Here is a 114,956-nt window from a genome sequence, read left to right on the forward strand (position 1 = left end):
CGGCGGCGGCGTGCTTTTGAAGCCCGGCATCACGATCGGCAATGGTGCGGTCATCGCAACGCGCTCGATCATCACCAAGGATGTACCGCCCTACGCGATCATGGGCGGGGCGCCGGCGCGTATACTCAAGTACAGGTTCGAACCCGATGTCATCGACCGCTTGAACGAAAGCGAATGGTGGGATTACGATCTGAGCGGCGTGCAGCTCGACTGGCGGGATGCGGTCGCCGCCGCCGAAAAGATCCTTGATCTGACCAGACAGGGTGCCATTCGTAAGCTTGAATTCCCGCGGCAGGACTATGCGCGGGATATCCTGGCGGGGCGGGTGCTTGCACCGGTATCGCCGGCGGCGGTCTGACCGAAACGCCTGCCACGGCGATATTGTGGTGTGGTAAAATTGCCATGGTTTTCCACGGCTTGGCTTGAATTGATCTAGGTCAACCCGACGCTCGTCCTCGCATTCTAGACCGGTTCCAGAACCATAGAAGGACTGGAAGGGAAGTCTTATGAATATCAAGGGCGGGAGCTGTTCAGCTTGGGTTGCCGGTCTCGGCGCGGGTCTTTTCGCATTCGGCGCGGTTGCCGCCGATCTGGCGCCGGTGTCCGCCGAGCCGGTGGTTGAAACGGTGGTCGAGGCATCGAGCCCATGGCAGATCCGCGTGCGTGCACTCGGCGTCATCACGCACGATTCCGGCTCGGTCAGCCAGCTGCCGGGCGTCGGTCTGGACTACAGCGACAGCGTTATTCCCGAACTCGATATCAGCTACTTCTTCACCGACAATATCGCGGCGGAACTGATCCTCGGCACGACCTATTCGAAGATCAAGACGGATAACCTTGCGGCGATCGGGGCTGCGGGCGATGTCGATGTCGGCAAGGCATGGCTTCTGCCGCCGACCCTGCTGTTGCAGTATCACTTCACCAATTTCGGTGCCTTCAAGCCTTATGTGGGCGCGGGCGTCAACTATTCGCTGTTCTACAACCAGTCCGAAAGGAACGGCTTCACCGGTCTCGACGTGAAGAACGACTTCGGCTGGGCCCTGCAGGCCGGTTTCGACTACATGCTCGACGAACACTGGGGCATCAACTTCGACGTGAAGAAAATCTTCCTGGAAACCGAGTGGAAGGTGGACAGCAACCCGTTGAACGGCGCGCCGCTTTCCGGCAAGGCCAAGCTCGATCCGTGGTTGATCGGCGCCGGCGTGAGCTATCGCTTCTGACCGGTCCTAAAGCAGGCAGAACTCGAGGGCGTGGCGCAAGCCGCGCCCTCTTCGGTTCGTGATGCGTGCGCGTGTCGGCTTTTGCCGGGTCGGCTCACGCCGGTTCATTTCAGCGTGAGAGCTGCCGTTCGGTCTTAATCTGGCAATCGCGTATGATTATCTTCGCGACATGATCACACGCCGCGCCACTCTGCTTTCCGCCCCTTTCGTTCTCACCGCCGCACGGTCCTTCGCGCAACAGCCGGTGCCCCAGCCGCCGCAGACGCTGGATGGCGTACTGGACAGGGCAGCAGGCCTTGAGCCATTGAAGGTCGTACTCGTCTACCGGGACGGCAAGCCGATTGCGGAGCGCGCCTTCAACGGGCGCTCGCTCAACGCATCGAGCAATATCAAGTCGGCTTCGAAGTCGATAGTTTCCTGCCTCGTCGGCATCGCCATCGATCGAAAAATCCTGGAAGGTGCCGACCAGAAGATCGCGCCGATTCTCAAAGCCGATCTGCCGCGCAATCCCGACCCGCGCATCAACGACATCACGATCGGCAATCTTTTGTCGATGCAGGCCGGGCTTGCCCGCATGTCGGGGCCGAATTACGGGCGGTGGGTGGCCAGTTCCAACTGGGTGCGCTTTGCCCTGTCGGAGCCGTTCGAGACCGATCCGGGCGGGCCGATGCAATATTCGACCGCATCGACGCATCTGCTGTCCGCCATCCTGACGCGTGTCGGCGGTAAGTCGACGCTGGCATTGGCACGGGAGTGGCTGGCGCCGGTCGAAGGGTTCAGGATCGGTGCCTGGGAGCGCGATCCGCAAGGCATCTATCTGGGCGGCAACCAGATGGCGATGAGCGCCCGCTCGCTGATGGCCTTCGGGGAACTCTATCGTAATGGCGGCAAGGCCGCCGACGGCACACAGGTGGTTTCGCAGTCCTGGATCGACCAATCCTGGACGCAGCGCACCAATTCCCGCTTTTCCGGCGATGCCTATGGTTATGGATGGTTCATGCGCAACATGGGCGGCGAGGAAGTCAGGTTCGGCTGGGGCTACGGCGGCCAGATGGTCTATGTCGTGCCGTCGCTTGGCATGACCGTCGTCATGACTTCCAACGAAAGCGGACCATCCGCACGCAACGGCTATCGTGACCAGCTGCATGATCTGCTTGCCGAAATTATCGGCGTGGCACGCTCTGCATGATCACCGGATAAAGGCCGGTAAACTTCGATTCAAAGCCGCTGCATTAGGGTTACCCGTTCATCATGGTGCGGACAATTTGTTGCATTATTGTTTGCTAATGTTAGCTTGCCATGACAACCATGGCGCGCATGCTGCCGTGGCGTTCATTTCAGATTTCCGCTTCGGGAGCAGCAGCGACGTGTCCGTGCAGCGGGTCCTCGCCGCGATCCCATGGGGTGGGTGGGGGAAGTATGGAGCTCCCACCCATTCCCCTTATTCTCCGGCGATCAGGCCATCAGCCGCTGATATCGATGACGCCGCAATCGCCGGCTTCGGAGGCGAAGGAGAGCAGCTTGCCGCTGGCGCTCCAGCCCAAGCCGGTGATCGCGCCCTTGCCGGGACGGCGCAGCAGCGCTTCCTTTTCGTCGGCGATCCGCACACCGAGGATCATGCCATCGATGAAACCGATCGCCAGCACCTCTTCCACCGGGTGGAAGGCAACCTGGGTGACCATGATGTTGGCGCGGGTGCCGAGTTCCAGCGGTGCCTTGCCCATCGGGCCGTCCTTCGACGAGAAGGGCCAGACGATGGCGGCCGGTGCGCCGGAAGAGGCGAGCCATTTGCCCTTGTTCGCCCAGGAGATCGACTTCACCTTGGCGGGATAGCCGGTCATGCGCATGTGGCGGTTTTCGCCTGCCTTGCCGTCGAGCTTCCAGCCGTGCAGGGCATTTTCCTGCATGGTGGTGACGAGGAAGCGGCCATCCGGCGAGAAGGTGACGCCGGTATGGGCGCCCTTCCAGTCCAGGTCTGCGGCCGGCGTGTTGGTGCCGACCCAGTGCAGCGATACGCCGTTATAGCGGGCGGCGGCAATGCGCAGGCCCTTGCCGGCAAAGGCGATCGCTTCGACGCTGCGCTCCTCGGTGAATTCCTTCACCGTGCCGTCGTTGAGACGCACGACGCTGGTCTTGCCGAGTGCATAGGCAACCGCATTCTGCGGGCCGCCGGCGACGACCGATATCCATTTGCGCGGCACCTCGGCCAGGGTGGTGACCGAGCCGTCATGGCCGATGCGGTTGACCTTGCCATCCTCGCCGCCGGTCAGCAGCGTGGGGCTGAACGGGTCGCGGATGCAGGTGAGCAGGCCATTGTGGGCTTCGGTTACCTTCTCGCCGCCATCGAGGCGGTGGATGGTGCCGGCAGCAGTGGCGAAGAAGGGGATGTCTCCCAGGAAATGGGTCGAGACGACGTGGCCTTCGAGATCAAGCGGTGCAACAGTCGGCATCAGGCATCCATATTTTCGGGCGTCATTGTGGTTGGGGGGCGGGGTCTTCATACGATTTTCGGGCGCCGTTGCCGACGCCCGCTTTTCTCGGTTTCGATCAGCAGGCTGGCTCAGGCCGGAACTGCTGCGGTTGCCTGGCAGGCGAGGAAGCTCTTCTCGATCTTGTCGAAGTCGAGGTTGCGGCCGATGAAGACGAGGCGGCTTTCGCGCTTCTCGCCGTCCTTCCACGGGCGCTGGTGATCGCCTTCGACGATCATGTGGACGCCCTGGACGACATAGCGCTCCGCATCGCCGGCAAACGCGATGATGCCCTTGAGGCGAAGGATGTTAGGGCCTTCCGTCTGGGTGATCTTCTGGATCCAGGGGAAGAAGCGATCCGGGTTCATTTCACCGCCGCGCAGCGAGATCGACTTGACCGTCAGGTCATGGATGGCAGCAACGGCTGCGGGCGAAGGGTGGTGATGTCCGTGGTCATGGTGGTGATGATCGTGGCCGCAGTCGGGACCGCAGGTGTGGTCGTGATGATGGTGCCCATGATCATGTCCATGATGATGATGGTCGTGATCGCAATCCGGGCCGCAGACGTGATCGTCGTGACCGTGTTCGAGGAAGTGCGGATCGTTTTCGAGCGCGCGCTCGAGGTTGAAAGCGCCCTGGTTGAGGACGGCCGAAAGATCGACGCGCGAACGGTTGGTCTTGTGGATGCGAGCCGTCGGGTTGATGGCGCGGACGATCTCCTCGATGACGGAGAGTTCCTCGACCGTAACTAGGTCGGTCTTGTTGATGACGATGACATCGGCAAAGGCGATCTGGTCTTCCGCCTCGCGGCTGTCCTTCAGGCGCAGCGGCAGATGCTTGGCATCGACAAGGGCGACGACGGCGTCGAGTTCCGTCTTGGCCCGGACATCGTCATCCATGAAGAAGGTCTGGGCAACCGGGACCGGATCGGCAAGGCCGGTGGTCTCGACGATGATGCCGTCGAAGCGGCCGGGGCGGCGCATCAGGCCTTCGACGACACGGATCAGGTCGCCGCGCACGGTGCAGCAGACGCAGCCGTTGTTCATCTCGTAGATTTCTTCGTCCGATTCGACGATCAGGTCGTTGTCGATGCCGATCTCGCCGAACTCGTTGACGATGACGGCGTATTTCTTGCCGTGGCTTTCAGAGAGGATGCGGTTCAAAAGCGTCGTCTTGCCGGCGCCGAGATAGCCGGTCAGCACGGTGACGGGAATAGGCTTTGCTGCCTGAGCTTCGGTGGTCTGGTCGGTCATTGGGGAACCTCGAAGGTTAGCTGTGCGCCAAGGGTGATCCCGCAGAAATTCCCAGGGCGCCAAAATTTGTCCGCTCCATATAAGGGCAAGGCCGGACGAGTTCAAAGGGTTTCGATGTTATAAAGTCACGTCAGGGTGAGGTTGCCTGAATGGCCGGTATCACATCGGTTTGGGTGAAATCGTCGCCTACATAGAGGAGGGGGCAATCGAACTCCCTTGCCGTGGCGTAGGCGAAACAGTCGCCAAAATTGAGTGCAGCCTTATGGAAGCCTTTGCCCCATCGGGCGTAGGCCGTGGCAGCAAGATGGGCGCGAACGGGCGTGACATCCACCGTCTGCGTGACGATACTATCAAGAAGTTCGCCGACTTCGGCTATAAGCTGCCGTCGAGCGGCGACGATCAGGACCTCGGTCAAGGTGCCTGCCGAAATCAGGACGGTGGCTTCATTCACCAGGATCGCTTCGCATCGACGTGCAACGGGTTCGCCGGCAGCAATCGCGATAATTGCCGACGAGTCTATGACGATCATTTGGGCAGGCCGAACTCGTCGTAGAGAAAGTCCTGGCTGCGCGCGGCATCGGTCTCATAGAATGCGCGTATTTCAGTCGACCGTCGTCGAATTTCCCTGAACACTTCCAGTTTTTCGTCGGCACTCAAGATGCGGCGTCCAGCCTGCATCGGTGCAAGCTTCTGCAGTTCCGCAGCAGCATCATACGGCTGATGCGATTCTCTCACCGCTGATCGCACGATCTCAAGCCTCACCGGCGGCAAGCCCGGTTGGGTCAGCAGCACCTCCTCGCCCTGCTCGGCGCGTTTCATCAACTCTGCGAGCTGGCCTTCAGCTTCGGCAACAGATATGCGCATGTCTCGCCTCCGTATGGCGATCAACCGGTTGGAATTATGCGGCAGGCAGATCAACGAGACAAGTGCGATTACCTCAGGCCGCCCACATCAAACCGTGCCACATCCTTCAGCAACTCCACGATCCCCTGAACCGCATGCGCGACTAGCGCTTCACCGCGTTCCGCTGTCGCTGCTGCCGCGTTGCCGGCGACGCCCTTTTCGTTGAGGTCGGACATCTTCCAGCCGAAGGCGTGCGGGCCATAGGCGCGCAGGTGAGTGAAGTCGCGGGCGAAATCGGTCTGCCGCGAAGTGAAGGTTTCCGCCTTGCCCATGTCCACCTTCTCCGGCCAGAGGGCCAGCATGACGGAGGTTTCGATGTCGCCGCCATGGATGTCGATCGCCTTGTCTTGCGGCGCGATCCAGCCCTGCGGCTGGCCGAAGCGGGTCCAGCTCGTCGCCACTGCCAGCATGCCGAAGCGAACGCGTGCCTCTGTTGCAACGATGGTCATCAGCGGCGCGTTGCCGCCATGGGCGTTGAGCATGACGAATTTGCGGATGCCCTGGCGGCTGAGGTCTTCGGCAATGGCGAGCCAGCGATTGACGGCTTCGTCGAAGGAGAGGCTGCGCGTGCCGGCAACATCCATGTGCTCGATCGAATAGCCGACCGGTTCGACGGCTAAGAATGTGACGGGCAATGTTTCTGGCAGGGCGGGAATCAGTCGCTCCACCAACCCCTTGGCTATCAGCGTATCCGTGTCGAACGGCAGGTGCGGGCCATGCTGCTCGTGGGCGCCAAGCGGAAGAACGGCGATCCAGTTGCGTCTTTCTGTGGACGCAAGCGTTAGATCATTGTCACAAAAGCGAGGACGGGGGTGCTGCATCTGGCGATGGTTTCCGGGTTTGGTTATGGATAGCGCGCACCCAACTATAGTGATCACCTTCACGAGGCAAAGCGGGCAGGGATGATGAGCAAGAAAAAGGGCGAGAAGAAATCGAAATCCGGCAAGAAGAAGGAACTTGCCGCACTTTCGGCGGCTGATCTTGCTCCGGCGATCATCCAGGCCGCACGGTCGGTGCGCACGGCGCTCAGCCGTAACCTGTCCGAAAGCGGGCTTTATGCCGGCCAGGACGGCGTCATTCTGGCGCTTTCGGACGATGACGGGCAGACGCCCGGCCAGCTTGCGACGCGGCTCGGGGTCAAGGCGCCGACGATGACGCGCACGATCGGTCGCATGGAGGCGCAGGGCTTCGTCGAACGACGGGCGGATGGCCATGACGGGCGGCTGACCAAGGTTCACCTGACCGAAAACGGATTGCGCAGCGTCGAATCGATCGGCCAGTCGGTCGCCGATTGCGGTGCGCTGGCCGTACAGGGGTTTTCCGAAAAGGAGGTTCGCACGCTGCTGAAGCTGCTGCGTGCCGTGGAGAACAATCTTCAGCCCGAAACGGACGATTAGGGCGCATCAGCGCATCCACCCTTGCCCTATTGTCGCTGTGAATTAAATTGTTTATTTAAAATTTAATTCTACGAGGCCGAAGTTTAAATCGGCCGCTTGCACAAACGGGGTGGGGGACATGGCGCAAAAGGTGAAGCTGTCGACGATCGCGGACAGTTTAGGGCTTTCGACGGCGACGATCTCGCTTGCGTTGCGCGACAGCCCGCTCGTTGCCGCCGATACGCGTGAGAAGATCAAGGAACAGGCGCGGGCGCTCGGCTATATCTACAATCGCCGCGCCGCCAGCCTTCGCACCTCGCGATCCGGGATTATCGGCGTCGTCGTGCATGACGTGATGAACCCGTTCTACGGTGAAATCCTGAAGGCAATCGAAAGCGAACTCGATCGCTCCAGCCACACCTTCATTCTCTCCAACCATTACGACTCGGTCGAGAAGCAGCGCACCTTCATCGAGACGCTGCTGCAGCTCGGCGGCGATGGTGTGATCATGTCGCCGGCAATCGGCACGCCGATCGAGGATATCAAGCTTGCCGAACAGAACGGCATGCCGGCGGTGCTGGTTGCCCGTACGATGGACGGCGTCGATCTGCCGACCTATCGCGGCGACGACAGCTACGGCATTTCGCTTGCCACCAACCACCTGATCGGGCTGGGCCACCGGGTCATCGCGATGATCGGCGGTACCGACCAGACCTCGACCGGCCGCGATCGCTATCAGGGATATGTGGATGCGCTGCGCAAGGCGAATATCGAAGTCGATCCGAGCCTGCGCATTCCCGGACCGCGCACCATGCAGGGCGGATTCGAGGCAGCGGTCAACTTCCTGTCGCTACCGCAGAAGCCGACGGCGGCCGTTTGCTGGAACGACCTTGTCGCCATCGGCCTGATGAACGGCATTGCCCGTGCAGGCCTCATTCCGGGGCAGGATATTTCGGTTACGGGTTATGACGACCTCGAACAGGCATCGATCTCGACACCGTCGCTGACGACGGTATCGAACCAGCAGGCGGATGTGGGCAGGCTGGCTGCGCGAGCGTTGCTCGACCGGCTGGCCGGCAGCCATGAGCCTGACGGGCTGCACCTGATCAAGCCGGAAATGCGTATCCGCCAGTCGACCTCGCCCTACAAGCCGCTGCGCGACCTCGCCAAGGCCTGATTTTCCATTTGGTCAGGCTGCAGCAGTGGTCGCCGTCCTGCGCGTCGCATAGGCGCGCACGGCATCGCCGAAGGCTTCAAACAGCGCGCGCGACGGCGCATCGGTCTCGGCCCAGTATTCCGGGTGCCACTGCACGCCGACGGCGAAATTCTTCGCATCGATGACGGAGACAGCCTCGACCGTGCCGTCTTCGGCACGCGCTTCCGCCTGCAGGCGCGGCGCTATGTCGGAGATTGCCTGGCGATGCAGCGAGTTGACCTGGATGGCGCCGGCATTGCCGAGGTAGCGGGCGATGCAGGAACCTTCCTCGACGATGACCGGCTGGCGGATGGCGAATTTCTCGTCGCGGTTCGTCGCTTCGGGCGAGCGGTGATCCCAGTTGCCGGGCTGGTCCTGGATCTCGCTTGCCAGCGTGCCGCCGAGCGCGACGTTCAGTTCCTGGATGCCGCGGCAGATGGCGAGAAGCGGGATACCGCGCTCGATGGCGCGGCGGATCAAGGGAAGCGAGGTGGCGTCGCGGCGATGGTCGAAAGGGCCGTCCGCATCGGTGGCCTGCCTGCCGTAGAGCGAAGGGTGCACGTTGCTGACGGCGCCTGTGATCAGCACGCCATCGACGCGGTCGAGAATGGCGTCGATATCGTTGCCCTCCTGAAAGGCCGGCACAATGAAGCTCATCGCATTGGCCACCTTCAGCGCCGCCGATACGTACTGATCGGGCGAGGCATGCCAGGTGTAGCCCTCGAATTCGCGGATATCGGCGGGTACGGCGACGATGGTTTTTTGCATGACGGATCCGGATCAGTGCGACAGAGACTGGAAGATGTTTTGAAGCCAGCGGCAGCCGTTAGTCAAGCCGCGCCAGCCTATCAGGCGTTCACAAGTGATGCCTAAGGAATGAGCATATCCTTCTGAAAACAAGTCATAATCCGAAAACGCCGTCATGCAGACGAAAGTCTAAGGCGACAGAGCCGATTCAAGCCATGGTTTAGCATGGGGCTCGCTTGCAAGCGGAAAGCCGACATGTTTACCTTCAAGTATATCCGGTTACGTGGAGGACGGGCCGGAAGTCGATCATGAGCGGGAGGATATTCATGGATCGTCGTCAATTTTTCAAGAAGGCTGCGGCAACCGGAGCAGGCGCCCTGGCCGCCGGCGGCCTTGCCGCACCTGCCATCGCGCAATCGAACCCGAAGATCACCTGGCGCCTGACCTCGTCGTTTCCGAAGTCGCTCGACACGATCTATGGCGGTGCGGATGACGTGGCAAAGCATGTGGCGGCAGCAACGGACGGCAATTTCACCATTCAGCCATTCGCAGCCGGCGAAATCGTGCCCGGCCTGCAGGCGCTCGACGCGGTGACCAACGGCACGGTCGAGATGGCGCATACCTGCTCCTATTATTTCGTCGGCAAGGACCCGACGTTTGCAATCGGCAGCGCCATCCCCTTCGGTCTCAATGCCCGGTTGACCAATGCCTGGTTCTATCAGGGCAACGGCAATACGCTGATGAACGAGTTCTTCGCCAAGCATAACGTCTACGGTCTTCCGGCGGGCAATACTGGGGCGCAGATGGGCGGCTGGTTCCGCAAGGAAATCAACACGGTCGACGACTTCAAGGGCGTCAAGATGCGCATCGCCGGCATTGCCGGCCGGGTGCTCGAAAAGCTCGGCGCCGTGCCGCAGCAGATTGCCGGCGGTGACATTTATCCGGCGCTGGAAAAAGGTACGATCGATGCGGCCGAATGGATCGGCCCCTATGACGACTACAAGCTCGGCTTCCACAAGGTGGCGAAATACTACTATTACCCTGCCTTCTGGGAGGGAGGGCTTGCCATCCACGCGATGATGAACCTCGAAAAGTGGAACAGCCTGCCGAAGGCCTACCAGACGGTTCTGGCCGATGCCTGCGCTTTCGCCAATACGAACATGATGGCGAAATACGACCTGAAGAACCCGACAGCGATCAAGCAGATCGTTTCGCAGGGTACGACGCTTCGGCCGTTCAGCCAGGAAATTCTCGAAGCCTGCTACAATGCGTCGATGGAGGTCTACAAGGAGATCTCCGGCACGAATGCCGACTTCAAGAAGATCTATGAGGATCAGGTGGCCTTCAAGAAGGAAGGCTATCTGTGGATGCAGCTGTCGGAATACACGTTCGACACGTTCATGATGATCCAGCAGCGTAACGGCAAGCTGTAGTCGCTAGCGAAGACCACAGAATTTGCTTAAAGCCCCGGACATTCGTTCGGGGCTTTTTTCCTGCTCCGATGGCGCTCGGCCGTATTTCGGGCAACTCGACAAAATCAACCCATGGTTTGTCGTGATTGCGTTCGATTGCAGAAGCAGCACGCTCCGAGACCAGCCGGAGCATCGGTGAAGACGGGCTTCACCGACTTAGGCAAAAGCCTTGCTCCCGACCTGGAGGTAGTGCGATGTGGAAACCACTGAGCATTGCGTTGTCAGTCAGGAAAAACCGGATCGGCTGGTCACTGTCTATCCGGTTAATCTTCTTGGCTAGATAACAAAAGAGGGCAGAGCTCCAACTCTGCCCTCACTCCAAATATACGCTTCAGTCGACCGACTGACAAGCGCAGGACCCTTGTCAGTTGAACTTCGGCGGCTCGTTGAGGTTCGGCATGGCCGGCTGATCGGGGGCGTTGCCCGGCTGTGCCGGCGCACCATCCATCGGCGGCAGGCCGAAATTCGGCATTCCGCCGCCGTCATTGCCCAGGCCCGAGCCGAAGCCGGGGACCTCGATCTTGATCGTGTCGAGATCGACATCCGGCGCCTTGTCCAGCCAGTAGGTGACGGATTCCGGCCAGAAGATGAGGATGCCGACGAGGATCAGCTGCATGCAGAGCCACGGGATCGCACCGAGATAGATGTCGCGCGTCTTGACCGTCTTCGGCGCGATCGAGCGCAGGTAGAAGAGGGCGAAGCCGAAGGGCGGGTGCATGAAGGCCGTCTGCATGTTGACGCAGAGAAGCACGCCGAACCAGATCAGATCGATGCCCAGAGATTCGGCCACCGGCGCCAGAAGCGGCAGGACGATGAAGGCGATCTCGAAGAAATCGAGGAAGAAGGCCAGGAAGAAGACGAAGATGTTGACGAAGATCAGGAAGCCCGTCGCGCCGCCCGGAATGTGAGACAGGAGATGCTCGATCCACAGGCCGCCATCCATGCCCTGGAAGACGAGGCTGAAGCAGGTGGCGCCGACGAGGATGAATACCACCATGGAGGTGATCGTCATCGTCGAATGCATGGCCTGGCGGATGAGATCCCAGGTGAGGCGGCGATGCAATGCGGCCAGAACCATGGCGCCGACGACGCCGAGCGCACCGGCTTCCGTCGGGGTGGCAAGGCCCATGAACAGTGTGCCGAGAACGAGAAAGATCAGCACGATCGAGGGGATCATGCCCCACAGGACCTTCAGCACGAGCGCGCGGTTCAGTTCGCCGCGGGCTTCCGGCGGCAGGGCCGGCACGTCCTTAGGGCGGAGGATCGACAGCGCCAGGATGAAGGCGAGGAAGATCAGCACCTGCAGGATCGAGGGACCGATCGCGCCGAGATACATGTCGCCGACGGAACGGCCGAGCTGGTCGGCGAGGACGATGAGGACCAGCGAGGGGGGAATGACCTGGGTGATCGTGCCCGACGCGGCGATGACGCCTGTCGCGAGCCGCGGATTATAGCCGTATTTCAGCATGATCGGCAGCGAGATCACGCCCATGGTGATGACCGAGGCGGCAACCGTGCCGGTGATGGCGCCAAGAATGGCGCCGACGATGATCACCGCGTAGGCGAGGCCGCCGGGAACGGCGCCGAACAGTTTCCCGGTTCCTTCGAGCAGGTCTTCAGCCAGGCCGCAGCGTTCCAGGATCGCGCCCATGAAGGTGAAGAAGGGAATGGCGAGCAAAAGGTCGTTCGACACGATGCCGAAGATGCGCAATGGCAGCGCCTGCATGAAGGCAAATTCGAAATGCCCGGTGAAGATGCCGAGCAGGCCGAAGAACAGGCCGACCGCCGACAGCGAGAAGGCCACGGGAAAGCCATAGAGCATGAAGATGATCATGCCGAGGAACATGGCGGGAGGCATAACGCCGAATGCGAACATGGTGCTGGTCTCCCCCGATTATTGCAGCGGCTTTTCGTAGGTCGTATCGACCTCGAGCGTGCCGGTTAGCCCCGCGATCCGCTTGATCAGCTCGGAGACACCCTGCAAGGCGAGCAGGAGGAAGCCGGAGACGATAATGAGCTTGACCGGCCAGCGGATCAGTCCGCCGGCATTGGACGACGTCTCGCCCTGCTGCCATGAAAGCGAGAAAAATGGCCAGGCCAGCCAGGCCAGATAAAGGCAGGCGGGGATGAGAAAGACGACAAGCCCGATCGCGTCGATCCAGAGCCGCTTGCGATCCGATACCGCGCCATAGATCAGGTCGACGCGGACGTGCTCGTTGAGGCGCAGGGTATGCGAGGCGCCGATCAGCACGATGAAGGCGAAGAGATACCATTGTATCTCCAGCCATCCATTGGAACTGTGGTTGAACATATAGCGAATGAGCGCATTGCCGGCGCTGATGAGGCAGCAGGCAAGCACAAGATAACCGGAAAACTTTCCAAGAATTTCGCTCACACGGTCAACAAGACCGCTAAATCGCAATAGCAGCGTCATACTTTCCCACTCCCAACAGGTCCTTTTATCCCGCCTGTTCTGCGTTTGCGATGTAAACGATGGTCTAAGGAAAGAAAAGACGGTGAGGCCGCCCAGCCGTCCGGTTGCGAAGAAACCGGTTGTTTCCCACAGTTTCGCGCGTCTGGCGCGAGATTTTCGGCGCGGGCCAAGGCGCTTCGATTGCCTCGGGCTTCCTTTACCCTTCGTTGAACACGTTGAAACAAATCACCCCCGCAAATCGAGGGGGAGAACCGACAACAATCAATTCTTAAAGGGTTTTCTCCAAGGTGACGGCAAACCCATGGGAATGAGACCCGATGAAGGACCTGGAAGCGAAATCGCTGCCGACAGAGTTATATCTGCCGTTTGTCGAATCGCTGTTCAAAAATCGTGGAACACTGTGGACCGGCATGGTTGTTCACATCCTCTCCTGTGCGCTGATTTTTGCGACAACGGGCGCGGTCTTCTATCTCGGGCTCATCGGCATTTTCCTGTCGATCTTCGCCTATCGCATCTATTGGTTCCGCCGGTTCGACATGGTCGACCACAGTCTGCTTTCCAAGAAGGAAATCGAGGGCTGGGAAACCCGCTATGTGCACGGAGCGGCGGCGACGGCCCTGATGCTGGGTGTCGGCAGCGCCTATGCCGTGTTCGTGCTGCGCGACATGGCTGCGGCCTTCATGTGCATTTCGGTCACCATGGCGTCGATGGTTTCCATCGTCGGCAGGAATTACGGCTCTGCCCGCGCGGTTGCCTTGCAGACGATCGGCTGCTGCCTGCCGCTGGTGCTGGCCTGCGTATTCACCGGCAATCTCTATCTGGCGCTGATGTCGCTGTTGCTCATTCCTTTCGGGCTGACGACGCAATCGATGGCGACTGGAGTGCGCGAATTCCTCTATGACAACGTCATGGCGTCACGCGAAATGGCGACGATCGCCGAACAGTTCGATATCGCCTTAACCACGATGACGCACGCGCTCGTCATGCTTGACCCGGATGGCCGAGTGCAGGTGCTCAACCGGCGTGCCTGCGAACTTCTCGATCTTCCCGATGCAGCGGAGCTGAAGGGCACCGATTTCACTGCCGTGCTGCGCCGAAGCGGGCAGGCGCTTTCGGACGATATCCTGGAGCGGATCGGCAAGCTTTCCGCCGGGCAGGCGGGAAAGCGGCTTCTGGATCTGAAGGATGGCGTCTATCTCGAATTCTCCCTCAGCCGCCGGGCAGACGGCGGCGTTGTCATGCTGTTCGAGGATGTCAGCGCGCGCGTGGTCGCCGAGCAGAAGATCCTGCACATGGTTCGCTTCGACGACCTGACCGGCTTGCCGATGCGCGGCTACTTTGCCGAGCTTGCAGCACGGCGGCTGACCGATGCCGGACCGGATATGCTGGCGGGCCTGGTGATCTTCGACGTCGACGGCTTCAAGCATGTCAACGACATGCAGGGGCATGTCGTGGGCGACAAGCTGCTTGCGGCGATTGCCGGGAGGCTTTCGCGCATGACCAGCATGAGCGTGCTGGCCGGCCGTCTGGTCGGCGACGAGTTCGTGGTTCTGGTCGAAGGCTGCGACCGCCGGAAGCTGGAAGGCGAAATCGCCGCCATCGAGAGCGCCATCGAAGGTAGCTACCGGGTGGAACGTGCCGACCTGTCGATCGTCATGAATGGCGGCGGCGTCATCCTGCGGGCGCAGGATTTCGATATGGATGCCTGGCAGACCAAGGCGCATCTCGCGCTCAACGATGCCAAGGCGGTCGGAAACGGCACGCTGACCATGTTCCGCCCGGAAATGAATGCCCGCTATATCGCGGAGCAGAACCTCAAGGCCGATCTGCGCAATGCGGTCGAGCAGGGTGACCTTACAGTCGTCTATCAGCCGATGTATCGCCCCGACGGCGTTGAGATGGAGTGCTGCGAGGCACTCGTGCGCTGGCGTCACCCGGAACGCGGCTTCATCGGGCCGAACATCTTCATACCCATGGCCGAGAACATGGGGCTGATTACCGACATCACCCGGATCGTGCTGGACAATGCCTGCCTGGACTGCGCCTCTTGGCCGGGAGAGATGGCGGTGTCCGTCAACCTGTCGATCCACGATTTGCGGGCCGGTCAGATCGTATCGCTCGTCACCGAGACGCTGGAGCGGCACGGGCTAGACCCGAAGCGGCTGCATCTGGAGGTCACCGAAAGCTGCTTCATGGATGAGCCGGTGGCCGTCAGCGCGACGCTCAACAAGCTGCGTGCCATCGGGGTGACGATCGCCATCGACGATTTCGGAACCGGGTTTTCCAGCCTCAGCTATCTCGATTCGCTGCCGATCGACGTGGTCAAGATCGACCGCGCCTTCGTTCGCGATATCGGCACCGAGCCGCGCCGCCTCAAGCTTCTGAGCGGCATCGTCCACCTGTCGCGCGAACTCAACCTGAGGATCGTCGTCGAGGGGGTCGAGACGTTCGAGCAGCTCGAACTGATCAAGAAGCACAATCTTGCCGACCTGATCCAGGGCTACATCTTCTCGCCGCCGATCCCCGCCAATGCGCTCGTCGAGCTTGCCGCCAAGACAAATCCCGGCCGCAGGATCACCGGTCGCCGCAACCGTCGCGACAAGGGCGCCGAGGCCAAGGCTTACGGTACGACGGGCTAACGAAAATCCGCGCGAATTACAGCCTGTGCTAAAATAATCCGATTAACCCTTTGTTAACCATAAGTTTTAAAAGTCTGTTAATCACATCTCGCATCATTGCGGCCTCCGCCCATTTCAGGGTTAATCATCGATTAACGGCAATGGGTGGCTCGGATGTCGGTAGTTCAAAACTTTTCAGACAATGCTTTTTCAGAGAAGCTTCTTTCCGCACTCGATCATATCGAGTATCGGCGCGTGCAGGGGCATGAGGATTTCGAGGATATCGCGCGGCTGCGCTACAAGGCCTACAAGGCCCAGAACGTGCTGCCGGTCGGCGCCAGCAGCATGCTGGACGCGGTGGACTTCGACAGCCATGCCTATGTCTACGGCATCTTCCACTACGAGGAGCTGATCGCGACGATCCGCGTGCACCACGTCACGCCGGATCATCGGATCGGGCAATCCTCCGGTGTCTTTCCGGATGCGGTGAACGGGTTCCTCGACGCCGGCATGACGCTGATCGATCCGGCCCGCTTCGCGGTCGATCCGGATATCGTCGGCGAATTGCCGACCATTCCCTATATCACGCTCAGGCCGACGATCATGGCGGCCATTCATTTCGATACGGATCTGGTGCTGCAGCACATCCGTCCGCCGCATGCGGCCTTCTACAAGCGCGTTTTCCTCGCCGATACCGTGGTGCCTTCAACGCTTGCGACCATGTATGGCTTCGAGCTGACCCTGCTTGCCTCGCGGGTGAGGGAAGTCAGGCCGCAGTTGATGCGGCGGTTCCCGCTCTTCCAGTCGGAGGCCTATGAGCGGCGATTGATGTTCGGCGACGCCGATCAGGCTCGTTCGCCAGCATTGACGGTGCTGCCGACGGCGCGGATCGCGCGCCGCCCGTCATCGCCGGAAATGGCCTTCCTTCAATAGAGCAAGCCCAGATCGCCTTTGCGGTGCCGTCCCGACGAGACGGATTGCACTTGCGCTGCCTTTATGTCAGCTTTCGTGCGTCGGGCTTTTAGTATGTCCGGTGACGGATCATGTGCGGAGGGAGCCGGACATGATGCAGCCATAACGGCATAGACGATCAGGGAGAGGGCTTGATGGACGATCATCACGGCGGAGCGGTCGAGACCGGTGCATCGATGGATTATGCACAGCATGAGCAGACCTACTCGCTCTTTCTCGCAGGGGCCAAATGGGGGACGATGTCCCTCGTGGTGCTGATGATCGCCATGGCGGCCGGCTTCTTTGGCGGTGCGGGCCTGCTCGGCGGGCTGATTGTCTTCATCGTCCTCAATATCGCCGGCGTGGTTCTCTTGCGCTGAGGCTTTCGGCGGCGCAGCAGCAGGCTGGGCTTGCGGCGTTTGAACTGTTGCGTTTTCGCCGGTTTATTCCATCCAAAGAATACGACTGCACTTGATCGTTCACGATCGGTGAACAATGCGTCGCGGCAATCGCAGCCGTTGCGCACTAACGAAACCGCCTCCGACATGCCATGTAAGCGTCAACATCGTTTTCACATGCTTTAAGTCGGAGTGATCCCATGAAGAAGATCGGTTTTCTTTCGTTCGGCCATTGGTCGCCGTCGCCGCAGTCGCAGACGCGGTCGGCCAGCGACACGCTGCTGCAGTCCATCGACCTAGCCGTTGCCGCCGAGGAACTGGGGGCGGACGGCGCCTATTTCCGCGTGCACCATTTTGCCCGCCAGCATGCTGCGCCATTTCCGCTTCTGGCCGCCGTCGGCGCCAAGACGTCGAAGATCGAGATCGGTACCGGCGTCATCGACATGCGCTACGAGAACCCGCTCTACATGGCGGAAGACGCCGGTGCCGCCGACCTTATATCCGGTGGCCGCCTGCAGCTCGGTATCAGTCGCGGCTCGCCGGAACAGGTCATCGATGGCTGGCGCTATTTCGGCTACGAGCCGGAAGAGGGCAAGACCGACGCCGATATGGGGCGCCGCCATGCGGAGGTGTTTCTCGACGTTCTGAAAGGGCAGGGCTTCGCCAAGCCCAATCCGCGGCCGATGTTCCCGAATCCGCCCGGCCTGCTAAGGCTGGAGCCACATTCGGAAGGCCTGCGCGAGCGCATCTGGTGGGGTGCCGGCTCGAACGCGACGGCTATCTGGGCGGCCCAGAAGGGCATGAACCTGCAAAGCTCGACGCTCAAGGACGACGAGACCGGCGAGGCCTTCCATATCCAGCAGGCCAAGCAGATCCGCGCCTACCGCAACGCCTGGAAGGAGGCCGGCCATGCGCGTGAGCCACGCGTCTCGGTCAGCCGCTCGATCTTCGCGCTCGTCGACGACCGCGACCGGATGTATTTCGGCGGCGGTGGCAAAGAGGACGATTCGATCGGCTTCATCGACGAGAATACGCGGGCGATCTTCGGCCGCTCCTATGCGGCTGAGCCGGATGTGCTGATCGAGCAGTTGCGCCAGGACGAGGCGGTTGCCGAGGCCGATACGCTGCTCTTGACCGTGCCGAACCAGCTGGGCGTCGAATACAATGCCCATGTGATCGAGGCGATCCTCAAGCATGTCGCGCCGGCGCTCGGCTGGCGCTGAGCGTTCATCGTCGCAATCATTGCCAAAGAAAAGGCCCCGTCAGTGGTGATGCTGACGGGGCCTTCTTCGTTCGGATCTCGTGTCGTCCTTACGCGCTGCCGCCGCGGGTGCGGGCGGCGCCGTCGACGGCCGGCTTGTAATTGGGGTCGAGGCGAACGGCGTGCGAATAGGACTTGTTGGCACGGGCGCGATCGCCGCGGCGCTCATAGACCAGTGCCTGGTTTGCCCAGGATTCGGCAATCCGGTCGTTCAACTCGATCGCATGGTTGAAATCGGCAAACGCGTTGTCGTCGTCGTTCAGTGCCACATAGGAAATGCCACGACCGTTATAGGGTTCCGGCGAGCTGGAGGACAGCGAGATCGCCTTGGAGAAATCCTCGATCGCCTGCGCGTGCTGGCCGCGGACCTGATAGATCAGGCCACGGTTGTGATAGGCGCGACCATCGGTCGTGTCGAGCTGGATGGCGCGGTTGAAATCGTTGAACGCCTCATCGTTGCGGCCGGCCTGGCGATAGATATTGCCGCGGCCGATATAGGCGACGTCATAGCTCGAGTTGATCTGGATGGCGCGATTGTAATCGTTGGCGGCCTCTACCGGCCTGCCCATGTTGCGATAGACGAGCGCGCGGTTGGCATATGCCTGATAGAATTGCGGGTTGAGCTGCAGGGCGCGATTGAAATCGTCGACGGCGCGCTTGAACTCGCCAGCACGGCCGTAAGCCGAGCCGCGGCTGTTATAGCCTTCGGGATCCTGCGGATTTGCCTGGATGACAGCCGAGAGCGACGCGATGTTTTCTTCCGACCCCTGGGCGCGGTCGACGCGGATGAGGTCCGTCGTCGTCGGGCCGGTCGCGCATCCCGCCAATGTCGCCATGCCGATAAGGGCGATCGCCAGAAGCTTCCTGGAGCGGAAGGCGGTCGTCAGCGAAGAGGGGGAGGCGATGATTTCATCGGTGGCAGCAGCAGTCTTGGCGACCATCAGGCGCAGATCCTCGTATCGGCATTGAGTCTCGTCGACTCGGAGCAATGAAAAAAGCGGCGGCGCCCAAGTCGCCCCCGCTCTCAAATCACATAAAAGCGTCGAAAAGACGGCCGATTAACGGCTGGTGCGCGCACCCGGAAGCAGGCCTTCGCGCTGCATGCGCTTGCGAGCCAGCTTGCGAACGCGACGAACAGCTTCAGCCTTCTCGCGAACGCGCTTTTCCGAAGGCTTCTCATAGCTTTCGCGCATCTTCATTTCGCGGAAAACACCTTCGCGCTGCAGCTTCTTCTTGAGAGCGCGGAGAGCCTGATCAACGTTGTTGTCGCGGACTAGTACCTGCACGTGAAATCCCGTTCCTTTGGTTCGTTACTCGCGCAGGAATCGTCTGAATTCGAGGCGAAGAAAATAGTTATGCCCGGCCTTGGACCGTGCGATTGGAGTGGCACTTAACAGATGAGTCCGGGGAAGTCCAGATGACTCTCCAGGGTAAGTGCGAAAATCGGCTGCAGCCCACAGATGCTGGCGAAGCATGCCTGCTCGCCCCGCCGGGTTCGCGGCTCGCACGGGACTATAGCATTTCGTGTGCTGATGAAAAATAAATTACCATAAGTGGCATTTTGAGAGATGCTGATGCAGATTATGGTTGCGTCCGGGCGCCCTGAAATTCGCATGTCAATTCAACGCATCATCAAGGGGACGCTGGCCTTGCCAGCCGAGGGGCGAAGCATGTTCAAAAAAACGATGTGCATGAGCGTGGTGTTGTGCCTGATCGGGTGCTCGCCGAATATGGATGTCAAACCGGTACAGTTCGGCGAGACGAAGGGTGTCGTCAGCGGCGCGAACCTGAGGCTGGTGACGGAAAGGCGGCAATCTGCCTATCCGAATGTCGTGTGCAGCGAGCCTAGCCCGGATTATGCCGTGGCGTTCGGCTCGACGAGAAAGCTCGATGTCAAGGCTCCGGCCGGCAGCACGCGCTCGTCCGCTACGGTCGACGTGGTCACGTCGGAATATGTGCTGGAGGGCGAGGGGCGAGCCGAGGCGGTGCTGGCCCTGCGCGACGGTCTCTACACGGCCTGCCAGAGTTACGCCAACGGCATTATCGGCAAGGATGCCTATGCGATCATTCTGAGCCAGTACGGCAATCTGCTGCTCGGCCTCGTCGGGCGGCAAGGGGCGAGCGCCGTGCCCGCGTCCGGTCCGCATGCCGCCATGTCGGCCATGACGGTCGCCTGCATCAGCGGGCATGACGGCACGCGCAACGGCGCTTCCGCCTATTCGTCCAATTCGTTGCTGACGCAGCAGTTCTGCTCCGAGGTGCTGCGGGCCGTGCTGCGTCGTTCTGGCGGGCCGCCGGTCGTGAGGATCAATCCAGCGGTGACGACAAAGCCGGGCGACGAGGGCGGGGCAGGCGGCAGTCCGGTTGCGGGAGCGGCCGGGCAGGTCAAGCGTTAGGTCTTCTTCCCGCTCGCGACCCGCTGCCGTCGAAGCCCGCCGAGGCCGATCGTCGCTCTTTCGTCTCGTGTCGAAACAATCTTCCGATGCGTCGCAATATGGCCATTGCGGCGCATATTGATTTGCGATGGGTATAGCACTACCCAGATGGTCATGGAGCCTGCCGGTGTTTGCGCCGGCGGTGAAAGAGGCCGAGCAAGGAAGAGGTGCGCGATGCGCAAATATTCGGTTTTCGCCATCGCCCGAGAGGCAATGCGCGCCCACAAAGGCTGGGAGGCGCAGTGGACGTCGCCCGAGCCGCGCTCGTCTTACGATGTCATCATCGTCGGCGCCGGCGGACATGGTCTGGGCGCTGCGTATTACCTCGCCAAGGAGCATGGCATCACCAATATCGCGGTGATCGAGAAGGGCTGGCTTGGCGGCGGCAATACCGGCCGCAACACCACCATCATCCGCTCCAACTATCTCTATGAAGAGAGCATGGACATCTACGAGCATTCCCTCAAACTGTGGGAAGGCCTGAGCCAGGATCTCAACTACAATACGATGTATTCGCCGCGCGGCGTGATGATGCTGTCGCACAATGTGCATGACCAGCAGTCGTTCAAGCGGCATATCAATGCCAACCGGCTTTACGGCATCGACAACGAGTGGATGACGCCGGAAGAGGCCAAGGCCTTCGTTCCTGTCCTCGATATTTCAAAGACGGCGCGCTATCCGATCAATGGCGCCGCCCTGCAGCGTCGCGGCGGCACGGCGCGTCATGACGCGGTCGCCTGGGGGTATGCGCGCGCTGCCGCTGACCGCGGCGTGCACATCATCCAGAACTGCGAGGTCACCGGCATCCGTCGCGGGCCGAGTGGCGAGGTTCAGGGTGTCGAAACCTCCAAGGGTTTCATCGGCGCAAAGAAGATCGGCGTGTCGGCGGCCGGCCATTCCTCCGTCGTGATGGAAATGGCGGGCGTACGCGTGCCGCTGCATTCCAACCCGTTGCAGGCGCTGGTATCGGAGCCGCTCAAGCCGATCTTCCCCTGCGTGGTGATGTCCAACACGGTGCATGCCTATATCTCGCAGTCCGACAAGGGTGAGCTGGTGATCGGCGCCGGTACCGACCAGTACAATTCCTACAGCCAGACCGGTGGCTTGCAGATCATCACCCATACGCTGGACGCCATCTGTGAACTGTTCCCGATCTTCCGGCGCGTCAAGATGATGCGCCAGTGGGGCGGCATTACCGACAACACGCCGGACCGTTCGCCGATCCAGGGGGTGACACCGGTGCCGGGGCTGTTCGTCAATTGCGGCTGGGGTACGGGCGGCTTCAAGGCGACGCCGGGTTCTGCCAACCTGTTTGCGCATCTGATCGCCAAGGGCGAGCCGCACAAGCTGGCTGCCGGCCTGACGCTCGACCGGTTCCGCACCGGCCGCCTGATCGACGAAGCGGCTGCTGCCGCCGTCGCGCATTGATGAACAGGGGATAGACCAGATGCTTTTGATCCACTGCCCCTATTGCGAGGAAGACCGCTCGGAACTGGAATTCCGTTGGGCCGGCGAGGCGCATATCGCCCGGCCTGAAAATATCGTGGCGATTTCCGACGAAGAGTTCGCGGAATTCTTCTTCCTGCGCAACAACGAAAAGGGCCTCACCTATGAACGGTGGCGGCATATCCATGGCTGCGGCCGCTTCTTCAATGCAGCGCGTGATACCGTGAGTGACAGGTTCCTGATGACCTACAAGGCAGGCCTTCCGAAACAACCGATCCCGAGCGAGGCAAAGTCCGAAGCAATGGCCGGGGAGAACGTCGTCGAGACGTGGGAAGCAACGGAAGGAGACGCACGATGAGCGCATCCTCCAATTCCGGTGCATTTCGCATCAAGGGTGCCGGTCGCCTTACGCCTGCCCGCACCGCCCGTTTCACCTTCGACGGCAAGAGCTATACAGCGCTGGAAGGCGATAGCGTCGCGTCGGCGCTTCTGGCGCATGGCGTGCATCTTCTCGGCCGTTCGTTCAAGTATCACCGTCCGCGCGGCGTTCTGTCGGCTGGCCCGGAGGAGCCGAATGCGTTGCTCGACGTGTCGCGCGATGCGGCCCGCCGCCAGCCGAATGTGCGCGCCACCGTGCAGGAAGTGTTCGACGGGGCGAAGATCACCTCGCAGAACCGCTGGCCATCGCTGAAATACGATATCGGCGCCTTCAACGACGCACTGTCGCCGTTCTTCGCTGCCGGTTTCTACTACAAGACCTTCATGTGGCCGCGTGAAGCGTGGCACAAGATCTATGAGCCGATCATCCGTCGCGCCGCCGGCCTCGGCGTTGCGCCGACAGAAGACGATCCCGACCACTATGCCAGCCGATATGTTCATTGCGACGTGCTGATCGCGGGTGCCGGTATCGCCGGGCTGACGGCGGCGCTGTCGGCGGCCGCGACCGGCAGGAAGGTCATTCTGGTCGACGAACAGCCGGAAGTCGGTGGGGCGCTGCACCACGATGTGTCGACGACGATCGGCGGCGAGAACGGCTATGACTGGGCACAGGGCGCGGCCGCAAAGCTGAAGGCCATGCCGAATGTGACGGTGCTGCCCCGCACGACCGTGTTCGGCTATTACAATCACGGTTTTCTCGGCCTCGTCGAACGCGTCACCGACCATTTGCCCCGTCCGGGCAAGGATCTGCCGCGCGAGCGGCTGTGGCAGGTGCGGGCCAAGCGCACCATTCTCGCCACCGGTTCGATCGAGCGGCACATGGTGTTTGCCAACAACGACCGGCCGGGCATCATGCTGGCTTCGGCAGCGCGCACCTTCATCAACCATCATGGTGTTGCCGTCGGCCATAATGTCGGTGTCTATACCGCTCACGACAGCGCCTACGAGGCGGCCTTCGACCTCAAGCGCGCAGGCGTTACGATCGCGGCTATCGTCGATAGCCGCGACAAGCCGGGCGAGGCGGTGCTGACCGAAGCGCAAAAGCTCGGCATCACGGTGCTCGTTGGCCATTCGGTCGTCGATACGTCGGGACGGTTGCGGATCAATGCGATGACGGTTGCCCGCAACGGCAATTTCGATCGACGCAAGATCAAGGTCGATGCGCTGATCGTTTCCGCCGGCTGGACGCCGTCGGTGCATCTGTTCTCGCAATCGCGCGGCAAGCTGAAATTCGACGAGGCGAACCAGCGGTTCGTGCCGGATGTCTACGCGCAGGCTTCGATCTCGGTCGGCGCCTGCAATGGTACCGACGACCTCGCGGAACTGATCGACGAGGCGATTACCGCAGGCGGCGGGCGGCTGGCGCTTTCCGGCGATAACCGCTTCGAGTGGACGGGCGGCATGATCGGGGCCGGCGAAGGCGCCGGACCGGACGATGCGGTCAAGGCCTTTGTCGATTTCCAGCATGACGTGACCGCCAAGGACATCCGCCTTGCGGTGCGCGAGGGCATGCACTCGATCGAGCATATCAAGCGCTTCACCACAAATGGCATGGCGTCGGATCAGGGCAAGCTTTCCAACATGCATGGTCTGGCGATTGCATCGGAAATGCTCGACCGGCCGATCCCGCAGGTGGGGCTGACGACCTTCCGCGCGCCGTACACGCCGGTGACCTATGGAACGCTGATCAACCACTCGCGCGGAGACCTGTTCGACCCCGCGCGCAAGACGCCGATGCATGCTCTGGAAGCTGCGGAAGGCGCAGAGTTCGAGGATGTCGGCAACTGGAAGCGCGCCTGGTATTTCCCCAAGCGCGGCGAGGATATGGCCGCTGCGGTCAACCGTGAGTGCCGGACGGTGCGCGAGGTGGGCGGCGTGTTCGACGCTTCGACGCTCGGCAAGATCGAGGTCGTGGGGCCGGATGCGGCCAAATTCCTCAACCTGCTCTACACCAATGCCTGGGACACGCTGAAGCCGGGCAAGAGCCGGTACGGCATCATGACCCGTGAGGACGGCTTCATCTATGATGACGGCGTCGTCGGGCGTCTGGCGGAAGACCGGTTCCATGTGACGACGACGACCGGCGGCGCGCCGCGCGTGCTCAACCATATGGAAGACTATCTGCAGACGGAATTCCCGCATCTGAAGGTCTGGCTGACCTCGACGACGGAACAGTGGGCGGTAATTGCCGTGCAGGGACCGAAGGCGCGCGAGATCGTCGAGCCCTTCGTCGAAGGGCTCGACATCTCCAACGAGGCCTTCCCGCATATGAGCGTCGCAGAGTGCACGTTCATGGGCGTTCCGGCGCGGCTGTTCCGCGTGTCGTTTACCGGCGAGATCGGTTTCGAAGTCAACGTGCCGGCTGACTATGGCCCGGCTGTGTGGAAGGCGATCTGGCAGCGGGCGCAAGGCATGGGGGCATGCCTTTACGGCACCGAGACCATGCACGTTCTTCGCGCCGAAAAGGGCTACATCATCGTCGGCCAGGATACGGACGGTACGGTGACACCCGACGACGCGGGTTATGGCTGGGCGGTTTCCAAGAAGAAGACCGACTTTGTCGGCATCCGTGGCCTCAAACGCCCGGACCTCGTCCGCGACGGCCGCAAGCAGCTCGTCGGGCTTCTGACGAAGGACCCGAAGGAGGTGCTGGAGGAGGGCGGCCAGATCGTCGCCGATCCGAACCAGCCGAAGCCGATGACAATGCTCGGTCATGTGACTTCGTCCTACTGGTCGGAGACACTCGGTCGTTCCATCGCGATCGCGCTGGTGGCCGGTGGGCGCGAGAAAATGGGCCAGACGCTTTATGTGCCGATGGCGGACAAGGTGATCGAAGTCGACGTGACCGACATGGTGTTCGTCGACAAGGAAGGAGGCCGGATCAATGGTTGAATCAATTCTTGATGCTGGAGTTGGTGTCGTGATCGCCACCCGCAGCCTGCCGCTCTCCGGCACCCATGGCGGTTCTGCTGTCGTCCGGCTGGAACCGGCCGCGCCCGCAACCCGCATCTCGCTGCGGGCCGGCGTCGAGGATGTCGCAGCTCTTTCGAGCGCGCTCGGTGTCGATCTGCCGGTAAGGCCGAAGACGTCCGCCCATGCTAACGGCCGCACGGCGCTGTGGCTCGGCCCGGATGAGTGGCTGGTGATCGACGAGGGCGAGAGCGGGCTGATGACGGCGGCCGCCAATTCCGGCGCGCTGCATTCGGCGACCGATATCTCGCACCGGAATACGGCGATCCTCGTCTCCGGATCGGGCGCCGCCGATGCGATCAATGCCGGTTGTGCGCTCGACCTCTCGCTCGACGTCTTCCCGGTCGGTGCCTGCACACGCACGCTGTTCGGCAAGGTGGAGGTGGTGCTGCTGCGCACTTCAGAGGAGGCGTTTCGCATGGAAGTGTGGCGCTCGTTCTCCGACTACGCGTTCGGCCTGCTGTCGGAAGGTGCTCGCGACGCGGCGCTCTGAAACACGCCGCAGGGGAGAAGCCGGTTCGCGTCGGGAACGACGGGCGAGGCAGTGTTCGACCTTCGGCTAATTGCACTCGAGAGGTCTATATCGCACCCTCCCGTCAAAACATGGGAGGGGCGTCATGCCGAGTGTGTTGTTCATCGTGATCTGCCTCGCCGCCGCCGTTGCGGGCGGGACCGTGGCGGCGCGGTTTGCCGGCGTCGAAGTCTGGAAGGGTTTGCTGGTCGCAGGCGCTGCGGCCCTGGCCGCGCTTCTCGCCGCTTTCCTGCCGGGCATGGACCGGACGCTCGCCATGTCGATGGGCGGGCTGATCGCAGCCGGCATTGCCGGTTCGTCGCTCGGGCTGACCGCTGCGGGAACTGCACCGATCCTGATCGGCGCTGCCGCGCCACCTCTTCTGGCGATGCTCATGCTGGAGATGGGGTGAGGGACGGCGGCATTACTCGCCCGGATGCTGCTCGCGCCGCTTGCGGATCTTCCGGTCGAGATCCCATTCGTGATAGCGCATGGCGACATAGGCCAGGATCACGATGATGGCTGGTAGCACGTAATTATAAAACGTCCAGAAATCCATCAAGAGAGCCTCTTCAAGGTTCGTCTTGCGAAGTAGTGTAATATGACTGCGCTCACAAACCATCTGGCAAGGCCGGTCAGAAACTGCGAACGCCCCATCGCGGCGAATGCGATCACGCTGTAGCCGTAACCCGCAAGTGGCGTGAGCACGCCCACCGTGAAACAAGCCGTCGATGCCCTGTCGAACGCATTGGCCAGCAGTTTCGTCTGCTCAATCTCGGCAGTGTTCAAATCGCCCATGGATCGCCCCAATCCCTTGGTGCGATCATAGGTTGTGGTTGGGTGCTGTCAAACCCCTTCGGGGCGGTCCTTCGGGTCGAACTGGACGATGGTGATCCAGTTGGCGGTGAGCGCCGGTTTCTTCTCGTCTTCGATCTCGATCGACACATCATAGGTGGTCATCAGCATGCCGGCGCCGCGAAAACGGAAGTCCGCGAGGGTGAAATGGCCGCGCACACGCGCGCCGCTTTTGACCGGCGACATGAAGCGGACGCGGTCGAAGCCGTAATTGATGCCCATCGTCTGTTCGCGGATTTTCGGGATGGCGCTGTAGTTCATTGCCGAAAGCAGCGACAGGCTGAGAAAGCCATGCGCAATCGTTCCGCCGAACGGGCTTTCGGCTGCGGCGCGAAGCGGATCGACATGGATGAACTGATGATCGAGCGTGGCATCGGCGAATGTGTCGATCATCGTCTGGTCAACGGTGATCCAGTCGGAAACGCCCAGCTGCTGGCCGATCAGGCCGGGTACTTCGACGAGAGAAATTTCACGCATGCAAGCCGCTTTCTCATATTTTCACCGCCTGTTTCTACAGGGTTTTTGCGGCTTGGCGAGTTGTTTTTGCACTGCATCATTTTGCGACGCAAAAGCGCACGGAACGGGCGACGAGCTGGCCGTCGAAGGGGCGATAGCGGAGGAGATCGTACCATTCCTGGCCGGGAAGATTAAACCGGGTATCGGCGTGGCCGCGATTGAACAGCACGGCCAGCTTCGCCGGTTGGCCGGTGGCGATTTCCTGCGTGTTGAGGAGCATGCCGAGTACGGCGTTGTCGGGGTCTTCCCATTCGGGCACCTGCATCGCCGCACCGGATGCGGAGGTCCACTCGATATCGCCCTGGCCACTGAAGAAGTCCACCTGCGAGAATGCGGTAAAGCGCTTGCGCAATTCTGCAAGCGTCGCCGTATGGCTGATGAGATCGGCATCGAGCGCCGACCAATCCATCCAGGTAATCTCGTTGTCCTGGCAATAGGCGTTGTTGTTGCCGCGCTGTGAACGGCCGGCCTCGTCGCCCATGGTCAGCATGATCGTGCCGCGGCTGGCAAACAGCGTCGACAGAAGCGATTTGACGTCGGCAAGACGGCGTTCGCGAACGGCCGGGTCGTCGGACACGCCCTCGACGCCGTTGTTCCACGACAGGTTCTCGTTATGGCCGTCACGATTGTCCTCGCCGTTCGCATCGTTGTGCTTGTGCCGGTGCGACACGAGATCGAACAGGGTGAAGCCGTCATGGGCTGCGAGGAAATTGACTGTGCGGGTGTGGCCGGATTTCGCGAAGATGTCGGATGAGCCGGCCAGCCGCGTGGCGAGCGCACCGGTCATCCACTGGTCGCCGCGCCAGTATTTGCGCATGTCGTCGCGGGCGCGGTCGTTCCATTCGAGGAACGGGGCAGGGAAATTGCCAAGCTGATAGCCACGGGGTCCGATATCCCAAGGCTCGGCGATAAAGATGCGGTCCTTCAGCAGGTCGTCCGACAGCATGGCTTCCAGCGTGCCGCCATGGACTTCGAAACCGTTTGCCGTACGGCCGATGATCGGGGCGAGGTCGAAGCGGAAACCGTCTATGCCCGCGTGGAGTACGAAATGGCGCAGCGTATCGACGATCAGGCGGCGGACCATCGGGTGATCGGCGGCGATCGTGTTACCGGTGCCGGTATCGTTGACCAGATGGCCGGGTTCGCCGGGTACGTGGCGATAGTAGGCGAGGTTGTCGAGGCCGCGCATGGAAAGCGTCGCTCCATAGCGGTCGCTTTCGCCCGAATGGTTGAAGACGAGGTCGAGGATGACGCCGATACCGGCCTCATGCAGCTTTTCGACCGTGTCGCGCAGCTCCGCCATGCCGCCGGGGCACAGCCGCGGGTCGAGCGCCATGAACGCGACCGGATTGTAGCCCCAGCCGTTGGTAAGACCGAGCGGTCCCAGGTGTCGCTCGTCGATCCACGCGGTGATCGGCATCAGTTCGATCGCATCGACGCCGATCCTTTTCAGGTGGGCGATGATCGCCGGGTGGGTGAGTGCGGCGACCGTGCCGCGGATCTTTTCCGGGATGTCTGGATGGAGGATGGTGAAGGGCTTGACCGCCACTTCGTAAACGAGGCCACCGGGAGCAAAGAGGGGGAGAGCGACTTCCGCCGCGATATCTTCGGTCGCGATCGCCTTGGGGACCAGATGGGCGGTGTCTGCGCCGAACGTGGACAGCGCGCGATCATGGTAGAAGGGGCGGTCGAATTCCTTCGCATAGGGGTCGACGAGCAGCTTTGCCGGATCGAACCAGAGGCCACGATCGGGGTCATACGGCCCGTCGGCGCGAAAACCGTAGAGCTGGCCGGGTTTCAGGCCGGGTATGGAGGCGCGGTGAATGTCGTCCTCGCCGCGGGTCATCGGATGGCGAGCGGTTTCGGTTACGCCCTCGGCGGCGAAGAGGCAGAGTTCGATCTTTTCGGCAGTTGCGGAGAAGACGGCGAAGTCTATGCCGTAGAGGGTGAGGGTGGCGCCGAGTTTTGTAGGTGTCGATTGAGCCATGCTTGATTTGTCTCTGCCAAAATCAGTTTACTCGTCCAGCGTACATGCTGGCGGCCGTCCCTCATCCGCCGCCGGCACCTTCGCCACGCTCGCGGGGAGAAGGACAGGAGCTGCAGCCTCCTGCATCTTGCGGCGTAGAGTAGGGCAGGTTCCCTCTCCCGTTTACGGGGAGAGGGTCAGGGTGAGGGGCAATCCGCATCCTGCAACAGTCCGCTGGCACCGCCCCCTTGCAGTCGAGATCAGGTGATCACCGTCGGTGCATCGCGACCCGAGCGCTTCTTCAGTTCGGAAATCTCGTCCGCCACCGCGATCAGGTCAGCGAGCGCCTCCTGCGTGTCGATGCCGTGCTTTGCCGCGTCCGGCTCGTAACGCTCGACATAGACGCGGATCGTCGCGCCCGAGGTGCCGGTGCCCGAAAGGCGGAAGACGACGCGGGAGCCGCCTTCGAAGAGGACGCGGACGCCCTGGTTCTTCGAGACCGAACCGTCGACCGGATCGTGATAGGCGAAATCATCGGCGGCTGCGACCTTCAGCGCGCCGAAGCTCTGGCCCGGCAGCGAGGCGAGTTTTTCGCGCAGCGCCGTCATCATGCCGTTGGCGGCGTCGGAATCGACTTCCTCATAATCGTGGCGGGAGTAGTAGTTGCGGCCGTACTCGGCCCAGTGCCCCTTGACGATTTCGGCGACGCTCTCGTTGCGGCCGGCCATGATGTTGAGCCAGAAGAGCACCGCCCAGAGACCGTCCTTTTCGCGTACGTGGTCCGAGCCGGTGCCGAAGCTTTCTTCGCCGCAGACGGTGACCTTGCCGGCATCGAGCAGGTTGCCGAAGAATTTCCAGCCGGTCGGCGTCTCGTACATGCCGATGCCGAGCTTTTCGGCGACGCGGTCGGCAGCCGCGCTCGTCGGCATGGAGCGGGCGATGCCGGCGATGCCGCTGGCGTAACCGGGGGCGAGCTTGGCATTGGCGGCGATGATCGCGAGGCTGTCGGACGGGGTGACGAACATGCCCTTGCCGACCACCATGTTGCGGTCGCCGTCGCCATCGGAAGCGGCGCCGAAATGCGGGCCGTCGGCGCTCATCACGTCGTCATAGAGTTCCTTGGCGTGGACGAGGTTCGGGTCCGGGTGGTGGCCGCCGAAATCCGGCAGCGGGGTGGCGTTGCGCACCGAGCCTTCCGGCGCGCCGAGGCGGATCTCGAAGATCTCCTTCGCATAGGGGCCGGTAACGGCGCCCATGGAATCGATCGCGATGCGCACGCCGCTGGCGATAAGCGCGCGGATGGCGCCGAAGTCGAACAGCTGTTCCATCAGTTCGGCATAGTCGGCCACCGGATCGATCACCTCGACTTCCATGCCGCCGACGATGAAGGTGCCGGTGCGGTCGAGATCGAGATCCTCGACGTCGGCGATCTTGTAGGTGTCGATCACCTTTGTACGGGCGAAGATGGCGTCGGTGATCTTTTCAGGTGCCGGTCCGCCGTTGCCGATGTTGTACTTGATGCCGAAATCTTCGGTCGGGCCGCCGGGATTGTGGCTGGCAGAGAGCACGATGCCGCCGAAGGCGTGGTATTTGCGAATGACGTTGGAGGCGGCCGGCGTCGAGAGAATGCCGCCTTGGCCGACCATGACCTTGCCGAAGCCCGCGGCGGCGGCCATCTTGATCGCCTTCTGGATGACTTCGCGGTTATAGTACCGGCCGTCGCCGCCGATCACCAGCGTCTGCCCCTCGAAGCCTTCGAGACTGTCGAAAATCGCCTGAATGAAATTTTCCGCGTAATTTTCCTGGGCGAAGACCGGGACCTTCTTGCGCAGGCCGGACGTGCCCGGCTTCTGGTCCTGGTAAGGGGTCGTTGCGACGGTCTTGATCATACTCAAATACCTTTTCTTTCAAGAATTTCGGAAAAGAGCGCGGCGTAGAGGGCGGCGCTGCGGTTCCACGAAACATCGGATTTCATGCCCTGCTTCTGGATACCAGTCCAGATATTTGGGTCGTTATAAAGGCGTATGGCGCGGCGTATGGCGCGCATCAGGTTATCGGTCGTCAACGGGCCGAAGGAAATGCCGGTGGCCGCGTTTGCCGCAAGGCCCGCATGGCTCGCGTCGATCACCGTATCGTTGAGGCCGCCGACGCGGGCGACGATCGGCACGCAGCCGTAGCGCAGGCCGTAAAGCTGGGTCAGGCCGCAGGGTTCGAAGCGGGAGGGGATGACAATCGCGTCGCAGCCGGCCTGCATCAGGTGCGACAGCGGCTCGTCATAGGCGGCGATGACACCGATGCGGCCGGGGTGTCGCAGGGCCGCCGCGTGGAAGGCATATTCCAGAATGCGATCGCCGGAGCCGAGGACGGCGAGGCGCGCGCCGTGGGCGACGAGATCGTCGAGCGCTTCGGCGAGCAGGTCCATGCCCTTCTGGTCGGTCAGCCGCGAGACGACACAGAAGAGAGGACTGTCGTCGATATCGAGCGCAAAACGCTCGGCCACCATCTGCTTGTTTTCCGCTCGCGCTTCAAGGCTAGCCGCGGAATAGGCACTGGCGAGAAGCGGGTCCGTCTCAGGGTTCCAGACATCGGTATCGATGCCGTTGACGATGCCGGTCAGGTCTTCGGAGCGGTGATGCAGCAGACCTTCCAGCCCCATGCCGTATTCGGGCGTGAGGATCTCCTCGGCATAGGAGGGGCTGACGGTGGAAATCTCCCAAGCCGCCTGCAGGCCGGCCTTGAGGAAACCGACCTTGCCGTAATATTCGACGCCATCGATCGAGAAGGCATGCGGCGGCAGTTTCAGTTCGGGGAAAATGCCGAAATCGAAAACGCCCTGGAAGGCGATGTTGTGGATGGTGATGACGCTTGGAACCTCGGGTTCCTCGGCGTAACGCATGTAGGCAGGCACCATGGCAGCCTGCCAGTCATGCACGTGAACGAGGTCCGGCTTCCAACCGCCGGGATCGCCGGTCAATCCCTGTTGGGCGATGATGGCGCCGGCTTTCGAGAGCGCTGCGAAACGCCGCCAGTTGTCGAAGTGGTCCGCGCCTGTCGGATCGAGATAGGGCCCGCCTTCGCGATCGAACAAGTCCGGACAATCGAGGATCAGCAGGTCGAGCCCCCTGTACTCGATTTCGACAATGCGGGCCTCGGCACCGAGAAGGTTATGAAAGGTGCGGCGGAGCGTGCCATCGGCGGCGATGCGCATGACGGCAGGATAGCCGGGGATCAGCGTCTTGACCGCGATACCCTGTTGGCCGAGTGCGAGCGGCAGCGCGCCGGCGACGTCGGCCAGCCCGCCGGTCTTGATCAGCGGATAGATTTCCGAGGCGACAGACAGGACCTGCATCACAAATCCAGCTTGTCTATCATCTTCTGGGTAATCAGGCAGATGCCGCCCTCGCTGCGGCGGAAGCGCTTTGCGTCGAGTTCCGGTTCCTCGCCGACCACCAGGCCTTCGGGGATGGTCACGCCGTGGTCGATGACGACATCGCGCAGCTGGGCGCGGCGGCCGATCCTGACATTCGGCAGAACGACCGCGCCTTCCAGCTTTGAATAGGAGTTGGCGCGCACGCCGGTGAACAGCAGGCTGCGGTTCAACGAGGAGCCGGAGATGATGCAGTCGCCGGAAATTACCGAGGATGTGGCCGAACCGCGGCGGTCCTCGTCGTCATGGACGAATTTCGCCGGCGCTGTGATTTCCGCATAGGTCCAGATCGGCCAGGATTTGTCGTAGAGATCGAGGCCGGGAATGATCTCTGTCAGGTCGATATTGGCCTGCCAATAGGCATCGATCGTGCCCGCATCGCGCCAGTAGGGTTCGCGCTCGTAATCGGAACGGACGCAGCTGTCGGCGAAGCGGTGAGCGACGGCTTTGCCGTGCTCGACGATATAGGGGATGATGTCCTTGCCGAAATCGCGGCTCGAACCGGGCGTCTCGGCATCGCGCTTCAGGGCTTCGATCAGGAATTTCGTGTGGAAGATGTAGATGCCCATCGAGGCGAGCGCAAAATCCGGCTTGCCGGGAATGCCCGGCGGATCGGCAGGCTTTTCGACGAAGGCGATGATCTTGTCCTTGTCGTCGACATGCATGACACCGAAGCCGGTCGCTTCCATGCGCGGCACTTCCAGGCAGCCGACGGTGACGTCGGCGCCGGAATTGACATGCTGCTGGAGCATGATCTCGTAGTCCATCTTGTAGACGTGGTCGCCGGCAAGGATGACCATGTATTCCGGGGCGTAGCCCTCGATGATGTCGATGTTCTGATAGACGGCATCGGCCGTGCCGTCATACCACTGCGTTTCGGAAACGCGCTGGGAGGCGGGCAGGATGTCGAAGCTTTCGTTGCGCTCCGGGCGGAAGAAGTTCCAGCCGCGCTGCATGTGGCGGATCAGCGAATGCGCCTTGTACTGCGTCGCGACGCCGATGCGGCGGATGCCGGAATTGAGTGCGTTCGACAGCGCGAAATCGATGATGCGCGTCTTGCCGCCAAAATAGACGGCCGGCTTGGCGCGCCGGTCGGTCAGTTCCTTCAATCGGCTGCCGCGGCCACCGGCCAGAACATAGGCCATGGCATCGCGGGACAGCGGCTGGAAGCGTTTGTCGTTCATGGGTCTCCCTCCCTTATGCGTTGTTTTCCAATTCCAGCATGATCGTCGCCAGTGGCGGCAGCGTAACTTCGGCCTGAATGGTTCCTCCCGCATTCACGGCCTGCACGCGTCCGCCATTGCCCTTGCCGCTGCCGCCGTAAATCTCGGCATCGGTATTGAGGATTTCCCGCCATCTTCCCGCATTTGGCAAGGGGAGACGGTAATTTTCCCGATAAACGGGGGTGAAATTGGTGATGACCGCCACCGGTTTTTCACCCGGCGCCATGCGCAGCCAGGCGAAGACCGAATTGTCGGCGTCGTCGACGATCAGCCAGCGGAACCCTTCGCCCTCGCAATCGCGTGCGTGCAGTGCGGGCTTGGAGCGATAGCAGAAGTTCAGGTCGCGCACGAGGCGCCGCATGCCTTCATGCGGCGCATAAGCCAACAGGTTCCAGTCCAGAGACTTGCTCTCGCTCCACTCGCTCCACTGGGCGAATTCCTGGCCCATGAACAGCAGCTTCTTGCCAGGATACCCCCACATGAAGCCGTAGTAGGCGCGCAAGTTGGCAAACTTCTGCCAGTCGTCGCCGGCCATCTTGGCGATCAGCGATCCCTTGCCATGCACGACTTCGTCATGGCTCAAGGGCAGGACGAAGTTTTCGGCAAAGGCATAGACGAGGCCGAAGGTGATGGCGTTGTGGTGGTGCTTGCGGTGGATCGGCTCGCGCGCGAGATAGCTCAGCGTGTCGTGCATGAAGCCCATGTTCCACTTGAAGCCGAAGCCGAGGCCGCCCTCATGAACCGGCGCCGAAACTTTCGGCCACGAGGTCGATTCCTCGGCGATGGTCATCACGCCGGGATGGGCGCCGTAGGAAAGGGAATTCATCTTCTGCAGGAAGCGGACCGATTCGAGGTTTTCGCGGCCGCCATATTCGTTGGGGATCCATTCGCCTTCACGCCGCGAATAGTCGAGGTAGAGCATCGAGGCGACGGCATCGACGCGCAGGCCGTCGAGGTGGAATTTCTCCGACCAGTAGAGGGCGTTGTTGACCAGATAGGACAGCACCTCCGAACGGCCGAAATTGTAGATCGCGGTGTTCCAGTCCGGGTGGTAGCCCTGGCGCGGGTCGGCGTGCTCGTAAAGCGCCGTGCCGTCGAAATCGCGAAGGCCATGGGCGTCGGTCGGAAAATGCGCCGGCACCCAGTCGAGGATGACGCCGATGCCGACCTTGTGGCAGCCGTTGACGAAACGGGCAAAGCCTTCCGGCTCGCCGAAACGGGCGGACGGCGTGTAGAGGCCCGTCGTCTGGTAGCCCCAGGAAGGGTCGTAGGGGTGTTCTGTGATCGGCAGGAACTCGATATGGGTGAAGCCCATGTCGACGCAGTAGGGAATGAGGCGTGAGGCAAGCTCGTCCCACGAGAGGAACGAGCCGTCGGCGCCGCGCTGCCAAGAACCGGCATGCACCTCGTAGATGGTGATCGGCTGGCGGCGGTGATCGGCCTTGGCCCAGAACTCCCTATGTGCCTCGTCGTCCCAGACCTGCGAAAGCTCCGGTGTCGTCACCGAGGCCGTCTTCGGTCGCATTTCCGCCCGGCGGGCAAAAGGGTCGGCCTTCAGCGGCAGAAGCGTGCCGTCCTTGCCGATGATCTCGAACTTGTAGGCCGTACCGACCGGCACGTCGGGAGCGAAGATTTCCCAGATGCCGGTATCCTGCCGCAGCCGCATCACGTGGCGGCGGCCATCCCAGTTGTTGAATTCGCCGACGACGGAGACGCGCTGCGCATTCGGTGCCCAGACCGCGAAGTGGAAACCTTCGACGCCTTCGTGTTTCATCGGGTGGGCGCCCATCTTGTCGAAGAGACGCAGATGCGAGCCTTCGCGCAGAAGATAGTCGTCCATCGGACCGAGCACGGGGCCGAATGTATAAGGGTCGGTGACGGCCCATTCGACATCGCCGCGGCGCGCACGGTAGCGCACCGGCTGCAATTGCGTCGCCTCGACGATGCCTTCGAAATAGCCGTCCTTGTGGCGCTGTTTCAGTTCACCCAGCTCAGTGCCTGCCAGCGACAGAGCGGTGACTTCTTCGGCACCGGGAATGAAGCAGCGCACACGATACTGATCGCCGAGCTTGTGAAGCCCAAGCACGGCGAACGGGTTCGTGTGGCTACCTGCGAGTATCGCCTCGATCTCGGATAACGGGATTTCTCCAGGAGCTCTCCCGTTATCGAGCGCATTCGGCGATTTTGTCATCAGGCTCTCCAGATTTCCGACGCATATTGGCGGATTGTGCGGTCCGAAGAGAACCATCCCATGCGGGCGGTGTTCCTTACCGTCTTTGAATACCAGGACTTAGGGTCTGTCCAGATTTGGTCAACGGTGCGCTGGGCCGCGGCATAGGCGTCGAAGTCGGCGGCGACCATGAACCAGTCGTGGTTATAGATGCCGTCGATCAGCTCCTGGAAGCGGTTGCGGTCATCCGGAGAGAAGACACCGGAGGCGATCGCGTTGAGCGCCTGCGACAGTTCCGGCGACTTTTCGATCAGGGCGCGAGGATTGTGACCTTCGGTACGAACCTTCGCTACCTCGTCCGCCGTCAGGCCGAAGATGACGATATTGTCTTCGCCGACATGCTCGCGCATTTCGACATTGGCACCGTCGAGCGTGCCGATGGTGAGTGCGCCGTTGAGACCGAACTTCATGTTGCCGGTGCCGGATGCTTCCATGCCGGCGGTCGAGATCTGTTCCGAAAGGTCGGCGGCGGGCACGATGGTTTCGGCCAGCGAGACGTTGTAGTTCGGCACGAAAACGACCTTGAGCAGGCCGCGCACCGACGGGTCGTTGTTGATGACGCGCGCGACATCGTTGGCCAGCTTGATGATCAGCTTGGCATTGTGATAGCTCGGCGCCGCCTTGCCGGCGAAGAGTTTGACCCGCGGCACCCAATCCAGCTCGGGATGCGAGCGGATCTGATCGTAGAGGGCGACAGCCTCGATGATGTTCAACAGCTGGCGCTTGTATTCGTGAATGCGCTTGATCTGGATGTCGAACAGCGCCGAAGGGTCAAGCCTTATGCCCATGCGGCTACCGACGAGATTGGCGAGCGCGATCTTGTTCGCCCGCTTCACCGACGCAAACTTCTCCTGGAAGCTTGCATCGTCGGCGAACTTGTCGAGTTCGACCAGCGCTTCCGTATCATCGAGGAACTTGTCGCCGATCGTTTCGCGAATGAGCGAAGTGAGACCGGGATTGCACTGCATCAGCCAGCGGCGCGGGGTGATGCCGTTGGTCTTGTTGTTGATGCGGGTGGGATAAAGCGTGTGCAGGTCGGCAAAGACCGTCACCTTCATCAGGTCGGTATGCAGCGCCGAAACGCCGTTCACCGAATGCGAGCCGACAAAGGCGAGGTTGCCCATGCGCACGCGCCGTTCGCCGCCTTCGTCGATCAGCGAGATCGAGCGGACCTGCGTATCCGAGAAACGCTTTTCCTTGCGCGCTTCCATGAGGATCTTTGCGTTGATCGCATAGACGATCTGCATGTGGCGCGGCAGGAGACGCTCGAAAAGCGGCACCGGCCAGGTTTCCAGCGCTTCCGGCAGAAGCGTGTGGTTGGTGTAGGAGAAGGTTTGGCGGACGATTTCCCACGAGAGATCGAAATCCATGCCGTGGATATCGACGAGAAGGCGCATCAACTCACCGATCGACACGGCCGGATGGGTGTCGTTGAGCTGGATGGATACCTTTTCATGCAGGTTGGTGAAGTCCGGGTATTGCTGCAGGTGGCGGCGCAGAATGTCCTGCAACGAGGCCGAGGAGAAGAAGAACTCCTGGCGCAGGCGCAGCTCCTGGCCGGCCGGGTTGGCATCGGCCGGGTAGAGGACGCGGGTCAGGCTCTCCGCCTTGTTGCTCTCACGCAGCGCGCCGATATGGTCGCCGGCGTTGAAGGCATCGAGCAGGATCGGGTCGATCGGCTGGGCCGACCAGAGGCGCAGCGTGTTGACGCGGTTGCCGCGCCAGCCGACGATCGGCGTGTCATAGGCCATGGCGATGACGCGTTCGGCGGGCTTCCAGACGTAGCGAGGCGTATCTTCATAGCCGCCGACCGTGTCCACCGAACCGCCGAAGCCAATCTCGTAGGAGCTTTCGCGGCGTTCGAATTCCCACGGGTTGCCGTGGGCCAGCCATGTTTCGGGTAGTTCCACCTGCCAGCCATCCGCCATCTGCTGGCGGAAAAGGCCGTGGACATAGCGGATGCCGTAGCCATAGGCAGGGATGTCGACCGTCGCCATACTCTCCATGAAACAGGCGGCGAGACGGCCGAGGCCGCCGTTGCCGAGCGCCGCATCGGGCTCAAGCCCGGCGATGACCGAGACATCGACGCCGAGCGAGGTGAGCGCGTCGCGGATTTCGGCCATCAGGTCGAGATTGCTGACGGCATCCCGCATCAGGCGGCCGATGAGGAATTCCAGCGACAGGTAATAGACGCGCTTCTGCCCGGTTCGATAGGCTTGCCGCGTACTCTCCATCCACCGGTCGATGATGCGGTCCCGGACGACCAGAATGGTGGCAGTCAGCCAGTCATGCGGCTTGGCGACCTTGGCGTCCTTGCCGATACGGTAGGTCAGGCGCTCGATGATCTCTTCCGCCATGATCTCGGGACGAGACGAGCGGGGGGCCGGATAGGGGATTTCGACGGGGGAGGTGGTGTTTGTCATATAGTCGCCAATTGTTCTCGGTTGAGCGGGTGGAGGAACGTCCGATTCAGTCGATATGGCAGAATGTTACCGGCACAGTTATGCATCGTTGTGAACGCCTTGCAACGGGGGATTTCGGAGGCAGGCAAGGTGGCAGCGTGTGCGACGCAAAAAGCCCCGCGGGGGCGGGGCTTTTGAGGTGGAATCGAGATGTTTTCGACTACTTCGTCAAGCGGACAAATTCCCCATCCGGCGCGCAAGTCGTGGCGACAGTGTAGAAAAAGTCCTGACGTGAAAAGCCACCACCGTCTTCCCATGCATGCTTCGAGGTCTTGTCGCAAACCAGGATGTCATCAAGCGGGCTGGTCACCCCCTTCGGCAATTGCTTGCCTTCAACGAAAAGGTAGTGACTCGTATCCGGGTTGTCGGTGCGCAAGGTCAGATCGACCTTGGAATACTGTACTAGATCAGACTTATAGCAATAGACCTTCGATCCGGAGAGATACAGGCGCTCGCCGGTTGGGCAGCTATCATTCTTGATTTCCATCTGTAGAACTAGCTTTGTGTATTTGCCAAGGTTCAAAATGCCGCTCGGGCTGACGATCATCGTGCCCTGACCGCCATCATCGCGGGTGACCGGCTGATAAGTCACGGTACCTATTATTTCTTCCTTGGTGCTGTTCGGCCTGACGACGCGGATCGTCACCTTTTTCCAATACCAGCCCTGCGCCTGAGTAGGCGTGAAGGTAATGGTCTTTGGCTTCAAAGGGGCGATCGATTGCGATGCTACGCCGACGTCCGTGCTTGATACACCGGCCAGACGCATGAGGCTGTTGTCAGATTTTCCCTTAATGGACACGTCGACATTCTGGCCCGTCATCGTCACGGTGTAGGTTGCGCCCTTCGGAAGCTTGTCTTTGTAGCCGTCTAGGAACGCCTTTGCCTTCGTGATCGAGGTCTGCGGATTCGTGCCGTCATAGACGGCGCCGCCGGCAAGTGCCGCAGCGTCGGCGATGCCCTGCATATTCGTCTTTTCGGTGTATGCCGTGGAAAAATCGATCACGACCCCGGCGGAAAGCAAAAGCGGCACCATGAGCAGAGCCGTCATCATGCCGAAATTGCCGTTACGGTCGGCTGTAAAGCGCTTGAGCATAGACATCGTCGTGATCGTCCCCCGGTCGATGCGCGGCGAATTCGCGCATTACGGATGAAATACGCGCGTAACCGTGCAGAAACGCCTAGCGGAGACGGTTAAATTTTATCGATGTGACGAAATCAGCGTCAAAACGGGTCTACTTGACCGGTATCACGTCAACCGCCTGGTCGGCCTTCTGATTTCCGTAACCTTTGAGCACGCCGATGACCGGGGCGATGTCGGAATAGTCGCGGCCATAGGCGACAACGATGTGGTCGCTGCCGGCGGGAATGTCGTTGGTCGGATCGAACTCGACATAGCCGAGTGTTTCGCCACACCAGACACGCACCCAGGCATGCATGGCGTCGGCGCCTTCCAGGCGCTCCTTGCCGGGCGGCGGCAGGGTGCGCAGGAAGCCTGAGACATAGCCTGCCGGAATGCCGAGACTTCTCAAGCCGACGATCATCACATGGGCGAAATCCTGGCAGACGCCGCGTTTCAGCTTGAAGGCTTCGGCCGGTGTCGTGTCCACCGTCGTGGCGTCCGCGTCGTATTTGAAATCGCGGTGGATGCGCTTGCAGAGCGCCGCCGCCATTTCCCGCACGGTTTGCCCGGGTTTCACCGTCTCGCGCGCATAGGCGGCGATCGTCTTGTCCTCGGGAAGGCGTGGACTGGTGCCCGACAAATGATGGGGCGAAGACGGGGCGACCGACCAGACATCGGCAAGCTCGCGTTTCAGGCCGTCGAGCGTGGGGGAAAAGTCGGCGGTCATCGTCGGCGCCTCGACCATGACGCGGGCCTGCATGCGGATATCGAGCCGCTCATGCGGGGCACGGACCAGAACCGAGGTCGCCTGCTGGCCGAAGAAATCGATGAAGGTCGTCTTCTCGTCGGTTGCGGGCGAGACGGTGATGGATCCGGCAATCAGACGCTGGCGGTCGGGAAGCGACAGCGGCAGGACGCGGATCACATGGCGGGCGCCGGAAGCCGGCACGTCATAGGCATAGCCCATGCGCAGGGAGAGGTCGTAGAGCATGGCGCGGTCCTCTCCTTCGTCTCAGTGGAAATAGGTTCGCCCGAGAAGATCGGAGAGGTTCTCCAGATCCGTCTCCAGCCTGCGGTAGATATCGTCGCTCATCGTTTCCGGCGTCATCACCGCAAGGCCGGAATGCAGTCGCATCGCCTCGCGATAGAACGGGGACATCTGGCCGTTGACGAAGGCGTTGGGCAGTTTTTCCACTTCCGTGCGGATCTCGTTCAGCTGGAACAGGATCGAACGCGGGTTGAGCGGATCGAGACCGAGCAGATCGTTGACCGTCAGGCGAGCGGTGTTGACGTTGTAGCGCCGACGGTGGGTCATGACGCTGTCGCCGATTTCGAGCAGCATGTCGAGCGCGCCGTCCGGCGCATCCGGGCCGGACATATGGCCGAGAAGGCGGGTCATGTGCAACGCCCGCTCCAGGTGACGGCCGATCGACAGGAACCGCCAACCGGTGAAGCGGTACATGTTTTCGTGGACGAGACCGGCAAAGCCCGCGAGCTTGCGTAAGAGCACGGTCATCGCATGTGCCGCGTCGTCGCCGGCCTGGGCCGCCTCGTGGAAACGCTTGGCGCTTTTTGCCAGATCGGCGAGCGCCAGCCAGCCATCCGGCGAGAAGCGGTCGCGGATGTTGCTGGCGGAATAGATGGCGCTGTTGATATTGGCGATCAGCGGTGCGGGCACCGCCTTCTCCATGTCGATGTCGATGGATTTCAGATAGCGCGCGACGTCCGCCAGAAGCGGGGCGTCGGGATTGGCGGATTCCGCATAGCGCAGGTGCCAGGCGCGCAGGATGCGCAGCGCACCTTCCGCCCGCTCGATATAGCGGCCGAGCCAGTAGAGATTGTCGGCGGCGCGTGATGGCAGCGAACCCGGCATGTTGCGGGTAAAGCTTTCCTCCGGCGGCAGCAGCGTCGATTTCGAGACCGGCTTGTCGGAGACGATCCAGACGTCGGCCGCAGCCCCGCCCGACTGCATGGCGATCGCCGCGACATCGTCGCCGGCACCAATGCGGGCAAAGCCGCCGGGCATGATTTCCCAGCCGTCCTGGGTGCGGGCGACGAAGACGCGCAGCGACATCGGCCGTGGTGTCAGCTTGCCGTTCACCCAGACCGGCGTTGTGGAGAGCGTCACGACTTCCTGGCCGACAAGTTTGGCGCCTTCACTGGCCAGCCAGTCGCCGACCGTCTCCTTCGCCGTTTCGCGCAGCGACGAACCGAGAACGGACTGGCCGTTGTCATCGAAGAAGGGCAGGCGGGAATAGGCTGGGCCGATGACCATGCGCTCGATGTTGCTCGCCACCTGCTCGCGCTCTGAGGCCTGGCCGCACCACCATGTGGCGACCGATGGCAAGATCGGGTCTTCGCCGAGAAGGCGGCGACAAACCGTCGGTGCGAAGGCCAGAAGCGCGCGCGTTTCAAGAATGCCGGAGCCCAGCGCATTGACCTGGGTCAGCGAGCCGGAGCGCAGCGCCTGCACCATGCCGGGCGTGCCGATATGCGAGTTCTGATCGAGTTCCAGCGGATCGGCATAGGAGGCATCGAGGCGGCGCCAGAGCACGCCGATGGGTTTCAGGCCCGCGACCGTGCGCACCATGACGCGGTCGTTGACGACAGTCAGGTCCTCGCCTTCCAGAAGCATGAAACCGAGGTAGCGGGCGATATAGGCGTGTTCGAAATAGGTTTCGTTGGCGGGTCCCGGCGACAGGACGGCGATGCGGTCTTCCGGGTTCTGCTTGCGCGACTGCAGCGCATCGCGGAAGGCACCGAAGAAGGAGGCGAGGCGGTGGACATGCGTCTCGCCGTAGATATCGGAAAAGGCGCGGGTGGTGGCAACGCGATTTTCCAGCGCGAAGCCGGCGCCGGAGGGGGCCTGGGTGCGATCCGATAGGACCCACCAGTTACCGTCCGGCCCGCGGCCGATCTCGAAGGAACAGAAATGCAGGTAATGGCCGCCGACCGGCTTTACGCCCACCAGCGGGCGGAGGAATTCCGGGTTGGCCGCAACCAGCTGCGGCGGCAGGAACCCTTCCTCGACCAGACGGTTCTCGCCGTAGATATCGGCAATCATCGCTTCCAGAAGATCGGCGCGCTGCTTGAGGCCGCGGGAAATCCCTTCCCATTCGTTCTCGTCGATCAGGACCGGGATATGCGACAGCGGCCAGTTGCGTTCGCCGGTGCCGCCGGGGCCGGTCGTATCATAGGTGCGGTAGAAGACGCCGGCGTCGCGCAGGTAGCGGTCGGCACGGGCAAAACGCTCCTGCAAGTCGCCTTCCGACAGACGGCTCAAATGGGTGATGAGGTTCTGCCAAACCGGCTTGATGGCGCCGTCTGCATCGAGCATTTCGTCGGCAATGCCGGGCAAAGCGGCATAACCGAGGATCGGATCGTTCTCGATCTCCTCATCCATGCGCCGCTCGCTCGCCGTTTGCGTGCTCAATTGACCTCATACTCCTTGCGGGCGTCGAAGGTCGAGCGTCAGGGGGAATTCGGGCGACGGCGTCTCCGGCATCAAGGGATATGATCCCGCCGTATGACCCCAGGGCTCGAATCGCGCCAGACGCCGCGCTTCCGCCTCGTTGCCGTTCACCGGGAAGGTTTCATAATTGCGGCCGCCCGGATGCGCAACATGATATCTGCAGCCGCCGATCGAGCGGCCGGACCATGTATCATAAATGTCGAATGTAAGCGGCGTGTTAACGGGCAGGACCGGGTGCAGGCCCAAAGCCGGCTGCCAGGCCTTGAAGCGAACGCCGGCAACCGAGACGCCGGACTGTCCGGTCGCCTTGAGGGGGACGGCGCGGCCATTGCAGGCGACGGTGTAGCGCGACGGGTTGGTGGTCTCCAGCCGCACCTGCAGGCGCTCGACGGAGGAGTCGACGTAACGCACCGTGCCGCCGATCGCGCCTTCCTCGCCCATGACATGCCATGGTTCCAGCGCCTGGCGCAGTTCCAGCTTCGCCCCGCCGTATTCCACCTCGCCGAAGAAGGGAAAGCGGAACTCCAGCTGTGCCTCGAACCATTCCGGCCTCAGGTCGAAGCCGTTCTCGCGCAGGTCGGTCAGGACGTCCATGAAGTCGTCCCAGATGTAATGGCCGAGCATGAAGCGGTCGGCGAGCGCCGTGCCCCAGCGGGTAAACTTGCCCTGCAACGGGTTCTTCCAGAACCGCGCGATGAGGGCGCGCACCAGCAATTGCTGGGCCAGCGACATGCGGGCATTCGGCGGCATTTCGAAGCCGCGGAACTCGACGAGGCCGAGGCGGCCCGTCGGGCCGTCCGGCGAGAACAGCTTGTCGATGCAGATTTCCGAGCGGTGGGTGTTGCCGGTCACATCGGTCAGCAGGTTGCGGAACAGGCGGTCGACCAGCCAGGGCAGGGGCGCCACGCCCTGACCGGGGGGCGGTACCTGGGAGAGCGCGATTTCCAGCTCGTACATCGAATCGTGGCGGGCCTCGTCGATGCGCGGTGCCTGGCTGGTCGGGCCGATGAACAGGCCGGAGAAGAGGTAGGAGAGCGACGGGTGGCGCTGCCAGTGCAGGACGAGGCTCTTCAACAGGTCCGGGCGACGCAGGAAGGGGCTGTCGTTCGGATTGGCGCCGCCGACCACGACATGGTTGCCGCCACCGGTGCCGGTGTGGCGGCCGTCGATCATGAACTTGTCGGCGCCAAGGCGGGTCTGGCGGGCCTCCTCGTAGATGGTCGTGGTGATGTCGACCGTCTGTTTCCAGCTCGACGCCGGATGGATGTTGACCTCGATGACGCCCGGATCGGGTGCAACGCGGATGACGTTGATGCGCTCGTCATGCGGCGGGGCGTACCCTTCGATATGGACGGGCAGTCCAAGGCTCGCGGCTGCATTCTCGGCGGCGGCAATCAGCTCGAGATAGTCCTCGATCTTCTCCACCGGCGGCATGAAGACGCAAAGGCGGCCGTCGCGCGGCTCCACCGAGATGGCGGTTCGTACCGCGCCGCCGATTTCGCCCAGCGTCTGCTCGATGCGGCCGGGATTGGCGGCATCGCCGGCCTTGAAGGAGGATTCCGGCATGGCGCGGCCCGCCGGCACGATGGTTTCCGGCAGTGGTCGACGCGGGATCGATGGGTCCGCCTCATGGATATAAGGGAACTGCGACGGCGGAATATAGGGCAGCGTGCCGAGCGGCAGGCGGTAGCCGACGGGGCTGTCGCCGGGAACGAGGAAGATGCGGCCGCGACGGGTGTGCCACTTTTCGCTGATCCAGCGCTTTTCGCCGGGCTTGCCCCTTGCCTGTGACTGCCAGGCCTGAACCGGCAATACATAGCCGCTCGGGCTTGTCAGGCCGCGTTCGAAGACGCGGGCGATGCGGTTGCGCTCTTCCGGGTCCTTGAGCTTGGAATTGGACGGATCGACATTGTCAGGCAGCGAGCCTTCCTTGATGATCCATTCCGCCGGGTCCTCGTAGGCCGGCACGACCATTTCCGCCTCGATGCCCAGTTCGGTCGCGAGTGCGGTCAGGAATTTCTGCGACTGGTCTTCGCCGACGCCATAATCGCCGCCTTCCTGCGCTACCAGATCGGGGTTGCTCCAGATCGGCCTGCCGTCCTTGCGCCAGTAAAGCGAGAAGGTCCAGCGTGGCAGGCTTTCGCCGGGATACCATTTGCCCTGGCCATAATGCAGGAAGCCGCCGGGGGCGAATTTTTCGCGCAGGCGGCGGATCAGAACGTCAGCCTTCTCCCGCTTGGTCGGGCCGACCGCGCCGGTGTTCCACTCGTCGGACTCGAAGTCGTCGATCGATACGAAAGTCGGCTCGCCACCCATGGTCAGGCGCACGTCCTGAGCCTCGAGCACCCGGTCGACCTGTTCGCCCAGATCGTTCAGCGCCTCCCAGCTCTCGTCGGAAAACGGCTTAGTGATGCGTGGATGCTCGGCGACGCGGGTGATGTCCATGCGGAAGTCGAAGGTCGTGTCCGCTTCGCCGAAATAGCCGCCGGAAATCGGCGCGGCGTTGCGGTAATGCGGTGTCGCGGCGAGCGGAATATGGCTCTCGCCGGTCAGAAGGCCGGAGGTCGGATCGAGCCCGACCCAGCCGGCGCCCGGCAGGTAGACCTCGCACCATGCGTGCAGGTCGGTGAAATCGACTTCGGTGCCGGAGGGGCCGTCGAGCGCCTTCAGGTCCGGTGTCAGCTGGATGAGGTAGCCGGAGACGAAGCGGGCGGCAAAGCCGAGATTGCGCAGGATCTGCACCAGCAGCCAGCTCGTGTCACGGCAGGAGCCCAAGGCCGATGTCAGCGTCTGTTCGGGCGTCTGGACGCCCGGTTCCATGCGGATGACATAGCCGATCGCCTGCTGCAGTCGGGCGTTGATGCCGACGACCATATCCACCGTCGGCTGGTCGGGCGACATGTCGAAATGTTTCAGATAGTCGATCAGCGCCGGGCCGGGCGGCTCCGGGATCATGTAGATCGACAGATCTTCGGCCAGCGTTTCGGGATATTTGAACGGCCATCTCGTGGCCTCTTCCTCGACGAAGAAATCGAACGGATTGTAGACCGTCATGTCGGCAACGAGATCGACCTCGATCTTCAGCTCCGTTGCCGGCTCGGGGAAGACGAAGCGGGCGAGATAGTTGCCGTAAGGGTCCTGCTGCAGATTGACGAAGTGGTTTTCCGGCGAAACCTTCAGCGAGTGCGACAGCACCTTGGTGCGCGAATGGGCGGCTGGCTTCAGGCGGATGATCTGGGGTCCGAGGCGGACGGGCTTGTCGTATTTGTAATGGGTGAGGTGATAGATGCTCGCCTTGATCGACATGCTGTCCCTTTTGATTGCCCTTTTCGGGCGTTCCCGCCGGATGCTTGTTGTTCGGCCTCGTTGAGCGGGCCGACGCATCGCTGCTGCCTTGAGAGTTTGTGCAATGCAGGAGAAGAAAGCAAGGCGGATTCCAAGGGGGGCGGTTGCATCTTCACAAGCCTGCCACCCGTGCTAAGGATGAGCGATCGGAGCATGTGGCAAGGCAGAGGAGTGACCATGGCGCAAACGGCTGACACGGCACCAGAAGCTTACGAACTCCCGCTTTCCGGCCAGCTGAAGATGATGACTGGCGCCTTCTGGGGCTCGCCGGTACGCCGTCATCTGGTGGTGCTGGCGGTTGCCCTTCTCGCCATCATCATCGCGACGACATACGCCACCTACCGCCTGAACGAGTGGAACGGGCCGTTCTACGATGCGCTGGAGCGGCGCGACATGCCGGAATTCCTGCGCCAGCTGATGGTCTTCGGCATGATCGCCTTCTGCCTGACGCTGCTCAACGTGATCCAGACGTGGCTCAACCAGATTACCGCGATGAAGATGCGTGAAGGGCTGGCGCGGGATCTCGCCAATGTATGGCTGACGCGGGGGCGGGCGCTGAAGCTCGGCGGGGCCGGTTCGATCGCCAACAATCCGGACCAACGGCTGCACGAGGACACCCGCATCCTGGCGGAAAACACGACGGCGCTGTCGATCGGCCTCGTCAACTCAACCATCCTGCTCGGCAGTTTCATCGGCGTGCTGTGGGCCATCTCGACGGATTTCGGTTTCCAGATCGGCGGCCATCACATCGTCATTCCCGGTTACATGCTGTGGGCGACGATCCTTTATGCGCTGACCGGCTCGGTCCTGAGCAATGTCGTCGGCAGCCGGCTGGCCAGGCTGAATGCCGACCGCTATGCGCGCGAGGCGGATCTGCGCTCGGCCCTCGTCCGGGCCAACGAGAACCTCAAGCCGATCACGCTGGCGCGCGGCGAACCGAGCGAGCTGTTGCGGGTGCAGGCGGGGATCGACGGTGTGCTCGGCATGCTGCGCAAGCTCGCATGGGCGCTGACCAACCTGACCTGGGTTTCCTCCGGGTTCGGCTGGCTGGCGCTGGTGGCGCCGATCATCATCGCCTCGCCGATGTATTTTTCCGGCGAGCTTTCCTTCGGCGGGCTGATGATGGCGGTCGGCGCCTTCAACCAGGTCAACACGGCACTGCGCTGGTATGTGCAGAATTTCAGCGTCATCGCCGACTGGCGGGCGACGCTGGCACGCGTCTCGTTCTTCCGCAACGCACTGCTGATGACCGATACGCCGGCCAAGGAAGGCGATGTGATCGCCTATCGTTCGGGGTCGGATGCGGATGGCATGGTTCTGAAAGCCGTCGAAGTCTATGGCGAGCCTGATCAGGGCGCGGCCGGCCATGGCGTCAGTCTCAAGGAAGGCGAATGCACGATCGGGCCGGGCGAACGGGTGATGATCAACGGCGATCCGGGCACGGACCGGCATCTGTTCTTCCAGGCGGTGGCCGGAATATGGCCCTGGGGCAAGGGCGAGATACGATTGCCCGAAGGGGAACGGGTGATCATGATGCCGCAGGAGGGCTATCTGCCGACCGCGACATTGCGGGAGGTGATGACTTACCCCGCCGCGACCTCGGATCTCGACGACGCAGCGCTGAAGAACGCGCTCTCGGCCGTCGGGCTCGACCGCTATCTCGGGCGGCTCGATCAGGTCGAACGCTGGGACAGGTTACTCGACAAGGAGGAGGAGGCGGCGCTGCAGGTGGCCAATGCCGTGTTGCGCAAGCCCGAGTGGCTGATCCTCGACGATGTGCTGGAAGGACTGGAGCAGGAGGTGCGCGAGCGGCTCGTGGAGGTGCTTGCGACGCTCGAAGGCTCGACACTGATCTATATCGGCCGGTCGGAGGAGTTCGCCAGCCGGTTCAAGCCCAAGGTCTTTCATGTCGCTCCGCTGCATCCGAACGGCAATGGGGTCGGCTCGGATAACGGCGCCGCGGAAGAGAAAGGCGAGGCGTGATGAACAGCCATGTTGCCAACAGCAAAAACGACCAGTGCATCGTCTGCGGCCGGACGTTTCCGTTGTCCAGACTGCACAAGGTGGCAAGCCTGCGGCCGCATCTCTACGAGATGATCGCGGCCGAGGTGAAGGACTGTGCGCCGACGAGCCTGATCTGCGACGAGGACCTGGCGCGCTTTCGCCGCAGCTATGTGGAGCGGCTTCTGGAAGAGGAGCGCGGCGAGCTTTCCGATCTCGACCAGAAGGTTCTCGACAGTTTCGAGAAGGGGACGCTGACGGTACAGGCGAGTACCGGTGAGACTGCCGACAGAAAGCCGAGCGTCGGCGAGAAGGTTGCCGACCATGTCGCATCTTTCGGAGGATCCTGGACGTTCATTCTGTCCTTCCTTGCCGTTCTGATCCTCTGGATGGGGGTGAACGTCGTCGGGCTGATGCGCCAGCCGTTCGATCCCTATCCTTTCATCCTCCTCAATCTCGTGCTGTCCTGCCTTGCCGCATTGCAGGCGCCGGTGATCATGATGAGCCAGAAGCGGCAGGAGGAGAAAGACCGGCTGCGGGCCGAAAACGACTACATGATCAACCTGCGCGCCGAGCTGGAAATCCGTCAGCTGCATGAGAAGATCGACCATCAGATGGCCAAGCAGTGGGAGCGGCTGGCAGAGCTGCAGCAGATTCAGATCGAGCTGCTGGAGAAGCGCGACGACCCGCGGAAGGGGTAAGCATAAACGGCAAGCGCCGATCGCTCACGTCGGCGTCTGCTGTATTTTTCCGGCATTCGGGCGGCGCAGGTTGAAGAGGTTGCCGGTGAGGATGAGGGCGGCGCCGATGGCCATCAGCGCGTCCACGCCTTCGGCATAGAGAAGGTAGCCGATCAGGGCGGAGGCTGGTACGCGCAGGTAATCCATCGGCATGGCGACCGTCGCATCCGCATGCTGCAGCGCCTTTGCCATGCAGAAATGCGCGAATGTGCCGGTAAAGGCGATGACGAAAATCCACGGCCAGACGGCAGCCGACGGCCAGACCCAGACGCGCAGCGCCGGGATCAGGCCGATGATCGACTGGATGATCAGCATCCAGAAGATGATCTTCGTCGCACTGTCGGTGCGGGTGAGAAACTTCGTCATGATGAAGGAGATGGCGAAGACGAAGGCGGCGCCGAGCACGATCACATGGCCGGGATTGAGCGGCTGGACGCCCGGTTTGAGGATCAGCAGAACGCCGGCTAGGCCGAAGCCGATCGCCACGCATTTGCGCCATGTCAGCTTTTCGCCCAGGAAAAAGGCGGCCATCAGGGCTGCCCAGATCGGTGCGGTGAACTCGATGGCGATGACCTGCGCCAGCGGGATCATCGTCAGCGCCATCAGCCAGGCGAACTGGCCGACATAGTGGGCCACGTTGCGGCCGATATGGCTCGGCAGGATCGTTGTTCGCATGGCGGAAAAGCCGCCTTCGCGGAAAACGAATGGCAGGAGCATGAAGAAGGCGATGACGGAGCGCATTTCCATCACCTGGAAGACGTCGAGTTCCCTGGTGATGATCCGGCCGGAGATCGCCATGAGCAGCAGAAGGGCGATCGATCCCAGCATCCAGGCGGCCGCCTTTGCGGTCGATTGCGTGTTGTCCACTGACGGTGCCTCCCCAGGCGGTGCGGTTTTGATCGTAGCTCTACATTGCTTAGTGTGAGGGCGCGAGATTTATGTGCGGCGATGTCTTCGCCGACGTCGGCGCTGCCCCGCATCCGGCTGCGTCCTCTCGCTCTATCTGCAACTTCGATTGGGGCAGATCCCCTTTCGCCGCCTGCGGGGAGAGGGTTGGGATGAGAGGCAGCAACGATGCGGGAGGCGGATGAGGTCAAACGCGGTCGATACCGATCCTGAATACGCCTACCGCCACATCCCCCGCATCCGCGCCGTCATGTCGATCCGCACCTGCTGGCGATGCCGGCGCTCCTCATCCGACATCGGCGCGACGACCGGCCAGGCGGCGGTTTCGAAAAACTGCAACAGCGTCGCCGGGATGAAGCGGGTGCGCGAGGCATAGACGTGCCGGTCGCCCTGGGCATGCTGGCCGTGGACGAAGAAACGCTGCGGCGTGATGATGTGGAGATGATCCTTGGCGCGGGTCATCGCAACGTAGAGCAGCCGGCGTTCCTCCTCGATCTCGGCGGTCGAGCCGACGCCGAGATCGGAGGGAATGCAGCCGTCGACGCAGTTCAATAGAAAGACCGAGCGCCATTCCTGGCCCTTTGCCGAGTGGATGGTGGAGAGGATCATGTAATCCTCGTCCAAGAGCGGCACGCCGGCCTGGTCGCTCGTCGCATCCGGCGGATCGAGCGTCAGTTCGGTGAGAAAGCGTTCGCGCGACGCGTAGCCCGAGGCGATCTGTTCGAGCTGCAACAGGTCGGCCTTGCGGGTCTCGGCATCCTCGTGGACGCGTTCGAGATGCGGCTGGTACCATTCGCGGGCGGTGCCGATTTCGGCCGGCCAGCCTTCGTTCCTGCGGATTGCGGCGAGCATCTCGACGAAGGCTGCCCAGTCGGCGCCGGAGCGCGGCGGGGCGGGGATTTCCTGCAATGCTGCAAGCGGCTCGGGGTCGGTGGCGATCGCATCGAGGATCTTGCCGGCCGTCTGCGGGCCGACGCCGGGGATGAGCTGCATCAGCCGGAAGCCTGCCACGCGGTCACGCGGGTTCTGGGCGAAGCGCAGGGCTGCGAGCAGATCCTTCACATGGGCGCTGTCGAGAAATTTCAGGCCGCCGAATTTGACGAAAGGGATGTTGCGGCGGGTGAGTTCCACTTCCAGCGGGCCGGAATGATGGGAGGCGCGAAACAGCACGGCCTGCTGTTTCAGCGTCATGCCGGTTTCGCGGTTCTCCAGCACCTTCTCGACGATGTAATTCGCCTGTTCCGTCTCGTCCTTGACGGCGACGAGGCGCGGGCGTTCTTCCGACTGGCGATCGGTCCACAGGTTCTTGGTGAAACGCTCGCGGGCAAGCTCGATGACGCCGTTGGCGGCGGCGAGGATCGTGCTCGTCGAGCGGTAATTGCGGTCGAGCGTGACGATATTGGCCGGCGGATCGAAGGTATTCGGGAAGTCGAGGATGTTGCGGATCGTCGCGGCGCGGAAGGAATAGATCGATTGGGCGTCGTCGCCGACGACGGTAAGGCCGCGCCCACCCGGCTTCATGCCCATCAGGATGGAGGATTGCAGCCGGTTGGTGTCCTGGTACTCGTCGACCATGACGTGATCGAAGCGGGCGCCGACATCCTCGGCGATCGACGGCTCGCTCATCATCTGCGCCCAGTAGAGAAGCAGGTCGTCGTAATCTAGCACGTTCTGGGCCTGCTTTGCCTCGACATAGGAGGCAAAGAGTTCGCGCAGCTGCTTTTCCCAGGCCTGGCACCAGGGGAATGAGGTCTTCAGCACCTCGTCGAGCGGGGTCTCGGAATTGACGGCACGGGAATAAATGGCAAGGCAGGTGCCCTTGGTCGGAAACCGGCTTTCCATCTTGGAAAAACCGAGTTCGTGGCGCACAAGGTTCATCAGGTCGGCGGAATCCTCCCGGTCGTGGATGGTGAAATCCGGGTCGAGGCCGATCTGGTAGGCGTAGAGGCGCAACAGGCGCGAACCGATGCCGTGGAAGGTGCCGGCCCAGGCAAGCGCATCGGTCATGATGCCGGCTTTCTCACCCAGCACCTGCCGGCAGATGCGCTCCACGCGACGGCCCATTTCGTTTGCGGCGCGGCGGGAGAAGGTCATCAGCAGGATACGGCGCGGATCGGCACCGGAGACGATCAGGTGGGCGACGCGATGGGCGAGGGTGTTGGTCTTGCCGGAACCGGCACCGGCGATGACGAGCAGAGGCCCCGCCGGGCCGCCATTCGGCACGTCCGACCCATGTTCCACGGCCCGGCGCTGGGCATCGTTGAGTTTATCCAGGTAGGCGACAGACATTACATTCCGCAGGCTTGTTCCCGATGTGTTCATCTGAGCAATAGCTGATTCGCACCCGCTTGCCTCCCATGCCGGTGCTTCTCCACCGCTTCGACAAACTTGACTGCCGCTCTCGGCTTTCGCTATCGATTAGGGATCGCGTCGTTGCGTGGGAGAGTTTCATGAAAACCGCATCCGTTCTTCTGGCAGGCGCTTCGCTTGCCGTTTCCGCGTTGACCGGCCCATCCATGGCGTTGGCGCAGATCGCCGACAGCCTGACGATCTACAATGCGCAGCACGAGGGGCTGACGCGGGAATGGGCGCAGGCGTTTACCGAAGAGACCGGCATCGTCGTGACGATCCGCAACGGCGTCGACATGGAATTCGCCAACCAGATCGTGCAGGAGGGGGCGAATTCCCCGGCCGACGTGTTCCTCACCGAAAACTCGCCGGCCATGGCGCTGGTCGATGGCAGGGGTCTGTTCGAACCGGTCGACAAGCAAACGCTGGATCAGGTGCCCGAAGGGTTCCGCCCGGCGGACGGGCGCTGGATCGGGGTTGCGGCGCGCTCCACCGTGTTTGCCTATGACAAGACGAAGCTTTCGGAAGCCGATCTGCCGAAATCGATGCTCGATCTTGCCAAGCCGGAATGGCAGGGGCGATGGGCGGCATCGCCATCGGGTGCGGATTTTCAGGCGATCGTCGGCGCGCTCATGCAGTTGAAGGGCAGGGAGGTTACGGCCTCTTGGCTGAAAGGGATGAAGGACAATTTCACCGCCTATCGCGGCAATTCGGTTGCGATGAAGGCGGTCAATGCCGGGCAGATCGAAGGGGCGCTGATCTATCACTACTATTATTTCGGCGATCAGGCGCAGACCGGCGAAAACAGCAACAATGTCGGCCTGCATTATTTCAGGAACCAGGACCCCGGCGCCTTCGTGTCGATCTCCGGCGGCGGCATCCTTGCCTCGTCGCAGCACAAGGAGCAGGCGCAGGCATTCCTCAAATGGCTGACGGGCAAGGAAGGTCAGGCGATCCTGCGGGACGGAACGTCGTTCGAATATGCGGTCGGTAACGGCGAGGCTTCCAACGCGGCGCTCATCCCCTTGAACGAACTCGATGCGCCGAAGGTGGAGCCGTCGACGCTCAACAATGCCGACGTGACCGACATGATGACGGAGGCCGGGCTGCTGTGACGGCTCGCCAAAGGCCCGCTTTCGCAACAGCCGTTGCGCGAAGGCGATGCAGGGCGTAGCTCTTGAAACGTCATTTCCGGATCATCCATGTCATCCATCGCTGACAGCAGGCCCGCAATGGTTTCGCGACCCCGGTTTTTCTCGGGCGGGCGGGGGACCTATGGCGTTGCGATCGTCATCGCGCTTATGGCGCTGATGCCGCTCGGCTTCGTCTTCTGGGCAGCCGTTGTGACGGGGTGGCAGACGGCGGCTCAGCTTATCTTTCGCCCGCGCGTCGGCGAGCTGATGGCGAACACGTTGCTTCTGGTGCTGATCACGGTGCCGATCACCGCGATCGTCGCCACCGCGCTCGCCTGGTTGACGGAGCGGACGGACCTACCGCTTGCGCGGCTCTGGGCTGTGCTTTGCGTCGCGCCGCTCGCCATTCCCGCCTTCGTGCATTCCTACGCCTGGATCGGGCTGTGGCCGTCCTTCCACGGCCTGGCCGCCGGCGTGGCGATTTCGGTTGCGGCCTATTTTCCGTTTCTCTACCTGCCGATCGCCGCCGCCCTGAGGCTGCTAGATCCGGCGCTGGAGGATCAGGCCGCTTCACTGGGCCTGTCCGATGTTGCCGTGCTGCGCCGCGTCGTGCTGCCGCAATTGCGGCTGTCGATCCTCGGCGGCGGGCTGCTGGTCGGGCTGCATCTTCTGTCGGAATACGGGCTTTACGCGATGATCCGCTTCGACACGTTCACGACCGCGATCGTCGATCAGTTCCAGTCCACCTATAATGGTGTCGCGGCCAACATGCTGGCGCTGGTGCTCGTACTTTGCTGCCTCGTGCTTCTCGGCCTCGATGCCGGTTTGCGGGGGCGAGGCCGCTATTCCCGGATCGGCCCCGGCGTGGCACGGATGCCGCGCAAGGTTTCGCTCGGGCGCTGGCGCCCTGTCTGCCTTGTCCTGCCGGCGGCGGCGGTCGTCTTTTCGCTCGGCATCCCGGCCGTGACGCTGTCGCGCTGGCTTCATGCCGGCGGCATCGACATCTGGCGGATGGACGAGATCGGGCTGGCGCTTTTCCAGACGCTCGTCATCTGCCTTGTCGGCGGTATCGCCACGACGCTTGCAGCGCTGCCGATCGCCTGGCTTTCGGTGCGTCGGCCGAGCGGCAAAAGCCGGGTGATCGAGGGTTGCTACTATCTGGCCAGTTCCATGCCGGGCGTCGTCGTGGCGCTGGCGCTGGTGACGATCACGGTTCGGGTGGCGCTGCCGCTCTACCAGACGGTTGCGACAATCGTCATCGCCTATGTGATCATGTTCCTGCCGCGGGCGCTGGTCAGTCTGCGCGCCAGTATCGCGCAGGTGCCGGCGGAGCTGGAGCAGGCGGCGGCAAGTCTCGGGCGCTCGCCCGTCAACGCGCTTCTGGCGACCACCGTCAGGCTCGCAGCGCCGGGGGCCGCGACGGCCGTGGCGCTCTCGTCGCTCGGCATCATGAACGAGCTGACTGCGACCCAGATGCTGGCGCCGAACGGCACGCGCACGCTCGCCATGGCCTTCTGGGCGCTGACGAGCGAGATCGATTATGCGGGGGCCGCTCCTTACGCGCTGCTGATGATCGTCTTTTCCCTGCCGATGGCGGCGCTTCTCTATCACCAATCGAAAAAGATCGCAGGCCGATGAGTTTTGTCGATATTCGCAACATCACCAAGACGTTCGGTTCCGTCACGGCGCTCGACGGTGTCAGCCTTGCGGTGGAACGCGGTAGCCGCATGGTCGTCGTCGGGCCGTCCGGTTGCGGCAAGACCACGCTTCTGCGGCTGATCGCCGGTTTCGAGGCGCCGGATGCAGGCTCGATCGCGATCGCCGGCGAAACGGTTGCAGAAGGCTCTGCGACGGTGCCGGCCTACCGGCGCAATGTCGGAATCGTAGCGCAGGACGGGTGCCTGTTTCCGCATCTTTCCGTCGAGGGCAATATCGTCTTCGGGATAAGCGGGGATCAGCCGGCAAAAAAGCGGAGGGCGGCGGAGCTGATGGAAATGGTCGGGCTCGACGCGTCAATGCTCTCACGTCGGCCGGACGCGCTTTCCGGCGGCCAGCAGCAGCGTGTGGCGCTCGCCCGTGCGCTGGCGCGCAAGCCGCGGCTGATGCTGCTCGACGAGCCGTTCTCGGCACTCGACACGGGGCTTCGGGCGGCAACGCGCAAGGCGGTCGGCGACGTGTTGCGGGCGGAGGGGATCGCCACGTTGCTCGTCACCCACGATCAGGCCGAGGCGCTGGCTTTTGCCGATACGGTGGCGGTGATGCGCGCCGGACGGCTCGTGCAGTCCGGTTCGCCGCGTGCCGTCTATGCCCGTCCCGCCGACCCGCAGGCAGCGGCGTTTCTGGGCGAGGCCATCATTCTCGACGCGGTTCTGTCGGATGGTTACGCGGACTGCGCATTGGGGCGTGTCGCTGCAGACCGGGTGGAGGCGAGGGGGCTTGGAACGATCCTGCTGCGGCCCGAGCAGATCACGCTCTTCGATGACCCGGCCGGTGCCGCGCGCGGGCGTATTGCCGAGATTGGATTTGCCGGTTCGACCTGCGAGTTGCGTGTCGTGCTGCTGCAGGACGAGAGCGTTGTGCTGAGCGTGGATGTACCGAGTTTACGCGCGTTCACCGTCGGCCAGGAGATCGGCATCGGTGTCTGCGGCCAGGCGCATGTGTTCGGCTGATTTTGTTCCTGCCGTGGGAACCGGGAACATTTGATAAGCGTTATCCCGCCATCTCAATCAAGGACACACATCCATGCTGAAATGGGCGCTTATCTTTCTTGTCATCTCGCTGATTTCCGGCTTTCTCGGTTTCTCCGGCGTGTCGGCCGCGACCGCGGGCATCGCGAAGATCCTGTTCTTCATCGCGCTGGTGATCTTCCTGATCTTCCTCGTGCTGGCCCTGATGGCCGGCAGCGCGATCATGTGATCAATCCGGTTCGGAAAGACCCAGACCACCAAGACCGAGCCGCCCCTGACCGGGCGGCTTTTTTATCGTCAGCGCCCCGGATGCTTCTGGGCAAACACGAGGAGCTGCCAGACGACGGGTCCGAGGATCGTGTGTTCGTGATGGTGCGTGGGGATCGCGGAGCCCTTGTCGACGACAATCTCGTCACCGCAGGTGCGACAGCGATAGATGCCGGCATTGCCGACCGGCTGGCCGGGTTTCCAGTCCTGGTCAAATGCCCAGGATTTCGCTTCGACCAGATGGGTGGGATACTTGTACTGCGCCATGCCATTCCCCTTGCTGTGACGGTTAGATAGCAAGAACAGATGACCAAAGAGTAATATAGGCGTGCGAGATCTTGTTTTTATACAGGAAACGTATTCCGCTATGGTTGCATTGCGATTTGAGCTTTTAACTTATGGTAATATCTGTGCGGATAGAGTGATGCCGTTCCGGGGAGTGGGGGGAACGTCATTGCCAGAAATCCGATCATCGGCCGTCGATGCGTCAAGCCACTTTGCTTCAAACGCTTTTCAGGCAGGTCTGAGATGAAAAACATATCCATTACGGCCAAGTTCTTCGTGCTTCTTGCATCCTTCGGCCTGTTCACGCTGGTGCTCGCCTATTACGCCGGCAGCCAGATCCTGCGGGTCGATGCGGATTACTCGCGTCTCGTGACGACCGAGGGCGATGCCTCGACGGCACTGTCGCGGGCCAGCCAGACATTCCAGACCATCCGCGGGGCGATCGGTGACAGCCTGCTCACCACCGCCAAGGAGCAGGAGCGCAAGGCGCAGGAGGAGCTTGTCTCCGCCCGCGAGCTGTTTTCCGCTCATATGGACCGTGCCGCAACCGCGCTGCCGAACGACGGCTCGATCGGCGAGCTGAAGGGGCAGGCGATGGCGGTGCTCGATCAGGCTTGCGCCAACACGATGGTGCTTGGCGCCAAGGCGTTGACCTATCTCGACATCAAGAACGCGATGGACGTGTTCTTCCGTGAGTGCCAGCCGCAGTTCCAGGTCATGTCGAAGGCGCTGAACGACAAGGTCGATGCGCTGTCGCAGGCGACACGGGCGAGCACCGGCGGCCTGTCGGCGGAATCTCGGATGATCTACTGGACGACGATCGGCGGCGTGGTCGCCGCGCTCGTCATCATCTCGCTCGTCAGCTTCGTGGCGATCCGGGCGTGGCTGGTGCGGCCGATCCAGGCGCTGGCCGCGATCATGGGGCGGCTTTCCGCCGGAGATCTCGCCACCGATGTGGCCGGCGGCGACCGCCGGGACGAAATCGGCGGCATGGCGCGGGCCGTGCAGGTGTTCAAGGACAACGGCTTGAAGGCGATCAGCCTCGAACAGGCGTCCGCCGAGGCGCGCAGCCAGAGCGAGAGCGAGCGCCGGCGCATCGCCACCCAGGATGCCGAACGCGCCGATGCGATGGCGCAGGCTACGGCCGGGCTTGCGGAAGGGCTCAAGCATCTTTCCGCCGGTGACCTTCAGTTCCGCCTCGAGAATGCGTTTGCGGCCGATTTCGAGGGCCTGAGGGCCGATTTCAACCGCACGGTCGAGCAGTTGCAGCAGACCCTGTCCTCGGTCGCCGATGCGACGGGCTCGATCGATAGCGGTGCACGCGAGGTCAGCAACAGCGCCGACGATCTGTCCAGGCGCACGGAGCAGCAGGCGGCCTCGCTGGAGGAAACGGCGGCTGCGCTGGACGAGATCACCGCCAACGTGGCGAATTCCTCAAGGCGGGCCGAGGAGGCGCGTAGCGTCGCTGTGCAGGCCAATGACAGCGCGCGCAGATCGGAAGCCGTGGTTGCCGACGCGGTGGAGGCGATGAGCCGGATCGAGCAGTCGTCGCGGCAGATTTCCAGCATCATCGGGGTGATCGACGAGATTGCCTTCCAGACCAATCTTCTGGCGCTGAATGCCGGCGTGGAAGCGGCGCGTGCCGGCGAGGCGGGCAAGGGCTTTGCCGTCGTCGCACAGGAAGTGCGCGAACTGGCGCAACGCTCGGCCGGCGCCGCCAAGGAGATCAAGGAGCTGATCGCCAAGTCGTCGTCCGAAGTCGGCAGCGGGGTGAAGCTCGTCCATGCCACCGGCGAGGCGCTGAAGACGATCGAGGCCTATGTGGTGACGATCAACCAGCATATGGACGCGATCACCATTTCGGCGCGCGAACAGTCGACCGGACTTTCGGAAGTCAACAATGCCGTCAATCAGATGGACCAGGTGACGCAGCAGAACGCCGCGATGGTGGAAGAGGCGAATGCCGCCGGCGCAACGCTCGCCGGCGAGGCGGGCCGCCTGCGTGATCTCGTCGGGCAATTCCAGCTTGGCGGTGGTGCTGTCTCAAGCAGGGCGGACAGCGAGCGGCGCTTTGCGGCGCCTCTTTCGGATCATGCGGCATCCGTTTCAGCGAGCCTTCGCCGCGCCAATGCCGTGAAGCCGGTGGATGGACGCTCGATGCCGAAGGCATCGCCCGCGCGGGGCATGGTCGACCGGCTTTCACAGGCTTTCGGTGGAGGGGCCGTGACGTCTGCGGCGGCTGTCGCAACCGGCTCGACGGACGACTGGGAAGAGTTCTGATTCGGCCTTCTCGACAAGAATTCCCAAGCCCGGCCGGCAGTCGCAGGTCGGGCTTTTTCATCCGCGCGCTCCGGCCGCCGAGACTGTTCCCGCGCCGTGGCATCTGACCTGCAAGTGGTTGGTTGAAAAAGAAAAAGCCCCGAAGGGGCTTTTGTCTTTTTTCCTCCTGAGAGGAAGGATGGTGGGCGTGACAGGGATTGAACCTGTGACCCCTACGATGTCAACGTAGTGCTCTCCCGCTGAGCTACACGCCCATCCGATGTCGGCGCATAGACCATAGGATGATCGGGCCGTCAACTGGTTTTTTGGAAGAAATGCGAAGCTTTTTTGACAGGCCCGGATTTCCGGGATTTTTGTCGCTGTGGATGACCGCGCGCTCTCTCCGGGGCGTGCCTGACGATGTGCCGGAAACAGAAAAGGCGCCCGAATGGGCGCCTCGATTCGATGATTGATTCTGAAAAAAGTTTCAGGCTGCGGCGAGCATCTTGTTCACTTCGTCGACGAGGTCGCGAAGGTGGAAGGGCTTGGAGAGGACCTTGGCGTCCTTCGGTGCCTTCGAGTCGGAATTCAACGCCACGGCGGCAAAGCCGGTGATGAACATCACCTTCAGGTCCGGGTCGAGTTCGGTCGCGCGGCGGGCGAGCTCGATGCCGTCCATTTCCGGCATGACGATGTCGGTGAGGAGCAGCGAAAACGGCTCTTCGCGGAGCCGGTCATAGGCGCTGGCGCCGTTGTCGTAAGAATCGACCTTGTAGCCGGCCTTTTCCAGTGCCTTCACCAGAAAACGGCGCATGTCGTTGTCGTCTTCTGCAAGGAGGATTTTCTGTATCATCTTCGGGACCGTATCCGTGCATGCCTGAGGTTGTATGAGCCATCCATCATTCCAGCTTACGGTAAATTTCCGTTTAACCGGCGCAGAAGGGCCTTTGGTGGGATTAACATAGTATGGACTTGGCGCCGGGCAACTGGCAACATGCCGGGAAGACTTGTTCGTGACATGGTAAAGGCGGAATGGACCAATTCGGGGGCGATTTTCAGCAGTTTGAGGTGCGGGAGCCGGTGGTTCAGACCATTCCCTTCGTCTTCAACTCCCCACACAGCGGTAACCATTATCCTGTGGATTTCCTCGCCGAGAGCCGTCTTGACGCGCTTTCGATCCGCCGTTCGGCCGATCATTATGTCGACGAGCTGTTTGCCGATGCTCCCGAACTGGGCGCGCCGCTGCTCGTTGCGCACTTCCCGCGCGCCTATCTCGACGTCAATCGCGAACCCTACGAACTCGATCCGCGCATGTTCGACGGTCCGCTGCCGCCTTACGTCAATATCGGTTCGATGCGGGTGGCCGGCGGGCTTGGAACGATCCCGCGGATCGTTGCCGAGAACATGGAAATCTATCGCAAGCGACTTTCCGTCGAGGAGGGGCTGCAGCGGGTCGAGGCGGTCTACAAGCCCTATCATTCCTGCCTTCGGAAGCTGATCGCCCGCACCCATGCGCGTTTCGGCATGGGCATCCTCATCGATTGCCATTCGATGCCGGGCAATATCCGGCTTTCCGGCTCGGGCGTCAGGCCCGACTTCATCATCGGAGATCGTTACGGAACGAGCGCGTCGGCCGAGCTTTCACGCGCGGCGCTGCAGTTTTTCGACGACATGGGTTTCGAGGCGGTGCGCAACAAGCCCTATGCGGGCGGCTTCATCACCGAGCATTACGGGCGGCCGGTGCGCGGGCTGCACGCCTTGCAGATCGAGATCAATCGCGGCCTTTATGTCGATGAGGTGACGCTGGAGAGGAAGCGGGAATTTCCGCTTGTCGCGGCAGCCCTTTCCACCTTCATGCGCCAGATGGCGGACTATGTTGCCGATTTCTCCGGCGGCATGACTGCGCTCGCAGCCGAATAAAGCCACTTCCCCAAAGTCTGCCCTGGACCTGTCGCTAACGCATGGCGCGAGCCAGCGCCTGCGCGGCGCATCTCCCGACCTCGCGGGTTGGTCTTAGGACAAAAAAAACCGCGCTATTCGCGCGGCTAAGTCTAGGGAGGAAACACCCAAGGAGGGTATTTACAGTCAAAGACTGTGCTTAGGAAAATACGTCGAGCCATGCACAATTGTCAAGCATGTTTTTATTGTGATTAAATTTGCATCATATTTGAGCGATGTGATTACCTGCTCGGCAGCTGGTGGCGATAAAAGCGGTTTTCTTCGGCGCTCCGAGGCTCTAAGAAAAAGCGCCTGCCTCATGCCGAAATCCCTCATATCAACAGGATAGGATCTGCCCATGCTGCCCGACCGCGAATTTTTCGATACGCTTGCCGATGCAGCCAAGGGCGAGACGCTGCCACGCTTCCGCACCGGTATTTCGGTGGTCAACAAGCTCGCCGGCGGCTTCGATCCGGTGACCGAGGGCGATCGCGCGGCGGAAACGGCGATCCGGGCGCTGATCGGCGAACGGTTTCCCGAGCACGGCATTTTAGGCGAGGAGCACGGCAATGTCGGGCTCGATCGCGAGCATGTGTGGGTGATCGATCCGATCGACGGGACGCGTGCCTTCATTTCCGGCCTGCCGGTCTGGGGAACGCTGATCGGCCTGCGTTCGAACGGGCGTGCGACGATGGGCATGATGGACCAGCCGTTCATCGGTGAGCGCTATTTCGCCGACGGCACAAAATCCTGGTATTCCGGGCCGGACGGAGAGCGGCAGATTTCCGTGCGTGATTGCGGTTCGCTGTCGGATGCCATCCTGTTCACCACGTCGCCGCATATCTTTCAGGGCGAGGATCTCGCCCGCTACAGGTCGGTCGAGGAGAAGGTCCGGCTGTTCCGTTACGGCTGCGATTGCTATGCCTATGTGCTGCTTGCCGCCGGGCATGTCGACCTCGTCGTCGAAAACAGCCTGCAGCCCTATGATGTCGGCGCGCTGATCCCGATCATCGAGCAGGCCGGGGGCATCATTACCACCTGGGATGGCGGCCGACCGGAGAATGGCGGCAACATCATCGCAGCCGGTTCGAAGGCTGTGCATGAAGAGGCGATGGCGCTTCTGGCGGGACGCTGAGCGGTCCCTCACAGGCAAACAGCGGACATGCCGTTCAGGCGGCGCTTTCCGCCATATCCAGTCCGCCGTCGAGGCCGGGCATGAAGGTCTCGATCGCGGTCATCGCCTGGGCGCGATAGATGTCCTTTTCCTGAAACAGCTCGTGGCGACCGCCGGTGATGGTGATCAGCTGTCCGGCGCGGAAATTGCGCGACAGATCTTCCTGCAGCCGATAGGGTACGACCCCGTCGAGCACCGGCGCGAGGATCAGCGTCGGGATGGTGATCTTGGTCAAGTGGGTCTGCTGCGATACGCGGTGGGCCGCTTTCAGCGTTTCGTGGATCCAGCGTGCCGTCGGTGCGCCGACCGCAAGGTCCCGGAACTTCGTATAAAGCCCGATATTGCGCTCGAAGCGACGGCGGTCGCCGGACAGGCGATTGTTCTCGAAAGGGACGAGGCGCCGGTCGCCGCCGAGCTGGACGCTGCCGAAGCCGGTCCATGACAGGGCGCGGGCAAGCGGGCCGGCGACGGATTGCGATGCTTTCTGGCCGTGGAAGCCGATATAGGGCGCGGCAAGCGCCATGCGGCTGATACGGTTCGACAATCTCGGCGCTGCCGAAAGCGCGATCAATGCGCCCGTCGAATGGGCGACAAGGAAGAAGGGCAGGCGGGCATCCGGCAGGACGATCTGTTCGAGAAATATCTCCAGATCGCGTTCGTAATCGGCAAAGCGGCGGACGTGGCCCTTGCGCGGGTTCTTCAGCAGCCGATCCGAGCCGCCCTGGCCGCGCAGGTCGTAGGTCGCTACCCACAGGCCCATCGCGTTCAGCTCGCGGATCGTCTCGAAATACTTTTCGATGAACTCGTTGCGCCCCTGCAGCAGTACCACCGTGCCACGGGCCGGGACGATTGCCGAACGGAACAGCGCATAGCGGATCTTTGCGCCGCGGTGGCCGGTGAAATAGCCCGCAGTGACATCATCCGGTGCCGGATTGTCGGGTGTCGGGCGGAGGATTTCATCGGTGATATGAGGCGCTTCTGTCATGCGGGTGAGCGTTAGGCGAGTGGGCCGCGAGGTCAAGTGAAAATGCGAGCGGACGGCCCTCATGGCCTGACGCCGGGCAGCCTGTGCATGTCGGTCTAGGTTGGGATGACAGGGATGGACAATGGTGATGTAACTATATAACGATCAATTTGTAATGTTATTACATATAGGAGAGGTTATGTCCCATCTGTTGCGCGCCGCCGGTTTCTCGGCGGTTCTTCTGGCTTCCGCATCGGCTTTCGGCCTGGCGGCTTTTGCCGAGGAAAAGCACGAGGAGGCCTGGCGGCTGTTCGTGGCCGACCATACGCTGCCGGTCGTGCGCGCGATCGACCTCAAATCGGGCAAGGTGCTCGGCAAGTTCGATCTTGAAGGCTATGCCGCCCTGTCGCTGAGCGAGACCGGCGAGACGGTGTTTGCGGTTCAGGGCGACAGCAATATCGTCAACGCCATTTCCACCGGCATTTCTCTGTCCGACCATGGCGAGCATCGCGACATCGAACTCAGCGAGCCGAAGCTCGTGGCTGCTTCGATCAAGGGTCAGAAGCCCGGCCATGTGGTGACCCATGGCGATCAGGTCGCGGTGTTTTACGATCGCGAGGCGAAATTCGATCTGTTGAGCGAGGATGCGCTGATCGATGGCAAGGTCGAGCCGAAGGCATTCGAGACGATCGCGGCTCATCATGGCGTCGCCGTGCCGCTTGGCGATCATTTCCTCGTCTCCGTGCCGAACACGCAAGCGCCGGTAAAGGAGGGCGAGCTGCCGCCGCGCCTTGGCCTGCGCGTGCTCGACAAGGCGGGCAAACAGGTGGGCGAGGTTTCGACCTGCACGGGCCTGCATGGCGAAGCCACTTCGGCGCGTCTGGTCGCCTTCGGTTGCGCCGAAGGCGTGCTGATTGCGCGTCCGGGCGGCATGGAAGGGCCGAAGGTCGAGATGCTGGCCTATGGCAAGGATCTGCCGAAGGGCAAGGTCTCGACGCTTCTCGGCGGAAAGTCGATGCAGTTCTTCCTCGGCAATTACGGGGAAGACAAGGTGGCGCTGATCGATCCCGACAATGCGGAAGCGCCCTATCAGCTGATCGACCTGCCGACACGTCGCGTCGATTTCGCCCTCGATCCGGCCGAGCCGCGCAATGCCTATGTGCTGACCGAGGACGGCAAGCTGCACCTGGTCGACATTGTGAAGGGCGAGATCGTCAAGTCCGAGACCGTGACCGAGCCTTACAGCAAGGACGGCCATTGGCGCGATCCGCGCCCGCGTCTGGCGATCGCTGATGGCGAGGTGGCGATCACCGACCCGCGGCATGGCCTGATCCGGGTCGTCGATGGCGCGGCGTTGAAGGAAGTCCGCACCATTGCCGTCGAAGGCCAGCCTTTCGCCATCGTGGCGGCAGGTGGTTCCGGCGCGGTCCACTGAGGCCGGTGTGACGAACGGGCGCGGGCCGCTCCGGTGACGGTTGGCCCGCGCCTTTTTATGCTCAATGCCGGTGATCGGTCGTACCTGGGAGTTCTTCCGTCACCTCGCGCGCAATGTCGGTCGGGTGAGGATGATCCGGGTCGGCGCTGTGGGTGGTGCGGTGAATGGCGGCGACGTTTCCCTCGCTGCCATAGAAGGCGATATGCAGGCCCCAGTAGGATGATGCGAAGATCACCAGGGCAGCGGCAATGCCGATCGGAATGCCTGCCATCAGCTTCTTGAAGTTCGGGACGAAGAAGACATCACGGGTGTGATCGGCGGCGATGGCGACGATCACCGCCATGATCAGCGCATGGCCGATGAGGTCGATACGGCCGAAGGGATAGACCGCCGCATTGAAGATGACGAAGAGTGCTATGGCCGAGAGGCGGCGCACCATCGGCGTCCATAGAAGGCCGAAGCCCATGGTGAATTCCGATACGCCGGCCATGGGGATAAAGACGTCGCGTGGAAGGCCGAAGGTCAGAAACGGCTTTTCCTCGACGAGCGGATAGAACCAGTCCGGATAGGCGAATTTTTCCAGGCTCGACCACATCAGCGCGATTGCCACGCCCCAGCGCAGGGCCTGGAAACGATGCTTGCGCAGCTCCTCGTTCGACGAGGCGTCCATGACGAGATAGGCTGCGACGCCGACGCCGAGCGCCAGATAATCGAGCAGGTGGAAAATATCGTAGTCGCGCAGCGCCAGCAGCCAGAGAAGGATGATGCCGAGGGCGGCAAGCGGCTGGGTTCGCCGGAAGAAGATCAGCATGGCAATCAGCAACTGGCCCCAGGAGACGATTTCCGACGGCGTCTTGAGGTCCGGCGTCAGATAGACGCCGCCGACGGCGAAAATGGCGACGAAGAAAGCGGCGACGACGGCGCGAACGAAATCGTCGAGCCGGTTCCAGATCGGGTCGGTCATCCTGTCTAGGCCGCGCAGGATCTTGTCGCCGGCGCTTGATTTCTCGATGGCGCGGGTGGCCAGGAAGAAGATGAGTACGAGCGCGATACCGGTCCAGAACCACATGTTGGCGAGCGTGGCGGCGATCGGCTGCGGCGGGGCGCCGACGATATAGGGGGCGAACCATTTGACATGCGCGTTCGCCGGTGCTGCACCGGCGACAATCATGAATGCGGGTGTGAGCCATCCGGCCCTCAAAGCGGAATGCATCGTCTTGCTCCTGTCGGGCATGTTCGCAGTCGATGCGCCTTGCATCGGACTTCTGCGCAATGCAATTTTGACGATAGTTAATTTTATGATTGAGTGTTTGATTTTCGTCAATTCGAAACGAACGGGTATGCAAGCCCGACATGCGTTTCGATCATTCCAGATCGGGGGCTTGAACCGTGCCAAGACAATTCCCATCTTGGTTTCGCAGGCGCCAAACGGGTCTGCAAAACGGGCCTTCCGTCGCCAGAATGGGGCGGGATGCCATGACCTTAAACCGCAACGTCGCTTCCATGGAGGACATCATGCGTCACGTCGATTTTTCCCCTCTCTACCGCTCCACCGTCGGCTTCGACCGTCTCTTCAATCTGCTCGACAATCGCAACCTTGGCGATCAGGGGCAGAGCTATCCGCCCTATAATATCGAGCGGACCGGCGAGACCACCTACCGCATCACCATGGCTGTTGCCGGTTTCGATGAAAGCGAGCTTTCCATCGAGTTCCAGGCGCATTCGCTCACCGTGAAGGGTGAAAAGACCGAGGACGATGCGGCAGAGCGGAACGAATACCTCTATCGCGGCATCGCCAAGCGCGCCTTCGAGCGACGCTTCCAGCTTGCCGACCATGTGGAGGTCGAGACCGCCTCGCTGAAGAACGGCCTGCTTCATATCGATCTCGTGCGGAATATTCCCGAGGCCATGAAGCCCCGTCGTGTCACGATCGCAGCCGATGCCGGCGATACCGCCAAGACGATCGAGGCGCAGGTTACGCCGCAGCAGGTCAACTGAACGGCCGACTTCGGTCTTTGATCGAGGGATGTAATGATCCGCCTCTTCCGGCAACGGGAGGGGCGTTTTTCGTTCCCTAGCTTATGGCGGCCTTTGACGGTCTTCCGCCCTTGCGGCCGTTTTCGCGGGCGCTGGCCTTTTTGGCTTCCGATCGCGCGGAGCCACCCTTCGCGCCCAGTTGCACTGCCATCCAGCGTCTGGAGCCGAATATGCCCTGGAGCAGCGCGGGAACGTAAACGTCGACATCCAGTCGAGGCCAGTACAGGCCCAATCCAGCCTCGCTGATCTCGATCTCAGCCAGTTGCTCTACCGAGCTTCCGCTCAGTCCCTCGATTTTCTCTGCGGGAATGGCAAGCTGTACGCCCGTGTCCATCTCGATGACGATCCGTGTTGATTGCGGGTCGAAGTGTGCCGAGGAGGCGTAACCTGATGCACGTTGCTGGCTTAACCGATGTTCGGCGGCCTGCAGGTCTTCTTCAGAAATCGCCATGATGATTGCTCCATGCTGCGCAAAGTTGGGTCAGTTCATCGTTCAGAACGCTCTCGATCCGTCGCAGATCGGCAAGCTTGAAACCGTAGCTTTCCCTCAATGCTGCGGGACCTTCAGGGCAGTTCAATAAAAACACAGCCTCGCCGCCTGCGCCCTGCACGTGAATATGCGCGGGCCGATGATCGTTGGGATAAATCACTGCGCGCAAACCGGCAAAGCGGAGAACTGTTGGCATATGCCAAAATAACAAAACCCAAGCGCTTTGGAAAGCGCCTGGGTTTTCACTCAGAGTGTGGTGGCCTGATCTCAGGCCGCGGCAGGCTCTGCTGCCGCCACTTCCTTGGCCTTGAGGCGCTGGGCATATTTCTGGGCGATCACGGCACAGGCCATCAGCTGGATCTGGTGGAAAAGCATGATCGGCAGGACGACCGCGCCGATCGAGGTCGAGTGGCCGGCGAAAATGGCGTTGGCCATAGGCACGCCTGACGCCAGGGACTTCTTCGAGCCGCAGAATGTGATGGTGATCTCGTCTTCCTTGGAGAAGCCGAGCAGGCGGCTGCCGAACATGGTGACGCAGAGCACGACGGCGAGCAGCACGATGTCGAGGCCGATGACGACAGCGATATCGGTGATCGAGAAGGTGCTCCAGATGCCTTCCATGACGGCGGTCGAGAAGGCGAGATAGACGACCATCAGGATCGAGCCGCGGTCGAAGGGTGTCAGCAGCTTCTTCTTGGAGCGGACCCAGTTGCCGATCCACGGCTGCAGGATCTGACCGATGATGAAGGGCGCGAGCAGCTGCAAGCCGATCTTCTGAAGCGCTTCCATCGAGACGCCACCGCCGCCGGTGGTGGACAGAAGCAGGGCGACGAGCGCCGGCGTCAGGAACATGCCGAGGATGTTGGAGCCGGAGGCCGCGACGATCGCCGCCGGTACGTTGCCGCCTGCCATCGAGGTGAAGGCGATCGACGACTGGACCGTCGAAGGCAGCACGCAGAGGAACAGCAGGCCGAGATAGAGCGGTGCCGGAAGAATGCTTTCCGGGATGAAGCCGAGCGCCAGGCCGAGGATCGGGAAAAGCACGAATGTGGTCATGACGATCGTCAGGTGCAGGCGCCAGTGCAGCACGCCGGCAATCACCGTTTCGCGCGCCAGCCGTGCGCCGTGCAGGAAGAACAGCAGGCCGATGGCGATGTCGGTGGCAAGCCCGAACCAGTCTGCCAAGACGCCGTGGATGGGAAGGAAGGATGCCAGGATCACCGTTCCGACCAGCATCATCGTGTACTGGTCAGGCAGAAAACGCTTCATTTCATAGTCCTCAAGTCACTTTGATTGAGCTTTCGCTTATCGTGAAATAGAATGCAAACACTAACAGCTATCACAAAGTGCGATAACCATGCTGAACCTCCACCATCTCGACAGTTTCCTCATGTTGCAACAGACGGGCAGCTTCACCGAGGCGGCGGCGCGGCTGGGAGTGGGGCAGTCGACGGTCACCCAGCATATCCAGCGGTTGGAAAAGGCGCTAGGGCGGCAGCTCGTCCTACGCGACACGCATCAGGTGCGGCTGACAACCGACGGCGAGGCGCTGGTCGGCTATGCGCGCGGCATGCTGGATCTCAATGGTCGTGTGTTTTCGCTGTTCGGAGAAAGCCGGCTGCGCGGGCGCTTGCGGCTCGGTGTGTCGGAGGATGTTGTCGCCAATCGCCTGACCGGCATTCTGGAGGATTTCATCCGGCTGCATCCGCTGGTCGACCTGGAGTTGACCGTTGCCTTGAGTGCGGTGCTGAACCAGATGCAGGATGCCGGCGACCTCGACCTCGTGCTGGCCAAGCGACATGTCGGCGAGACGCATGGGCGGCTTCTCTACCGTGAGCCGCTGGTCTGGCTGGCGCGGGATACGCAGAGTGTGCCGGCGCGCGATGCGGTTCTGCCGTTGATTGCCTTTCCGCCACCTTCGATCACAAGGCGGGTGGTGCAGGAGGCGCTCGATCGGGAAAACCTCGCATGGCGGGTCGTCTGCACCTGCGGCAGTCTCAGCGGGCTGACGGCTGCGGCGCGTGCGGGCATGGGGTTGATGGTGCAACCGCGCAGCATGGTGCCGGAGGGGTTGCGGGAAGTCACCGCCGATCGTCTGCCGCGACTGGAGAATGTGGAGTTCGTCCTCGTTCCACGTCGAGGCGCGGATACGCAGATGGTTGAGGCACTGTCGACACTGATTGCGGCACGTATCGTGCCGCAATCAGTGTCGTGATGTATCTTACGCCGAGGCGCAGATCGACAGGAACTGGTCGACATCCTCTTCCGTCGTGGCAAAGGACGTGACCATGCGGATGAGCGCCTCGTCGCCGGCCACCTTTTCCGGCATGTCACGCGGCTCGAGCCAGTCGTAAAACTTTGCGCCCTTTTCCTGCGCTGCCTTGGCGGATGCCTTGGGCAGGATGGCAAAAACTTCGTTGGCATTGGTCGGCCATGCGAGGCGGGCGCTGTTGAGCGAGCCGAAGCCCGTGCGCAGGCGATCCGCCATGGCGTTGGCGTGACCGGCGAGGCCGAGCCACAGATCGTCCTTCAGATAGGCGTCGAACTGGGCGGCGATGAAGCGCGACTTGGAGAAAAGCTGGGCGGTGCGCTTGCGCAGGAAGGCGAAATCCTTCGCCAGCGCCGGATCGAAGAAGACGATCGCTTCGGCGCACCAGCAGCCGTTCTTGGTGCCGCCGAACGAAAGTACGTCAACGCCGCGCTTCCAGGTCATGTCCGCCGGCGAGCAGCCGAGTGAGATGAGGGCGTTGGCGAAGCGGGCGCCATCCATGTGCAGCGGCAGGCCGTTTTTCTTGGCAATGGCGGAAATGGCGTCGATCTCGTCCAGCGTGTAGGTCGTGCCGAATTCGGTCGCCTGGGTCATGGTGACGGCGGCGGCGCGGCCGTGATGGATGGCATCCTGCGGGTAGCGGGCGATCCGCTCGATCAGGTTTTCCGGCAGCATCTTGCCGTCCGGGCCTTCGACGCCGACCATGCGCATGCCGGAGAAGAAGTCAGGTGCGCCGCACTCGTCCTCGATTACATGTGCTTCCGTGTGGCAGAAGGTGAGGCCGCCGGGGCGGGCAATGCTGGCAAGCGACAGCGAGTTGGCGGCGGTGCCGGTGGCGACGAAGAAGACGGCGACCTCGCGCTCGAAGATCTCGTTGAAACGCTGCTCTATGGCACGGTCCAGTTCGCTCGTGCCGTAGGCGGCGGCAAAACGGGTCGATTCCTTCGACAGACGTTCGTTGATGGCGGGATGGGCTCCCGCCCAGTTGTCGGAGGCAAAGAACATGCGGATCACCTTGATATCGCGTTGGGAGAACGGCTGCGGACATTAAGACTTTTTCGCCCCGGTGCAATGACCGGCGAAGGAGCAAAGGTGGCTGCCAGGTGCGGAACCTTTCGATCCGGCAATGAAGAGGCATTTGCCTGAGCGCTGGCGCAATTAAATTACGTCGGCTTGCATCCTTTGGTAACGAAGCTTCCTGCCTTGCGCGATTTTCTGCTGGCGTACACTTGTGAGAAAGTTAAAATCATGCGATAGAAATATCGGAATTAGGACAGTCTTTCTGACCTAATTGAAGTTTTGGCGGCCAGATTTCATGTCCGTGCCGCTGATCTCGACGCCGATCCGGGTTAGGATGCGCCTCAATCGGGGCTTGCAGCTATCGCCGGGCCGGCGCTCTCGTGTGATCTCAGGGATGACGCATGTCATCTTCAGGAATTGATGAAGTGCCACCTTGCTCGCTCAAGATAAGCGGCCAACAGGAGGAATGACCATGACGAAGAAGATTGTTGACGCGCACTGTCCCACCGACATCGCCTCGGTGAAAGCCGAGATGGGCGTGCCCTTCATCGCGTCGGGTATTCCGGCCGCGCAGGGGCTTTATGACCCGCGCAACGAGCACGATGCCTGCGGCGTCGGCTTCATTGCCCACATGAAGGGCGTCAAGTCGCACCAGATCGTCAAGGACGGCCTGTTCATCCTTGAAAACCTGACGCATCGCGGTGCTGTCGGCGCCGATCCTCTGATGGGCGATGGCGCGGGCATTCTGGTGCAGATACCCGACCGCTTCTTCCGCGAGGAAATGGCCGGCCAGGGCATTACCCTGCCGAAGGCCGGCGAATACGCCGTCGGCCACTTCTTCCTGCCGCGCGATGCCGAACAGATCGAGCATTTCAAGCAGGTCATCATCGATGTCATCGCGGAAGAGGGACAGCAGTTCATCGGCTTCCGCGATGTACCGGTCGACAATTCCTCGCTGTCGAAGGCGCCGGAAATTGCCGGAACCGAGCCGCATCATCTGCAGGTCTTCATCGGTGCCGGTCGCGATGCCGCGACCAATGCCGAATTCGAGCGCCAGCTGTTCCTGATCCGCAAGGTCATTTCCAACCGCATCTACGACCAGTTCGGTGGCCAGGAGACCGGCTTCTATCCGGTGTCGCTGTCGTCCTCGACGATCGTCTACAAGGGCATGTTCCTCGCCTATCAGGTCGGTGCCTATTACAAGGATCTGGCCGATCCGCGTTTCGAAACGGCGGTGGCACTCGTCCACCAGCGTTTCTCGACCAACACGTTCCCGTCGTGGAAGCTTGCGCACCCGTACCGCATGGTCGCCCATAACGGCGAAATCAACACGCTGCGCTCCAACGTCAACTGGATGGCAGCGCGCCAGGCGTCCGTATCTTCGCCGCTGTTCGGCGACCACATCTCCAAGCTCTGGCCGATCTCCTATGAAGGTCAGTCGGACACGGCCTGCTTCGACAACGCCCTCGAATTCCTCCTGCGCGGCGGTTATTCGCTGGCGCATGCGATGATGATGCTGATCCCGGAAGCATGGGCCGGTAACCAGTCGATGTCGAAGGAACGCAAGGCGTTCTACGAGTACCATGCCGCGCTGATGGAACCGTGGGACGGTCCTGCCGCCGTCTGCTTCACCGACGGCCGCCAGATCGGTGCGACGCTTGACCGTAACGGTCTGCGTCCGGCCCGCTATCTCGTCACCGACGACGACCGGATCATTCTGGCGTCCGAAGCCGGCACGCTGCCGGTGCCGGAAGAGAACATCATCAAGAAGTGGCGTCTGCAGCCGGGCAAGATGCTGCTGATCGACATGGAAAAGGGCCAGATCGTCTCCGACGAGGAGCTGAAGACGGAGCTCGCCACCAAGCACCCTTACGGCAAGTGGCTCGATCGCACCCAGCTGATCCTCGAAGACCTGAAGCCGGTTGAGCCGCGTGCGCTGCGTCGCGACGTGTCCCTGCTCGATCGCCAGCAGGCCTTCGGCTATACCTCGGAAGACACGAAGATCCTGATGTCGCCGATGGCGACGACCGGTCAGGAAGCCGTCGGCTCGATGGGTACCGATACGCCGATCTCGGCCATGTCGGAAAAGTCGAAGCTGCTCTACACCTATTTCAAGCAGAATTTCGCGCAGGTGACGAACCCGCCGATCGATCCGATCCGCGAAGAACTGGTCATGAGCCTCGTGTCGTTCATCGGCCCGCGCCCGAACATTCTCGACCATGACGGCATGGCGAATGCCAAGCGTCTGGAAGTGCGCCAGCCGATCCTGACCAATGGCGATCTGGAAAAGATCCGCTCCATCGGCCACACGGAAGACCGGTTCGACACCAAGACGCTCGATTTCACCTACGACATCGAGCGCGGCGCCGAAGGCATGCCGGAAATGCTCGACCGTCTGTGCGAACGTGCCGAGGCTGCAGTTAAGGGCGGCTACAACATCATCGTGCTGTCGGACCGCCAGATAGGGCCGGACCGTATCGCCATCCCGGCACTTTTGGCGACGGCTGCTGTGCACCATCACCTGATCCGCAAGGGGCTTCGCACCTCGGTCGGCCTGGTCGTGGAATCGGGCGAGCCGCGCGAGATCCACCACTTCTGCCTTCTGGCCGGCTACGGTGCCGAGGCGATCAACCCCTATCTTGCTTTCGACACGCTGACCGACATGCATATGCGCGGCGAGTTCCCCAAGGAAGTCGATGCGACGGAAATCGTCTATCGTTACATCAAGGCGGTCGGTAAGGGCATTCTCAAGGTCATGTCCAAGATGGGCATCTCGACCTACCAGTCCTATTGCGGCGGCCAGATCTTTGACGCGGTCGGCCTGAACTCGGATCTGGTCAATCAGTATTTCTTCGGTACCGCGACCTCGATCGAAGGCATCGGTCTGACCGAGATCGCCGACGAAACGGTGTCGCGTCACCAGTCGGCGTTCGGCAAGGACCCGGTTCTTGCCTCGTCGCTCGATATCGGCGGCGAATATGCCTATCGTATGCGCGGCGAAAGCCACGCCTGGACGCCGGATGTCGTGGCGACCCTGCAGCATGCCGTGCGCGGCAACAGCCAGGACCGTTACCGCGAGTTTGCCCAGATGGTGAACGAGACGGCGGTTCGGATGAACACGATCCGCGGCCTGTTCAAGATCAAGTCGGCGGAAGCGCTCGGCCGCAAGCCGGTGTCGCTCGACGAGGTCGAGCCGGCGGTCGATATCGTCAAGCGTTTCTCGACAGGCGCCATGTCCTTCGGCTCGATCAGCCGCGAGGCGCACACGACGCTCGCCATCGCCATGAACAAGATCGGCGGCAAGTCGAACACCGGCGAGGGCGGCGAGGAGAGCGATCGCTATCTGCCGCTGCCGGATGGTTCGATGAACCCGGAGCGTTCGGCGATCAAGCAGATCGCATCGGGCCGTTTTGGCGTGACCACCGAATATCTGGTCAATGCCGACATGCTGCAGATCAAGGTGGCGCAGGGTGCAAAGCCCGGCGAGGGCGGCCAGCTGCCCGGCCACAAGGTCGATGCGACTGTCGCCAAGACCCGTCACTCGACGCCGGGTGTCGGCCTCATTTCGCCGCCGCCGCACCATGACATCTATTCGATCGAAGATCTGGCGCAGCTGATCTACGACCTCAAGAACGTCAACCCGACCTCGGATATCTCAGTCAAGCTGGTGTCCGAAGTCGGCGTCGGTACGGTTGCCGCCGGTGTCGCCAAGGCGCGCGCCGACCATATCACGGTCGCCGGTTTCGACGGTGGTACGGGTGCCTCGCCGCTCACCTCGCTCAAGCATGCCGGTTCGCCTTGGGAAATCGGTCTTGCCGAAACCCAGCAGACGCTGGTGCTGAACGGACTTCGCTCGCGTATCGCGCTGCAGGTCGATGGCGGCCTGAAGACCGGCCGTGACGTCATCATCGGCGCGCTTCTGGGCGCCGACGAGTTCGGCTTTGCGACGGCTCCGGTGATTGCCGCCGGCTGCATCATGATGCGCAAGTGCCATCTGAATACCTGCCCGGTCGGCGTCGCCACCCAGGACCCGGTGCTGCGCAAGCGCTTCAAGGGCACGCCGGAGCACGTCATCAACTACTTCTTCTTCGTCGCCGAAGAAGTGCGCGAGATCCTGGCATCGCTCGGTTTCACCAGGTTCGACGACATCATCGGCCTTTCCGACCTGCTCGAAAAGGATGAGATGCTGGCACACTGGAAGTCGGAAGGCCTCGATTTCTCGAAGATCTTCCACAAGGTGGAGGCGCCGAAGGCCGCTACTTACTGGACAGAGCGTCAGAACCACCCGATCGACGACATTCTCGACCGCAAGATGATCGAGAAGTCGCAGGCCGCTCTCGAGAGCAAGGAACCGGTCGTCTTCGAAGTGCCGATCAGGAACGTCGACCGGTCTGCCGGCGCGATGCTTTCGGGTGCACTTGCCAAGCGCTGGGGCCAGAAGGGCCTGAAGGACGACACGATCCATGTGACGCTGACAGGAACCGCCGGACAGTCGTTCGGCGCCTTCCTCGCCCGCGGCATCACCTTCGATCTGGTGGGTGACGGCAACGACTATGTCGGCAAGGGTCTGTCGGGTGGCCGCATCATCGTGCGTCCGCCGGAAAACTCCAAGATCGTCGCAGAAAATTCGATCATCGTCGGCAATACTGTGCTTTACGGCGCGACCACCGGGGAATGCTATTTCCGCGGCGTTGCCGGCGAGCGGTTCTCGGTGCGCAATTCGGGTGCGATCGCCGTCGTCGAGGGCGTGGGTGACCACGGCTGCGAATACATGACCGGCGGCATCGTCGTCGTTCTCGGCGAGACGGGCCGCAACTTCGCGGCGGGCATGTCGGGCGGGGTTGCTTACGTGCTGGACGAGAAGGGTGATTTCGCCAAGCGTTGCAACATGGCGATGGTCGAACTCGAGCCGGTTCCGGAAGAGGACGACATGCTGGAAAAGCTGCACCACCACGGCGGCGACATCATGCACAAGGGACGCGTCGACGTTTCCGAGGACATGACGCGCCACGACGAGGAGCGCCTCTACCAGCTGATCTCCAACCACATGCACTACACCGGCTCTACCCGCGCCAAGGACATCCTTGATCGCTGGACCGAGTTCCGTCCGAAGTTCCGCAAGGTCATGCCGGTCGAATATCGCCGCGCGCTGGTCGAGATGGAACGCATGCGGATGGGCGTGGCTGCGGAATAGGCCGAATGGCTCTGGTTCATCGATTGATTTCGGTGGGCATTGCGGTCGCCGTGCCGGCGGCCGTGTTCTTGGCGAGCGGCGATGTCGCAATAGAATTCATCGTGCTGGGGGCGACCATGGGTCTCGCCTACTGGTACTGGGGGCCAACGGGCACCCTGCTTTGAAGAGGGAATGACATGGGCAAGGTTACGGGTTTCATGGAAATCGACCGGCAGGTGGGCAAGTATCAGCCTGCGTCGGATCGTATCCGCCATTTCCGCGAGTTCACCATTCCGATGTCGGATGCGGAAGTGACCAAGCAGGCGGCGCGCTGCATGGACTGTGGTATTCCCTATTGCCACGGCCCGACCGGCTGTCCCGTGCACAACCAGATCCCCGACTGGAACGATCTGGTCTATAACAACAAGTGGGAAGAGGCGATCCGTAACCTCCATTCCACCAACAACTTCCCGGAATTCACCGGTCGCGTCTGTCCCGCGCCGTGCGAGGAAGCTTGCACGCTCAACCTCGAAGACATGCCGGTCGCGATCAAGACGGTCGAGCAGGCGATTGCCGACAAGGCCTATGAGCTGGGCCATATCGTGCCGCAGCCGGCGACCGTGAAGACCGGCAAGAAGGTTGCCGTCATCGGTTCCGGCCCTGCCGGCATGGCGGCGGCGCAGCAGCTGGCCCGCGCCGGTCACGAGGTGCATCTGTTTGAACGCGAAAGCAAGGCCGGCGGCCTGCTGCGCTATGGCATCCCGGATTTCAAGATGGAGAAGAACTTCATCGACCGCCGCGTCGAACAGATGACCGGCGAAGGCGTCACCTTCCATTACGGCGTCAATGTCGGCGTCGACAAGAAGACCGAAGAGCTGACGGCGGAGTTCGATGCCGTGCTTTACTGCGGCGGTTCGGAAACCCCGCGTCCGGCAGGCATTCCCGGCACCGATCTGCACGGCGTCTATGATGCCATGCCCTATCTCGTGCAGCAGAACCGCCGTATCGGCCGCGAGAATATCGACAGCGTCGCGTGGGCGGCCGAGCCGATCCTGGCCGGCGCCAAGCATATCGTCGTCGTCGGCGGTGGCGACACGGCGTCGGACTGCGTCGGAACGGCCTTCCGCCAGGGCGCCGTCAAGGTGACCCAGCTCGACATCCGCCCGCAGCCGCCCGAAAAGGAAGACAAGCTCGCCGTCTGGCCCTTCTGGGCAACGAAGATGCGTACCTCGTCCTCCCAGGCAGAAGGCGCGATCCGCGAGTTCCAGGTGGCGACGCTCGAATTCATCGGTGAAGACGGTCAGCTGACCGGCGTGCGCTGCTGCGAGGTCGACGATCGCCGCAAGCCGATCGCCGGCACCGACTTCATCATCAAGGCCGATCTCGCCTTCATCGCCATCGGCTTTTCCGGCCCGGCGACCGACAGCGTGCTGGCCGAACTCGACGGCAAGCTGGAACTGAATGTCGACCGCCGCGGCTCGACCAATGTCGTTGCCAACGATCGTGACTACAAGACTTCGGTCGACAAGCTGTGGACCGCCGGCGACGTGCGTCGCGGCCAGTCGCTGGTCGTCTGGGCGATCCGCGAAGGCCGCCAGGCGGCCCGCGCCATCGACGAGGCGCTGATGGGATCGTCCGTGCTTCCGCGCTGAGGCCCCAAGCAACAGATATCCGTCTTGGACCTGATCAAGCCATCTCACCTTCGGGCGAGGTGGCTTTTTCGTCTGCGATCCCGGATCCGCCGCATGTTTCCTGGCAGCCGAGGCGCACGCCCGCTTCAATTTGACCCGTATCAATGGGCGGGGCGGGTGATTATGCAACGCCTTGTTGAAGAAGGCGCTGCAGGGGATGCGGTCGCCGGACACCCCTAAGGACAGGCCAATGAAACTCGATATTTCAGGCATTTTCAGTTACTTCAAGAACGCGGTTCCATTTCGCATCATTCCCGCGATCATCACCACGGTCTTTCTCGTCACGCTTCTACTTCTACCCACGCCATCCGGCCTGGACGACAATGGCTGGCGGATGCTGGCCATCTTCCTGACGACGATCCTTGCGATCATCCTCAAGGTGATGCCGATCGGCGTGATGGCGTTGATGGCCATCGTCATCGTCTCCTTGGCGCAGGTGACGTCCCCGACGTCGCGGGGCGCGGTGGCGGATGCGCTGAGCAGCTTCTCCAATCCCTTGATCTGGCTGATCGTCATCTCGGTCCTGATCTCTATCGGCCTGCGCAAGACCGGGCTCGGCCGGCGCATCGGTCTCTATTTCATCGCGCTTCTCGGCAAGCGGACGATCGGCATCGGTTACGGGCTGGTCTTCTGCGAGCTGATCCTCGCGCCGTTCACGCCGAGCAACACGGCGCGTGGCGGCGGCATCATCCATCCGATCATGAAGTCGATCGCCAACGCCTTCGACAGCGATCCGGCCAAGGGGACGCAGGGACGGGTCGGCACCTATCTGGCGCTCGTCAACTACCATGCCAACCCGATCTCGTCGGCGATGTTCCTGACGGCGACTGCCGCCAACCCGCTGGCGCTGGAATATGTCACAAGGGCCACGAACGGCGCCATTCATCTGACATGGATGACGTGGGCGCTGTGCATGTTCGTTCCCGGCGTTGTGGCGATGTTCGTCATGCCGCTCGTGCTTTATGTCATCTCGCCGCCCGAGCTGAAGACCACGCCGGATGCCGTCGTCTACGCTCGCAAGGAACTGGAGGCGATGGGCCCGGTCTCGCCGAAGGAGAAGGTCATGGTCTGCACGTTCGCCATGCTCCTTGGCCTGTGGGCAAACCTGCCGGCAATGCTGTTCGGCCCGGCCTTCACGCTCGACCCGACCATGGTGGCATTTCTCGGTCTCTTCGTGCTCCTGATCACCGGCACGATCGACTGGAACGACGTGCTGGGCGAAAAGAGCGCCTGGGACACGCTGATCTGGTTCGGCGCGCTGGTTATGATGGCCGACCAGTTGAACAAGCTCGGCGTGGTCGGCTGGTTCTCGAACGGCATGAAGGACATGATCTCGCAGGGTGAACTGGGCTGGCAGATGACGGCGGCGGTGCTGGTCACGGTCTTCACCTTCGCCCACTATATTTTCGCCAGCGCGACTGCGCATGTCAGCGCCATGATGCTCGCCTTCCTGATGGTCGGCGCGCTCTTGATCCCGGCGGAGTATCAGGCGCCGTTCATGCTGATGATGGTGGCCGGTTCGGCGATCATGATGACGCTCACCCACTATGCCACCGGTACGTCGCCGATCATCTTCGGCAGCGGCTATATCAGCATGGGCAAGTGGTGGGGCGTCGGCTTCATCATGTGCGTCGTCAACCTCACCATCTTCGCCGTTGTCGGCTCGGCATGGTGGTCCGTGCTCGGCTACTGGTGAGACCTTCGCACAGGCCGAAACAACGACAGGCGCCGGAGACGGCGCCTGTTCCTCATTGTGTACGGGTGATCTTGTAATCGTCGATCCGGCCGGTCGGCGCTGGATCCATCTCGCCGCGCTCGATCAGCTTGTCGCGTGGCGACTGCGACAGGGCATTGGCAACCGGACGGCTGCTCATAAGCTCCTTGCCGCCGTCGAGTTCGGGATCCGAGAAACTGATCGGATGGGCGAGGAGCTGCTTGCTCGCATCGGCGGGCAGGCCGAGATCCGGCAGACTGGATGCATCGAGCTTCACCAGTTCAGGGCTTGCCATTTCGCCCAGATGCCGGCGGGCGACGCGCTCTACATAGAAGGCGAGTTTCTGCTTGCCGGCATTGGTGAAGGTGATGCCGTCGGCGCCGCGCAGGCGTACCTGCTGACCGTTGACGTCGGAACCGGTGACGATGAACCTGCCGTCCTCGTCGACAAACCCGTCCCAGATATCGACGAACTCGCCGCCCACGGCTTCGGTGCGGGCGCGGTAGATAGCGTTGAGCTTGACCGCATCGGCCATCATAGAGGGCGACTGGAAGGAGGGCAGGCCAACCCACATCAGCGGCAGCTTGCGGGTCGTCACCATGCGCGCCACTTCGGAAACGCGGCGCTGGTATTCGGTATCCCAGGCGTCCGTGCGGAACCGCTCTTTGGCCCCCGAGGTCATCTGCTGGCGGTCGTTGGCGCCCATCATGACGACGACCATGGCAGGTTTCGCCTCGTCGAGAATGCCGGGAAGCTCGCCGAGCCAGTCATAGTGGTCGTCGCGGACAAGGCCGGAGGAGCCGTCGCTGCGGGTCGTCACTGAAACGCCCGGCGAGGCGGCAAAGGTATTTTCCAGTTCGCCACCGATATTGCCCGCGAAGAAATCGCCGACGACCAGGATTTTTCGCGCGTTCTCAAGCTTTGCCACCGGCTCGGGCTTCGGCGGTGCCGCAGGTATAGGAGGGCGGGGCGCTACGGCGCGCACGGCGCGGTTACGCTCGCGTCTCGGCGCCATTTCGATGATAGAGCCGTCGCGGCGGTCGTAGCGGCGCGGCGGCGGTTCCTCACGCTCGTAACGCGGGCCGCCGAACAGCATGTCGAAGAGGTTGCGCTTGCGGACGAATTCCTGCGCCGCCGCCGTCGTGGGCAGACCGGCAAGCGCTATGCCGAGCATGAGCACGCCGGAGATGCCGCGACTGAGTTTGGCTTTGAGCAGGAGTTTTGACATCATCGGTACCCGATCCACGGTGCGCTACTGTGGGGCGCCCGAGGATTTTGATCCTGTTCGTGCCGTTGTCAACGGATGGCGTGGAGCAGACTCTGCGAAGGTTCGCCATTCTGCTCCATGCCGAGGCGCTGCTGGATGGCCGAGATCGCCGCCTTCGAACCGGAGCCGAAATTGCCGTCGATCTCGCCGTCATAATAGCCGAGTTCCTTCATGCGGCTTTGCAGCTCGAACTTTTCCTTTACGCCAAGCGTGCCGTGCGGGCGCGGCCAGGGTTGCTGCATGCCGCCGTAACCGGCGATTTCATCGGCCAGAAGGCCAACGGCGAGCGCGTAGCTGTCGGCGTTGTTGTATTTCTTGATGGTGTAGAAGTTCTTCAGCATCAGGAAGCCCGGGCCGTCGGAACCGGCCATCAGCTTGAGCACGGCGCGATCATCGCCGCGCGGAAAACCCTTGCCGTTGGGGCGGGTGAAGCCGAGGGCGGCCCATTGGGAGATCGTCTTGGTCTGGCCCTCATAGCGTGCGGCGCCGGCCGGCATTGCGGCCTCATAGCCCCAGGTCTTGCCGGTGGTCCAGCCGTTCTTGGCCAGAAGGTTTGCCGAGGTCGCCAGCGCATCCGGGATCGAATGCCAGATGTCGCGTTTGCCGTTGCCGTCCGCATCGACGGCGTAGAGAAGGTAGCTCGTCGGGATGAACTGGGTGTGGCCCATGGCACCGGCCCATGAACCGGTCAGCTGCTTCGGCGTGACATCGCCGGCCTGCAGGATCTTCAACGCGGCGATCAGCTGCGTGCGGGCAAACTTGGCGCGCTTCGGATCCGCCCAGGCGAGGGTGGCCAGCGCCTGCGGCACGTGGTGCAGGCGGTCCGGCTTTTCGAGAACCGCGCCGTAATTGCTTTCCATCGACCAGATGGCGAGGAGGATGTTCTTGTCGACACCGAAATGACGCTCGATCGCGTTCAGCGTCGAGCCGTGGCGGGCCGCCATTTCGCGGCCGATGCGTACCGTATACGGGTTTACGCGGCTGTCGACGTATTCCCAGATCCTCGACTTGAATTCCGGCTGGTATTGCGCCTTTTCAAGCACATCCTTGTCCGGCGTGCTGATGCCGGCGAAGGCCTTGTTGTAGGTCGAACGGGAAATGCCACTTTTAGCTGCTGTCGAGTAGAAATTTGCAACCCAGGACTTGAAGCCGGCGTCTGCCCGAGCATCTATCGGCATGAGGCTGGCTGAAAGGCCGGCGGCAAGCAGGAGAGCGAAACTAAAGGAGCGAGTGGCGCGGTATCTGGTCATCGGCAGTCGTATCCATTCCTTCATGCGCCGTTCATGGCGCGGCTGGTATGCGGCTTCAACGATGTCTTAACAGGATAGAGTCAACAAATTCTTTACCATAGGCGGAGCCTCAATGGCAGCCCTTTGCGAAACAGTAGCAATTGCGCTTTAGTGACCGAAAGGTTTCAATTCCGCACAATGAAGTGCTTCAGGAGGCATGAGTGTCTGAACAACGTAAGATCCGCAAAGCAGTATTTCCGGTCGCAGGCCTTGGAACCCGTTTCCTTCCCGCGACGAAAGCCGTTCCGAAGGAAATGCTGACCGTCGTCGACAAGCCGGTCATCCAGTACGTTGTCGATGAAGCGGCGGAAGCGGGCATCGAGCATTTCGTTTTCGTCACCGGCCGCGGCAAGGGCGTGATCGAAGACTATTTCGACATCCAGTTCGAGCTGGAGCAGATGCTGCGCGAGCGCAACAAGAACGCCGAACTGACGCTGCTTTCCGGCATCCTGCCGAAGGCCGGCACGGCGAGCTTCACCCGCCAGCAGGTTCCCCTCGGTCTCGGTCACGCAGTTTGGTGCGCCCGTGACATCGTCGGCAACGAGCCTTTTGCAGTGCTTCTTCCCGACATGATCATGTCGTCGGAAAAGAGCTGCCTTGCCGGCATGGTCGATCTGTACGAAAAGACCGGCGGCAATGTTCTGGCGGTCGAGGAATGCGATCCCGAGCAGGCCCACAAGTACGGGATCGTCGGCAAGGGGGCCGATGTCGGCGGCGGCTTCAAGATCACCGAAATGGTCGAAAAGCCTGCCAAGGGTACGGCACCGTCGAACTTCTTCATCAACGGCCGCTACATCCTGCAGCCGGAAATCTTCAAGATCCTCGAAACCCAGGAGCGCGGCGCCGGCAACGAGATCCAGCTGACCGACGGCATGCTGGCACTTGCCAAGCAACAGGAATTCGCCGCCTATCACTTCAAGGGCGAGACCTATGACTGCGGCGCCAAGGACGGCTTCATCATGGCCAACATCGCCTTTGCCCTGCAGCGCGGCGACATTCGCCCGGCCATCGAAGGACCGCTGAAGGCCCTGGTTTCCAAGCTCGGCTGAGCCATCTTCCGACACAATGAAAAAGGCCCTCGCAGCATCGCTGCGAGGGCCTTTTCTTTTGGATATGCGTGCCGGCGAAGTGTTGCTTCGCCGGCTGGACGCCTTGCGGATCAGACGGCCTTATGGCCCTTGATGCCGTAGTAGAAGATGTAGATGTAGCAAAGAACCGGCATCAGGAAGGCGAGGTGGATGCCGATCGTATCGGCGAGACCGCCCATGACGACCGGAACGATCGCGCCGCCTACGATGGCCAGGCACAGGATGCCGGAGCCCTGGCTGGTGTGCCGGCCGAGACCCTTGAGCGCCAGGCTGAAGATGGTCGGGAACATGATCGAGTTGAACAGGCCGACCGCAAGAACCGCCCACATGGCCAGCTGACCGCCGGCAAAGACGGTGACCAGCAGCAGCAGTGCGGCGAAGATGGCGTTGAATGCCAGTGCCTTGCCATCGTCCACGTAGCGCATCGCATAGGCGCCGATGAAGCGACCGACCATGGCGCCACCCCAGAAATAGGCGACATAATGAGCAGCCTGCGATTCCGGCAGGTTGGCGATGGTCGGTTCGGCCAGATAGTTGACCAGGAAGCTGCCGATCGAGACCTCACCGCCGACATAGACGAAGATGCCGATCGCGCCGAGCACGAGGTGGCGGTAGGACCACGCGGACGCGCGTTCGCTGCCGTCGGATGCCATTTCCTCTTCCTGGATCTGCGGCAGCTTCAGGGCTGCGAAGATAGCGGCCAGAACGAGGAAGGCGATGGCAAGCAGCATGTAGGGGAAGCGGACGGCATCGGCTTCGGTCGCACGCAGCATTTCAAGCTGTTCGCCGGTGGCCGTCGCGACGTCGCCGGTCGCGGCCGACAGGATCAGGAACGCGCCGAAAAGCGGGGCAACGGTCGTGCCTAGCGCGTTGAAGGCCTGCGTCAGGGTCAGACGGCTGGCTGCCGTGTCGGGAGATCCGAGTTCGGTCACGTAAGGGTTGGCCGCAACCTGGAGCACGGTCACACCGGAGGCGAGAACGAAAAGGGCGCCGAGGAAAAGGCCATAGACGCGGAAGGCGGCAGCGGGGATGAACAGCGCGCAGCCGATGGCGGCAATCAGCAGGCCGGTGACGATGCCCCATTTATAGCTGATGCGCTTGACCAGCGCACCGGCCGGAAGCGAAACGATGAAATAGGCGCCGAAGAAGCAGAACTGGATCAGCATCGACTGCGTGTAGTTGAGCTGGAAGACGTTCTTCAGATGCGGGATGAGAATGTCGTTCAGGCAGGTGATGAAGCCCCACATGAAGAACAGCGATGTCAGTGCAATGAGCGCAAACTGATAGTTGTTGACGCCGGCGCCGGATGCGGAGGAGCTCCCGGCGTTTGCGTTGCTATTGGAAAAACTGGCCACTTTGAAACCTCTCCTCGAAGCAGCGATTGCTGCAATGCGGCAAAAATGTGCCGTCATTACGTGGTTATATGTTGCAGTTGCTCACTGTTGGGAAGAGTTTTGCAACGCGAGATGCGTGGAAAGTCCGAATGCAGCCCATGTCTATTCGGAAATCAAGGCATGCGCTAAGCGCATGGCGCATCTCGTATGTTGCGCTGCAGCGAAATTTTCGTTCGTCATTCCGCTGTCACAAACAAGATGTGTCGAGCGGGGCTTGGCAAAACGCAAACGGCAGATTTCAAGCGATTAAATTGAAGGCAGCGGCAAGCTGCACCTTTTCGAAGTTGAGCAAGCCTGCCCGTCTTTTCGTTCACGAAAACGTGATTATCTCCGCAAGGTTAGTCCGACCCCGGCGCGCAGGATGTCCTGTTCGGAGCCGCCGCCCGTTGTGCGTTCGTATTCCACGTCGCCGGTCATATCGAGATAGCGGTTGATGTTCCAGGTCAGGCCGGCGCCGCTGATCCAGGTGACGTTGTTGGCGCCGCCATCCTGGAAATCGCGGAACGTGGCGCTGCCGGTCAGGCGGGCGACCAGATTTTCGCGCAACTGATGGGCGACGGCGGAACTCAGCTGATACTCGACCCAGCCGCTTTGGCCGGCGGTGGTGGAATCCTGCACGGTGGTGCGCAGGCCGAAATTGACATCGGTGCCGCGGCGCGGCGACCAGGCGACATTGCCGTCGAGGCTGAAGGCGCCGACGCTTTTCAGTCGGGCATCCTCGTAGGCTACATGCTCGTAGCCGGCGGCAAGCTCGCCGCTCAATTTCTCGCCCATATCGAAGCTCAAACCGAGGCGGCCGGCATAATTGTCGGAGGAACGGGCATAACCGGAACTGTCGCGACGGCGATCATAGAATGTGTGGCCGAGCGCCACTTCGGCGAAGGGAACCAGCGCCGGCGACAGTTCGTAGCCGAGGCGCAGCCGCCCGTCGATGCCGGTGCGGTTGCGGTCCTTGTTGCTGACGACGGTTCCGTCCGAAAGCGTGGCGTCGGTATAGATGTCGCGCGAGGCACCGATGGCTGCCAGTGCGCGGATGCGGCCGACTTCGCGCTCGACCGAGGCTTCGCCCTCGAACTGGTGGACGCCCGACTGGCGTGTCGCGTTGCCGATCGCGTTCGGATCGGCGACGTCCTCGCGCTCGAAATCGTAGGCGCCGGTGATGTGGGCGACGGTATCGTCGGCAAGGTCGAGGCGCAGGTCGGCGCCGATGCGGGCGCGCGGGTCTGTCGTGTCGAGATTGCCGCCGACATTGCGCTGGAACGTGCCGTCGCCGGTGATCGTCAGGGCATGGCGCGACCAGTCCGAAGTCAGCGTGCCGCGAAAGCCGGTGGCGAGGTAATGGCGCGTGTCGGTGGTGTCGCCGTTGCGCTGCCGTTCGGTGTTGATGCTCTGGTTGACAGAGGGCCGCAGCCGGAACGTGCCGACGCGGATGCCCGGCGCGTCATCGGCATCGGCCGGACGCGGCTCCCATTCAGGCTGGTCGATCGGCGCATCGCCCAGATCGAGCGGCTCGTCCGCCGGCTGGTTGAGATCCTCCTCATAGGGTGGTTCCTGCGCCGGACCCGTGCCCGCATTGGCCGTCGCTGCATCCGCAGGCGGCTGGGCGGTCGTGCCGGCTGGAGGTGCGAAAGGATCGTAGACGGCCGCATCGGCGGGATCGGTCGATTGCGGTTCCGGGCCGCTCAGCCATCCACCCGTGCCGGTGCCGGCCCCCTGGGTGATCGTTGTCGTGCCGGCTGTGCCGAACTGGTTGTCGGGCAGTGCGGTAAGCGGGCTGCCATTGCCGGAAAACAGGCCCTGAGCCTGCGCGCCGAGACCACCGGACAGCGCTGCGACGGCGACAACAAGGCCGATGGCCTGCCGTCGCCCGTGTCGGGCCGTGCCTGTGTTTGTCGCGGTCTTCATCGAATGCTCGGCAACCTCAAATGCTTACCCAATCGTAAAGCCTCGTGGTTAAGGATTGGTTGAAGACGATGCGAGGTGGTGGACAGTCGTCGCAGTCGCGGCGAACCTGATGGACTTGGATGTGGAAAAGGATTACTCCTCTCGCCATGATCAAGCGCGCGTTACAACTCGTCGAACATGACGTCGTCGATTCCGCTTTGCGGACGATTTCCTTCGGGCAGCAGGGGCTCAGCGCCGTCGAAGCGGCCCTTCAGGATGGTCTTGGTGACGCGTTTCGCAAAGCGGTCGAGCTGATCGGCGCGATCGACGGTCGCGTGGTGATCACCGGCATCGGCAAGAGCGGTCATATCGGCCGCAAGATTGCAGCCAGCCTTGCCTCCACCGGCACACCTTCTTTCTTCGTGCATCCGGTCGAAGCCAACCATGGCGATCTCGGCATGATCGCGCCGGGCGATGTGGTGCTGGCGCTCTCGTGGAGCGGCGAGACGGCCGAGCTGCAGGGTATCGTGTCGTTCACCCGCCGTTTTTCCATTCCGCTGATCGCACTGACGTCCGGCGAAACTTCGACGCTTGGTCGCGAGGCCGATATCGTCCTTCTTCTGCCCAAGGCGCAGGAGGCCTGTCCGCACGGACTGGCGCCGACCACCTCGACGCTGATGCAGCTTGCGCTCGGCGATGCGCTTGCGGTGGCGCTGCTTGAGGCACGCGGTTTTTCGGCACAGGATTTCCGTGTCTATCATCCGGGCGGCAAGCTCGGGGCGATGCTGTCGCATGTCAGCGACCTGATGCATACCGGCGAGCGCCTGCCGCTGGTGGCGAAGGGCGTTTCCATGCTCGACGCCATCCACGAGCTTTCCGCCAAGCGGTTCGGCTGCGTCGGCGTGGTCGATGAAGACGGGCGCCTCTGCGGCGTCGTGACGGATGGCGACCTTGCCCGTCATCTCGACGGCAATCTCGGCGGCATGTGCGTCGATGACGTGATGACCCACAATCCGAAGACCGTCGGCAAGGATACGCTGGCGACGGCGGCGATGGCACTGCTCAACAAGCACAGCATCGGCGCGCTTCTGGTGGTCGATGAAGATCGCCGCCCCATCGGCATCGTGCATTTCCACGACCTGCTGAGAGTTGGCGTCGCCTGAGCGGGCGCATTTTTGCCCGCACAGGCTTGTTGAACGAGGGCGGCAAGCCCTCGGTTACTTTTCCCGGTAAAAGATCATGCCGCCGTGGTGCAGCGTGTCGGCATCGACAAAGGTGCCGTCGGCGGTGAAGCCGGTGTCGTCCCAGTAATCGATATGGGTGCCGCGAACCTCGTAGCGTCCCTGATAGGCGCTCTGCCGTGCGCCGCGGGCTTCGTCATAGCGGCCGGTTGAGAGAAGTTCCTGGCGGATGCGGCCGTCGCCGGTCACCCACATGCCGAGATAGGGGTGGTTCTGTTGTGCTTGCGCCGTGCTGCTCATGGTTTCCTCTGCATTGGCGAGATGGACCACCGCGCCCAGCGAGGCAGCGGTGAGGATGATGGTGCCGACGATGACGGCGAGCGGATTCTTGACCGCCCGATTTTTCAGCGGTTTCATGGACGTTCCTCCGTATTGCCGGCTTCGCTTGCCGCGCGCCGTTCCGCAAAGAGTTGCGAAAGTGTCTGCGATGCGGCGATCGCCTTGGGGAAGCCGGCCGGGACCGTGACCATGTAGATGACTTCCTTCAGCTCCTCCTCCGACACGCCGATATTGAGCGCATAGCCGGCGTGAACCCGCATGAAGGCCGTCTCGCCGATGGCGGCGAAGGCTGCGACCGCCGCAAGCTGTCGCGTGCGGTTGTCGAGGCCGGCGCGCGACCATACATCGCCCAGCGCATAGGCTTCGGTTGCCTCGGCAAGGAAGGGGAATTCCTGCCGCATGGCTTCCAGATTGGGCTGGGTCATGCCGTTGTTGAGGTCGCGGATCACGGCTGAGCCGCGCTCGCGCCTCTCCACGGTCGTCTCGGCGATGGCCGGTTGCGGGGCGAGCCCCAGAAGGGCCACCGCACCGGCAGTGGCGGCATGGGATCTGATCTGTTGAAGCATCATTACCTCCTTAATGAGTTCGTTTCGTCATGTGGGTTCAGTGGGGCGAACGGCTCGGGCGGATGACGATCTCGCTGACATCGACATCGTCCGGCTGCTCGATCGCGTAGCGTACGGCGCGTCCGATCGCGTCCGGCGTCAGCGCGATCGCCCGCCATGTCTTCATGCCTTCTGCGGCCACCGGATCTGTGATCGTGCTGGCAAGTTCGCTTTCGACGACGCCCGGATGGATGCAGGTGACGCGCAACCTGTCCGTCTCCTGGCGCAGGCCATCGGAAATCGCCCGCACGGCGAACTTCGTGGCGCAATAGACGGCGGCCGTCGGCGAGACGGCGAGCGCGCCGATCGAGGCGATGTTGATGATGTGGCCCGAGCCGCGCTCGGTCATTTCCGGCAGCACGGCGGCAATGCCGTAGAGCACGCCCTTGATGTTGACGTCGACCATGCGGTCCCATTCGTCGACCTTCAGCGAGGCCATGGGCGACAGCGGCATGACGCCGGCATTGTTGACGATGACATCGACCCGGCCGAACTCTTCCCGCGCTGCCTCGGCGAAGGCCGCCACATCGTTGCGGTCGGTCACATCGAGGCGGCGGGTCATGACCTTGCCGCCCGCAGCGCGGATTTCCTTTGCCACTTCGTCGAGGCGATCTGTGCGGCGTGCGCCAAGCACGACGGTGGCGCTGGCCCTGGCAAGTTCGTGGGCAATGCCGACGCCGATACCGCTCGATGCGCCGGTGATGAGGACTACCTTGTCCATGACATTCTCCTTCAATCCCGCCTGATTGCGGTTGCGGATAAGATAGACACCGGGCATTGTTGCGATAAGCCGCCCGTTCTTTCACTCAGAGGTAAGCAAGGCTAACCAATGCTGCCGGACTACAATGCGCTTGCGGTCTTCGTTCTGGTGGCCGACGAGAAGAGTTTTCGCGCCGCTGCCGACCGGATGGGGGTGACGCGTTCGGCCGTCAGCCAGACGATCCGCAAGCTGGAGGAGACGATGGGGATCGCGCTCGTCTCGCGCACGACGCGCAGCGTATCGCTGACCGAGGCGGGCGAGCGGCTCTATGCGGAGGCGGCGCCGGCGCTTGTCGACATGCGCGGAGCGATCGATGCCGCCGCCAATCTTCGCGGGCGGCCGCGCGGGCGGCTGACGCTTGCTGTGTCGTCGATCGCCGAGAGCTTTCTCTCCGGCCCGCTTCTCGCCTCCTTCATCGAGGCCAATCCCGAGGTGACGCTGCATGTCACCGTCACGGACGAGGAATTCGATATCGTCGCGGAGGGCTATGACGCCGGTGTCCGGCTGGGCGAGGTGATCGCGCAGGACATGATCGCCGTGCCGGTATCGGGCGAACAGCGGCAGATGGCCGTGGCATCTCCCGCCTATCTCGAACGTTTCGGCGTGCCAATGCATCCGCGCGAACTGGCCGATCGTCGCTGCATCGGCTGGCGAAAGTCGCACAGTCTCGCGCCCTATCGCTGGGAGTTCGAGGAGGATGGACGGGAGTTTTCGGTGGCGGTGGCCGATACGGTGACGACCACCGACATGGCGCTGATGATCAAGCTGGCGATCGCCGGCGCCGGGATCAGTTTCGGCATGGAGGACAGTTTTCGCCCGGCGATCGCGCGCGGCGAGCTGGTGCCGGTGCTGGAGGATTTCTGTCCGCATTTCGCGGGCTTCTATCTCTATTATCCGAGCCGCCGGAACATGGCGCCCAAACTGCGGGCGCTGGTCGAGCATTTGCGGGCTTTCCGCATGGCGGGGGCGCTCTCCGAGGGATAATGGCCGGGGATGTCGCAGTCGGTGCTTCAAACGCCTGCACGGCGGTGCTATGGCCTCGTGGCGAGCGTGCGGATACGCAGAATTCAGGGTGAAATGAGCGAGGTCGAATAGGCGAGAGGCATGACAGAGACGTCTCCCTATATCCTCTTCCGTGATGATCTTGCCCGCGAGGGGATGCTGTTTTCCGCGCCGAGCGAGCTTGTTGTCGCGCGCCGGGTGGAAGAGGTTCTGCCGGCGCTACAAAGGCTTGAGCAGCATCGCAAATCGGGCAAGTGGCTCGCCGGCTACATCGCCTATGAGGCCGGGTTCGCCTTCGAGGACAAGCTCGTGCCGCTCGCGCCGGACGGCCGCGAGACGCCGCTGATTTGCATGGGCGTGTTCGATGCGCCGGTCGAGGCCGGCGATCCGCGCATGCTGCCTCCCCACGATGTCTTGGCCGGTGGCGTACTCGAGGCGCCGCATGCCGCATGGGATGAGGTAACCTACGCGTCTCGCTTCGCCGTGCTGCATGATCATCTGCGCAAGGGTGACTGCTTTCAGGGCAACCTGACAATGCCGGTCTCGGCGCGCTGGGCGGGCGATGCGAAAGACCTGTTCTGGTCGCTGATCGAGCGCCAGCCGGTGCGCTACGGCGCGCTTGCAGAACTCGGCGGCCCGGCGATCGTTTCGCGTTCGCCGGAACTCTTCTTTGCCGTCGATGGCGAGGGTTTCATCGAGACGCATCCGATGAAAGGCACCGCGGCACGCGGGGCGTCGCCGCAAGAGGACGAGGCGATCAAGAGGGCGATGCTGGCCGACGACAAGACGCTCGCCGAAAACCGGATGATCGTCGATCTCTTACGCAACGACATCTCGCGCATCACCGAGGCGGGCACACTGTCGGTGCCGAAACTCTTCGATATCGAGACCTATCCGACCGTCCACCAGATGGTCAGCCACGTGCGGGCAAAACTTCTTCCCGAAGCGGGGTTGCCGGACATCATGCGGGCGCTTTTCCCCTGCGGTTCGATCACAGGAGCGCCGAAGCTCAGCGCCATGACCATCCTGCACAGGCTCGAAGCTTCGCCGCGCGATGCCTATTGCGGCGCGATCGGCTGGTGCGATCCGGCCGGGCCGATGCGATTTTCCGTGGCGATCCGCACGATCAGCCTTTTTTCCGGCGGAACAGCGATTTTCAATGTCGGCGGCGGCATCGTATTCGATTCGGTGGCGCAGGCGGAGTATGAGGAATGCCTGCTCAAGGCCAGGTTTGCGGTGGGGGACCAATGGATTTCTCGTTGATCGAGACGCTGCGCTGGACGCCCGGCGATGGTTTCGTGAGGCTCGACCAGCATATGAGGCGGTTGTCGCGCTCGGCCGATGCGCTCGGCTTTCGCCAGGCGAAGGATGTCGAGGGCGTATTGAAGGCGGCCGTCGGTGGCGATCAGGATTTGCGCGTGCGGCTGGTCATGTCGTTCCGCGGCAAGGCGGAGGTGACCGCCACGCCGTTTTCCTTGCAGGGCGACGATACCGTCTGGACGATCAAGGTCGGCGCAACTCGGCTGAAGTCTGACGATCCGCTCTATCGCCACAAGACATCCCGTCGCGAACCCTATGAGGCGGCGCGGGCGGAATTTCCCGCCGAGGATGTCGACGAGGTGTTGCTGACCAACGAACGCGGTGAGCTTTGCGAGGGGACGATCACCAATCTGTTTGTCGAGGATGCGGATGGCATGCTGATGACGCCGCCGATTAGCAGCGGCATCCTGCCGGGTATTCTGCGCGCCGACCTGATCCGCCAACGCCGCGCCCGAAGCGAAGTGCTGACACCGGATATGCTGGATGCGGCGGCGAAAGCGGAGCGGAAGATTTTCGTCGGCAATTCTCTGCGCGGGCTGATCGCGGCAAGGCTTGCCTGAGCGGGGGCGCCGGCAAGTGAGGAAGGGGTTGAAATGGCGGTTTTCTGATCGCAGACTGCGGTAAACAGGAGATATCGCCACCTGATGCCCGCCGCCCCGGATCAGACACGCTCGCCCCCGGCCCATCCGGCCTACACGCCCTATGACGGGTCTTCCAAACCCTTTACCATCGGCCTGCTGCAGCTGGAGCCGGAGCGCTGGATCGAGCCGGACGGCGATCTCGCCGAACAGGTGGTGCTGAAACGGGCTTTGGTTGCCGAGCATGGCGAAAAAGTCTTGCGGGCCGAGCCGGACACGGCGGCGGCGCAGCAGGAGGTGCTCGATCTCCTGGTCGACTATCTGCCTTCGCATCATGCGCAGCATTATCGCCGTGAGGGCGGGCGCATCTCTGCCGCCGGTGTCGAGGCCGATTTCACGGATACTGCATTGCTGCCCATCCACCGTGCCGGACTGCTGGTGCAGGACGATCTGGTGATCATGCGCAAGGGCCAGCCAGACGGTGACGGCGGGGAGGGCGGCTGGCGCATCGTCGCGGCGTTTCTCGCGTTCCCGTCCTCCTGGCGTCTGTCGGAAAAGTTCGGCCTGGCCATGGACGAGGTGCATGCACAGGTGCCGGGGTTCGAAGGCGGCAGCCGGAATGCGGGACTGATCAACCGGATGTTCGACAACCTGTCTCCCGAACGGTTCGTCGTACGCTGGAACTGGTCGGTCAACTGGTCACACGCGCTCTATCATCCCGATGCAAAATCGGAGGCGGAAAAGCGTGGAGTTCCGGCCGAGAAGGCGGTCATCCGGGTGGAGCGGCAGACGTTACGGAAACTGCCGAAGTCGGGCGATATCCTGTTCACCATCCGCATCTATCTCGATCCGGTTGCAGCCATTCTGGCGCAACCGAAGGCGGGCGAACTGGCACATTCGATGGCGGACCAGCTGGAGGCAATGACGCAGGCGGAAACCGACTATAAGGGGCTTTCCGAAAAGCGGGCGGAACTCGTCGATTTCCTGCGTCGCCAAGTCTATTGAAAGGCGCTTGGAAATAGCGCCTTGCCCTTGCCGTCTTTGCAAAACAAGTCCTTTATTGTGACGATGAAGTGTGATCTAGCGCGCCAACTGAACACGCATGAAAAATCCGTCACATTGGCCGTTTATGCGTGAAGACCAGGCTGCGGTTTTTAAAAAGAGCAGCCGCTTTTTAGGGAGTAAGACATGTCGGATACCAACTACCCGGTTTATGCCGAAATTACCGGCCCGATCGTGATGATCGGCTTCGGTTCGATCGGCCGCGGCACGCTGCCGCTGATCGAACGCCACTTCAAATTCGACAAGAGCCGGATGGTGGTCATCGACCCGCGCGAAGACGCCGCCGACATGGAAATCCTCAAGAAGCATGGCGTCCGTCACATCAAGGAGCATGTGACGAAGGACAATTACAAGAGCCTGCTGAAGCCGCTTCTCGACGACGGCAAGGGTGGTCAGGGCTTCTGCGTCAACCTGTCGGTCGATACCGGCTCGCTCGACCTGATGAAGCTGTGCCGCAAGCTCGACGTGCTCTACATCGACACCGTCGTCGAGCCATGGCTCGGCTTCTATTTCGACAAGAGCATGAAGAATTCCGAGCGCACCAACTATGCGCTGCGCGAGACCGTGCGCAAGGAAAAGGCGAAGAACCCCGGCGGCACGACGGCCGTTTCAACCTGCGGCGCAAATCCGGGCATGGTCTCGTGGTTCGTCAAGCAGGCGCTGGTCAACCTCGCCAACGATACGGGCGTCAAGTTCGACGAGCCGGATCAGAACGACCGCGAAGGCTGGGCCAAGCTGATGAAGAAGCTTGGCGTCAAGGGCGTCCATATCGCCGAACGCGACACCCAGCGCACCAAGCACCCGAAGCCGCTCAACGTGTTCTGGAATACCTGGTCTGTCGAAGGCTTCATCTCGGAAGGCCTGCAGCCGGCCGAACTCGGCTGGGGCACGCACGAAAACTGGATGCCGAAGAACGCCAAGAAGCACAAGAAGGGCTGCCAGGCCGCCATCTATCTTGAGCAGCCGGGCGCCAACACCCGCGTTCGCACATGGTGCCCGACGCCGGGCCCGCAATACGGTTTCCTCGTCACCCATAACGAGTCGATCTCGATCGCCGATTACTTCACGTTCGAGAAGGATGGCGAAGTCGTTTATCGCCCGACCTGCCACTATGCCTACCATCCGGCCAACGATGCGGTTCTGTCGCTGCACGAGATGTTCGGCAATGGCGGCAACCAGCAGCCGGTCCTGCATGTTCTCGACGAGCATGAACTGGAAGACGGCGTCGACGAACTCGGCGTACTGCTCTACGGCCACGAGAAGAATGCCTACTGGTACGGCTCGCGCCTGTCGCTGGAAGAGACCCGCCGCATCGCGCCTTACCAGAACGCCACCGGCCTGCAGGTGACGTCCGCCGTTCTCGCCGGCATGGTCTGGGCGCTGGAAAACCCGAAGGCCGGCATCGTCGAGGCCGACGAGGTGGACTACAAGCGCTGCCTCGAAGTGCAGACGCCTTACCTCGGCCCGGTCGAAGGCCACTATACCGACTGGACCCCGCTCGAAGGTCGTCCGGGCCTCTTCCCGGAAGATATCGACGAGAAGGACGCCTGGCAGTTCAAGAACATTCTGGTTCGGTAATCGAGGGGCGGCGGCAACCGCGGCCTTGAGCCGAGTGGTTGCTCCTCACCCTGATCCTCTCCCCGCATGCGGGGAGAGGGGACGGGCAAGCGACCAGATCCCGGTTGGTGCCGGCGGGCGGATGACGGCAATCCGCTTCTTTGCGTCCCATATCAAAACAGTGTCTTTCCCTCACGCCATCTTGCATTACATAGGCTCGTGACGGCATGGTTCCCGACCAAAGCCGGACCGAATCGCGGGAGATAGACCATGAACTTCAAACTGGGCCTCGTGCTCATTGCCGCCGCCAGCCTGACCGCCTGCGTCTCCTCGCCGCCGCCGCGCCAGATGGCTGCCGCCCAGCCGCAGGGTGTAGAAGGCTCCTGGGTCGATCCGAACGGCATCGTCTCGACCTTCCAGGGCGGTACGTTCAACACCCGTGCGAGCGACAGCAATGCGCTGCTTGCTTCCGGCAACTACACGACGCTGTCACCGACGCTGGTCGAGATCAACATGACCTCGCTGGTGCGCAAGACCCAGAGCCGCGTCAACTGCGCGCTCGTTTCGCAGAGCCAGCTCAACTGCACCCAGGATAGCGGCGCGCAGTTCTCCCTGACCCGTCGCGGCTGATCGCTGCACAATATTCGAAGTTTCTGGAGAACCCCGCAAAAGCGGGGTTTTCGCGTTTGGAGCGCAAAGTGATGCGCTGCACCCTTGTCATATTTGCCTTGAAACCGATCCTTCTTGATGAAACCATGCGCCGCAAAATGGCTGTCATGTATGCGGCCTAACAAGATCGGGAACCGCCACGCGTTCTGCATGGCGATGAGACAAGGAGAGAACTGATGATGAAGACTATGGGACTTGGGATCCTGACCGCCTCGGTCATGGCCCTTTCGAGCGGCGTGGCGCTGGCCGATTTCGAACTCAATATTCTCCACATCAACGACCTTCATTCGCGCATCGAGCCGATCAACAAGTATGATTCGACCTGCTCGGCCTCCGAAACGGAAAAGAACGAGTGCTTCGGCGGCATCGCCCGCGTGAAGTCGGCGATCGATGCCCGTCGTTCAGAGCTGCAGGGCAAAAACGTGCTGGTTCTCGATGCCGGCGACCAATTCCAGGGCTCGCTGTTCTACAGCACCTACAAGAGCGCCCCGGTTGCCGAATTCATGAACGGCATCGGCTTCGACGCCATGGCCATCGGCAACCACGAGTTCGACGATGGCCCGGAAGAGCTGCTGAAATTCATCGATGCGCTGAAATTCCCGATCATTTCCGGCAACACGGTCGCCAAGCCCGGTTCGATGCTGGCCGACAAGTACAAGGGTTACGTGATCAAGGAATTCGGGGCGGAGAAGGTCGCCGTCGTGTCCGTACTCGCCACCGATACGGCCGAAACCGCATCGCCCGGCCCGGATATCTCCTTCGACGACGAGATCGAATACCTGAAGAAGGCGGTTGCGGAGCTGCAGGGGCAGGGCGTCAACAAGATCGTCGTTCTGTCGCATGTTGGTTATGTGCGCGATCAGGAGATCGCCGCTGCCGTCGATGGCATCGACGTGATCGTCGGCGGCCACAGCCATACCTATCTGTCCAGCACCGACACGAAGGCATCCGGCCCCTATCCGACGCTGGTGAAGAACCCGGCCGGCGTCGACGTGCCGATCGTCACGGCTTACGCCTATTCCAAGTATCTCGGCGATTTCGCCGTGGTCTTCGATGATGCCGGTGCCGTGAAATCCACTTCCGGTGCGCCGAAGCTTCTCGATGCGAGCGTTACCCCGGACGAAGCCTATGTGGCCAAGGTGAGGGAACTCGGCGGTCCGCTTGAAGAGCTGAAGCAGAAGGTCGTCGGCGCGTCCGACGCCGTCATCGACGGCGACCGCGCCAATTGCCGCGTCAAGGAATGCACGATGGGCAACCTGATTGCCGACGCGCAGCTCGACCGCGTCAAGGGGCAGGGGATCACCATTTCCTTCGCCAATGGCGGCGGCATGCGCGCCTCGATCGATGCCGGCGACGTGACGATGGGCGAGGTCCTGACGGTTCTGCCGTTCCAGAACACCGTCGCCACCTTCCAGCTCAAGGGGGCCGATGTGGTTGCGGCGCTCGAGAACGGCGTCAGCCAGATCGACGAGATCGCCGGTCGTTTCGCGCAGGTCGCGGGCCTCAAATATGCCTTCGACAAGTCGAAGCCGGTCGGCTCCAGAGTGAGCGACGTTCAGGTCAAGGAAGGCGATGTCTTCGTGGCGATCGATCCGGCCAAGACCTATGGCGTTGTCACCAATAATTATGTGCGCACCGGCGGCGACGGCTACAGGGTGTTCAATGCCAATGCCCAGAACGCCTACGACTTCGGCCCCAATCTGGAAAACGCCGTGGCCGACTACATCGCCGCCAACAGCCCGTACAAGCCTTACACGGATGGCCGCATCACCGACCTGACGCCGGCCGACTACAAGCCGGCGCCGAAGGAAACGGCACAGGCCCCGGCGGCTACACCTGCTCCGACGACCGCAGCTCCGGCCCCTGCCGCCACGGCTCCGGCTACGACGGCTCCGGCCGCCACGGCGCCGGCCGCCGTCGAGGCGCAGGGCCAGACCACGCCGCCGGCAACCGGTCCGTCCAAATACACCGTCGTTCGCGGCGATTCACTGTGGAAGATCGCCGAGAGCACCTATGGCGACGGCGAGCGCTGGAGCGAGATTTCGAAGGCCAACAGCCTGCGCAACCCGGATATCATCCAGGTCGGCGCCGAGCTGGAACTGCCGGCGCGCTGACATTCTTGACCCGGATCAAGGTCCTGACCGGGTATCTGAGCGATCGATCGGGACAAATTGTCCCGGTCAAGTGAACGGCTCGGGGTTTCCCGAGCCGTTTTTTGTTTCTAAATGATCCGCATCCCTTCGCGACCCGTATTGGGTTCTGTCGTCTGTCTGGAAAGCCTTCATGAGCATCTCGTCCGCCTCCATGCCCGCCTCCCATCCGTCCGTCTCGCTCGGCAAGGTGGGCGTTCTGCTGATCAATCTCGGCACGCCCGACGGCACGGACTACTGGTCGATGCGGCGCTATCTGGCGGAGTTCCTGTCCGACAGCCGCGTCATCGAATGGTCGAAACTCTACTGGTACCCGATCCTCTACGGCATCGTGCTCAACAAGCGGCCGCAGAAGGTCGGCAAGGCCTATGAGGAGATCTGGAACAAGGATCTCGACGAGAGCTATCTGCGCACCTACACCCGCAACCAGGGTGAGCTGATGGCCGAGCGGCTGAAGGATTATCCGAATGTCGTGGTCGACTGGGCCATGCGCTACGGCAATCCGTCGATCGCCTCGAAGATCGATGCGCTGAAGGCGCAAGGCTGCGACCGGATCGTGCTTTTCCCGCTCTACCCGCAATATGCGGCGGCGACGACGGCGACCGTGAACGACAAGGCGTTCGAGCACCTGATGAAGATGCGCTGGCAGCCGGCCGTGCGCACCGTGCCGACCTATCACGACGACCCTGCCTATATCGAGGCTTTGGCGAATTCCGTGCGCAACACGCTGTCGACGCTCGACTGGGAGCCGCAGCTGTTGATCACCTCGTTCCACGGCATTCCGCAGTCCTATTTCAAGGCCGGCGATCCCTATTACTGCTTCTGTCAGAAGACGGCGCGGCTTTTGCGCGAGGCGCTCGGCTATCGCCAGGACCAGCTGCGCATCACCTTCCAGTCGCGTTTCGGGCCGGAAGAATGGTTGCAGCCCTATACGGACAAGACGATGGAAGCTCTGGCCGGCGAGGGGATCAAGCGCGTTGCGATCATGAATCCCGGTTTCGTGTCCGATTGTCTCGAGACGCTGGAAGAAATTGCCGGGGAAGCCGGCGAGATCTTCATGCACCACGGCGGCGAGAAGTTTGTCCATATCCCGTGCCTGAACGACAGCGTCGATGGCATGAACGTGCTGGAGACTGTGGTGCGACGGGAACTGCAGGGCTGGGTTTGAGTTTTTGAATTGAGCAAGGGTTCGCGCCCCCTAACCCTCTCCCGCCACGCGCGGAGAGGGTGCGTGCTTCGCTCAGAGCTGTAGAGGGACTGTGGCGTTGCGACGCGTGTCCTTCCCCCGTCAGCAAGGGGAGAAGGTGCCGGAAGGCGGATGAGGGGCTGGCGCGGGAAGCCGTTGTTGCTCCCAGCAAAACCAATTAGCCAAAGGAACACTCCATGAAAAAAGCAATCGTTACCGGTGGAGCAGGCCTGATCGGCAGCGGTATCTGCGAGGCGCTGGTCGCGCGCGGCTTCGACGTGATTTCCTTCGACCTTACAGACGCGCCACATCCGGTCGAGGGCGTGCGCGCCATCGAGTGCGATGTAGCCGATGAGGCGTCGGTGGAAATCGCGATTGCCGAAACCGGCTGGGACCGGCTCGATTTGCTCGTCAACAATGCGGGGGTCACCGGCGGTGCGCTCGGCACATCGATCCTCGACATGTCGGTCAACGACTGGCGGCGCGTCATCGACAGCCATCTCACCGGCGCCTTCATGATGACGCGGGCGGTCGTGCCGCTGATGAAGGCGGGCGGCGCGATCGTCAACATGGCGTCGACCCGCGCCTTCATGTCCGAAGCCAATTCAGAAGCCTATGCGGCCTCCAAGGGCGGGCTGGTGGCGCTTACACATGCGCTGGCCGTCAGCCTCGGACCGGTGATCCGCGTCAATGCCATCGCACCCGGCTGGATCACCAACGAGGCGAAGCTGAGCCACGAAGACGAGGCCCAGCACCCGGTCGGGCGCGTCGGGCGGCCGAAGGACATTGCCGATGCCGTGCTCTATCTCGATGGTGCCGGCTTCGTCACCGGCCAGGTGCTGACGGTCGACGGCGGCATGACGAAGAAGATGATCTACGCGGAGTAGGGATCGGGGGCCGGTTGGAGCCATTCCGCTTTAATTCGAACCGCGAAATGGCTCCATCTCTTTGAGTTGACGCGGTTCCGGACGCAAAATCGCTGCGCACTTTTGCTGAAACTGCTCTAGACGCCCCGCTTGTTGCCCCACAGGAGAACATGAAGCTGTGGTAGCACCGTTGCCGAGAACCAGCGGTCTTCCGTCACCTTGTCGACGAGCCACAGCATGCGGTCCATGATGCCGTCGAGATCGATCCTGGCATCGTCGTCTTCCGGCGGCGGGGGCGTGTGGTTGCCGGGCTGGAGATAGACGGGCAGTTCCGGATAGCGGCGCGAGGCCTCCTTGGCGAACGCATAGTCTGCATCGTCGAAGATGACGAATTTCAAGGCAATGCGCGGCGCTTTTCCAGCCGCTGCCAGACAGTCGGTCAGCGTCTCCCAATCGGTTTCCATGCCGCTCGACGGCGGTTTGGGCGACAGCACGAGTACGTCGAGATCGGCAAACCAGTCGCGGGCGATGCTGCCCTGGGTTTCGATGGCAAACCGATAGCCGTCGTTCTTGCCACGGCGGATCAGCGGGGCCAGCGGCTGGATGGCCGGGTTGCCGCCGGAGAGCGACACCATCAGCGGCGTGTCGCCGGAAAGCTTGCGCACCTCGCCCCAGATCGCTTCGGCATTCATCGGCGCCCAGTCATGGCGATAGGCGCTGTCGACGGCATGCAGCGTGTCGCACCACGAGCAGCGATAATCGCAGCCGCCGGTGCGCACGAAAACGGTCGGCTGGCCGATCAGCATGCCTTCGCCCTGAATGGTCGGGCCGAAGATTTCGCTGATGCGGATCGTCTCTGCTGCGGCGCTCACGAACGTGGCTCCGGGCGGTATTCTGCCCATGTCTTCGGCGTCTCGCTGACGCGCACGGCCGTCGTTTCCGGCAGGCGGGCCTTGCACCAGTCGTAGAAGTGCTTGGCCAGATATTCGGATGTCACCCTGTCGTGGCCGAGCACGTCGTTCAGGTGACGGTGGTCGAATTCGTCGTCGATATAGTGCTTCAGCGGCGCCAGTTCGTGATAGTCGCGGACGAAGCCGTCATCGTTCAGCTCGGCCGAGGCCAGTTCGACGACGACGATATAATTGTGGCCGTGCAGGCGGGCGCATTGGTGTTCGGCCGGAAGGTGCGACAGCTGGTGCGAAGCGGAGAAATGGAATTCCTTGGTGATGCGATACATCAGCGGACCTCCTCTGCCTTGAATTCCGGGGCCTTGAAACCTTCGGTCGCGGCTTTCCAGAAATCCGGGTCTTCGTAATCGGTCGGATCCTCGACGCTGGCGAGCTGGAAGGCTTCGCGGCGTTCGACGCAGGTGCCGCAGCGGCCGCAGTGACGCTCGCCGCCCTTGTAACAGGACCATGTCTCGACGAAGGGCGTGCCGGTGCGGGCACCATCGGTGACGATGTCGGCCTTGGAGCCGGTGACGTAAGGTGCCAGCAGCTTGATCGAGGCGTAACCGTCGAGCGCATGGCGCTGCATGACGTCGAAGCTTTCGATGAAGCCGGGGCGGCAATCGGGATAAATGAAATGGTCGCCGCCGTGGACGGCAATCGCCACCGCATCGGCCTTTCGGGCGGCGGCCACGCCGAAGGCGACGGTCAGCATGATCGCGTTGCGGTTCGGTACGACGGTGATGCGCATCGTCTCCTCGGCATAGTGGCCGTCGGGCACGTCGACATCGTCGGTCAGGGCCGAGCCGGTTAGCTGGCTGCCGATGGCGCGCATGTCGATGATCTGGTGGAAAACGCCAAGGCGGCTTGCGGCGGCGGCGGCAAATTCCAGCTCCTTCCTGTGGCGTTGGCCATAGTCGAAGGAGATGAGGCCCATCAGTTCGCCCCTGGCGGCGACATTGTGGGCAAGCGAAACGGAATCCAGTCCGCCGGAGCAGACGACGATTGTCTTCATAAGGTCAGTGTCCTTGTTTTATCCGGGTAGGCTGCGACCGGTCTTGGAGGGGGCTTCTAAGGCAATCTTGCGCGCTTGTGAATGGTCATCCTGTTTTATAGGATCGCGGCATATTTAAAGGACGTAAGGGAGGGCTCCGATGAGCTTGGGTGGTTTCGATATTTTCGTCATCGTGGTGGTGATCCTGGCGATCATGCTGCTGTTCGCGCTGGTGAAGACGGTGCCGCAGGGTTATGCCTACACCGTGGAGCGGTTCGGCAAGTACACACGCACCCTGCAGCCGGGATTGAACATCCTGACCCCGTTCATCGAGCGCATCGGCGCGAAGATGAATGTCATGGAGCAGGTGCTCGATATTCCGACGCAGGAGGTGATCACCAAGGACAATGCCAGCGTTTCGGCCGATGCGGTGGCCTTCTTCCAGGTGCTGAACCCGGCGCAGGCGGCCTACCAGATCGCCAATCTGGAAAACGCCATCCAGAACATCACCATGACCAATATCCGTTCGGTGATGGGATCGATGGATCTCGACGAACTGCTGTCGAACCGCGACATCATCAACGAGAAGCTGCTGCGCGTCGTCGATGAGGCGGTGCATCCGTGGGGTATCAAGGTCACCCGTATCGAGATCAAGGACATCCAGCCGCCGAAGGATCTGGTGGAATCCATGGCGCGGCAGATGAAGGCCGAGCGCGAGAAGCGGGCGCTGGTGCTTGAAGCCGAGGGCGCGCGCAATGCGCAGATTCTCCGCGCCGAAGGCGCCAAGCAGGCCGCGGTTCTTCAGGCCGAAGGCGAGCGCGAAGCGGCTTTCCGGGAGGCGGAGGCGCGCGAGCGTCTGGCCGAAGCCGAAGCCAGGGCGACGCAGTTCGTCTCCGAGGCGATCGCAGCCGGTGATGTGCAGGCGATCAACTACTTCGTGGCGCAGAAATACACCGAAGCGCTGGTCGAGATCGGCAAGGCCAACAATTCCAAGATCGTGCTGATGCCGCTCGAAGCCTCGTCGCTGATCGGTTCGATCAGCGGTATCGGGGCGATCGCCAAGGAAGTGTTCGGAGATGGCGACGGGCCGAAGTCGACGCCGCCGCGCACGCCGCAGCCACCGCGTCCAGCGGCGCGCAGCACGCCGAGCGTGACCGCCGTCATTCCGCCGTTCACGCCGCCGACCACCGAGAGATAAGGCGATGGTGGTCGAACTCTGGAACAGTCTCGGCCCCTGGGGCTGGTGGATCATCGGTCTCGTGCTGCTGGTTCTCGAACTCTTCGCGCCCGGCGTCTTCCTGATCTGGATCGGCGCTGCGGCCGTGGTTCTCGGCGCATTGTCGCTGGCGCTCTGGGACTGGCCCTATTGGGGCTGGCATGTGCAGCTTCTGCTGTTCGCCTTCCTGTCGGTTCTCTTCGCGATCGTCGGTCGGCGGATCTATAACGGCCGCGGTGCGAAGACCGACGAGCCGACGCTCAATCGACGCGGCGAAAGCCTCGTCGGCCGAACCGCGACATTGTCGGAACCGATCCTCGAAGGCCGCGGCCGCATCAGGCTCGACGATACGATGTGGTCGGTGATGGGACCGGACCTGCCGGTCGGCTCTCGGGTGAGGGTGATCGCATCGAGCGGACGGGACCTGACTGTGGAGCCGGTGATACGGTAGGTTTTCGGCATCGATCAAAAATGGCCGGGGTTTCCCCGGCCATTTGTCGTTCCGACGATCAGCCCAGTTCCTTGTCCAGCGCTTCCAGTTCGTCGATCAGGCCCTCGATCATCGACAGGCCCTTGGACCAGAAGGTCGGGTCGGTGGCGTCGAGGCCGAAGGGGGCGAGGAGTTCGGAATGGTGCTTGGTGCCGCCGGCCTTCAGGAGTTCGAAATACTTGTCCTGAAAGCCCCCTTTGCCGGAATTGGGAGCGGCGTTCTGGTAGACGGCGTAGAGCGAGTTCACCAGGCAATCGCCGAATGCATAGGCGTAGACATAGAAAGGCGAGTGGATGAAGTGGGGGATATAGGTCCACCACGTCTCGTAGCCTTCCGAGATTTTTATCGCCGGGCCGAGGCTCTCGTTCTGCACCGACAGCCACAGTTCGCCGATTTGTTCGGCGGTCAGCTCGCCTTCCTTGCGGGCGGTGTGGACCTTTCGCTCGAACTGGTAGAAGGCGATCTGGCGCACGACCGTGTTGATCATGTCCTCGACCTTCTGGGCGAGCATCGCCTTGCGCTCGCGCTTGTCTGTCGTCTTTTGCAGAAGCGTGCGGAAGGTCAGCATCTCGCCGAAGACGGAGGCGGTTTCGGCGAGCGTCAGCGGCGTCTGGCACATCAGAGCACCCTGCTCGCCGGCGAGAACCTGATGGACGCCGTGACCCAGTTCATGGGCAAGCGTCATCACGTCGCGCGGCTTGCCGAGATAGTTGACCAGAACGTAAGGGTGGGCCGAGGGCACGACCGGATGGGCGAAAGCGCCGGGCGCCTTGCCGGGGCGGGCGGGCGCGTCGATCCATTCCTCGTCGAAGAAGCGGCCGGCGATTGCAGCCATTTCCGGCGCGAAGGCACCATAGGCGGAAAGAACCGTATCCTTGGCGGTTTCCCACGGGATCAGGGCCTTCGGCGTTTCCGGCAGCGGCGCGTTGCGGTCCCAGTAGTTCATCTGGTCCATGCCGAGCCATTTGGCCTTCATCGCATAATACCGGTGCGACAGGCGCGGATAGGCCTGCTGAACCGCTTCCGCCAGCGCATCGACCACTTCGCGCTCGACGCGGTTCGCCAGGTGGCGACTGTCGGCGATGTCTTCAAAACCGCGCCAGCGGTCGGAAATGTCCTTGTCCTTGGCGAGCGTGTTGGTGATCAGCGTGAAGACGCGCAGGTTGTCGCCGAAGGTTTTCGACAATGCGGCGGCGGCCCTGGCGCGGGTCTCGGGCTCTGCGTCCTGCAGCATGTTGAGCGTGACTTCCAGCGGGCGCATCTCGCCGTCGATGTCGAAGCGCAGTTCCGCCATCGTCTCGTCGAACAGGCGGTTGAAGGCGGCGGCCGAGGTCATCGACTTTTCGAGGAAGAGTTGTTCCAGCTTGTCATCGAGCTGGAAGGGTTTGTCCTTCCTAAGATCGACGATCCATGGGCGATAGTGGTTCGCTGCCGGATCGCGGTCCATGCAGGCGTCCATGACGGCATCGTCGATGCGGTTCAGTTCCAGCGCGAAGAACAGGAGATGCGCCGACACATCCGTCAGCTTCGCCTGCACGTCGCCGTAGAACTTGCCGTTGGCCGGGCTGGAGGTGTCGGAGAAATAGGTGAGGCCGGCAAAGGAGCCGATCTTGCCGAGCAGATCGTCGAGCGCCTCGTATTCCCGCAACGCCTCGCCGATGCCGCCGGGGCCGGTTTTCGTCGCGGCTTCGGCAAGCCTGCCCTTCCACTTTTCCTCGAAGGCGAGCGATTGTGTTTCGGACTTTTTCAGGTCGGCGGTGAATTCGGGTGCGTCCTTGGCGGCATAGAGATCGGAAAGCTTCCAGACGGGCAGGAGACCAAGGGCCGGATCATGCGCCGGTGTGCCCGCGGCGGCATTGGCCGAGGCGATGCGGGGCGTGAGAACGGGTTTCATCATGGTCATTCCTTTTCCTGTCTTCGGTGGTCGATCGGTAGCATTTCGGGGCAGTCTGCTCCACCCGTCCGTTTTCCGTCCAGACGGTTAAAATGTGAGCTTTTCTCAAAAGGGGATGTTCAAGCCTTTCTGGCACAACCGTGAGCATAAGAGCCCGCAAAGGGTGCACGATGAACGTTGCCGGGAGTTCAAGATGTCTGCTCATATCCTTGTCGTCGATGATGATCCCATCCAGCGCCGCCTTTTGAAGAATGCCGTGGAGCGCCATGGGTATGTTGCGCATGTGGCCGAGAACGGAAAGGCCGCTCTCGATCTTCTCAACCAGGTTCGCGGCGATGTGAATGCCATCGTGCTCGACCTGATGATGCCGGAAATGGACGGGCTGAGCTTTCTCGCCGCCATCCGCGACGCGGGCATCACCACTCCCGTCATCGTCCAGACGGGGCAGGGCAGTATCGAATCCGTCGTGCAGGCCATGCGCGCCGGCGCCTTCGATTTCGTGGTCAAGCCCGTCTCGCCGGAGCGGATCGGCGCCTCGATCGCCAATGCCTTGAAGCTCGACCAGCGTGAGGGCAAGGCCAAGGCCGCACGACGCCGTGCCGGTGTCGTCGGTTTCAGCGATATCGTTTCGGCAAGCCCGGACATGATCCGCGTCATCGATCTGGCGCAGCGCGCCGCGCATTCCAACATTCCGGTCGTGCTCGAAGGCGAATCCGGGGTCGGCAAGGAAATGATCGCCCGCGCCATCCAGTCGGGCAGCGACCGCTCGGGCAAGCCTTTCATCACCGTCAACTGCGGTGCGATCCCGGCCAATCTGGTCGAAAGCATCCTGTTCGGCCATGAGAAGGGCGCCTTTACCGGTGCTACCGAACGGCACACCGGCAAGTTCGTCGAAGCCGATGGCGGCACGCTGTTCCTCGATGAGATCGGCGACCTGCCGCTCGACGTGCAGGTCAAGCTTCTGCGCGCCGTGCAGTCGGGCGAGATCGAGACGGTCGGTGCCGGACGCGTACACAAGGTTAACGTCCGGTTGATCTCGGCCACCAACAAGGACCTCATCGAAGAGGTTCGCGCCGGCCGGTTCCGCGAAGACCTTTATTATCGCCTCAACGTGTTCCCGATCACCATTCCGGCGCTGCGTCGCCGCAAGGAAGATGTTCCGCATCTGGTGCGGGTGTTTGCCGAGCGGTTTTCCACAGAGCAAAAGCTGTCGCACAATCTCGGCGTCAGCGCCGGGGCGATGGCCCTGCTGACCGCCTATGACTGGCCTGGCAATATCCGCCAGCTGGAGAACGCCATCTTCCGCGCGGTCGTCTTGTCGGAAGGCGTGGAGCTGACGGAGACGGATTTCCCGCAGATCGCGGCGCAGCTGCCGGAGTTCCGGTCGGCGGAACTGTCGGCGACGGCGGTCAATCCCATGCCGACCTCGTCGCTCATCCGGCCGCTTTCGGACGATCCGGGTTTCCCGCAGCCGATGATGCCGCCGCGCTCGACGCGTCCGGATCCGCGCGCGCTTCTTGCCGCCGCCTATCCGACGTCGGAAAACGTCATCGTCAGCACCGACGATGCGGGCGAGGTGCGCAAGCTTGCCGATGTCGAAGAGGAGCTGATCCGCTTCGCCCTGAAGTTCTACCGCGGCCAGATGAGCCAGGTGGCGCGCAAGCTCGGCATCGGCCGCTCGACGCTCTATCGCAAGCTCAAGGACTACGGCATCGATCCGGATGATCCGCTGAAGGAAGCCGCCTGAATCGGTGGCTCTTTAGCAGGAGTTAATTTTCAGGCAAGGAAAGCATGACAATTTCTGTCAATCTCTCTTTAGCACGTCATTGACTATAGGAGAGACGCTTGTACATGTGTGGCAAATTTGCCATCGTGTGAACGCAATTGTCAGTCATTGAGACGACGAGGGACGTTGTCTGCCGGACGGGGATCGCTTTGCTTGAATTGAATGCAAAAGAAATGCCTTCGGGCACGAGCGTTCACGCTCTTGCCCTCAGAGCCTTTCGTTCGCTCGCCAAGCGCGCCTCAGCGGGCGCCGTGCTTGCCGTTATCGCAGGCTCGATGGTGTCCGTCACCGTCTCGGAGGCGGCGGCTGAAAACCGCAGCCTCAAGCTCTATTTCATCCATACCGGCGAAAAGGCCGAGATCACCTTCAAGCGCAACGGTCGATTCGACCCGAAGGGGCTGGCGCAGATCAACCAGCTGCTGCGCGACTGGCGCAAGAACGAGCCGACCAAGATGGACCCGCGGCTGTTCGATCTGGTCTGGGAAGTCTATCGCCGCAGCGGCGCAAAGGACTATATCCACGTTGTTTCCGCCTATCGTTCTCCGGCCACCAACGGCATGCTGCGCGGACGCTCGCGCACGTCGGGTGTCGCCAAGAACAGCCAGCACACGCTCGGCAAGGCGATGGATTTCTACATTCCGGGCGTCAAGCTCGCCACGCTGCGTGGTCTTGCCATGCAGATGCAGGTCGGCGGCGTCGGTTTCTACCCGAAATCCGGGTCTCCCTTCGTGCATCTCGATGTCGGCGGCGTTCGCGCATGGCCGCGCATGAGCCGCCAGGAACTTGTTTCGATCTTCCCGAAGGGCAATACGCTGCACCTGCCTTCCGACGGCAATCCGCTGCCGGGATATGACCAGGCGCTGGCCGACTACAAGAAGCGCGTTGGCGCAAGTTCGATCGAGGTCGCCTCGACGGCCGGCAGCGCGCCGGCGGCCGAGCGCCGTCGCCGCGGCTTCCTGGCAACCCTGTTTGGCGGTGGCGCCGACGAGGAAGAGGATAATGGCGAAAGCAGCGCACCGGCAGTTGCCGCGCCGCGCCAGCAGCCTTCCGCTCCGGCGGCCCGTCCGCCCGAACCTGCCGCTCCGCTTCCGGGCGTGATGGTCGCCTCCGCCGCGCCTCAGCGAGCCGCAGAGACGATAGACGCGCCGATCCCCGCCTCGCGCCCGGCCTTCCGCGAAGGCGGCCCCGGTACGCTTGCAACAGCCCTCTACTCGCAACCGGCCAACCCCGCCCAGGAGGCGCTGGCGCTGCAGGCAGCAGCCGCCGCCGCAAACACGCGCCCCGCGGGCCAGGAGTTTGCCGATCTCGCGGCCTATGCCGTGCCGGTGCCGACGCTGCTTGGCCCGCGTGGTCAAAGAGGCGACGCGGAAACATCGACGATGACGGCATCGCTCGGCGAAACGCCGTTGCCGACCGAGCAGCTGGCGAGCGTGCCGACACCGGCGCATCGTCCGGTCGCGCCGCAGGTTGCATCCGTGGTTCAGGCCTCCGCGCCGATGTCGGTTCCGACGCCTTCCGTCGCCGCGCATGACCAGGAACAGCAGGCCCTGACGCCAGAACTCGTGGCCGCACTTTCGCGCAGCGTCGAGGACGAGCGCCGTCCGGCTGCCAATGTCGCGACGGAAACGGCGCGTTCGGCCGCACCGGCTCCGGTGACGCGGCCGGTGGAAGTTGCAGCCCTGCCGCAGCGGGTCATCCAGGCCCCTTCGGCGACACGTCAGTTCGGCGATGGTTTCGATGCGCCGAACTGGGTGGCGGTTGCGGCCTCTGCGACGCCGGTCAAAGGCGGCCGCAACACCCGTCCGACGCCTTCCGCAAGGCCCGGCAATCTGACCAAGGATACCGTGGCAATGTGGGCGCTCGACAACAAGAGCTCCACGGACGTGGTTTCGATGAAGGCGCCGCGCGTCGTGACCCGGACGCTGAACAGCGAATATTCCGCCGCCTATGCCAGCGGCAGCTTCAAGCCGGTGTCGGCGACCGTCGCCATCGACGCGAACCGCTTTGGCGGCTCGAACTGATCACGCATCAGGGAATTTGAAACATATGGGGCGAGTGCCGTGCGGCGCTCGCCCCATATGCGTTTTGACGTGCGGCGCTCACTCCGTCTTCTGCTGTATCTTGTCGAGAAAGATTTCCGCGCCACGGAAGCTCGGCGGATAGATCTCGAAACGGGAGAAGCTGAGGATGCGCTTTGCATCATAGGCGCGCAGAAAGCCTTCATAACCCGGCGCGATGCGCGCAAGCGCTGAAAATATGCTGTTCTCGCTCTGGTCGCTTTCGGGAAGGTAGGAGCTGAGGATCAGGTCGGCATCGAGTTCGCCGATCAGTTCCGCACCGATCCGCATGCGGCTCTGGCCTGCCGGAACCTGTTGTGCCAGCGGCATGCGGCGCATCCCGAGATCGTCGAGTACGGTGGTCACGACGCCATATTCCTTGAGGATTTCCAGCGTTCCGTCGCGTTCGTTGGCGAGGATCGCGGCATAGGTGCCGGATGTCAGCGGCGGCTGCAGGGTTTGCCGTGTCGCTTGAATACGAGCGTCATAGGCGGCCTTCAATTCCGCGTAACGGTCCTGCCGGCCGATCCAGCCCGCATATTCGCGGTACAGCTCGAAGGGCGGCTTGCCGTTTTCGGCGTCGAACATCAGTGTCGGGGCGATGGTCGAAAGCTGTTGGCGCAAGGCATCATAGTCGCCGATATTCGCGACGATCAGGTCGGGTGTGAGGGCGCGGATGCGCTCCAGATCCGGCTTGCCGTGGATGGAGGCGAGTTCGATCTGGTTGAAATCTAGCCCGAAAAGCTCGCGCGCGCCACGGATGAAGTGGGTACCGTCCGCGGCGATGCGGCCGATGCTTGCAATCAGCGGTGCGTCCAGTTCCCGCGTCATCACCGTCAATGTCCAGTCATGCAGCGACAGGATGCGCTGCGGCGCATCCGGCACCTCGACGGCGTTGCCGCCGTGATCGGTGACCTGCCGGGCGAAGGCTGCGTTCGGGAAGAGGAGTGCTGCTGCGGCGAGGAGGGCAAGGGACAGTCGGCGCATGGGAGGGCTCCTAGCGGGATGTGCGGGAAAGGCGGGCGGCCAAAACGAAGATCAGCACGCCGGCGATCGAGACGAGAATGCCGGCGGGGACGATCATCGGCAGGAACAGGGTGCGGCCGGCAATGTCGGCGACGAGCAGGATGAGCGCACCGGCAAGCATGGTGACGGGCATCACCTCGCCGGGACGTTCGCCGACCAGCTTGCGGGCAACATGCCCGGCGATCAGGCCGAGAAACGAGATCGGGCCGACGGCGGCGACGATCGGTGCCACCAGTGCCGCGGCGATCATGGTGAGACCGAGCGACAGGCGGCGCGGCGAGGCGCCGATGCCGGCCGCCTGTTCGTGGCCAAGCAGAAGCGGCATCATGCGACCGGATGAGGCGAGCGTCAGCGGCAGAAGCACGGCGGCCCAGAGCCCGACCATGCCTGCGGTTCCGGCCGAGGCGGCTGTCAGCGAACCATGTGACCAGGCAAGCCAGCGGGCAAACTGCAATATGCCGCCGCTGACCATGACGACTTCGATTGCGGCGCTCAGCACGATGCCGACAGCGATACCGACGAGGATCAGGCCGGTGGAGGATGAAAGCCTGTAGGCCAGCCCCATGACCAGTGCTGCCGTGGCAAAGCCACCCGCCAGCCCGAGCCATGCCAGCCAGTATGGCGGCAGGTTGAAAACCGTTGCGCCGATGACGATGGCGACCATGCTGCCCTGCGAGATACCCAGCAGGCCGGGGTCGGCCAGCCCGTTGCGGGCGACGACCTGCAGCAGATAGCCGGAGGCGGAGATCATCGCGCCGCCGAGAATGGCGATGACGATCCGCGGCCAGCGCAGCAGCATGATGGATGAAGTCTCGGGGTCCGTGGGTTGAAACGGCATGAGCCAGCGCAGGATCTCGCCGATGCTGACGGGCGTCGTGCCCAGGCTCAGGCCCGACAATGCGGCGATCGAGACAAGCGATGTCAGTGCGGCGAGCACCGCGACGGTGCGCAGGCGCAAGGGGAAGTGAACGACGCTTCCCATTCGCAGGGTCAGCTGACGGCCCGTCGTGCTGCGCATCAGGCGATCCTCCGCCGCAGCGTCGTCATGACGATGACGAGAAAGGCGATGCCGCCGCAGAGCGCCATGACGGTGCCGACCTGGAGCAGTTGCGGCGCAAACAGCGTGCGGGCAAGAATGTCTGCGGCAATCACGAGGATCGCGCCGATCAGGGCGCAGAAGATCATCGCCGGACGGCCGGTCTCGCCCATCAGCAGCCGGGCGATATGGGGGGCGACGAGGCCGACGAAGCCGATCGGGCCGACGATGCAGACGGCGGTGATGGCAAGCGGTATGGCCAGCGCCAGCGCGCCGAAGCGGACGAAGCGCGGATCGGTGCCAAGCGCTGCGGCCTGTTCCGTCCCGAGCGTCTGAAGGTCGATCGATCGGCACAGCACAAGTGCCAGAACGATGCCTGCCAGACCCAGCGGCCAGAGGATCGCGAGCGGCTGATAGTCGAAATTGCCGATATCGCCGACGAGCCAGCTCATCAGGTTGCCGAAACGGTCGGGGTCGAGCGCGATGGCGAATGTGGTGGCGGAGGAAAACAGCGTTGCCGTCATCGCGCCGCCGAGCACGAGCGACAGCGGGTCGCGGCTTCCCCTGTCGACAAGGCTTGCGGCGAAGAAGGTGACGACGACGGCGAATGCGCCGCCGGCAAGCGCCGGCCAGAACAGCGCTGCACCACTGAGACCGAAGACATAGATGCCGAGCACGACGAAGGTGACGGCGCCGCTGTTGATGCCGAGCGTCGAAGGTGAGACGAGGTCGTTGCGCAGGATCTTTTGCAGGAGCAGGCCGGAAACGGCCAGCACCGCGCCGCTATAGAGGGCGACGACAAGCCGGGTCAGCCGCTGCCTGACGACGACGACATGCTGGTAGTTGCGCGGATCGTGGTCGAACAGTGCATCGAAGACAAGGCCGGGCGAAGAGAAGCGGGCGCCGGCGGAAAGATGCAGCAGGCACAGAAGAGCCAGAAGCAGCGCAAGCACGGCGAGCGTCGTGGCGGCCCTCATCCGACCGCACTTTCCGGCAGGTGGACGATGGCGCGGCCAAAGGGCATGGCGCGTGTGTCGATGCCGTAGACTGTGGCGATGTTGGCGGATGTCAGGACATCGGCCGGGGTGCCGTCTGCGACGGCCCGGCCTTCCGACATGAGAATGATGCGGTCGGCATAGAGGCTCGCCTGGGTCAGGTCGTGCAGCACGGCCGCGACGACGCGGCCGGACGCCGCCTGCCGGCGCGCCACATCGAGAAGGCCGTATTGATATTTGAGATCGAGATGATTGGTCGGCTCGTCCAGCAAAAGGATGCCGGCGTCCTGCGCCAGGGTCATCGCCATGCGGCAGCGCTGCAGCTGGCCACCCGACAGTTCACCGATGCGCCGGCCGGCAAGCTCGGCAATGTCCATGGTCTTCATGGCGGCATCGATATGGGCGCGGTCTTGCGCCGTGCCGCGGGAGAGCCAGCCTTCATGGGCAAAACGCCCCATGCCGACGAGATCGGCGACGAGCATGCCGTCCGGCGCCTCGTTCGACTGCGCCAGCATCGCCATGTGACGGGCGAGCGTCCTGCGGGGCAGGCCATGCACGGGCTGGGTGCCGAGGAGGACGGAGCCATGGCCGGGCTGCAGCAGCCCGGCCATGATTTTCAGCAATGTCGACTTTCCGCAGCCATTGGGGCCGACGATGGCGACGAACTCGCCGGTCTTCAGAGCGAGCGAGACCCTGTTCAGAACGGTGCGCTGCCCGTAGCCGAACTCCACGTCCCTGACGGTGACCGCCACCCTCCGGCTTTCGTCGTCCAAAGTCATTCCCGACTGTCGGTTCCTGTTGTCAGAACGTCGCCTTGAGCGACGCCATGAAGTTCATCGGTGCGCCCGGATGGTTTTCGGTGCGGCTGGCGGTGCTTTCGATGTAGCGCTCGTCGGTCAGGTTGCGGCCGACAAGCGAGAAGTCGAGGTGCTCGTTGATCTTGTAGGAGACCAGCGCGTCAAGGCGGTAGTAGCCGTCGACATAGGCCGCGTCTTCAAGATCGGCATTGCGCTCGCCGGCAGCGGTGATGCCGGCGCCGACCTTCAGGCCTTCCAGCTTGCCGGTCTGGAATTCGTAGGTGGTCCACAGGCTTCCGCTCCAGTAGGGCACGCCGACGAGGCGCGTGCCGACGAGGGAGGCATTGCTGTCTTCCGTCACCCGCGCATCGACGTAGCCGAGCGAGGCGATGACCTGCCAGCCATCGGTGATCTCGCCGGTGACGTCGAGTTCGGCACCGCGCGATCGCTGCTCGCCGGTCAGGCGCGAATAGTCCTGCCCCGTGACTTCCACGGCGACATTGCTCTTTGTGATCTGGAAGACCGAGAAGGTCGCCGAGATCCGGTCGGTAATGTCCGCCTTCACCCCGGCCTCGATCTGCCAGCCTTCCTCGGGTGCCAATACCGTATTGCCCTCGCCAAGGCCGGCCTGCGGCATGAAGCTCGTGGCATAGCTGGTGTAGAAGGAAAGCTGGTCGTTGGGCTGGTAGACCAGTCCTGCGCGCCAGGTCAGCGCGTTGTCGCTGCCGTCGGGATCACCATCACCCTGCTGATATTCGGTTTCCTGGCGGAAATCGTCGTAGCGTACGCCGACCAGCATCTTCCACTGGTCGGTGAACTCGATCTGGTCCTGCAGGTAGACGGAGGTGGTGATGATGTCCTGCACATATTCCAGCCACCCGCCGCTCGGCGGTGGCATCGGAGCGCCGTAGACCGGATCGTAGATATCGATCGGATCGATGTCCGACCGGCCGCGCCAGAAATCCATGCGCGAACGGACATGCTGCACGCCGGCAAGCACCGTGTGGCCGATATTACCGGTGTCGAAGGTCATGATGCCCTCGAATTGCATGTCGAGGTTGTTCATGTCCTCGGTCCGGTCGGTATAGCGGCGTTCCATCGTACGGCCATCGGGCAACAAGCCCTCGTAATCGATGCCGGTGTCGTGGGTGGAGGCGTCGTCGTAACGAATTGTGCTGCGGAACTTCAGCCATTCGAGCGCCTGACGTTCCGCCGTAAGGGCGACGCGCGTCTTGTAGCTGTCGACCATGGACCACTTTTCGCTGAGGAAATGATCGCGAGGCCAGACGATCTCGTCATTGGCGTCGAAGACGAGGCCGCGATCATAGGGCTGTTCCTGACGGGTATGGTCGACGCTCAGGGTGACGCGGGTATCTTCGTCCGGGTTCCACTCCACCACGCCGCCGAGATACTGACGTTCGCTTTCGGCGCGCTCGTTGACGAAGCCGCTTTCGCGCTGGGCGGCGCCGGTGATGCGGCCGATCAGCGTCGCGTCGTCATTGAGCGGGCCGCTGGCGGTCGCTTCAGCGCGGCGGAAGCCGTAGCCGCCGAGCTGTGTCGTCGCTTCCGCCGTCGGTGTTTCGGTCGGACGGCGGGTCACGAGGTTGATCAGGCCGCCAGGTTGGCCGCGACCGTAGAGGACCGACGCCGGGCCTTTGAGCACTTCGACGCGCTCGATGCCGGCGAGATCCGGATTGACTTCCGGGCGGCTGCCGGTGGCGTTCAGCACGGAGCCATCGATGGCGTAGGTGTTGGACGCGAAGCCGCGGGTGATGAAGGTCTCTGCGCGGTTGCCGGCGGTGCTGCTCTGGCGGACGTTGGAGACGTTCTGCAGGGCTTCGGTCAGTGTCGTCGCCTGCTGATCGGTGAATACATCGCGCTTGACCACCTGGATCGACTGCGGGACATCGCGCAATGGCGTATCGGTCTTGGTGCCGACGCTGCTGTCGCTCGCCTGGTAGCCGGTCAATTGCTCGCTGGAGAGCACGATCGCCTCAAGCGTGTTTTCTCCGCCTGCCGCACCCTGCATGCCGTCCGCCGATGGGGCGATGACCGTGACGCTGTCATTTGCGCCGAAGGCGAATGTCAGGTCGGTTCCCGCCAGCAGCTGCTGCAGGGCCTGCTGTTCCGACAGATTGCCGATCACACGGCCGCTTCTTGCGCCGGCGGGCAATGCGCCGTCATAGACGATATTGTTGCCGGTGATGGCGGCATAGCGCACGAGAGCGGACGAGATGGGCTGGGCCGGGATGTCGAAGCCTGTCACCGCATCCTGCG

General features: G+C 62.3%; 96 protein-coding genes and 1 tRNA gene (2 of these 97 running past the window's edge). 47 read left to right on the forward strand and 50 right to left on the reverse strand.

The window, feature by feature from the left end; all coding sequences use genetic code 11:
* The 3 genes from AC0JZ4_RS09425 to AC0JZ4_RS09435 all read left to right on the forward strand — a co-directional run.
* On the forward strand, nt 1-358 hold the final stretch of the coding sequence (locus AC0JZ4_RS09425) for a CatB-related O-acetyltransferase (RefSeq protein ID WP_471886125.1). 713 nt of this gene lie to the left of the window's left edge; the window shows 358 of its 1,071 coding nt (coding positions 714-1,071); its start codon lies off the left edge, out of view; it ends in the stop codon at nt 356-358.
* 148 nt (nt 359-506) lie between these two features.
* Complete coding sequence (locus AC0JZ4_RS09430) at nt 507-1,220, forward strand: OmpW/AlkL family protein (protein WP_471886126.1); 714 nt, start codon at nt 507-509, stop codon at nt 1,218-1,220.
* A 169-nt stretch (nt 1,221-1,389) separates the two neighbouring features.
* Complete coding sequence (locus AC0JZ4_RS09435) at nt 1,390-2,409, forward strand: serine hydrolase domain-containing protein (RefSeq protein WP_471886127.1); 1,020 nt, start codon at nt 1,390-1,392, stop codon at nt 2,407-2,409.
* Nucleotides 2,410-2,683: 274 nt separating this feature from the next.
* Here AC0JZ4_RS09435 and AC0JZ4_RS09440 read toward each other — a convergent pair whose 3' ends face one another.
* The 5 genes from AC0JZ4_RS09440 to AC0JZ4_RS09460 all read right to left on the reverse strand — a co-directional run bounded on the left by AC0JZ4_RS09440 (nt 2,684) and on the right by AC0JZ4_RS09460 (nt 6,665).
* Nucleotides 2,684-3,670 (reverse strand): WD40 repeat domain-containing protein, encoded by a 987-nt coding sequence (locus AC0JZ4_RS09440; RefSeq protein ID WP_471886128.1) that lies wholly within the window; start codon nt 3,668-3,670, stop codon nt 2,684-2,686.
* Between the two features lie 110 nt (nt 3,671-3,780).
* On the reverse strand, nt 3,781-4,941 hold the full coding sequence (locus AC0JZ4_RS09445) for a CobW family GTP-binding protein (protein WP_471886129.1): 1,161 nt from the start codon (nt 4,939-4,941) through the stop codon (nt 3,781-3,783).
* Between the two features lie 130 nt (nt 4,942-5,071).
* Nucleotides 5,072-5,470, reverse strand: coding sequence for a type II toxin-antitoxin system VapC family toxin (locus tag AC0JZ4_RS09450; RefSeq protein ID WP_471886130.1), 399 nt, complete (start codon nt 5,468-5,470; stop codon nt 5,072-5,074).
* On the reverse strand, nt 5,467-5,805 hold the full coding sequence (locus AC0JZ4_RS09455) for a type II toxin-antitoxin system prevent-host-death family antitoxin (RefSeq protein ID WP_471886131.1): 339 nt from the start codon (nt 5,803-5,805) through the stop codon (nt 5,467-5,469). The genes AC0JZ4_RS09450 and AC0JZ4_RS09455 overlap by 4 nt, the downstream gene beginning before the upstream one ends.
* Nucleotides 5,806-5,873: 68 nt before the next feature.
* A complete protein-coding gene (locus AC0JZ4_RS09460; protein ID WP_471886132.1) occupies nt 5,874-6,665 on the reverse strand; it encodes a creatininase family protein in 792 nt (263 codons plus the stop codon).
* Nucleotides 6,666-6,749: 84 nt separating this feature from the next.
* Between AC0JZ4_RS09460 and AC0JZ4_RS09465 the strand changes: the two genes are divergently transcribed.
* A complete protein-coding gene (locus AC0JZ4_RS09465; RefSeq protein ID WP_471886133.1) occupies nt 6,750-7,241 on the forward strand; it encodes a MarR family winged helix-turn-helix transcriptional regulator in 492 nt (163 codons plus the stop codon).
* A 118-nt stretch (nt 7,242-7,359) separates the two neighbouring features.
* A complete protein-coding gene (locus tag AC0JZ4_RS09470) occupies nt 7,360-8,397 on the forward strand; it encodes a LacI family DNA-binding transcriptional regulator (protein WP_471886134.1) in 1,038 nt (345 codons plus the stop codon).
* A gap of 12 nt (nt 8,398-8,409) precedes the next feature.
* Here AC0JZ4_RS09470 and AC0JZ4_RS09475 read toward each other — a convergent pair whose 3' ends face one another.
* Entirely contained in the window at nt 8,410-9,183 is a 774-nt protein-coding gene (locus AC0JZ4_RS09475; RefSeq protein ID WP_471886135.1) for a gamma-glutamyl-gamma-aminobutyrate hydrolase family protein, read from the reverse strand.
* 305 nt (nt 9,184-9,488) lie between these two features.
* Here AC0JZ4_RS09475 and AC0JZ4_RS09480 point away from each other — a divergent pair, with 305 nt between their 5' ends.
* Nucleotides 9,489-10,595 carry a TRAP transporter substrate-binding protein gene (locus AC0JZ4_RS09480; protein ID WP_471886136.1) on the forward strand — a complete coding sequence of 369 codons (1,107 nt, stop codon included), beginning with the start codon at nt 9,489-9,491 and terminating at the stop codon, nt 10,593-10,595.
* A 403-nt stretch (nt 10,596-10,998) separates the two neighbouring features.
* Here the strand turns inward: AC0JZ4_RS09480 and AC0JZ4_RS09485 are convergent, their stop codons facing one another.
* On the reverse strand, nt 10,999-12,510 hold the full coding sequence (locus AC0JZ4_RS09485; protein WP_471886137.1) for a TRAP transporter large permease: 1,512 nt from the start codon (nt 12,508-12,510) through the stop codon (nt 10,999-11,001).
* Nucleotides 12,511-12,528: 18 nt separating this feature from the next.
* The gene (locus tag AC0JZ4_RS09490) at nt 12,529-13,068 is read right to left on the reverse strand and encodes a TRAP transporter small permease subunit (protein WP_471886138.1); all 540 of its coding nucleotides are present in this window, start codon (nt 13,066-13,068) and stop codon (nt 12,529-12,531) included.
* 317 nt (nt 13,069-13,385) lie between these two features.
* On the opposite strand from AC0JZ4_RS09490, the gene AC0JZ4_RS09495 reads away from it, so the two are divergent.
* From AC0JZ4_RS09495 to AC0JZ4_RS09510, 4 genes are all read left to right on the forward strand, one after another.
* Nucleotides 13,386-15,707, forward strand: a complete 2,322-nt coding sequence (locus tag AC0JZ4_RS09495; protein ID WP_471886139.1) for a putative bifunctional diguanylate cyclase/phosphodiesterase — start codon at nt 13,386-13,388, stop codon at nt 15,705-15,707.
* 153 nt (nt 15,708-15,860) lie between these two features.
* Nucleotides 15,861-16,619 (forward strand): N-acyl amino acid synthase FeeM domain-containing protein, encoded by a 759-nt coding sequence (locus AC0JZ4_RS09500; protein WP_471886140.1) that lies wholly within the window; start codon nt 15,861-15,863, stop codon nt 16,617-16,619.
* A 173-nt stretch (nt 16,620-16,792) separates the two neighbouring features.
* On the forward strand, nt 16,793-17,017 hold the full coding sequence (locus tag AC0JZ4_RS09505; RefSeq protein ID WP_471886141.1) for an aa3-type cytochrome c oxidase subunit IV: 225 nt from the start codon (nt 16,793-16,795) through the stop codon (nt 17,015-17,017).
* 218 nt (nt 17,018-17,235) lie between these two features.
* Entirely contained in the window at nt 17,236-18,258 is a 1,023-nt protein-coding gene (locus AC0JZ4_RS09510) for an LLM class flavin-dependent oxidoreductase (protein WP_471886142.1), read from the forward strand.
* Between the two features lie 88 nt (nt 18,259-18,346).
* Here the strand turns inward: AC0JZ4_RS09510 and AC0JZ4_RS09515 are convergent, their stop codons facing one another.
* A complete protein-coding gene (locus AC0JZ4_RS09515; RefSeq protein ID WP_471886143.1) occupies nt 18,347-19,237 on the reverse strand; it encodes a tetratricopeptide repeat protein in 891 nt (296 codons plus the stop codon).
* Nucleotides 19,238-19,354: 117 nt separating this feature from the next.
* The gene (gene rpsU / locus AC0JZ4_RS09520; RefSeq protein WP_471886144.1) at nt 19,355-19,582 is read right to left on the reverse strand and encodes a 30S ribosomal protein S21; all 228 of its coding nucleotides are present in this window, start codon (nt 19,580-19,582) and stop codon (nt 19,355-19,357) included.
* Between the two features lie 384 nt (nt 19,583-19,966).
* On the opposite strand from rpsU, the gene AC0JZ4_RS09525 reads away from it, so the two are divergent.
* The 6 genes from AC0JZ4_RS09525 to AC0JZ4_RS09550 all read left to right on the forward strand — a co-directional run bounded on the left by AC0JZ4_RS09525 (nt 19,967) and on the right by AC0JZ4_RS09550 (nt 26,508).
* Nucleotides 19,967-20,692 (forward strand): hypothetical protein, encoded by a 726-nt coding sequence (locus tag AC0JZ4_RS09525; RefSeq protein WP_471886145.1) that lies wholly within the window; start codon nt 19,967-19,969, stop codon nt 20,690-20,692.
* A 213-nt stretch (nt 20,693-20,905) separates the two neighbouring features.
* On the forward strand, nt 20,906-22,159 hold the full coding sequence (locus AC0JZ4_RS09530; RefSeq protein WP_471886146.1) for a sarcosine oxidase subunit beta family protein: 1,254 nt from the start codon (nt 20,906-20,908) through the stop codon (nt 22,157-22,159).
* Nucleotides 22,160-22,178: 19 nt separating this feature from the next.
* On the forward strand, nt 22,179-22,535 hold the full coding sequence (locus tag AC0JZ4_RS09535; protein WP_471886147.1) for a sarcosine oxidase subunit delta: 357 nt from the start codon (nt 22,179-22,181) through the stop codon (nt 22,533-22,535).
* Nucleotides 22,532-25,507, forward strand: a complete 2,976-nt coding sequence (locus AC0JZ4_RS09540) for a sarcosine oxidase subunit alpha (protein WP_471886148.1) — start codon at nt 22,532-22,534, stop codon at nt 25,505-25,507. Before AC0JZ4_RS09535 ends, AC0JZ4_RS09540 begins: the two co-directional genes overlap by 4 nt.
* Entirely contained in the window at nt 25,500-26,078 is a 579-nt protein-coding gene (locus AC0JZ4_RS09545) for a sarcosine oxidase subunit gamma (RefSeq protein WP_471886149.1), read from the forward strand. Before AC0JZ4_RS09540 ends, AC0JZ4_RS09545 begins: the two co-directional genes overlap by 8 nt.
* 124 nt (nt 26,079-26,202) lie before the next feature.
* Nucleotides 26,203-26,508, forward strand: a complete 306-nt coding sequence (locus tag AC0JZ4_RS09550) for a hypothetical protein (RefSeq protein ID WP_471886150.1) — start codon at nt 26,203-26,205, stop codon at nt 26,506-26,508.
* 12 nt (nt 26,509-26,520) lie between these two features.
* Here AC0JZ4_RS09550 and AC0JZ4_RS09555 read toward each other — a convergent pair whose 3' ends face one another.
* From AC0JZ4_RS09555 to AC0JZ4_RS09615, 13 genes are all read right to left on the reverse strand, one after another.
* Entirely contained in the window at nt 26,521-26,655 is a 135-nt protein-coding gene (locus AC0JZ4_RS09555) for a hypothetical protein (protein WP_471886151.1), read from the reverse strand.
* Entirely contained in the window at nt 26,655-26,894 is a 240-nt protein-coding gene (locus AC0JZ4_RS09560) for a hypothetical protein (RefSeq protein WP_471886152.1), read from the reverse strand. Before AC0JZ4_RS09560 ends, AC0JZ4_RS09555 begins: the two co-directional genes overlap by 1 nt.
* A 48-nt stretch (nt 26,895-26,942) precedes the next feature.
* Nucleotides 26,943-27,428 carry a MaoC family dehydratase gene (locus tag AC0JZ4_RS09565; protein WP_471886153.1) on the reverse strand — a complete coding sequence of 162 codons (486 nt, stop codon included), beginning with the start codon at nt 27,426-27,428 and terminating at the stop codon, nt 26,943-26,945.
* A 76-nt stretch (nt 27,429-27,504) separates the two neighbouring features.
* Nucleotides 27,505-29,454: a glycogen debranching protein GlgX gene (gene glgX, locus AC0JZ4_RS09570; RefSeq protein ID WP_471886154.1), complete on the reverse strand. Its 1,950-nt coding sequence runs from the start codon at nt 29,452-29,454 to the stop codon at nt 27,505-27,507.
* A gap of 239 nt (nt 29,455-29,693) precedes the next feature.
* Entirely contained in the window at nt 29,694-31,322 is a 1,629-nt protein-coding gene (locus AC0JZ4_RS09575; RefSeq protein ID WP_471886155.1) for an alpha-D-glucose phosphate-specific phosphoglucomutase, read from the reverse strand.
* Between the two features lie 2 nt (nt 31,323-31,324).
* A complete protein-coding gene (gene glgA, locus AC0JZ4_RS09580) occupies nt 31,325-32,782 on the reverse strand; it encodes a glycogen synthase GlgA (RefSeq protein ID WP_471886156.1) in 1,458 nt (485 codons plus the stop codon).
* Nucleotides 32,782-34,044, reverse strand: coding sequence for a glucose-1-phosphate adenylyltransferase (glgC, locus tag AC0JZ4_RS09585; protein WP_471886157.1), 1,263 nt, complete (start codon nt 34,042-34,044; stop codon nt 32,782-32,784). The genes glgA and glgC overlap by 1 nt, the downstream gene beginning before the upstream one ends.
* A 13-nt stretch (nt 34,045-34,057) precedes the next feature.
* On the reverse strand, nt 34,058-36,274 hold the full coding sequence (gene glgB / locus AC0JZ4_RS09590; protein ID WP_471886158.1) for a 1,4-alpha-glucan branching protein GlgB: 2,217 nt from the start codon (nt 36,272-36,274) through the stop codon (nt 34,058-34,060).
* Nucleotides 36,274-38,736 (reverse strand): glycogen/starch/alpha-glucan phosphorylase, encoded by a 2,463-nt coding sequence (locus tag AC0JZ4_RS09595; protein WP_471886159.1) that lies wholly within the window; start codon nt 38,734-38,736, stop codon nt 36,274-36,276. Before AC0JZ4_RS09595 ends, glgB begins: the two co-directional genes overlap by 1 nt.
* 199 nt (nt 38,737-38,935) lie before the next feature.
* On the reverse strand, nt 38,936-39,874 hold the full coding sequence (locus tag AC0JZ4_RS09600; RefSeq protein ID WP_471886160.1) for a TadE/TadG family type IV pilus assembly protein: 939 nt from the start codon (nt 39,872-39,874) through the stop codon (nt 38,936-38,938).
* Between the two features lie 133 nt (nt 39,875-40,007).
* Nucleotides 40,008-40,886, reverse strand: a complete 879-nt coding sequence (locus AC0JZ4_RS09605; protein WP_471886161.1) for a transglutaminase family protein — start codon at nt 40,884-40,886, stop codon at nt 40,008-40,010.
* Between the two features lie 21 nt (nt 40,887-40,907).
* Nucleotides 40,908-43,298 (reverse strand): circularly permuted type 2 ATP-grasp protein, encoded by a 2,391-nt coding sequence (locus AC0JZ4_RS09610; RefSeq protein ID WP_471887847.1) that lies wholly within the window; start codon nt 43,296-43,298, stop codon nt 40,908-40,910.
* A 36-nt stretch (nt 43,299-43,334) separates the two neighbouring features.
* Nucleotides 43,335-46,673, reverse strand: coding sequence for a transglutaminase family protein (locus AC0JZ4_RS09615; protein ID WP_471886162.1), 3,339 nt, complete (start codon nt 46,671-46,673; stop codon nt 43,335-43,337).
* A gap of 216 nt (nt 46,674-46,889) precedes the next feature.
* Between AC0JZ4_RS09615 and AC0JZ4_RS09620 the strand changes: the two genes are divergently transcribed.
* Nucleotides 46,890-48,695 (forward strand): ABC transporter ATP-binding protein/permease, encoded by a 1,806-nt coding sequence (locus AC0JZ4_RS09620; protein WP_471886163.1) that lies wholly within the window; start codon nt 46,890-46,892, stop codon nt 48,693-48,695.
* The gene (locus tag AC0JZ4_RS09625) at nt 48,695-49,414 is read left to right on the forward strand and encodes a DUF1003 domain-containing protein (protein ID WP_471886164.1); all 720 of its coding nucleotides are present in this window, start codon (nt 48,695-48,697) and stop codon (nt 49,412-49,414) included. The genes AC0JZ4_RS09620 and AC0JZ4_RS09625 overlap by 1 nt, the downstream gene beginning before the upstream one ends.
* Before the next feature lie 24 nt (nt 49,415-49,438).
* Here the strand turns inward: AC0JZ4_RS09625 and AC0JZ4_RS09630 are convergent, their stop codons facing one another.
* A complete protein-coding gene (locus AC0JZ4_RS09630; protein WP_471886165.1) occupies nt 49,439-50,320 on the reverse strand; it encodes a DMT family transporter in 882 nt (293 codons plus the stop codon).
* 258 nt (nt 50,321-50,578) lie between these two features.
* The gene (locus tag AC0JZ4_RS09635; protein ID WP_471886166.1) at nt 50,579-52,648 is read right to left on the reverse strand and encodes an ATP-dependent helicase; all 2,070 of its coding nucleotides are present in this window, start codon (nt 52,646-52,648) and stop codon (nt 50,579-50,581) included.
* A gap of 161 nt (nt 52,649-52,809) precedes the next feature.
* Here AC0JZ4_RS09635 and AC0JZ4_RS09640 point away from each other — a divergent pair, with 161 nt between their 5' ends.
* The 4 genes from AC0JZ4_RS09640 to AC0JZ4_RS09655 all read left to right on the forward strand — a co-directional run bounded on the left by AC0JZ4_RS09640 (nt 52,810) and on the right by AC0JZ4_RS09655 (nt 56,757).
* Entirely contained in the window at nt 52,810-53,823 is a 1,014-nt protein-coding gene (locus AC0JZ4_RS09640) for an iron ABC transporter substrate-binding protein (protein ID WP_471886167.1), read from the forward strand.
* A 117-nt stretch (nt 53,824-53,940) separates the two neighbouring features.
* Nucleotides 53,941-55,479, forward strand: a complete 1,539-nt coding sequence (locus AC0JZ4_RS09645; protein WP_471887848.1) for an ABC transporter permease — start codon at nt 53,941-53,943, stop codon at nt 55,477-55,479.
* On the forward strand, nt 55,476-56,510 hold the full coding sequence (locus AC0JZ4_RS09650) for an ABC transporter ATP-binding protein (protein WP_471886168.1): 1,035 nt from the start codon (nt 55,476-55,478) through the stop codon (nt 56,508-56,510). Before AC0JZ4_RS09645 ends, AC0JZ4_RS09650 begins: the two co-directional genes overlap by 4 nt.
* A gap of 73 nt (nt 56,511-56,583) precedes the next feature.
* A complete protein-coding gene (locus AC0JZ4_RS09655; protein WP_471886169.1) occupies nt 56,584-56,757 on the forward strand; it encodes a DUF1328 domain-containing protein in 174 nt (57 codons plus the stop codon).
* 68 nt (nt 56,758-56,825) lie between these two features.
* Here the strand turns inward: AC0JZ4_RS09655 and AC0JZ4_RS09660 are convergent, their stop codons facing one another.
* Nucleotides 56,826-57,062 (reverse strand): hypothetical protein, encoded by a 237-nt coding sequence (locus tag AC0JZ4_RS09660; protein ID WP_471886170.1) that lies wholly within the window; start codon nt 57,060-57,062, stop codon nt 56,826-56,828.
* A 261-nt stretch (nt 57,063-57,323) separates the two neighbouring features.
* Between AC0JZ4_RS09660 and AC0JZ4_RS09665 the strand changes: the two genes are divergently transcribed.
* Nucleotides 57,324-59,360: a methyl-accepting chemotaxis protein gene (locus AC0JZ4_RS09665; RefSeq protein ID WP_471886171.1), complete on the forward strand. Its 2,037-nt coding sequence runs from the start codon at nt 57,324-57,326 to the stop codon at nt 59,358-59,360.
* A 179-nt stretch (nt 59,361-59,539) separates the two neighbouring features.
* Here AC0JZ4_RS09665 and AC0JZ4_RS09670 read toward each other — a convergent pair.
* A tRNA-Val gene (locus AC0JZ4_RS09670) sits at nt 59,540-59,614 on the reverse strand.
* A 212-nt stretch (nt 59,615-59,826) separates the two neighbouring features.
* Nucleotides 59,827-60,192 carry a response regulator CpdR1 gene (cpdR1, locus tag AC0JZ4_RS09675; protein ID WP_471886172.1) on the reverse strand — a complete coding sequence of 122 codons (366 nt, stop codon included), beginning with the start codon at nt 60,190-60,192 and terminating at the stop codon, nt 59,827-59,829.
* A 179-nt stretch (nt 60,193-60,371) separates the two neighbouring features.
* On the opposite strand from cpdR1, the gene AC0JZ4_RS09680 reads away from it, so the two are divergent.
* Both AC0JZ4_RS09680 and hisN read left to right on the forward strand, forming a co-directional pair.
* Nucleotides 60,372-61,259, forward strand: coding sequence for an N-formylglutamate amidohydrolase (locus AC0JZ4_RS09680; protein WP_471886173.1), 888 nt, complete (start codon nt 60,372-60,374; stop codon nt 61,257-61,259).
* Nucleotides 61,260-61,635: 376 nt separating this feature from the next.
* On the forward strand, nt 61,636-62,412 hold the full coding sequence (gene hisN, locus AC0JZ4_RS09685; RefSeq protein ID WP_471886174.1) for a histidinol-phosphatase: 777 nt from the start codon (nt 61,636-61,638) through the stop codon (nt 62,410-62,412).
* A 34-nt stretch (nt 62,413-62,446) separates the two neighbouring features.
* Here the strand turns inward: hisN and AC0JZ4_RS09690 are convergent, their stop codons facing one another.
* Nucleotides 62,447-63,418 carry an alpha/beta fold hydrolase gene (locus AC0JZ4_RS09690; RefSeq protein ID WP_471887849.1) on the reverse strand — a complete coding sequence of 324 codons (972 nt, stop codon included), beginning with the start codon at nt 63,416-63,418 and terminating at the stop codon, nt 62,447-62,449.
* A gap of 196 nt (nt 63,419-63,614) precedes the next feature.
* Between AC0JZ4_RS09690 and AC0JZ4_RS09695 the strand changes: the two genes are divergently transcribed.
* Nucleotides 63,615-64,850, forward strand: coding sequence for a hypothetical protein (locus AC0JZ4_RS09695; RefSeq protein WP_471886175.1), 1,236 nt, complete (start codon nt 63,615-63,617; stop codon nt 64,848-64,850).
* A 61-nt stretch (nt 64,851-64,911) separates the two neighbouring features.
* Here the strand turns inward: AC0JZ4_RS09695 and AC0JZ4_RS09700 are convergent, their stop codons facing one another.
* Nucleotides 64,912-66,063, reverse strand: a complete 1,152-nt coding sequence (locus tag AC0JZ4_RS09700; RefSeq protein WP_471886176.1) for a hypothetical protein — start codon at nt 66,061-66,063, stop codon at nt 64,912-64,914.
* A 302-nt stretch (nt 66,064-66,365) separates the two neighbouring features.
* On the opposite strand from AC0JZ4_RS09700, the gene AC0JZ4_RS09705 reads away from it, so the two are divergent.
* The gene (locus AC0JZ4_RS09705) at nt 66,366-66,848 is read left to right on the forward strand and encodes an Hsp20 family protein (RefSeq protein WP_471887850.1); all 483 of its coding nucleotides are present in this window, start codon (nt 66,366-66,368) and stop codon (nt 66,846-66,848) included.
* A gap of 76 nt (nt 66,849-66,924) precedes the next feature.
* Here AC0JZ4_RS09705 and AC0JZ4_RS09710 read toward each other — a convergent pair whose 3' ends face one another.
* The 3 genes from AC0JZ4_RS09710 to AC0JZ4_RS09720 all read right to left on the reverse strand — a co-directional run bounded on the left by AC0JZ4_RS09710 (nt 66,925) and on the right by AC0JZ4_RS09720 (nt 68,646).
* Complete coding sequence (locus AC0JZ4_RS09710) at nt 66,925-67,338, reverse strand: DUF2442 domain-containing protein (RefSeq protein ID WP_471886177.1); 414 nt, start codon at nt 67,336-67,338, stop codon at nt 66,925-66,927.
* Nucleotides 67,325-67,573, reverse strand: a complete 249-nt coding sequence (locus AC0JZ4_RS09715; protein WP_471886178.1) for a DUF4160 domain-containing protein — start codon at nt 67,571-67,573, stop codon at nt 67,325-67,327. The genes AC0JZ4_RS09710 and AC0JZ4_RS09715 overlap by 14 nt, the downstream gene beginning before the upstream one ends.
* Before the next feature lie 71 nt (nt 67,574-67,644).
* Nucleotides 67,645-68,646, reverse strand: coding sequence for a bile acid:sodium symporter family protein (locus AC0JZ4_RS09720; RefSeq protein ID WP_471886179.1), 1,002 nt, complete (start codon nt 68,644-68,646; stop codon nt 67,645-67,647).
* A gap of 88 nt (nt 68,647-68,734) precedes the next feature.
* Here AC0JZ4_RS09720 and AC0JZ4_RS09725 point away from each other — a divergent pair, with 88 nt between their 5' ends.
* Nucleotides 68,735-69,592: a LysR family transcriptional regulator gene (locus AC0JZ4_RS09725; protein WP_471886180.1), complete on the forward strand. Its 858-nt coding sequence runs from the start codon at nt 68,735-68,737 to the stop codon at nt 69,590-69,592.
* A gap of 6 nt (nt 69,593-69,598) precedes the next feature.
* Here the strand turns inward: AC0JZ4_RS09725 and AC0JZ4_RS09730 are convergent, their stop codons facing one another.
* Nucleotides 69,599-70,651: a threonine aldolase family protein gene (locus tag AC0JZ4_RS09730; protein ID WP_471886181.1), complete on the reverse strand. Its 1,053-nt coding sequence runs from the start codon at nt 70,649-70,651 to the stop codon at nt 69,599-69,601.
* A gap of 547 nt (nt 70,652-71,198) precedes the next feature.
* Here AC0JZ4_RS09730 and gltB point away from each other — a divergent pair.
* The 4 genes from gltB (at nt 71,199) to AC0JZ4_RS09750 (ending at nt 79,226) form a co-directional block, all read left to right on the forward strand.
* Nucleotides 71,199-75,860, forward strand: coding sequence for a glutamate synthase large subunit (gene gltB, locus AC0JZ4_RS09735; protein ID WP_471887851.1), 4,662 nt, complete (start codon nt 71,199-71,201; stop codon nt 75,858-75,860).
* Between the two features lie 5 nt (nt 75,861-75,865).
* Nucleotides 75,866-76,024 (forward strand): hypothetical protein, encoded by a 159-nt coding sequence (locus tag AC0JZ4_RS09740; protein WP_471886182.1) that lies wholly within the window; start codon nt 75,866-75,868, stop codon nt 76,022-76,024.
* Nucleotides 76,025-76,036: 12 nt separating this feature from the next.
* Nucleotides 76,037-77,491, forward strand: a complete 1,455-nt coding sequence (locus tag AC0JZ4_RS09745; protein WP_471886183.1) for a glutamate synthase subunit beta — start codon at nt 76,037-76,039, stop codon at nt 77,489-77,491.
* A 229-nt stretch (nt 77,492-77,720) separates the two neighbouring features.
* On the forward strand, nt 77,721-79,226 hold the full coding sequence (locus AC0JZ4_RS09750; RefSeq protein ID WP_471886184.1) for a DASS family sodium-coupled anion symporter: 1,506 nt from the start codon (nt 77,721-77,723) through the stop codon (nt 79,224-79,226).
* A gap of 52 nt (nt 79,227-79,278) precedes the next feature.
* Here the strand turns inward: AC0JZ4_RS09750 and AC0JZ4_RS09755 are convergent, their stop codons facing one another.
* Nucleotides 79,279-80,472, reverse strand: a complete 1,194-nt coding sequence (locus AC0JZ4_RS09755) for an SGNH/GDSL hydrolase family protein (protein ID WP_471887852.1) — start codon at nt 80,470-80,472, stop codon at nt 79,279-79,281.
* A 68-nt stretch (nt 80,473-80,540) separates the two neighbouring features.
* Nucleotides 80,541-81,761, reverse strand: coding sequence for a lytic murein transglycosylase (locus AC0JZ4_RS09760; protein WP_471886185.1), 1,221 nt, complete (start codon nt 81,759-81,761; stop codon nt 80,541-80,543).
* A 200-nt stretch (nt 81,762-81,961) separates the two neighbouring features.
* Here AC0JZ4_RS09760 and galU point away from each other — a divergent pair, with 200 nt between their 5' ends.
* Nucleotides 81,962-82,849: a UTP--glucose-1-phosphate uridylyltransferase GalU gene (galU, locus tag AC0JZ4_RS09765; RefSeq protein WP_471886186.1), complete on the forward strand. Its 888-nt coding sequence runs from the start codon at nt 81,962-81,964 to the stop codon at nt 82,847-82,849.
* Between the two features lie 110 nt (nt 82,850-82,959).
* Here the strand turns inward: galU and AC0JZ4_RS09770 are convergent, their stop codons facing one another.
* Nucleotides 82,960-84,243: a sugar MFS transporter gene (locus tag AC0JZ4_RS09770; protein ID WP_471886187.1), complete on the reverse strand. Its 1,284-nt coding sequence runs from the start codon at nt 84,241-84,243 to the stop codon at nt 82,960-82,962.
* Between the two features lie 363 nt (nt 84,244-84,606).
* Entirely contained in the window at nt 84,607-86,187 is a 1,581-nt protein-coding gene (locus AC0JZ4_RS09775; protein ID WP_471886188.1) for an outer membrane beta-barrel protein, read from the reverse strand.
* Nucleotides 86,188-86,333: 146 nt separating this feature from the next.
* On the opposite strand from AC0JZ4_RS09775, the gene AC0JZ4_RS09780 reads away from it, so the two are divergent.
* Complete coding sequence (locus AC0JZ4_RS09780; RefSeq protein ID WP_471886189.1) at nt 86,334-87,329, forward strand: KpsF/GutQ family sugar-phosphate isomerase; 996 nt, start codon at nt 86,334-86,336, stop codon at nt 87,327-87,329.
* Nucleotides 87,330-87,383: 54 nt separating this feature from the next.
* Here the strand turns inward: AC0JZ4_RS09780 and AC0JZ4_RS09785 are convergent, their stop codons facing one another.
* Genes AC0JZ4_RS09785 through AC0JZ4_RS09795 form a run of 3 tightly spaced genes read right to left on the reverse strand, consistent with a single transcriptional unit; the run spans nt 87,384 to nt 89,012 of the window.
* Entirely contained in the window at nt 87,384-87,764 is a 381-nt protein-coding gene (locus tag AC0JZ4_RS09785) for an Atu4866 domain-containing protein (protein ID WP_471886190.1), read from the reverse strand.
* Nucleotides 87,761-88,252 carry a carboxymuconolactone decarboxylase family protein gene (locus AC0JZ4_RS09790; protein ID WP_471886191.1) on the reverse strand — a complete coding sequence of 164 codons (492 nt, stop codon included), beginning with the start codon at nt 88,250-88,252 and terminating at the stop codon, nt 87,761-87,763. The genes AC0JZ4_RS09785 and AC0JZ4_RS09790 overlap by 4 nt, the downstream gene beginning before the upstream one ends.
* A 37-nt stretch (nt 88,253-88,289) precedes the next feature.
* Nucleotides 88,290-89,012, reverse strand: coding sequence for an SDR family oxidoreductase (locus AC0JZ4_RS09795; RefSeq protein ID WP_471886192.1), 723 nt, complete (start codon nt 89,010-89,012; stop codon nt 88,290-88,292).
* A gap of 108 nt (nt 89,013-89,120) precedes the next feature.
* Here AC0JZ4_RS09795 and AC0JZ4_RS09800 point away from each other — a divergent pair, with 108 nt between their 5' ends.
* The 9 genes from AC0JZ4_RS09800 to AC0JZ4_RS09840 all read left to right on the forward strand — a co-directional run bounded on the left by AC0JZ4_RS09800 (nt 89,121) and on the right by AC0JZ4_RS09840 (nt 99,462).
* On the forward strand, nt 89,121-90,035 hold the full coding sequence (locus AC0JZ4_RS09800) for a LysR family transcriptional regulator (protein WP_471886193.1): 915 nt from the start codon (nt 89,121-89,123) through the stop codon (nt 90,033-90,035).
* Nucleotides 90,036-90,155: 120 nt separating this feature from the next.
* Entirely contained in the window at nt 90,156-91,316 is a 1,161-nt protein-coding gene (locus tag AC0JZ4_RS09805; RefSeq protein ID WP_471886194.1) for an aminodeoxychorismate synthase component I, read from the forward strand.
* Entirely contained in the window at nt 91,301-91,933 is a 633-nt protein-coding gene (locus AC0JZ4_RS09810; protein ID WP_471886195.1) for an aminotransferase class IV family protein, read from the forward strand. The genes AC0JZ4_RS09805 and AC0JZ4_RS09810 overlap by 16 nt, the downstream gene beginning before the upstream one ends.
* An 84-nt stretch (nt 91,934-92,017) precedes the next feature.
* The gene (locus AC0JZ4_RS09815) at nt 92,018-92,956 is read left to right on the forward strand and encodes a heme-dependent oxidative N-demethylase family protein (RefSeq protein WP_471886196.1); all 939 of its coding nucleotides are present in this window, start codon (nt 92,018-92,020) and stop codon (nt 92,954-92,956) included.
* A 183-nt stretch (nt 92,957-93,139) separates the two neighbouring features.
* Nucleotides 93,140-94,591, forward strand: a complete 1,452-nt coding sequence (locus tag AC0JZ4_RS09820) for a homospermidine synthase (RefSeq protein WP_471886197.1) — start codon at nt 93,140-93,142, stop codon at nt 94,589-94,591.
* 249 nt (nt 94,592-94,840) lie between these two features.
* Complete coding sequence (gene omp10 / locus AC0JZ4_RS09825) at nt 94,841-95,200, forward strand: outer membrane lipoprotein Omp10 (protein WP_471886198.1); 360 nt, start codon at nt 94,841-94,843, stop codon at nt 95,198-95,200.
* A gap of 215 nt (nt 95,201-95,415) precedes the next feature.
* Nucleotides 95,416-97,353, forward strand: a complete 1,938-nt coding sequence (locus AC0JZ4_RS09830; RefSeq protein ID WP_471886199.1) for a 5'-nucleotidase C-terminal domain-containing protein — start codon at nt 95,416-95,418, stop codon at nt 97,351-97,353.
* Between the two features lie 169 nt (nt 97,354-97,522).
* Nucleotides 97,523-98,557, forward strand: coding sequence for a ferrochelatase (hemH, locus tag AC0JZ4_RS09835; protein WP_471886200.1), 1,035 nt, complete (start codon nt 97,523-97,525; stop codon nt 98,555-98,557).
* A 215-nt stretch (nt 98,558-98,772) separates the two neighbouring features.
* Nucleotides 98,773-99,462 carry an SDR family oxidoreductase gene (locus AC0JZ4_RS09840; protein WP_471886201.1) on the forward strand — a complete coding sequence of 230 codons (690 nt, stop codon included), beginning with the start codon at nt 98,773-98,775 and terminating at the stop codon, nt 99,460-99,462.
* 116 nt (nt 99,463-99,578) lie between these two features.
* Here the strand turns inward: AC0JZ4_RS09840 and queE are convergent, their stop codons facing one another.
* The 3 genes from queE to queC are packed head-to-tail and all read right to left on the reverse strand — an operon-like array spanning nt 99,579 to nt 101,403.
* A complete protein-coding gene (queE, locus tag AC0JZ4_RS09845; protein ID WP_471886202.1) occupies nt 99,579-100,343 on the reverse strand; it encodes a 7-carboxy-7-deazaguanine synthase QueE in 765 nt (254 codons plus the stop codon).
* Nucleotides 100,310-100,678 (reverse strand): 6-carboxytetrahydropterin synthase QueD, encoded by a 369-nt coding sequence (gene queD / locus AC0JZ4_RS09850; protein WP_471886203.1) that lies wholly within the window; start codon nt 100,676-100,678, stop codon nt 100,310-100,312. The genes queE and queD overlap by 34 nt, the downstream gene beginning before the upstream one ends.
* Nucleotides 100,678-101,403: a 7-cyano-7-deazaguanine synthase QueC gene (gene queC / locus AC0JZ4_RS09855; protein WP_471886204.1), complete on the reverse strand. Its 726-nt coding sequence runs from the start codon at nt 101,401-101,403 to the stop codon at nt 100,678-100,680. Before queC ends, queD begins: the two co-directional genes overlap by 1 nt.
* 139 nt (nt 101,404-101,542) lie before the next feature.
* Here queC and AC0JZ4_RS09860 point away from each other — a divergent pair, with 139 nt between their 5' ends.
* On the forward strand, nt 101,543-102,580 hold the full coding sequence (locus AC0JZ4_RS09860) for an SPFH domain-containing protein (protein ID WP_471886205.1): 1,038 nt from the start codon (nt 101,543-101,545) through the stop codon (nt 102,578-102,580).
* 4 nt (nt 102,581-102,584) lie between these two features.
* The gene (locus AC0JZ4_RS09865; protein WP_471886206.1) at nt 102,585-103,049 is read left to right on the forward strand and encodes an NfeD family protein; all 465 of its coding nucleotides are present in this window, start codon (nt 102,585-102,587) and stop codon (nt 103,047-103,049) included.
* 58 nt (nt 103,050-103,107) lie between these two features.
* Here AC0JZ4_RS09865 and AC0JZ4_RS09870 read toward each other — a convergent pair whose 3' ends face one another.
* Complete coding sequence (locus tag AC0JZ4_RS09870) at nt 103,108-104,982, reverse strand: M3 family oligoendopeptidase (RefSeq protein WP_471887853.1); 1,875 nt, start codon at nt 104,980-104,982, stop codon at nt 103,108-103,110.
* 193 nt (nt 104,983-105,175) lie between these two features.
* On the opposite strand from AC0JZ4_RS09870, the gene AC0JZ4_RS09875 reads away from it, so the two are divergent.
* Together AC0JZ4_RS09875 and AC0JZ4_RS09880 are read left to right on the forward strand one after the other, a co-directional pair.
* Nucleotides 105,176-106,729 carry a sigma-54-dependent transcriptional regulator gene (locus tag AC0JZ4_RS09875; RefSeq protein ID WP_471886207.1) on the forward strand — a complete coding sequence of 518 codons (1,554 nt, stop codon included), beginning with the start codon at nt 105,176-105,178 and terminating at the stop codon, nt 106,727-106,729.
* Nucleotides 106,730-106,941: 212 nt separating this feature from the next.
* Nucleotides 106,942-108,789: a peptidoglycan L,D-endopeptidase MepK gene (locus AC0JZ4_RS09880; protein ID WP_471886208.1), complete on the forward strand. Its 1,848-nt coding sequence runs from the start codon at nt 106,942-106,944 to the stop codon at nt 108,787-108,789.
* Nucleotides 108,790-108,867: 78 nt separating this feature from the next.
* On the opposite strand, the gene AC0JZ4_RS09885 is transcribed toward AC0JZ4_RS09880, so the two are convergent.
* The 5 genes in view from AC0JZ4_RS09885 to AC0JZ4_RS09905 are tightly spaced (at most 22 nt apart) and all read right to left on the reverse strand, a layout consistent with a single transcriptional unit that may run on beyond the window.
* A complete protein-coding gene (locus AC0JZ4_RS09885; protein WP_471886209.1) occupies nt 108,868-109,812 on the reverse strand; it encodes an ABC transporter substrate-binding protein in 945 nt (314 codons plus the stop codon).
* A gap of 10 nt (nt 109,813-109,822) precedes the next feature.
* Nucleotides 109,823-110,869 carry a FecCD family ABC transporter permease gene (locus AC0JZ4_RS09890; protein ID WP_471886210.1) on the reverse strand — a complete coding sequence of 349 codons (1,047 nt, stop codon included), beginning with the start codon at nt 110,867-110,869 and terminating at the stop codon, nt 109,823-109,825.
* Nucleotides 110,869-111,864 (reverse strand): FecCD family ABC transporter permease, encoded by a 996-nt coding sequence (locus AC0JZ4_RS09895; protein WP_471886211.1) that lies wholly within the window; start codon nt 111,862-111,864, stop codon nt 110,869-110,871. The genes AC0JZ4_RS09890 and AC0JZ4_RS09895 overlap by 1 nt, the downstream gene beginning before the upstream one ends.
* Complete coding sequence (locus tag AC0JZ4_RS09900) at nt 111,861-112,661, reverse strand: ABC transporter ATP-binding protein (protein WP_471886212.1); 801 nt, start codon at nt 112,659-112,661, stop codon at nt 111,861-111,863. Before AC0JZ4_RS09900 ends, AC0JZ4_RS09895 begins: the two co-directional genes overlap by 4 nt.
* Nucleotides 112,662-112,683: 22 nt before the next feature.
* A protein-coding gene (locus AC0JZ4_RS09905) for a TonB-dependent siderophore receptor (protein WP_471886213.1) crosses the window boundary here: on the reverse strand, nt 112,684-114,956 show its 3' portion. The gene runs 100 nt beyond the window's last position; only the last 2,273 of its 2,373 coding nucleotides appear in the window; its start codon lies beyond the right edge, outside the window; it ends in the stop codon at nt 112,684-112,686.

The organism is [Rhizobium] kunmingense (assembly GCF_977018605.1).

Coding starts and splice junctions, on each gene's coding strand:
- AC0JZ4_RS09640 (WP_471886167.1), top strand. CDS start 52,810: ATGAAAACCGCATCCGTTCTTCTGGCAGGCGCTTCGCTTGCCGTTTCC.
- AC0JZ4_RS09610 (WP_471887847.1), bottom strand. CDS start 43,298: ATGGATGAGGAGATCGAGAACGATCCGATCCTCGGTTATGCCGCTTTG.
- AC0JZ4_RS09695 (WP_471886175.1), top strand. CDS start 63,615: ATGTCCCATCTGTTGCGCGCCGCCGGTTTCTCGGCGGTTCTTCTGGCT.
- AC0JZ4_RS09680 (WP_471886173.1), top strand. CDS start 60,372: ATGGACCAATTCGGGGGCGATTTTCAGCAGTTTGAGGTGCGGGAGCCG.
- AC0JZ4_RS09730 (WP_471886181.1), bottom strand. CDS start 70,651: ATGTTCTTTGCCTCCGACAACTGGGCGGGAGCCCATCCCGCCATCAAC.
- AC0JZ4_RS09615 (WP_471886162.1), bottom strand. CDS start 46,673: ATGTCGATCAAGGCGAGCATCTATCACCTCACCCATTACAAATACGAC.
- AC0JZ4_RS09515 (WP_471886143.1), bottom strand. CDS start 19,237: ATGGTCGCCAAGACTGCTGCTGCCACCGATGAAATCATCGCCTCCCCC.
- AC0JZ4_RS09775 (WP_471886188.1), bottom strand. CDS start 86,187: ATGAAGACCGCGACAAACACAGGCACGGCCCGACACGGGCGACGGCAG.
- AC0JZ4_RS09620 (WP_471886163.1), top strand. CDS start 46,890: ATGGCGCAAACGGCTGACACGGCACCAGAAGCTTACGAACTCCCGCTT.
- AC0JZ4_RS09755 (WP_471887852.1), bottom strand. CDS start 80,472: ATGTCAAAACTCCTGCTCAAAGCCAAACTCAGTCGCGGCATCTCCGGC.
- AC0JZ4_RS09860 (WP_471886205.1), top strand. CDS start 101,543: ATGAGCTTGGGTGGTTTCGATATTTTCGTCATCGTGGTGGTGATCCTG.
- AC0JZ4_RS09530 (WP_471886146.1), top strand. CDS start 20,906: ATGCGCAAATATTCGGTTTTCGCCATCGCCCGAGAGGCAATGCGCGCC.
- AC0JZ4_RS09555 (WP_471886151.1), bottom strand. CDS start 26,655: ATGGATTTCTGGACGTTTTATAATTACGTGCTACCAGCCATCATCGTG.
- AC0JZ4_RS09795 (WP_471886192.1), bottom strand. CDS start 89,012: ATGGACAAGGTAGTCCTCATCACCGGCGCATCGAGCGGTATCGGCGTC.
- AC0JZ4_RS09800 (WP_471886193.1), top strand. CDS start 89,121: ATGCTGCCGGACTACAATGCGCTTGCGGTCTTCGTTCTGGTGGCCGAC.
- AC0JZ4_RS09490 (WP_471886138.1), bottom strand. CDS start 13,068: ATGACGCTGCTATTGCGATTTAGCGGTCTTGTTGACCGTGTGAGCGAA.
- queD (WP_471886203.1), bottom strand. CDS start 100,678: ATGTATCGCATCACCAAGGAATTCCATTTCTCCGCTTCGCACCAGCTG.
- AC0JZ4_RS09790 (WP_471886191.1), bottom strand. CDS start 88,252: ATGCTTCAACAGATCAGATCCCATGCCGCCACTGCCGGTGCGGTGGCC.
- AC0JZ4_RS09725 (WP_471886180.1), top strand. CDS start 68,735: ATGCTGAACCTCCACCATCTCGACAGTTTCCTCATGTTGCAACAGACG.
- AC0JZ4_RS09820 (WP_471886197.1), top strand. CDS start 93,140: ATGTCGGATACCAACTACCCGGTTTATGCCGAAATTACCGGCCCGATC.
- AC0JZ4_RS09525 (WP_471886145.1), top strand. CDS start 19,967: ATGTTCAAAAAAACGATGTGCATGAGCGTGGTGTTGTGCCTGATCGGG.
- AC0JZ4_RS09595 (WP_471886159.1), bottom strand. CDS start 38,736: ATGACAAACACCACCTCCCCCGTCGAAATCCCCTATCCGGCCCCCCGC.
- AC0JZ4_RS09645 (WP_471887848.1), top strand. CDS start 53,941: ATGGTTTCGCGACCCCGGTTTTTCTCGGGCGGGCGGGGGACCTATGGC.
- AC0JZ4_RS09710 (WP_471886177.1), bottom strand. CDS start 67,338: ATGGCGATTTCTGAAGAAGACCTGCAGGCCGCCGAACATCGGTTAAGC.
- AC0JZ4_RS09895 (WP_471886211.1), bottom strand. CDS start 111,864: ATGAGGGCCGCCACGACGCTCGCCGTGCTTGCGCTGCTTCTGGCTCTT.
- AC0JZ4_RS09510 (WP_471886142.1), top strand. CDS start 17,236: ATGAAGAAGATCGGTTTTCTTTCGTTCGGCCATTGGTCGCCGTCGCCG.
- AC0JZ4_RS09750 (WP_471886184.1), top strand. CDS start 77,721: ATGAAACTCGATATTTCAGGCATTTTCAGTTACTTCAAGAACGCGGTT.
- AC0JZ4_RS09535 (WP_471886147.1), top strand. CDS start 22,179: ATGCTTTTGATCCACTGCCCCTATTGCGAGGAAGACCGCTCGGAACTG.
- AC0JZ4_RS09745 (WP_471886183.1), top strand. CDS start 76,037: ATGGGCAAGGTTACGGGTTTCATGGAAATCGACCGGCAGGTGGGCAAG.
- AC0JZ4_RS09460 (WP_471886132.1), bottom strand. CDS start 6,665: ATGCAGCACCCCCGTCCTCGCTTTTGTGACAATGATCTAACGCTTGCG.
- AC0JZ4_RS09875 (WP_471886207.1), top strand. CDS start 105,176: ATGTCTGCTCATATCCTTGTCGTCGATGATGATCCCATCCAGCGCCGC.
- AC0JZ4_RS09805 (WP_471886194.1), top strand. CDS start 90,156: ATGACAGAGACGTCTCCCTATATCCTCTTCCGTGATGATCTTGCCCGC.
- AC0JZ4_RS09600 (WP_471886160.1), bottom strand. CDS start 39,874: ATGTCTATGCTCAAGCGCTTTACAGCCGACCGTAACGGCAATTTCGGC.
- AC0JZ4_RS09465 (WP_471886133.1), top strand. CDS start 6,750: ATGAGCAAGAAAAAGGGCGAGAAGAAATCGAAATCCGGCAAGAAGAAG.
- AC0JZ4_RS09815 (WP_471886196.1), top strand. CDS start 92,018: ATGCCCGCCGCCCCGGATCAGACACGCTCGCCCCCGGCCCATCCGGCC.
- AC0JZ4_RS09635 (WP_471886166.1), bottom strand. CDS start 52,648: ATGTCTGTCGCCTACCTGGATAAACTCAACGATGCCCAGCGCCGGGCC.
- AC0JZ4_RS09500 (WP_471886140.1), top strand. CDS start 15,861: ATGTCGGTAGTTCAAAACTTTTCAGACAATGCTTTTTCAGAGAAGCTT.
- glgC (WP_471886157.1), bottom strand. CDS start 34,044: ATGAACGACAAACGCTTCCAGCCGCTGTCCCGCGATGCCATGGCCTAT.
- AC0JZ4_RS09830 (WP_471886199.1), top strand. CDS start 95,416: ATGATGAAGACTATGGGACTTGGGATCCTGACCGCCTCGGTCATGGCC.
- AC0JZ4_RS09705 (WP_471887850.1), top strand. CDS start 66,366: ATGCGTCACGTCGATTTTTCCCCTCTCTACCGCTCCACCGTCGGCTTC.
- AC0JZ4_RS09840 (WP_471886201.1), top strand. CDS start 98,773: ATGAAAAAAGCAATCGTTACCGGTGGAGCAGGCCTGATCGGCAGCGGT.
- hisN (WP_471886174.1), top strand. CDS start 61,636: ATGCTGCCCGACCGCGAATTTTTCGATACGCTTGCCGATGCAGCCAAG.
- AC0JZ4_RS09565 (WP_471886153.1), bottom strand. CDS start 27,428: ATGCGTGAAATTTCTCTCGTCGAAGTACCCGGCCTGATCGGCCAGCAG.
- AC0JZ4_RS09665 (WP_471886171.1), top strand. CDS start 57,324: ATGAAAAACATATCCATTACGGCCAAGTTCTTCGTGCTTCTTGCATCC.
- AC0JZ4_RS09475 (WP_471886135.1), bottom strand. CDS start 9,183: ATGCAAAAAACCATCGTCGCCGTACCCGCCGATATCCGCGAATTCGAG.
- AC0JZ4_RS09740 (WP_471886182.1), top strand. CDS start 75,866: ATGGCTCTGGTTCATCGATTGATTTCGGTGGGCATTGCGGTCGCCGTG.
- AC0JZ4_RS09455 (WP_471886131.1), bottom strand. CDS start 5,805: ATGCGCATATCTGTTGCCGAAGCTGAAGGCCAGCTCGCAGAGTTGATG.
- AC0JZ4_RS09780 (WP_471886189.1), top strand. CDS start 86,334: ATGATCAAGCGCGCGTTACAACTCGTCGAACATGACGTCGTCGATTCC.
- glgA (WP_471886156.1), bottom strand. CDS start 32,782: ATGCAGGTCCTGTCTGTCGCCTCGGAAATCTATCCGCTGATCAAGACC.
- glgB (WP_471886158.1), bottom strand. CDS start 36,274: ATGACAAAATCGCCGAATGCGCTCGATAACGGGAGAGCTCCTGGAGAA.
- AC0JZ4_RS09540 (WP_471886148.1), top strand. CDS start 22,532: ATGAGCGCATCCTCCAATTCCGGTGCATTTCGCATCAAGGGTGCCGGT.
- AC0JZ4_RS09450 (WP_471886130.1), bottom strand. CDS start 5,470: ATGATCGTCATAGACTCGTCGGCAATTATCGCGATTGCTGCCGGCGAA.
- AC0JZ4_RS09435 (WP_471886127.1), top strand. CDS start 1,390: ATGATCACACGCCGCGCCACTCTGCTTTCCGCCCCTTTCGTTCTCACC.
- AC0JZ4_RS09760 (WP_471886185.1), bottom strand. CDS start 81,761: ATGACCAGATACCGCGCCACTCGCTCCTTTAGTTTCGCTCTCCTGCTT.
- queE (WP_471886202.1), bottom strand. CDS start 100,343: ATGGGCAGAATACCGCCCGGAGCCACGTTCGTGAGCGCCGCAGCAGAG.
- AC0JZ4_RS09625 (WP_471886164.1), top strand. CDS start 48,695: ATGAACAGCCATGTTGCCAACAGCAAAAACGACCAGTGCATCGTCTGC.
- AC0JZ4_RS09470 (WP_471886134.1), top strand. CDS start 7,360: ATGGCGCAAAAGGTGAAGCTGTCGACGATCGCGGACAGTTTAGGGCTT.
- glgX (WP_471886154.1), bottom strand. CDS start 29,454: ATGGCTCAATCGACACCTACAAAACTCGGCGCCACCCTCACCCTCTAC.
- AC0JZ4_RS09865 (WP_471886206.1), top strand. CDS start 102,585: ATGGTGGTCGAACTCTGGAACAGTCTCGGCCCCTGGGGCTGGTGGATC.
- omp10 (WP_471886198.1), top strand. CDS start 94,841: ATGAACTTCAAACTGGGCCTCGTGCTCATTGCCGCCGCCAGCCTGACC.
- AC0JZ4_RS09715 (WP_471886178.1), bottom strand. CDS start 67,573: ATGCCAACAGTTCTCCGCTTTGCCGGTTTGCGCGCAGTGATTTATCCC.
- AC0JZ4_RS09480 (WP_471886136.1), top strand. CDS start 9,489: ATGGATCGTCGTCAATTTTTCAAGAAGGCTGCGGCAACCGGAGCAGGC.
- AC0JZ4_RS09900 (WP_471886212.1), bottom strand. CDS start 112,661: ATGACTTTGGACGACGAAAGCCGGAGGGTGGCGGTCACCGTCAGGGAC.
- cpdR1 (WP_471886172.1), bottom strand. CDS start 60,192: ATGATACAGAAAATCCTCCTTGCAGAAGACGACAACGACATGCGCCGT.
- AC0JZ4_RS09720 (WP_471886179.1), bottom strand. CDS start 68,646: ATGAAGCGTTTTCTGCCTGACCAGTACACGATGATGCTGGTCGGAACG.
- AC0JZ4_RS09430 (WP_471886126.1), top strand. CDS start 507: ATGAATATCAAGGGCGGGAGCTGTTCAGCTTGGGTTGCCGGTCTCGGC.
- AC0JZ4_RS09785 (WP_471886190.1), bottom strand. CDS start 87,764: ATGAAACCGCTGAAAAATCGGGCGGTCAAGAATCCGCTCGCCGTCATC.
- AC0JZ4_RS09605 (WP_471886161.1), bottom strand. CDS start 40,886: ATGCTCTACGACCTCTCCCTGCGCATGGGCTATGCCTATGACGTGCCG.
- gltB (WP_471887851.1), top strand. CDS start 71,199: ATGGGCGTGCCCTTCATCGCGTCGGGTATTCCGGCCGCGCAGGGGCTT.
- AC0JZ4_RS09650 (WP_471886168.1), top strand. CDS start 55,476: ATGAGTTTTGTCGATATTCGCAACATCACCAAGACGTTCGGTTCCGTC.
- AC0JZ4_RS09700 (WP_471886176.1), bottom strand. CDS start 66,063: ATGCATTCCGCTTTGAGGGCCGGATGGCTCACACCCGCATTCATGATT.
- AC0JZ4_RS09660 (WP_471886170.1), bottom strand. CDS start 57,062: ATGGCGCAGTACAAGTATCCCACCCATCTGGTCGAAGCGAAATCCTGG.
- AC0JZ4_RS09495 (WP_471886139.1), top strand. CDS start 13,386: ATGAAGGACCTGGAAGCGAAATCGCTGCCGACAGAGTTATATCTGCCG.
- AC0JZ4_RS09870 (WP_471887853.1), bottom strand. CDS start 104,982: ATGAAACCCGTTCTCACGCCCCGCATCGCCTCGGCCAATGCCGCCGCG.
- AC0JZ4_RS09575 (WP_471886155.1), bottom strand. CDS start 31,322: ATGATCAAGACCGTCGCAACGACCCCTTACCAGGACCAGAAGCCGGGC.
- AC0JZ4_RS09550 (WP_471886150.1), top strand. CDS start 26,203: ATGCCGAGTGTGTTGTTCATCGTGATCTGCCTCGCCGCCGCCGTTGCG.
- AC0JZ4_RS09440 (WP_471886128.1), bottom strand. CDS start 3,670: ATGCCGACTGTTGCACCGCTTGATCTCGAAGGCCACGTCGTCTCGACC.
- AC0JZ4_RS09560 (WP_471886152.1), bottom strand. CDS start 26,894: ATGGGCGATTTGAACACTGCCGAGATTGAGCAGACGAAACTGCTGGCC.
- AC0JZ4_RS09880 (WP_471886208.1), top strand. CDS start 106,942: ATGCCTTCGGGCACGAGCGTTCACGCTCTTGCCCTCAGAGCCTTTCGT.
- AC0JZ4_RS09885 (WP_471886209.1), bottom strand. CDS start 109,812: ATGCGCCGACTGTCCCTTGCCCTCCTCGCCGCAGCAGCACTCCTCTTC.
- AC0JZ4_RS09655 (WP_471886169.1), top strand. CDS start 56,584: ATGCTGAAATGGGCGCTTATCTTTCTTGTCATCTCGCTGATTTCCGGC.
- AC0JZ4_RS09485 (WP_471886137.1), bottom strand. CDS start 12,510: ATGTTCGCATTCGGCGTTATGCCTCCCGCCATGTTCCTCGGCATGATC.
- AC0JZ4_RS09505 (WP_471886141.1), top strand. CDS start 16,793: ATGGACGATCATCACGGCGGAGCGGTCGAGACCGGTGCATCGATGGAT.
- hemH (WP_471886200.1), top strand. CDS start 97,523: ATGAGCATCTCGTCCGCCTCCATGCCCGCCTCCCATCCGTCCGTCTCG.
- AC0JZ4_RS09545 (WP_471886149.1), top strand. CDS start 25,500: ATGGTTGAATCAATTCTTGATGCTGGAGTTGGTGTCGTGATCGCCACC.
- AC0JZ4_RS09810 (WP_471886195.1), top strand. CDS start 91,301: ATGGATTTCTCGTTGATCGAGACGCTGCGCTGGACGCCCGGCGATGGT.
- AC0JZ4_RS09890 (WP_471886210.1), bottom strand. CDS start 110,869: ATGCGCAGCACGACGGGCCGTCAGCTGACCCTGCGAATGGGAAGCGTC.
- queC (WP_471886204.1), bottom strand. CDS start 101,403: ATGAAGACAATCGTCGTCTGCTCCGGCGGACTGGATTCCGTTTCGCTT.
- AC0JZ4_RS09445 (WP_471886129.1), bottom strand. CDS start 4,941: ATGACCGACCAGACCACCGAAGCTCAGGCAGCAAAGCCTATTCCCGTC.